The following is a 111,733-nucleotide window of genomic DNA, read 5'->3' on the forward strand; positions in this document are numbered from 1 at the left end:
GCGTGCGGTGGCGGTACGTCTTCGGTGGGCATATCTCGCTCCGGTGTGTTGCGTGGCGCAGGGCCTGCTGCTCCTGGCGACCGAGGGCCAGCAGGCCTTCCCCTGGATAACTGCTCTGGGCGGCGCGGCGTCGCTGTGCTTCGTGGCGGTCAGTGCGTTGTTGCTGGCGCGCCAGCCGGCCACGCATACGGTGCTGATGTTGATGGCTGCCCTGGCATGGCTTGGCGGGAACGTGGTGCAGGCATCGCAACGCGACGTCAACGTCGCGCTGCTTTGGTGGTTCGCCTTCGTGGTGCTGACCATCACGGCGGAACGTCTGGAGATGTCGCGCCTTTTGCCCAGGCACCCGGTATCGCGCCCGCTCTTGCTGTCGGCCCTGCTGTGCCTGCTGGCGGCGCTGGTCACGGCACTGGTCGATCTGCGTATCGGACTGCTGCTTTTCGGCATCGCGCTGCTGACGTTGGCAGGGTGGCTCTGCTGCTTCGATGTCGCCCGACGGACTGTGCGGTCGCGGGGCCTGAGTCGTTACATGGCCGTGTGTCTGTTGAGCGGCTATGGCTGGCTGATGGTGTCGGGTCTTGGGTGGATCGGCCTCGGGCTGGAGTGGGGTGTGCATCCCGACGCGGGCCTGCCGCTACGCGATGTCGCGTTGCATGCACTCGGACTGGGTTTCATCTGGAGCATGGTGATGGCGCATGCACCGGTCATCCTGCCGGCGGTTGCCCGCGTGAAGGTGTTGTATGGCCCGTGGTTCTATGGGCCGCTGATGGTCATGCATGCCTCCTTGCTGTTGCGTTGTGGCGGCGGATGGTGGCACGCCGATCTGCTTGCCTCGGGCGCTTCGCTCAACGCAATTGCCATTACCTCGTTTGCACTGACGATGCTGGCCTCAGCATGGGCCTGGCGCTACCGGCACCATGGGGTCGCTGCTGATACCGTTTGACCTGCCTCAATCCAATCTCGGTTGCGCGTTCTTAACATAAAGATTCATTCCTAATGAATGTTTATAGGCGCCGATCCTCGACGCCTCACCAAGGAGAACGTCGTGAGATTGAATATCAGGAAAGCGCTCATCCCCGCATTATTGGTAATGGGCCTCGCCGTCACGCTGCCGGCTACGACCGCGACCCCGGCGACCCCAGCGACCCCAGCGACCCCAGCGACTCCGGTTGCGGCCAAGCCGGTCCAGGTCGGCAAGTCTGGCAAGACCGGCGACTTCGGGCCGCCGCAGGGTGCACCCATCCGCGCTGTGCTCACCAGCCCACCGGAAGTGCCGCCACCCACCAACCGCAATTACCCGGCCAAGGTGATCGTCGATCTGGAAGTGGTGGAGAAGGAAATGCAGATTTCCGAAGGCGTCTCCTATACCTTCTGGACCTTCGGCGGCACCGTGCCCGGCAGCTTCATCCGCGTGCGCCAGGGCGATACGGTGGAGTTCCATCTCAAGAACCATCCCGACAGCAATATGCCGCACAACATCGACCTGCACGGCGTGACCGGACCCGGTGGGGGCGCCGCCTCCAGCTTCACCGCGCCGGGTCACGCGTCGCAGTTCAGTTTCAAGGCCCTCAACGAAGGCCTCTATGTCTATCACTGCGCCACCGCGCCGGTGGGCATGCACGTAGCCAATGGCATGTACGGTCTGATCCTGGTCGAGCCTCCGCAGGGCTTGAGCAAGGTCGACCGCGAGTATTACGTCATGCAGGGCGACTTTTACACTACCGGCAAGTATCGCGAGAAGGGCGTGCAGCCGTTCGACATGGAAAAGGCGATCGACGAACGTCCGACCTACGTGCTCTTCAACGGTGCCGAAGGTGCGCTCACCGGCGACAAGGCCATCACCGCCAAGGTCAATGAAACCGTGCGTCTGTTCGTCGGCAACGGTGGTCCCAACCTGGTATCCAGTTTCCATGTGATCGGTGCCATCTTCGACAAGGTGCAGTTCGAAGGCGGTTCGCTGGCGCAGAAGAATGTGCAGACCACGCTGATTCCGGCCGGCGGCGCCGCCATCGTCGAGTTCCGTACCAAGGTGCCGGGCAGCTACGTGCTGGTCGATCACTCCATCTTCCGGGCCTTCAACAAGGGCGCCTTGGCCATCCTCAAGGTCAATGGCGCGGAGAACAAGGCCATCTATTCCGGCAAGGAACTGGACTCGGTCTACCTGGGCGACCGTGCCCAGCCCAATCTGGCCGCCGTGACCACGGCCACCGTCAACGCCGCCAGCGGCAAGCTGACGCTGCAGGATCAGGTACAGGCCGGCAAAGCCCTGTTCGCAGGTACCTGCTCGGTGTGCCACCAGAGCAATGGTGCAGGCTTGCCGGGCGTGTTCCCACCGCTGGCCAAGTCCGACTATCTCACCGGCGGCTATGATCGCGCCATCAAGGCCGTGCTGCACGGGCTCAGCGGCAAGGTGGTGGTCAATGGCACTGCGTACGATTCGGTCATGCCGCCGATGAACCAGCTCAATGACGACGAGATTGCCAACATCCTGACCTACGTGGCCAATGAATGGGGTAATCCCGGTGGGCGCGTTTCCACCGAGGAGGTCAGGAAGCTGCGTGCCAGCAAGCCCGCCGCGGCTGCCAAGGCCGACCATTGAGCCATTCCGTGTTCAGCGCGAGGGGGCGCGAGATGATCCGCGTCATCGTAGCGGCCAGCCTGCTGGCTCAGTTCGGCATGCCGGAGCAGGCCCGCGCTCAGGGTGCCGATTATGTGCGGGTGCCGGCCGGCACCCTGGTCAGCGTACTGGCCGGTGACGCCGATCGCGGGCCGGTCCCGGTGGCCGCTTTCGACATGCGCATCCTGCCGGTAAGCCAGGACGCGTTTCGCACCTTCGTGATCGCGCACCCGCAGTGGCAGCGCGGACAGGCGGTCCGAGCGTTTGTCGACGGTGGCTACCTGAAGGACTGGGCCACGCCGGAGCACCCGATGGAGGGCGCTGCCAGCGCGCGGCCGGTCGTCAACGTCAGCTGGTTCGCGGCGCAGGCCTATTGCGAAGCCGAGGGCGCGCGCCTGCCGACCTGGCAGGAATGGGAATACGTGGCCGCCGCCGATGCCAGTCGCCACGATGCCCGCGCCGATCCGGCGTGGCGCGCCCGCATCCTCAACTGGTATGCCCGCCCGGTCGGCGGCGGGCCCGGCGACGTGGGTGGCGAGGCCAATTTCTATGGCGTACGCGACATGCATGGTCTGATCTGGGAATGGGTGGACGACTTCAACGCCTTGCTGGTCAGCCCTGATAGCCGCTCGGCTGATGACCCCGACAAGCTCCAGTTTTGCGGCGCCGGCGCCATCAACCTGCAGCAACGCGACAACTATGCCGTGCTGATGCGTATCGCACTGCTGTCGTCCCTGGGCGCCGCCGACAGCACCAGTAGCCTGGGCTTTCGCTGTGTACGCCCGATTGCATCCAAGGAGAAGTCATGAAAATCCCAGCATTGCCAGCACTACTGGCGACCATGGCATTCATTGTGGGCGCGCTCACCGGCGGCACAGTGATGGCCGCAGCCCCGGAGGATCATTCCGCGCCAGCCTCTTCACGTCCGCCGGGGACAGTCGCAGCGGCCTTGCCCGGTGATTCGGTGTATCAGCTCGATGCCCGCTTTACCGATCAGGATGGCAGCCCGTTCAGCCTGGCGCAAAGGCGCGGCCAGCCGAGGCTGGTCGGCATGTTCTACACCTCGTGTGAATTCGTTTGCCCATTGCTGGTGGAGGCGCTGCGCAATACGGAGGCAGGACTCACGGCGCCGGAGCGTGCCAGGCTCAGCGTGCTGCTGATCACCATCGATCCCGTGCGCGACACGGTGGCTGTCCTCAAGCGTACCGCCGGCCAGCGCGAGATTGATTCGCCCCGCTGGACCCTGGCCCGCAGCGACGTCGCCACCACGCGCAAACTGGCGGCAGTATTGGGATTGCAGTACCGGGCCCTCCCCAATGGGGATTTCAATCACAGCACTGACCTCATCCTGCTGGATGCAGAGGGTCGTGTGGCGGCCCGCACCAAACAGCTCAGCGGCATCGACCCGGAATTCTTGAGGAAGGTGAAGCTAAGCGCACAGTAGTGTCAGTGGTGGCAGATCGTGGCGCGGGCGGGAGGGAGTGGGGGAGATCGACCGGACGATCAACGCATGATGAGTCGATCCCGCAGCCACAGCGTATCCAGGCAGGGCCGCCCTTCATCACTATCGCCGCCGATGAGGACCAGGCCGTCGCCGACTTCGATGCTGATGCCGTTGGCACGGGGGCAGGGCAGGCTATCGAGAAAATTCCACTGCCGGTCCTGGAGGACGAAGATGTTGGCCAGCCATTTCCTGCGCAGTCCTTCATGGGCGAAATAGTCACCGCGGGCATAGCGTTCCCAGGCGCCGGCAAAGTGCGTTCCGCCGGCGACCACGGTCATGTTCCCGACGCGGCCGCCGAAGCAGCCACCGAAGCCGTCGTTGACCGGCACCGCGTGCGACGCTTGCCACTGCACGCCGGCAGGGCCCAGCCGGCCATGCTTGATCGTGCTGGCATTCAGGCCGGGTTTGACTTCACCGCCCAGCAGATAGAAATTGGCGCCATCGCGGACCACAGCTGCCTTGCAGTGACCGTGGTGGGGCTGGGTTCCCATGCTGTGCCAGGTCATGGTGAGCAGGTTCAGGGCCCAGGTCTCGGCGTTCCAGTTGAATCTGGCGATGGGCCGGCTCATGTAGCGCACGGTGATGTCCTCGCGATCCCTTTCTTCGGCCGTTTCCAGGTCGCGGTGGAAAGCATCGAACTGCTCCCGATGGTAGCCACCGAAGAACAGCAGGGTGCTTGCATTGACTGCGATGGCAGCGGCGCCACTCAAGCCCACCGGCAAGACCGTGTTCAATTGCTCCCAGCGATCGCTGGCATGCAGGTAACGGTAGGCCGTGTCGAATTGCGTAGTGACGGCAGCCGGTGATGCCTTGCCGAAGCCGCCGAACACGTAGACTGCATCGCCAGCGGCAATGACGACTGCGCAGCGCGGTGGCGGCCCGGGGAAATCGGCGCAGCGTTCCCAGTGATGGCCGGGAAGGGACAGGTCCAGGCAATACCAGCGATGACCCGCGCTGCCCAGGCCGGCATAGATGGTCTGGCCCACCCGCGCACCGCCGCCGTCCACGCACTCGCCCGGCAGGGCCGGCAGGTGCGTGGTGATGATCTGGTGGAGACGAGGAGGGGGCTGGGTGGGCATGGATTCTGTTTCTTGGACATGTCATCGGAATGCCGGATGCAAGGTAAAAGTGCTCACCTCCCCGGTCAATGAGAAAAGTCCTAAAAATCGAATCCGTGTGCGTGCTTGTGAAAATGGAAACGCCCCCGTCGTTGGTCGTCTGGGCGCGATGGCGTTGATCGTGAGTGATCCGTATGGAGCGCGAAAGCTCAGGCCGGGAGCGATCTCAGGCCTGGAGCGATACGCGAAAGGCAGGTAGGGGAAGAGGGAGGCAAGCGCGCCAGTGCCGCGCCAGAGTAGCTACCGGGCCGCGTCAGGCCGGCAGCGCCGCGGCAAGCTCGCAGGCCAGCACCTGCCGCACGGCGGCGACCACGTAATCGATCTCCGCTTCGGTGGTGCCGCGTCCCAGTGAGAAGCGCACCGCATTGCGTGCCACTTCCGGCGAACGGCCGATAGCCAGCAACACGAAAGAAGGTGCGGAGGCAGCCGAGTTGCAGGCCGAACCGGCCGATACCGCGATGCCCAGCAACTGGCTGGCCAGCGTGCCATAGCGGGTGGGCGGGAAGCTCACGTTCAGGTTGTGGGGTACGCGCTGCTCGGCGCTGCCATTGAGCTGTACGCCAGGCAAGTCTGCCAGCCCCGCCCACAGGCGATCGCGCAGGCTGCGGATGCGACGGCCTTCTTCCTGCAGCAACTGGCCGGCCAGGGCGAAGGCTTCGCCCATGCCGACGATCTGGTGCGTGGCCAGGGTGCCCGAACGCATGCCGTTTTCATGACCACCGCCATCGATCTGGGCTTCCAGCTTCAGGTCCGGATTGGTGCGCACGTAGAGCGCGCCTATGCCCTTGGGGCCATACACCTTGTGCGCGGAGAAGGACATCAGGTCCACCGGCAGCTGCGCCAGGTCGATGGCGATCTTGCCGGCGGCCTGCACCGCATCGACGTGGAATACCACGCCGCGTTCGGCGCAGATGCGACCCAGTTCGGCGATGGGCTGGATCACGCCGATCTCGTTGTTGACGTACATGACCGAGGCCAGCAGCGTGTCGTCGCGCAGGGCGGCGCGGAACTGCTCCGGGGTGATCAGGCCATCGGCGCCAGGCTGCAGATAGCTGACCTCGAAGCCGGCCTTCTCCAGGGTGTGCATGGTATCGAGCACGGCCTTGTGCTCGGTCGCCACCGTGATCAGGTGCTTGCCGCGTCCACGCGCGCGCAGGGCATGGGCGCACCCCTTCAGGGCCAGGTTGTTGGATTCGGTGGCACCGGAGGTCCAGATGATTTCATTGGCCTGCGCACCCACCAGAGCAGCCACTTGCGCCCGCGCATGATCCACGGCGCGTCGCGCCTCCCAGCCGAAGGGATGGGAGCTGCTGGCGGCATTGCCGAACTTGTCGGTGAGGAAATCGCACATCACCCGCGCCACCTGCGGATCGACCGGCGTGGTCGCGCCATAGTCAAGGTAGATGGGGAATTGCAGATCGGCCGGCGGGCGACAGGGGACAGGGGCGTTCATGTGGGCGTGGTCGGACTAATCGGAATAATCGGAAGCTCGGGGTTGATCCAGCCGTGCGGCCGGCACATCGTATCCATACGTCATGGGTCATACGTTAGCGCGCCTGGCCACGCCGGGAAAAGGACTTTGAAGGTATTTGTATATACGCTTTACGGTTTTTCCTGGCGGCAATGCCGTGGCAGCAAGCGCAATGGCGCCAGCGGCGGCCCTGATTCCCTCGAATTCCAGGTCAAGCAACGCCGGCATGCATTTGCTTATACAAAATTATTATACTGAAATAGAATACAGACAAACCTATAATTCGAAAATCATATGCAAGCACTTTGATCAAGGAAAGCGATTTCGATGGACCTGAACCAGCTGGAGGCATTTGCGGCGGTAATGACCCTGGGTAGTGTGACCGGCGCCGGTCGCAGCCTGGGGCGTTCGCAGCCGGCCGTCAGCAAGGCCGTCGGTGATCTGGAGGCCGAGCTGGGCTATGCCCTGTTCGACCGCAACGGCCCGCGGGTCACCCCCACCGCCAAGGCCTTCCTGCTCTATGAAGAAGTGGAGCGCTCGCTGGTGGGCCTGCGCAGCATCCGCGAACGTGCCCAGGAAATCGCCCGGGAAGAAGTCCATCCCCTGCACCTGGTAGCGACTCCCGCGCTGGCCTCGACCATTGCGCCGGCCGCCCTGCAGTTGCTGGCCAGCGACAAGGGGCGTGCCTTTCCCGAACACGTCCACCTACGCAGCGCGTCGGCCGAGCAGGTGGTGCATGCCGTCCTGCACCGTACCGTGAGCCTGGGGCTGACGTCCTTGCCGGTGGCGCATCGCGGGCTGGACCTGCACTGGATCGGCGAGGCGCCCTGCGTGGCGGTGGTGCGCGCCGACCATCCCCTGGCCGGGCGCGACAAGCTGACCCGCGCCGCCCTGCGCGGGCAGCGCGTCATCACCATGTCCAATCGCTACCGCCTGCGCCAACGCGTGGAGAGCGCCCTGGGCGAAGACAGCCAGCTGGACGTGGCTATCGATACCAATACCTCCTTCAACGCCATCATGGCCGCCCGCGCCGGGCTGGGGGTGGCGCTGGTGGAGCCGGCCACGGCCTATGGCATGCCCATCGAGGGGATGGTGGTCAAGCGGCTGGCGGTGGACATCCCTTTTTACTTTGGTGTGGTCACGCCCTATGGCAAGCCGGTCGAGGGCATGACCCAGAGCCTGATCGATGCGGTGGAGCAGGCCGCACGCCACACCCTGCAGGGCTTCGTCAAGCGTGACGCCAGCCTGCACGATGAATTGCTGTAAATGATTTTGTAGTGTGTAGCAGCGAAGTAAGTAACAAGTAACAAAGAGGCTGGGGCAGATATTGTGTGCCGCCACTCACCGTTCGACCTGAGTAGCGGCATGGCCCTGAAAGGGCCTACTCAGGTCGAACGGTAGGTGGCTGAAGTCGGCACAGCCTCCCAACAGCGGCGTCAACCGGGAAGGGTGCCGCATCACAAGAACCCGAAACGAGACGATCGACGGCAAACTACCGTGCCGGCGACGTCTTTTCATGCTTTTGACGAGGCGATATGGACAACACCCAAGCGACAACATCGAGCGCCCCCAGCCCGGCCGGACTGGCCGCCCTGGAGGCGCGTCTGCGCCAGGACCTGGAATGGCTGGCGCTGCCCGGCAAGTCGTGGACTCCGACCCTGGAACGCGATGGTCAGCCCGTGATCGACGTGGCCATCATCGGCGGCGGCCAGGCCGGCATGGCGGCCTCGGTGGCGCTGTCGCATCTGGGTATCGCCAATGTCATCTACGATCAGTCCCCCAAGGACTTCGAAGGCCCCTGGGCCACCACGGCGCGCATGGAAACCCTGCGCTCGCCCAAGACCCTGACCGGCCCGGCGCTGGGCTTTCCGGCGCTGACCTTCCGCGCCTGGTTCGAGGCCCAGTTCGGCCTGGCGGCGTGGGACGCACTGGACAAGATTCCGCGCCTGCAGTGGATGGATTACCTGCGCTGGTTCCGCCGCGCGATGCAACTGGATATCCGCAACGAGCACCGTGTGCTGGCCGTGCAGCCGCGTGCCGATGGCATCGTCGCATTGAAGCTGCAGTCGCCTGCGGGCGAGTCCACCGTGCTGGCGCGCCGCGTGGTGGTGGCCACCGGCCGCGATGGCCTGGGCGGTGCCTACCTGCCGCCGCTGGTGCAGCAATTGCCGCGTGACCGCTGGGCGCATTCGTCCGACCTGTTGGACTACGCCAGCCTGAAGGGCAGGCGCGTGGGGGTCATCGGTGGTGGTGCCTCGGCCATGGACAGCGCGGCCACCGCCCTGGAAGAGGGTGCGGCACGAGTCGATCTGCTGATCCGCCGCAAGGACCTGCCGCGCATCAACAAGGGCAAGGGGTCGGGCAGTCCCGGCCTGGTCAACGGCCACCTGCATCTGCCGGATGCCTGGAAGTGGCGCATCCGCCATTACGTCAACGTGCAGCAGGTGCCGCCGCCTTCGGGCAGCACGCGCCGCGTCTCGCGCTTTGCCAATGCGCGCTTCCTGCTGGGCACTGCCATCGAGAAAGTGGACGTCAACAACGACGGTTCGCTGCTGCTGCAGACCAACCGTGGTCCGCTGGAACTGGATTTCCTGTTCTTTTCGACCGGCTTCAAGATCGACTGGAGCATCCGACCCGAATTCAAGGACATCGCGCCGCATATCCTCAACTGGAGTGATCGTTACACTCCGCCCGCCGGCGAGGAAGACCAGGAACTGGCCGATTCACCCTACCTGGGTCCGGTCTTCGAGTTCCAGCAAAAGACCCCGGGCAGCCTGCCGGGGCTGGAGCGCATCCACTGCTTCTGCTACCCGGCCGCCGCCAGCCATGGCACGGTGTCGGGCGATATCCCGGCCATCAGCGACGGTGCCTATCGCCTGGCGCAGGGCATCGCCGCGCTGATGTACAGCGAAGACGTCGACTACCACTATCGCAATATCCAGGCCTATGAAGAGCCGGAACTGGAAGGCGACGAGTGGTCCGAATCCCCTTGGGAGCTGCCCGCATGAGCGCAGCGATTGCCAAGAGCGTGCTTCAGGCGCTGATGGTGGTGCTGTTGATGACGGTGATCGTCTTCTTCGGCCTGCACATGATCGGCAATCCGGTCGATATCCTGATCGGCCAGGACGTCGACCAGGTGGACCGCCTGCGCATCATCCAGGAGTTGGGGCTGGACCAGCCGGTCTGGCGCCAGTACCTGGCCTTCCTCAATGGCGCCCTGCACGGCAACCTGGGCAACAGTTTCGTGTACAACACGCCGGCCATCCTGCTGATCTTCCAGCGCCTGCCGGCCACGCTGGAACTGGCTTTCGCGGCGCTGTTCCTGGCGCTGCTGGTGGGGGTGCCGCTAGGTCTGTTCGCAGGCATGAAGCCCGACCATCCACTCTCGCGCCTGGTGATGACCACCAGTATTCTCGGTTTTTCGCTGCCCACCTTCTGGATCGGCCTGATGCTCATCATGGCCTTTTCGGTCACGCTGGGCTGGCTGCCTTCGGGCGGGCGCGGCCAGACCGCCGAACTCTTCGGGGTGCAATGGTCGTGGCTGACGGCGGATGGCTGGCGCCACATGATCCTGCCGGCCATCAACCTGTCGCTGTTCAAGATTTCGCTGGTAATCCGCCTGACCCGCGCCAACGTGCGCGAGGTGCTGCCGATGGACTTCGTCAAGTTCGCCCGTGCCAAGGGGCTGTCACCGGCGCGGGTGGTGCTGATGTATGTGCTGCGCAATACCCTGATCCCGCTGGTGACCGTGGTCGGCCTGGAGTTCGGCTCCACCATCGCCTTTGCGGTGGTGACCGAGAGCATCTTCGCCTGGCCGGGCGCCGGCAAGCTCATCCTCGATAGCATCAATGCCCTGGACCGGCCCGTGATCGTGGCCTACCTGATGGTGATCGTCTGCATGTTCGTCACCATCAACCTGGTGGTCGACGTGCTCTACAAGATACTGGACCCGCGCGTGCGGGTGGAGGCCAAGGCATGAGCGTGCCGCCAACCGAAATGACCCCAATGACCCAGGAGCAGGTGCGCGCCCGCGTGGCTGAGCTGTCGGCCTTCCAGGCGCCGCGCCGCGAGTCGCCCTGGCGCCGCGTGCTGCGCCACTTCGTGGCCTCGCGCTCGGCGGTGCTGGGCCTGGTGATCGTGCTGCTCTTGATCGTGGGCGCCATTGCCGCGCCCTGGATCACGCCGCAGAACCCCTATGACCTGATGCAGCTGGACGTGCTCGATGCCCGCCTGCATCCCGGCACCATCAACGGCCTGGGGACCTATACCTACTGGCTGGGAACCGACGGCCAGGGCCGTGACCTGGTCTCGGCCATCCTCTACGGTCTGCGCATCAGCGTGGGCATCGGTGTGGGCTCGGCGCTGATCGCCGGCGTGATCGGCACGCTCGTCGGCCTGCTGGCCGCCTACGCCGGGGGCAAGGTGGACACGGTACTGATGCGTTTTGCCGACCTGGTGCTGTCGTTCCCGTCGATTCTGGTGGCGATGCTGATCCTGGCTTACGTTGGCAAGGGCATCTTCAACGTCATGGCCACGCTGGTGGTGCTGGAGTGGGCCTACTATGCCCGCACCGCCCGGGGCCAGGCGCTGGTGGAACGGCGCAAGGAATACGTGGAGGCGGCACGCGGACTGAACCTGTCGTCCTGGCGCATCATGGTGCGCCACATCCTGCCCAACTGCCTGCCGCCGCTGATCGTCATCGGCACCCTGCAGGTGGCCCGTGCCATCACGCTGGAAGCCACGCTGTCCTTCCTCGGCCTGGGCGTACCCATTACCGAGCCCTCGCTGGGCCTGCTCATCTCCAACGGTTACCAATACATGCTCTCGGGCGAATACTGGATCAGCTTCTATCCCGGCATCACGCTGTTGGTCGTGATCGTCGCCATCAATCTGGTGGGCGACCGCCTGCGCGACATCCTCAATCCAAGGTGGCAGAAATGAGCGCCCTCACGCTGGAAGTGCGCAATCTGCGCACCCATTTCTTCACGCCCGATGGTGTGCTGCCGGCGGTCGATGATGTCTCGCTGTCGGTCGGCCGTGGCCGCATCCTCGGGCTGGTGGGTGAATCGGGCTCGGGCAAGAGCGTGACCGGTTTTTCCATCCTCGGCATGGTCGATGCCCCGGGACGCATCGTCGGTGGCGAAATCCTGTTCCAGGGACGCGACCTGGTGCGCATGGACAAGACCTCCCTGCGCGAGCTGCAGGGCAACCGCATCGCCATGATCTTCCAGGATCCGATGATGACCCTGAATCCGGTGCTCAAGGTCGAGGCGCAGATGGTCGATGCCGTGCTCGCGCACAGTAAGGTGAGCCGCCAGCAGGCCCGCGAACTGGCTCGCGACACTCTGGGCATGATGGGTATCGCCAGTCCCGAGGAGCGTCTGCAGGCCTATCCGCATCAGCTCTCGGGCGGCATGCGCCAGCGCGTGGCCATTGCCATCGCCATGCTGCACAAGCCCGACCTGATCATTGCCGACGAGCCGACCACCGCGCTGGATGTGACCATCCAGGCGCAGATCCTGTCGGAGGTGCAGAAACTGGCGCGCCAGCATGGCACGGCGCTGATCTGGATCACCCACGACCTGTCGGTGGTGGCGGGCCTGGCCGATGAAGTGGCGGTGATGTATGCCGGGCGCATCGTCGAGCAGGGTAGTGTGGAGGCGGTGCTCGATGCGCCGCTGCACCCCTATACCCAGGGCCTGATTGGCAGCCTGCCCAGCAACAACCGGCGCGGTGCGCGCTTGCGCCAGATTCCCGGTATGACGCCCAATCTGCTGCACCTGCCCCCCACCTGTGCCTTCGCGGCGCGCTGCGAGCGCGTCAGCCAGCACTGCCTGGAAGCCCCCGGGATCAGCGAACCGCTGCCGGGCCACCGCGTACGTTGCTATCACCCCACTACCAGCCCACAGGGCAATGCGCAACATGGATAAGGCCGTCATCCCCCTGATCGAAACCCGCGCCGTCAGCCGTCGCTTTGGCGAGCGCCGCCAGGGCTGGCTGGAGCGCCAGTTGCAGGCACGCGGCTGGAGCCGTCCACCGGCCGTCACGCACGCCCTCGATCAGGTCGATCTGAAAGTCTTGCCCGGCGAAGTGGTCGGGCTGGTCGGCGAATCCGGTTGCGGCAAGTCCACGCTGGGCCGCGTGGCCTGTGGCCTGCTCGATCCTTCGGACGGACAGGTGCTGATCAACGGCCGCGAGCGTTCCACGCTCACCAGCAAGGAAGAAGCCGAAGCCCGCCTGCAGGTGCAGATGATCTTCCAGAACCCCTACGCCAGCCTGAACCCGCGCCTGCGCATCGACCAGATCGTGGGCGAGGCCGCGCAAGTCAACGGCAAGGTCGAGGGTGACCTGGATGAGTACGTCTGCCGCCAGCTGCTGCGTGCCGGCCTCGATCCGGCCCTGCGCGACCGCTACCCGCACCAGTTCTCCGGCGGCCAGCGCCAGCGCATCGGCATCGCCCGCGCCCTGGCAGTGCAGCCGCAGATGCTGGTCTGTGACGAGGCCGTGGCGGCGCTGGACGTGTCGATCCAGGCACAGATCCTGAACCTGTTCATGGACCTGCGCGAAGAACTGGGCCTGACCTATCTCTTCATCAGCCATGACCTGGGCGTGGTGGAGCATGTCTCCGACCGCGTGGTCATCATGTACCTGGGCCGCGTGGTGGAGAGTGCGCCGGTGGGCGAGCTGTTCGGCCAGCCCAACCATCCCTACACGCAAGCCCTGCTGGCCGAGGTGCCGCGCATGGCGGCGCGCAAGAAGGAGTTCACCGCCATCAAGGGCGAGATTCCCAGCCCGCTCAATCCACCCACGGGCTGCCATTTCAATCCGCGCTGCCCGCATGCGATGGCGCGCTGCCGTGAAGAACAACCGCTCCTGCGCGAGATCGCGCCGGGGCATCTGAGTGCCTGCCATCTCAACGATGGCCGATGAGAGGGATTGTTGAAATGTTCCATCTCCCGTTCGGACTGAGTAGGCCCCCCGGGGCCGTATCGAAGACGCTGATGCAGTTGCAGCCAGGCCTTCAATATGCAGATGTTGCAGCTGCGCTGCTACTCAGTCCGAACGGGAGCAAGGGGGCCGTCCAGAAAGCCCCGAACTGATGTACCCGTAGTGCCTCCACCATGACCACACAGAGGAACCCGACCATGAAGAAGACCCTCCTGACCCGCCTGCTGGCCGTTGCCCTGACCGGCGTGGCCCTGGCCGCCGCTGCCGACGCAGCGCACGCGCAGAACCTCAACATCGCCTTTGCCGACCCGCTGTCGTCGCTGGACCCGCAACTGAACAATCATGCCGGCGACCGCTCGGTGGACCTGCATTTCTGGGACCTGCTGGTCCAGAACGACTACAACAAGCTGGTTCCCGGCCTGGCCGTGAGCTGGAAGAACATTGACCCCAAGACCTGGGAATTCAAGTTGCGCCCCAACGTCAAGTGGCAGGACGGCAAGCCCTTCACCGCTGACGACGTGATCTTCTCCTACCAGCGCGCCCGCGCCGTACCGGGCAGCGTGGCGACCTTCGCCGGCTACCTGCGCACGGTGGAATCGGTCACCGCCAAGGACCCGCTGACCCTGGTCATCAAGACCAACATCCCCAACCCCGACCTGCCGCTGAACCTGGCCTCGGTGCACATCGTCAGCAAGCACGTGGGCGAGAAGTCCACCACCGAGAACTACAACAGTGGCGCGGCCGTGGTGGGGACCGGTCCCTACAAGTTCGTCTCCTACACGCCGGGCGACCGCGTGGTCATGCAGCGCAATGACGACTACTGGAACGGCAAGGCCCTGTGGGAAAAGGTCAACTACCGCTACATCAACAACGGCGCGGCCCGCACCGCGGCGCTGCTGTCCGGTGACGTGGACGTGATCGACAAGGTCTCGGTGTCCGACCTGGCCAAGCTGAAGCAGTCGCCCAACGTCAAGGTCTATCCCTACAACGGCCTGCGCGTGCTGCTGATCCAGCCGAGCTTCCACGAAGGCCCCAGCCCCTTCATCACCGACAACAACGGCAAGCAGCTGGACAAGAACCCGCTGCTGGACGTGCGCGTGCGCCGCGCCATGTCGCTGGCGATCAACCGCAAGGCCGTGATCGACCGCATCCTGCAGGGCGCCGCCACCGAGGCCAACCAGTGGATGCCGGCCGACACCTTCGGCTACAACCCGGAGATCAAGAACATCCCCTTCGACGCCGCCGAGGCCAAGAAGCTGCTGGCCGAGGCCGGTTTCCCGGACGGTTTCAAGCTGACCATCCACGTCCCCAACGACCGTTATCCGCAAGCGCCGGAAACCATGCAGGCGGTGGCCCAGTTCTGGACCCGCATCGGCATCAAGACCAAGGTCGAGGTGTTGCCATGGGCGTCGTATTCCTCGCGTGCCAACAAGAACGAGTTCGCGGTCTCGGTCCTGGCCTGGGGTAACGGCACCGGCGAAGCCAGCTATGCCCTGGTCAACGTGCTGGGTTCGGTCGATCCCAAGAAGGGCATCGGTGCCTCCAACTGGAACCACTACAGCAGCCCGGCCGTGGACAAGGCCCTGGCCGATTCCACCGCGGAATTCGATCCTGTCAAGCGTGAAGCCATCCTGCGTGGCGCCGCCAAGACGGTGTCGGAAGAAGTGGGCGTGATCCCGCTGTACCACTACCAGAATATCTGGGCCGCCAAGAAGGGCCTGAAGGTCACCCCCATCAGCAGCGACCGCACCACCGCCATGATGGTGACCCAGGACAAGAAGTAAGCCCATGCCCAACTTCTCCATCGAGGTCAGCCCGGCCGACGACCTGATCGACGTGCCACGCCGCATCATCGTGCGTGGCGCGCATCCGGGCGAGCCGGTGCGGATTTCATCGGCGACCCTGCGCAACGGCGCCCAGTGGCAGAGCAGCGCCTGCTATATCGCCGATGCGTATGGCAATGTGGATGTGAGCATGAACCCGGCCATCGATGGCGACTACTACGGCATCGATCCGATGGGCCTGCTGTGGTCGCAGCAACCGGTGCAGGCCGGGCGCCGCGACAACTTCCATTCCGATGTGATGGCGCCGCTGGTGACGACGCTGACCGTGTCGTCGCTGGACCAGCCGGGCCTGGCCCGCTGCACTCCGGCCAGCACGGAGCTGGTGCAGCGCCTGGCAGCCGAGGGCGTGATCCGGCGCGAGATACGCGAAGAGGGGCTGGTCGGCAGCTTGTTTCTGCCGGCCACGCCCGGGCCGCACCCGGCGGTGATGATCGTCAACGGTTCCGGTGGCGGCATCAACGAACCGCGCGCGGCGCTGTATGCCTCGCGCGGCTATGCGGCCTTCGCGTTGGCTTACTTCAAGGCGCCGGGTCTGTCCAACTACATCTCCAACACACCGCTGGAATATTTCGAACGTGGCCTGGACTGGTTGCGTGCCGAGGTACAGCCGCTGCACGACTTCGTGGCCATCAGCGGCCAGTCGCGGGGTGGCGAACTAGTGCTGTTGCTGGGCGCGACCTTCCCGCAGAAGGTATCGGCCGTGCTGGCCTACGTGCCCAGCGCGCTGGTGCACAGCGGCCAGAATGCGGCCGACCCGGCCGTGGGCCGCGAAGGCCCGACCTGGCTGCTGCGTGGCGAGCCGTTGCCACACCAGTGGCAGGACAACCGCAGCGCCAGCTGGGCGCCCTTCGACGAAGGCCCGGCACCGCATCGCCATGAACTGGCGATGCTGACCGCCTTGCAGGACGAGGAGGCGGTGGCCCGCGCCCGTATCCCGGTGGAGAAGATCGCCGGGCCTGTGCTGCTGCTATCGGCCACCGACGATGGCTCCTGGCCCTCCAGCCTCTACTGCGGCATGGTGCGCGACAAGCTGGCCGAGGTGGCGCATCCCTGGCCGGTGGTCTGGCGCAATTACGCCAATGCCGGCCATTCCATCCTGTTCCCGTTCGTACCGACCACGCAGACCACCTATGCCCATCCGGTGTCCGGTCGCATCAGCACCGGTGGTGGCGAGCCGTCCGCGAATGCCCGCGCCGATATCGACTCCTGGCAGCAGGCGCAGCACTTCCTGCGCGACGCGCTGACCAGGCATTCATCCAACAAGGAGACTTCATGACTACCCCCGCCTACGACATCAGCAAGGATGTCATCGACCAACTGTCCGGCCTCGACGCCGGCAGCCCGCTGCACAGCCTGCGCCACCAGCGCGAGAAGGTGGCGGTGGCTTCGCAGGGCAGCTACGACACGCTGTTCGATCCCGCGCTGGCAGGCATCGGCCTGGACGAGCGCCTGCTGGTGGCGCTGTACGCCTGCCGCCTGGCTGGTGCCACCGACCTGGCTGCACACTATCGCAGCCGCGCCCAGGCGGTGCCGGCAGATACGGCGCAACTGGCCGTGGCCGACAGTGGCGAGCCTGAGCAGTTGCCCCTGGGGCGCCTGCGCGCCATGCTGGAATTCACTCGTGCGCTGACGCAGCGCCCGGTCGACGGCGACAAGGCCGCCATCGAGAAGCTGCCAGCGGCCGGCATCAGCACCCCTGCGGCGGTGGCGCTGTCGCAGCTGATCGCCTTCGTGTCCTATCAATTGCGCGTGGTCGCGGGCCTGAAGGCCATGCGTGCTGCGGCGGCTCAGTAAGGAGAATCGACATGAGCGACATCATCAAGGCCAACGGCTTTACCAATGAAACCCTGGAGTGGGATGCGTGGCTGGATGTGATCCAGCTGGACCAGGCCAGTGAAGACCAGGTGAAGGTGCTGGAGGAGAGCCATCCCAAGGCCAAGACGTCGGACTATTACCTGTTCCTGGCGCACCAGCCGGACATCCTGCGCCAGCGTTCGGCAGCCTTCAACGCGATCATGTACGCGCCGGGCGGCTTGTCGCGCGCGGAGCGTGAGCTGGGCTCGCTGGTGGTTTCGCGCATCAATGGTTGCGTCTATTGCGCGTCGGTGCATGCGCAGCGGTTCGAGCAGCTGGCCAAGCGCAATGACACGGTGAAGCAGGTGTTCGATTCGCCGTATGGCGCGGGCGTGGATGCGCGTGAGCAGGCGGTGGCGAAGTTTTCTGCGGAGTTGACGGAGACGCCGGGTGAGATCGGTGCGGCGCAGATCAAGGCGTTGTATGACGTGGGTCTGTCGGAGCTGGAGGTGTTGGATCTGATCCATTCGGTGGCGATCTTTGCCTGGGCCAATCGGCTGATGCTCAATCTGGGTGAGCCGGTGTTTGCGGATGGTTCCAAAGCCGAGGCTTGAGGTTCATCTTTATTTTTAGGAGGCTGTGATGCTGATTCCCGATCATCTTGTCTATGCCCAGACCCATGAGTGGGTGCGGGTGGAGGAGGACGGTTCGCTGACCATCGGTATTACCGATTTTGGGCAGGAGCAGTTGGGGCCGCTGGTCTATGTGGAGATGCCGGCTGTTGGGCGTTCTTTGGTGCGGGGGGAGGAGTCGGGGATTGTTGAGTCCAACAAGACGGCTTCGGATTTGCATGCGCCTGTTGATGGGGTTGTGCTGGCGGTCAATGAGGCGCTTGTCGAGACGCCTGATGCTGTCAATGATGCGCCCTATGAACAGTGGATCTTCAAGCTGCAGCCGGCTGTGGCGTTTTCTTCTGAGGGGTTTTTGGATGCTCAGGGGTATTTGAAGCTGGTTTCCTGATTTGATTTTTGTTTGTTGTTTGTTGGTTGGTTGTTGCTGGGGCTTGGGTAGTCTGCACGGAATTTCTTCCTTCGCCCTGGCTTCATTTCTATCTCTCTCCGGTCGGAGGGGAGCGCCGGGGGCGGCCCGGCAGCCGCTCACTTTCTTTGGCCCGCCAAAGAAAGTAAGCAAAGAAAACGGCCCCCAAGAGCCAGCCCTCCTGCGGAGGGTACCCGCCGGAGTGAAGCAGCAAGTGGGAAAAATAGAGTCGCTTCGCTCCCACTATTTTTCTGATCCACTTGCCGCTTCACTCCGGCGGCTGGCTCCCAAGGGGGAAAGCGTGACCGGCTCGCCTTCGGCCTCGCGGGAGGGCTCGCCTTCGGCTTCGTGGGGGGCTTGGCACATCTTGGTGGGGCGGCGGGAGCTTTTTCTCTCTTGATTTTCACGTCTGTTCGACTAGTAGGGCCGTATCGGGATACTCCGCCAGCATTAAGTTTTGATTAATGCAACTACCAAGATCATTAAATCCGTGGCATTCCGAAGCCGAAGGCGAGCCCCCCGCGAGGCCGAAGGCGAGCCGGATCGGCTGTCCGCTTCTGCCCCGCCGCGTTGGTCCCCATGAGAACGGATCAGGAAAATAGTGGGAGCGAAGCGACTCTATTTTTCCCGTTCTCATGGGGACCAACGTGGGGACCCTCCGAAGGAGGGCGGGGCAGTAGCGGTCGCCTTCTTTTGCTTACTTTTCTTGGCGAAGCAAGAAAAGTGAGCGGCTGCCGGGCCGCCCCCGGCGCTCCGCTATGATCGGAGAGTGATAGACATTAAGCCAGGGCGGAGGAAGAAATTCCGTGCAGACTACCCGCCGTTTAATCAAAAAATCGAAGCCCCAAAAGCTCAGCCATAAAAACCAGCCATCCCCCGATACTCCCCCAACCACTTGGCAAACAGCAAAGCCTCCGCCCCCGCCTGCGGAGAAATCCCCAGGTAATAGGGCGCCAGGGCCATCCGCAAATCAGGCAACGGACATACCAGCCGCCCCGAGCGCAGATCATTGTCCGCCAGCGATACCGGCGACAACGCCAACCCCAGCCCATCCACCACCGCCTGCAACACGAAATGCACGTGATCGAAATACAGCATCGCCTGCCCCCGCGAGCGCTTCAAGCCCGCCAGCCTGCGCCAGTCCTCCCAGTCATTACGCCGACTGCGCGACAGCAACAGCGTATGCCGCCCGATGCCCGCCACACCCTCCAGCGGCATTGACTTCAGCAACGCAGGCGAAGCCACCAGCACCAGCTCGTCCTCCATGAAACGCTGCACCTTCAAACTCTCCGGCCAATTGGTCTCCCCCCGCCGCACCGCGATATCGAAGGAAGACCCGGCCCGGCCAACCGCCGCCGTGCTGGTCACCACCTGCGGCGCAATGCCCGGATAACGCTCCACGAAATCGGAAAGATGCGGAATCAGCCAGCGCACCGCAAAGGACGGCCGTACATTGATCACCACCGTGCGGGTAGGGGCGTCGCGCATCACGCGGCGTGCCGCCGTGGCCAGGATGTCCAGCGCCGGGCTGGCTTCCTCGAAGAACTGGCGGCCACGCTCGGTCAGCAACACCTGACGCACGCGGCGCTCGAAGAGCGGCATGCCCAGGTAGTCTTCGAGATTCTTGATCTGGCGACTGATCGCGCCATGCGTGACATTGAGCTCGTGCGCGGCCAGCGTGAAACTCTGATGGCGGGCCGCCGCCAGGAAGGCCCGGATGGCGTTGAGCGGAAGGGAAAGGTCGGCCATGCGTCAGATTTTATCACGCATGCTCGGAATTAATATCGTTTGTCACCGCCGCCCACGCGGCGCAACATCAGGCCCATGACCACGCCAGACCTCCGCCAGGCCGACCTCGATTCGCGCCATGCCGCCATGTCGCTGTCGGCCGCCTTGCCCTGCGACATCGTTCTCTACCTCCTGCTGCCGATGTACTCCGACCAGTTCCACGTGAGCCTGGCCGAGGCCGGGGTGCTACTGGCGGCCAACCGGCTGGTGCGCATCGCCGGTTATCGCTGGGTGGCGGCCTTCTATGCCAGACGCGGTGATCGACCCACCTGCACCCTGGCGGTGTGCGCGGCGATCCTGTGTGCGCTGGGCTATACGGTGGCCAGCGGTTTCTGGGCGCTGCTGCCGCTGCGGTTGCTGTGGGGCATGGCGTTTGCCGGGCTCAACCTGTCGACGCAAGCGATGTCGACGTCCAATCCGCAAGGGGCGGCGCGGCGTTCCGGGCGCTCGCGCGGGGTGATCGCTATCGGCCCGATGCTGTGGTTGCCCACAGCGGCCTTGCTGGCCGCGCATGTGGGACCGCGCATGGTGTTCCTGCTGGTGGCCTGCACCGCGGTGCTGGGCCTGCTGGCGGCGCGCCGCTTGCCGGCCCATGGCTATGCCCCCCCGCAGCCACGCCGCTGGAAGCTGCCCAATGCGCTGGACTGGTGGTCTTTCCTGGAAGGTCTGACGCTGGACGGGCTGTTCATCGTCGGACTGGCCTACATGAGCAAGCAATCCTTTGGGGCCGATGGTGAACTGGTGGCCGGGGTGCTGATGGCGCTGCGCTATGCCGGCGAGATCGTATTGAGTCCCCTGGGCGGATGGCTGGCCGAGCGTTTCGGTGCGGTGAAGGTGCTGGTCACGCTGTCGCTGGCGACCTGCGTGGCGCTAGTGGGATTCGGAGGTGGCCTGCTGTGGCTGTTCGCCGGCTTGATCGTGATCCTGCGCGCCTTGCAGCTGCCGCTGCTGGCGCCCATCGTGGCGGCTCGTACGCCTCCGGGGCAGCGGGTGCATGCGCTGGCGGGGCGGGCCATCTGGCGTGATATCGGGGCTGGCATGGGGCCGATGATGGCGGGGCTGCTGTTGCCGGTGATGTCCTCGCTGTGGCTGTACGGGCTGGCGGCTTCGGCGCTGGCGCTGGCTGCACTGGCCTGCGGGCGCGAGCCGGCGCAGGCACCTGGCATCGCTCCCCATCCCTAGCCAGGCTGGACTTAGGGCTGGCGACAGTCGCTCAGCATTTCCGCCTGCGAGATATTGCTGGCCGGTGGCACGCTGTGGGTGAGCCAGACATTGCCGCCAATGACCGAGCCCTGTCCGATGGTGATGCGGCCCAGCAAGGTGGCGCCGGCATAGACCACCACGTCATCCTCGACGATGGGGTGGCGCGGGATACCCTTGACCAGTGAGCCATCCGGCTCCTGCGGGAAACGCTTGGCGCCCAGCGTCACCGCCTGGTACAGACGTACATTGCGGCCGATGATGGTGGTCTCGCCGATCACCACGCCAGTGCCGTGGTCGATGAAGAAGCTGGGGCCGATCTGCGCTGCCGGGTGGATGTCGATGCCGGTGGCAGAGTGCGCGATGTCGGCGATCAGGCGCGCCAGCAAGGGGGCGCCCAGCTGATGCAGGGCATGCGCCAGCCGGTGGTAGATGATGGCGGTGGTGCCGGGATAGCAGAGCAGGATTTCCGAAATGCTGGAGGCCGCCGGGTCGCCGTGGTAGGCCGCCTGGATATCGCTGACCAGCACGTCGCGTATGCCCGGCAACTGATGCGCGAACTCACGCGTGATCACGGCGGCGCGCTCGCGCAACAGGCTGTCTTCTTCGCTGTCGCTGCTGAAATAGAGGCTGCGGCGCACCTGTTCCTTCAGGATGCACAAGGCTGCATTCAACTGACTCCCCACGAAATAATCGATGGTCTCGTCCGACAGGTCGGTGTGGCCGTAATGCGTGGGGAACAATGCCGCTTGCAGATGCGCCAGCAGCGTCTTCATCGCCTCTCGCGAAGGCAGTTCGCGGATTTCGCCGCGATAGCGGATCTTGTTGGTCACTTCGCGTGAGGTACGCAGCCCGGCCACCACGGCAGACAGGCCCATCCCGGCCGATTCGGCCAGGGCGTTCAATTCGGGGGTATGTGAAGTATCCATCCCGGCATGCTATCAAAAATGCAGGCAGCGCGTCGGCGGGCTGTTCCAGCGCGGCCAGCACGGACGGGGAGGAAATTGTCGGATCTGCAAGGAACTGGCACCGCATGCCGTCGGGCAGGGACCAGTGGAAGGGAGGGAGTGGGTAACCGGAAGAGCGCGGAAGAGCGATTCGCGGCGCCCAGTTCTATCTGAAAAGTGGCGCCGCAATTGAATCTGCTCTGGGAACGTACTTTATCGGCTAATAGATTTTGATGCAAACACTCATTCAAGATATCTATATGCGCAATTTGATCTGGCGCAAAGGCAGTGTGGGCGGGCCTTTCGGGCAGGTGCCGGAGTTTTTGGGCTGCTTGCCTCCCTGTGACCTCCCTGCATCACTCAGGGAATTCCTGACGCCTTTTCCCGCCGCTCTCAGGAAGCACCCGATACTTGGCGCCACAACAAAAACGTAAAGTTCTCTCCATACCAGCTGCACAACGAAGTCCGAGCAAGGGGCGAGAACCAGGCAGCGATCAGGGAGAGATCACATGTTCAATGCCAAGAAAAACCGCTTCGTTGCCGCCACCGTTGCCGCCGTCGTGCTGGCTTCCAGTGCACCTGCTTCCTTCGCTGCCACCGCCAGCGGCACGCTGACCATCAGCGCCTCGGTGGTCGCCGCCTGCACCGTGGTCGGTTCGGCCATCGCCTTCGGCGCCTACACCCAGAGCGTGGTCAACCAGTCCGGCACCATCACCGTGCTCTGCACCAACGGCACCGCCTACAACGTCGGCCTGGACGCCGGTACCGGCACCGGCGCCACCGTCAGCAACCGCAAGATGAGCGCGGCCGGCGGCGGTACCCTGAACTATGCGCTGTACCGCGATGCAGCCCGTACCAACAACTGGGGCTCGACCATTGGCACCGATACCGCCACCGGCACCGGCTCGGGCCTGACCCAGACGCTGACCGTGTACGGCCAGATCGCCGCCGCCCAGACACCGCTGGCAGGTGCCTATTCGGATACCGTCACCGTCACCTTGACCTACTGATTTCGCTACGACGAGCGCCGCCTGCGTTCACCGCAGCGGCCCTCGTCGCACCACACCGGATTACCGGGAAGCCCTGAGGGGGGCTGACTTTTGGGCGTGCTTCCGCAAGGAGGTGCGCCCTTTTTTTGTTTGTGATGCAATAGCGGCCTGATTGATTGCGAGAAGGGTAGGCAAGCCATGCGTATGGTCCGCTCCATCTGTTGCGCCTTCGTGGCGTTTTCCTTGCTGAGCTTGCCCTGGGTGGCGGCGCAGGCACAGGCCGCCCCTGCTACAGCGGCGGTCGTCCCGGTGCCGGTGCCAGCCGTGGGCACGGCCGCGCCCACACCGGTGGCCAGTGACATCACGCGCAGTTGCGCCGCCGGGGCCGGTTGCGTGCTCACCTGCCTGAACATGGCCGGCGAAACCGTGCTCACCGAAACGGCGACGCGGGCGGTGCGGAGCATTTCGCTCTCCAACGGCAACAGCGAATTCCGCCTGGATAACGGCAATGCCGGCATCAACGTGGTGCTGGTCTCGCATGACAACCTGATGTGCAAGCTCAGCGGTGGGGTGCTGTAAGGCCGATACAGCCTAGTTGCCCAGCAGTTTTTCCCGCACCGATTCTTCCTCCGCATGGGCGGCGCTGGCGCGCGCCAGGTCGGACAGGGAAAGCATCCCCACCAGCTGCCGGCGTTCCGGGCCGGCCACTACCGGCAGGCGCGCCACGCCCAGCCGCGCCATCATGCCGGCGGCAGTGCGCGCGCTCAGGTGCGGCAGCAGATAGCCGCGATCCGGTTCCAGCAGCAGGCCGCAGACCTGGGCCGGGTCGGCCGCCTCCAGCGTGCGCAGGGCCAGCATGCCCAGCAGTTGACGTCCATGGGTCACCGGATAGTAGCGATGTACGTGGGTGCCAGCACGGCATTGCGGTAGCGCGGCGCCGGCCGGCAGGCACGCATCCAGCGTCTGCGGGGCGGACATCAGGTCTTCCACATGCACGCGCTCCAGCGGATCGACGCCGTATTCGCGGTGCACGTGCAGGCCGCGGCGGGCAATCTTCTCGGTCATGATGGAGCGTTTCATCCACAGTACGTTGACCCCATAGGCGACGGCGGTGGTGGCGATCAAGGGCAGCAGGGCATTGCTGGCATGGGTCAGGCCGAAGGCGAAGACGATGGCGGTAAGCGGTGCACCCAGTACGCTGCCCAGCACACCGGCCATGCACACCAGCGGCCACAGTCCGGGGGAGCCGCCCGGCAGCCACGGGGCCAGCACCAGCCCCAGGCCGGCGCCCATCATCAGCAGCGGCGCCAATACCCCGCCCGAGGTCCCCGAGCCCAGCGCCAGCAGCCAGATCACCGCCTTGACCATCAGCAGCGCTACTGCCGCCGAGACCAGCATGTGCTGGTTCAGCAGGTCGGCGATGACGTCATAGCCCACGCCCAGCGCACGCGGCTGCAGCAGCCCGCCCAGGCCGACGGCGATGCCGCCCAGCGCCGGCCACCACATCCAGTGCAGCGGCAGGCGATGGAAACCGTCCTCGATGCGATACAGCGCCAGCGTCAGCAGCGCCGCCAGGCTGCCACTGGCCAGGCCGGCGGCCAGGCAGGAGAGCAGGGCCATCGGGGCCGGCGCGGCCACCTGCAGCGGGAACAGCACATCCGCCTCCAGCACCCAGGGCCGCAGGAAGCCGGCCACCGCGCAGGCCAGCGCCACCGGTAACAGGCTGCGCGGGCGCAGTTCGAACAGCAGCAGCTCCACCGCAAGCAACACCGCCGCCAGCGGCGTGCCGAAGATTGCCGTCATGCCGGCGCAGGCGCCGCAGACCAGCAGGGTCTTGCGCTCGGCCGCCGTCAGGTGCAGCCATTGCCCCAGCAGCGAACCGACCGAACCGCCGGTCATGATGATCGGCCCTTCGGCACCGAACGGACCGCCGCTGCCGATGACGATGCCCGAGGACAAGGGCTTGAGCACGGCTACCCTGGGCGACATGCGGCTCTTGCCGAAGAGGATGGCCTCGATGGCTTCAGGGATGCCGTGGCCGCGGATCTTGTCACTGCCATAACGGGCCATCAGGCCGACGATCAGGCCGCCCGCCACCGGCAGCAGCGCGGCGATCCAGCCCAGCGTATGCGAGGCCGGGGAACTGGCCGCAAAGGACAGGCGCTGGAAGTAGAACAGGTTGGTGAAGAGCGCAATGAGCTTGAGCAGCAGCCAGGCAGCGCCGGTGGAAAGGGCGCCGATCAGCAGTGCGATGGCGCACAGGTAGGGGAGCCGCCGGTCGGCGGTGTAGTCGCGTTTGTGTTTCATGCCGGAGTCAGGATGGGGCGCAGCCTGCCGGACTCACTGCGAGTGCAGGCCAGCCAGCGCAAAGGGATAGGCCTGCAATATATCACAACATGATATAAATGGTCGAAACTCGGCATGGCGCTTGCCTCGGCTCTTTTTTATGTTCTGGCAGTCCCCTGAATCCTGCAAGAACCGCCAGAACGACAACGCCGCCGCAGGTGGACCCTGGGGCGGCGTTGACTTGCCGGCGATCAGCGAAAAAACAGTCGCGGCGGATCAGGCCTTGAACTGCAAGGCGTTGGTCAGGTCACCCATGGGCTGCTGGCCGCGGGCGATCATGGCTTCGTCGCGCTGCTTGAGACCGTCCAGCTTTTCCAGGCCGAAGGTGCGGGTGATCAGGCGCAGGATGGAGGCAGTGTCGTAGATGGTGTGGTCCACCGTCCCCTTGCGGGCGAAGGGCGAGACCACCAGTGCAGGTACGCGGGTGCCCGGACCCCAGCGGTCGCCCTTGGGCGGGGCCACGTGATCCCACCAGCCGCCGTTTTCGTCGAAGGTGATCACCACCACCATGTTCTTCCACTGCGGGCTGGCCTGCAGGCTCTTGATGATGTGCGCGATGTGACGGTCGCCGGAGGCGATGTCGGCATAGCCGGCGTGCAGGTTGAGGTTGCCCTGGGGCTTGTAGAAGCTCACCGGCGGCAGGCGGCCGGCTTCGACATCGGCCAGGAAGCGGTTGGTCCGCGATTCGTCGCCCAGGCCACCGTCACGCAGGCGTTTGTTGCGCTCGGCCGGATTGTCCGGGCCCAGGTTCTTGAAGTAGTTGAAGGGTTGGTGGTGGTACTGGAAATTGGGAATCTTGGGAATGCCCTTGGAGTCCTTGAACTCGTCCAGCGTGGCCTGCCAGGCGCCGGCATACCAGGCCCAGTCGATGCCCTTCTTGTTGAGCTTGTCGCCGATGTGTTCGTGCACCTGCGGCACCAGCACGCTGGGCTGGTTGGGTTCGGCATAGGCCGGGTTGTTGCGGTCGCGGCTCCAGGTCGGCCAATAGGGCGGGGCCATGGTGTTGACCGCGTAGCCGTCCGGGGTGAGCGCGCTGGGGCCGAACTTGGGCGGCCCTTGCAGGGCGCTGGCGGGGCTGTTTTCGGCCGGTACCAGTTCCGGTGAGAGCGGATCGTTGTTGCGGGTCTTGGCCACCTGGGTGCGCGAGACCGAATTCATCACATCCGGATAGTAGGGCGGGGCGGCGCAGATCAGGTATTGGTGGTTCAGGAAGGAGCCGCCGAAGGCGCCCTGGAAGAAGTTGTCGCACAGCACGAACTCGCGTGCCACGTCCCACAGGCGCAGGTTGTAGCGGGTGTCGGCGTAATGCCCCATGGTCAGGCCACCGGAGTCGGCCCAGGCCACGAAACCGTCATTCTTGCCGCCGTTGATCTGCATCTGGTTCTGGTAGAACACGTGCCACAGGTCACGCGTGACCAGGCCCAGCGGCAGGGCTTCGCCCTGCGGTCCCTTGAGCGCGAAGGGCGCATTGGGCAGGTCGCTCTGGTATTGCTTGCCGGCCGGGTAGGTCACGCCTTCGATGCTCTGCTCCTGGATCACCACGCCGCTCCAGACCGGTGGCAATTGCTTGAGCAGGCTGCCGTCGCGGTCGCGTTGCTGGTAATCGGAGGCCTTGACCGAGGACAGCGGCTTTTCCAGGCCGGGGAAATCGGCGAAGAGGTTGTTGAAGCTGCGGTTTTCGGCGTAGATGACCACGACGGTCTTGACGTTGTCGCGCAGGGCGCGGTCCAGTGCCGCGGCATCGGCCGGATTGCCGCTGGGGTAGGGCACCGGGCCCGGCCCCTGGCCCTCGGTGGCGCAGGCGGCCAGCGCGCTGCCGGCGCCCAGCGCGGCCATGCCGCCCAGGAAGCGGCGGCGGCCGGGATGGGGGGAAGGCGTTAAGGAATCTTCGGACGCGGGCTGACTGCCGGCGATGTCGTCGTCGTGCTGGCTCATGGATGAGTTTCCTGTCGGATATTGTGGTGGGTTGGCGCGTTGCGGGGCGAGCTTAGCGCGACCGTATGACAAGGATGTGTCCTTTTGCGTAATCGAGCAAGTTTCGGGCTAAAAATGTGAAGAAACCTGCACCAAGAGACAATGAAAAACTGCGTAAAAGAAGAGGTAGGATGCCGGGCGCGCGACCGGATGCCTCTACAATCCCATGACGTATCCGGCTGCGCTCTACGCGCAGCATGGCCCGGCAACCGGGCTGGACAGGGCGACGGACCAGGGGATGGGCCGTGGCGCCCGGGTCGCTGCGGATCAGTTCGTTGAGGGGATCATTTTGCTCAAAGCGTTTCAATACCTGTTCATGGCCACCGGTTTCATCGTCTCCATGTTGTTCCTGCTGCTGCTCGCCATTGCGGAGCCCATGGTGTAGAGGATAAGCGGCACTAGCGACGATGCAGGACCGGTTTGCCGGATCGGTTCACGGCGATGAACAAGCCCATCAGTGCGATGAAGCTGGCCAGCAGCAGGCTGGCATTGAGCAGCACGCGCGGATAGCCCAGGGCATTGACGTCGATGAAGGGGTAGGGATAGAAGCCCGACAAGGCCCCGCGCCATAGCGTGAGCAACAGGTAGCCCAGCGGGTACACCAGCCACAGCAGGGACTTGCGCAGCGAGGTCCGGAACACCGGCACGAAGAAGATCCAGTAGGCAATGGCCAGCAGCGGCACCACCGTATGCAGGCTCTCATTGACCAGCGCACGAAAACCCGTCGGCGTCCATAGATGACGCAACAAGAGGTTGTACGCAATCCCCACGAAGGCCAGATAGGCCACCACCGCCGAGATCACCGAAGGCTGCCGGAAGAAGCGGCTCAGGGGTGTCTTCAGCGAAAACGCCAGCGAGGTAAAGCACAGCGCGCTCATCAGGATGGTGAGGTTGGTCAGGTACATGGTCAGCCGGACCAGCCCATCGAGCACGCCGCCGCCGCGTGCCAGCAGGCGGCCGATGGTGATATCGGTCTGCGCCACGAAGGCGAACCAGCTGATGACGGCGATCAGTGTGGCCACCGCCCGTGCTGCGGCGGAATCGCGCCGGGCCGGGAAAAGTTGGGCGCCAAAGGAATCCAGCGATTCCGGCGAGGGGATCTGTTCGTGGCTCATGGTGTGATCAGGGCAGCGGGACAGCTACGGCAGGGCAGGCGGATGCCTGGGCGCGCAGCGTGCACATCGTCAAAGGACATCATCATAAATCGGCTGACCCGGATGTGCTGGCGCGATGACATTCATTTTCATCGCTTACATCGGCTCACATCCTGGCGCTTTTTTCTCCGCGTTGTATCGCCTGTCTCTGCATCTCTTCTTTGCTCTTCTTGCGGTTGCGGATGGTGGATTTCTCCATCCGTGCCAGCCCCGGGGAGCGGGAAAGGTAGAGAATGCAGAGCATCTGAAAGACTAAGTTTTAGGGATGCGTATCTGCATCTGAAAGGCCCTCTTGGAAAAATGTGGATGGCCTTGGGAGTCGCGTCCAGAGCGGATTGCAGAAGGATGGGTGTCGCCTGCAGGCGACGCGGTGTTGAAGGCAACTGTTACATTTTTTTTAGTTACAAGGCGCTTCAAAATATAAATAATTTGCCCTGTATTCATTGCGGAGAAAGGCTTCTTCGCTGTTACAAAATTATCGTGAACTTTGCAAAAGGCATCCTGCCGAACCGCACAGGTTTCCTCCCGGACAATGCCCTGCGGCATCGCTTCCAGGTGGCGCATCCCGGTCCTCGACCGTGACGATCGCTGCGGGAGGGTTCGACCTGTGGGCGTGGCGTCCTGTCGCTGATCACCTGCCCGGATATCCGCTGAAGCTCCGGATATCTGCAGCCGGTCACCCGGGGCAACGCTACGTTCGCGTGCGCACTGTTGCGCATGCTCTTCTTCGCGCGTCATGACGCGTGTCATTTTTTTTGCTTCAGGCACTACCATTTCAGGAGATCACATGCTTCGCTCGGAATCCCTCTTCGGCAAACGCGAAACCAGCTCGACCAACTCCCCGTTCAGCAGTGCGGGCAATAGCGTCTCTTCTTCTACAGGCGGCAATGTGACCAGCGTCAATAAACCCAATCAGTATCCCTCTTCCGTGTCCAGCACCACCGCCAGCGCACCTGCGGCGACCGAGGAGACCGGCAGCAAGCTCACCGTCGGCCCCAATATCAAGGTCAAGGGCGAGATCGAGGACTGCGACACCCTGGTGGTGGAAGGCAAGGTGCAGGCCACCATCAATTGCCGCGTGGTGCAGATCGCCGAACGTGGCGCCTTCAAGGGCTCGGCCGAGATCGACCTGGCCGAGATCCGTGGCGAGTTCGATGGCGACCTCACGGTGCGCCAGAAGCTGGTCATCTATGCCAGCGGCAAGGTCACCGGCAAGATCCGCTACGGCAAGCTGGTCATCGAAGAGGGCGGCCAGCTGGCGGGTGATCTGCAGGTCGGTGGCGGGCACGAGCAGAAGGATCTGCTGCAGAAGACTGCCTGAGAGCCACTGCGGGTGGTGGCGGGTGCGGCGCACCGGCCACCATCCGGGGATGGGCTGGCGTAGTGGCGTGGGCGATGAGGTGGCTAGGTTTCTTTCTGGAAACCTGCTTGTCTGTGTCGCCATCTGCGGGCTTTGACGGTCAATTGCGCCGATTTCGGTGTCATTGGCTTGCCGTGTCGTGTACGCGGCGTTTCTCCATGGCGCGGGATTTGTCCGCGTCGCCCGGCCGTGCGACAATAGCGCCTTTCGTCCTTTTAGCCGGCCTGCCAGGCCGGTGGTGACGCCAACCCGGCGTTACCTGTGGGGACGCTGGCGCTTTTCAGTACATTCTCATGGCTCACCCGGAATACATCCTTACCTTGTCCTGCCTGGACCAGCGCGGCATCGTGCATCGCGTCTCGGGCTTCCTGGCCGATCACGGCTGTAACATCATCGATTCGGCGCAGTTTGGCGATGCGCAATCCCGGCTTTTCTTCATGCGCGTGCATTTCTCTTCGGAGGATGCGGCGGTGTCGGATGCGGCGCTGCGGGCCGATTTCGGCGTGCTGGGGGATGCGCTGCAGATGAACTGGCAGTTGCATGATGCGGGCAAGAAGCCGCGTGTGATGCTGATGGTGTCCAAGATCGGGCATTGTCTGAACGATCTGCTGTTCCGCTACAAGAGTGGTCTGCTGCCGGTGGAGATTCCGGCGATCGTGTCGAACCATACGGATTTCTATCAGCTGGCGGCGAGCTATAACATTCCTTTCCATCATCTGCCGTTGGCTACCGGTGCGCCGGCTGAGGTGAAGCGGGCGCAGGAGCAGCGGATCATGGAGATCGTGGATGCGAACCAGATCGATCTGGTGGTGCTGGCGCGTTATATGCAGATTCTGTCGCCTGAGATGTGCGAGGCTTTGCGTGGGCGGGCGATCAATATCCACCATTCCTTCCTGCCGAGTTTCAAGGGGGCCAAGCCTTATTATCAGGCCCATGACCGGGGGGTGAAGCTGATCGGGGCGACTGCGCACTTTGTGACCGGTGATCTGGATGAGGGGCCGATCATCGAGCAGGGGGTGGAGCGGGTGGATCATTCGATGGGGCCGGATACGCTGACTGCCATCGGGCGCGATATCGAGTGTGTGGTGTTGGCGCGGGCGGTGAAGTGGTTTACCGAGCATCGGATTTTGCTCAATGGGCATAAGACCGTGATCTTCAACTGATCCTTGCTGTATGAACTTGGACGCCGTCTGGCTTGGGCTGGGCGGCGTTTTTGTTTTGTGCTTCAGGTTGTGTTCGATGCGGGTTCGGGGTCGGATGCGGGTTCTGGTTCTGGTTCTGGTTCTGGTTCGGGTAGTCTGCACGGTGTGCTGTTCTGCGCACTGACTTAATTCTTTCTCTCTCCGGTCGGAGGGGAGCGCCGGGGGCGGCCCGGCAGCCGCTCACTTTCTTTGGCCCGCCAAAGAAAGTGAGCAAAGAAAACGGCCCCCAAGAGCCAGCCCTCCTGCGGAGGGTTCCCGCCACAGTGAAACAAAAAGTGGGAAAAATAGAGTCGCTTCGCTCCCACTATTTTTCTGATCCACTTTTCGTTTCACTGCGGCGGCTGGCTCCCAAGGGGGAAAGCGTGACCGGCTCGCCTTCGGCATCGCGGTGTGTTGCTCGCCTTCGGCTTCGCGCTGAACTCTCGCCTTCGGCCTCGCGCTCTTGGTCATCTTTGTGAAATCACTGCTCCCGCTTTCTTCTCTTCATTTTCCCGTTGTCGGATACTGCTCGCGCATGACGCGCTTGTTCAGCTTGCCTACGCTGGTGCGGGCCAGTTCGGTGACGAACTGGACGCGGTCAGGTACGCCGTAGCGGGAGATGGTGCCGGCTTCGGCAGCGGCCATGACGTGGCGGCGGATGTCTTCTTCATTCACGCCTGTGCTGTCTTTTTTCAATACCACCAGGGCGATCGGGCGCTCGCCCCATTTGCCGTCCTGGATGCCGATGACCGCGGTTTCGGCGACGGCGGGGTGGCGGGCGATGATGTCTTCGATCTGGAGTGACGATACCCATTCGCCTCCGGTCTTGATGACGTCCTTGATGCGGTCGGTGACCTGCAGGTAGCCTTCGGCGTCGATGTGGCCAATGTCCTGGGTGTGCAGCCAGCCACCGTGCCAGAGGTCTTCCGAGGCTTCGGGCTGGTGCAGGTAGCCCTGGGTCAGCCAGGGGGCGCGGACGATGACTTCTCCCGTGCTCTTGCCGTCGTGCGGGCAGTCGTTCATCTCTCCATCGACCGTGCGTAAGGCCACCAGGGGCAGCGGGCGGCCGGTCTTCAGGCGTAGGGTGGTTTCGCGGTCGCTGCCAAGGTCGGCAGTGGCGACCTGGGCCAGGGTCAGGACCGGGCAGGTCTCGGACATGCCGTAGCCGGTGAAGACATCAATGCCGCGCTCCAGCGCGGCATTGACCAGGGCGCCGGTCATGGCGGAGCCGCCGATGATCATCTTCCAGCCGGTGAGGTCGGTATGGCGGGCCTGTTCCGATGACAGGATCATCTGCAGGATGGTCGGTACGCAATGCGAGAAGGTGACCTTTTCTTCGCGGATCAGGCGGCAGATGGTGTCGGGGACGTAGCGGCCAGGGTAGACCTGCTTGACGCCGGCCATGGTCGCGACATAGGGCAGGCCCCATGCGTGGACGTGGAACATCGGGGTCAGTGGCATGTAGACGTCGTCGCGGTGCAGGCGGCCTTGCTGCGGGGCCAGTGCCAGGCCTGCGGTGGTGCCCAGGGTGTGCAGGACCAGTTGCCGGTGGCTGAAGTAGACGCCCTTGGGCAGGCCGGTGGTGCCGGTGGTGTAGAAGGTGGTGGCGCGGGCGTTTTCGTTGAAGTCGGGGAAGCTGTAGCTGGCCTCGGCCTGGGCCAGCAGTTCTTCATATTCGCCGGCAAAGCCGGGGCCGCGCGGGCAGGGGGTGTCGTCGTCGGTGAGCAGTACGCAGCGGGTCAGGGTGGTGAGTTCGCCGCGGATCTGCTTGAGCACCGGCATGAAGTCGGAATTGACCAGCAGCACGTCAGCCTGCGCATGGTTGAGGGTGTAGGCGATCTGCTCCGGCGACAGGCGCACGTTGACCGTCTGCAGCACGCATCCCATCATCGGTACGGCGAAGAAGCATTCGAGATAGCGGTTGCTGTCCCAGTCCATCACGGCCACGGTGTTGCCGGCCTGGACGCCCATTTCCTTGAGCACATTGGCCAGCCGCTGTACCCGCTGGTAGAAGCCGGTATAGGTGAGGCGGCGCTGGCCGTAGATGATTTCCTGGTCGGGGGCGGTGGACAGGGCGCTGTGCAGCAATTGCTTGATCAGCAGTGGATAGCCATAGGCCGAGGGCGTTTGCTGGATCACTTGGGGCATGCCGGGTCTCCTCTGTTGTGTCGGCGCGATGGCCTGTTATGGAAAAAAACCGATGATAACGCCAACGCCGCAGGGGAATGGCCCTCGGGGCGACGAAATTTACATCCGGCATTGCGCATTCAGTTCGTCGCCCCGCACCCGTCGGTGCCGATCAGTTCCGGCTCTCCAGCGAGGTGACGGTGAGCGCGCCATCGATGCGGTCGGCGGTGAAGCTGATCTTCTCGCCTTCATGGGCGCGTCCGATGATTTCCGGCGCGGCCTTGAAGACCATGGTCATGCCGGACATCTGCAGGTTGGGGATGTCGCCGTGGCGGATGGTGAGCTTGCCGGCAGCGGCATCGACCTTGCGGATTTCGCCGTCGACCTTGGGTGCCGTGCCCTGGGCATGGACGCCCAGCACGGGCAGCGAGAGAGCCAGGGTGAGGAGGAGGGTGCGTAACATGATGCTTCCTTTCTTGATGGTGTAAAGCTGAAGTTGTTGGGTGGGCTGGTTCAGTAGCTTGCTCAGTGGCCGTGGTGCCCGCCCGGCTTGACCACGTCCAGCGGGGCCGGCGCTGCCGGTTTGGTATGGCTGCCGACCGCGCGCCTGGCCTCGGGCATGTCTCCCTGCCATTCGCGGGCTACCGTGCCGCCGGGGGCGCGGTACCAGCCGGGGTCGCGGTAATCGTCGCGGGCCAGGTGGCGGCGTACTTTGACGGTGCTGAACATGCCGCCCATTTCGATGGGGCCGTAGGGGCCGGTCCCGGTCATCATCGGCAAGGTATTGTCGGGCAGCGGCATCTCCATGCCGTCCATCGAGCCACCCTTGTCACCCATGGCCATGTAGTCGGGGATGAGCTTGCTGATCTTCTCGACCACCCGTGACTGGTCCACTCCGATCATGGTCGGGACGTCGTGACCCATGGCGTTCATGGTGTGGTGGGCCTTGTGACAGTGCAGCGCCCAGTCGCCTTCCTCGGTGGCGTCGAACTCGATGGCGCGCATCTGGCCCACGGCGATGTCGGTGGTGACCTCGGGCCAGCGTGCCGAGGGTGGCACCCAGCCGCCGTCGGTGCCGGTGACGCTGAATTCGTGACCGTGCAGATGCAGGGGATGGTTGGTCATGGTCAGGTTGCCCACGCGGATGCGCACGCGATCGTTCTGCCGCACCACCAGCGGGTCGATGCCGGGGAAGGCGCGGCTGTTCCAGGTCCAGAGATTGAAGTCCAGCATGGTGCTGACCTTGGGGACGGCCGCACCGGGTGCGATGTCGTAGGCATTCATCAGGAACACGAAGTCGCGGTCCACGCGCATCTGGCCGGGGTCCCTGGGATGGGTGACCCAGAAGCCCATCATGCCCATGGCCATCTGCACCATCTCGTCGGCATGCGGGTGGTACATGAAGGTACCGGCGCGCCGGGCGGTGAATTCATAGACATAGGTCTTGCCCGGCGGGATGGCCGGCTGGGTCAGCCCGGACACACCATCCATGCCGTTGGGCAGGCGCTGGCCATGCCAGTGCACCGAGGTCGCCTCGGGCAACTTGTTGGTCACGAAGATGCGTACCCGATCGCCTTCCACCACTTCGATGGTGGGGCCAGGGCTCTGGCCGTTGTAGCCCCACAGATTGGCTTTCATGCCGGGGGCGATTTCACGCACTACCGGTTCTGCCACCAGGTGGAATTCCTTGACGCCGTTCTTCATGCGCCAGGGCAAGGTCCAGCCGTTGAGCGTGACTACCGGTTGATAGGGGCGGCCAGTGGCCGGTTGCAGCGGTGGCTGGGTGGCGGCGCTGGTCTGCAGCGCGGCTTCGGGCAGGCTGGCCGCGCCGACGCGGCTGACGGCGCCGGCCGTCACCGCCAGGGCGGCGCCGCGCAGGAAGTGGCGGCGGTCCTTGTCGCTCGGGTTCATGGTTGCGTTCCTTGGGTGGGGCGGCCGTTGAGGGCCAGTTGCAGGGCGGCGTCGGCGATCCAGAAATCGCGCTGGGCGTCGATGGCGGCGTTGACGGTGCTGGCCTGTTCGCGGGCATCGGCCAGCAGCGCGAAGACGCTCAGCAGCATGCCGTTGTAGCGCAGCAGGTTTTCTTCGGCGATGCGCTGGCGCAGCGGCAGCAACTGGTCGCGATAGCGTCGTGCCAGGGCGTAGGCGTCCTGTCGTTGGCGCCAGGCCAGGCGCGCCTGGGCGCGGGCGTCCAGCACGGCACCGGCCAGCTTGTGGGCGCCTTGCAGGTAGATCGCCTCGGCCTTGGCGACGCGGGCCTCGCCCCAGTCGAAGAGCGGGATCTCGATGGAGATCTCGTAGCCGATCTCGGGCGGCTTGCCGCTTTCGGACGTGCGCAGCGCGCCCAGGTCCAGCACGTTGACCAGGCGCGTGGCGCGGGTCAGGCCCAGCGATCCTTGCAGGCCTTCCAGTTCGGTGCGGGCAGCCTGTACGTCGAGCCGCTGTTGCAATGCCTGCTGCTCGACGTCGCCCAGGGCATCCAGTTGCGCGGGCAGGGCCGGCAGTTGCGCCGGCAGGGCGAAGTCGGGCGCCAGGCCCAGCAGGCGGGCCAGGGTTTCCTTGTCCTGCGCGGCCAGGCGCTGGGCCTGTTGCAGGCTGGCTTGCGCCTGGCCGTAGAAGAACTGTTCGCGGGCGGCGTCCAGTTTGCTGATGTTGCCCAGGCGGGCCATCTGCGCGGCCAGTTCGTGCGCGGCGTCGGCGGCATCGGCGACCTGCTGCTGGTAGGTCAGGCCCTGTTGCGCGGCCACGGCCTGGTAATAGGCCTGCCGGGTTTGTGCGGCCAGCGCCAGCACGCGTGCGGCCAGCGACAGGCGGACCTGTTCGAAGCGGCGCTGTTCGATGCGGGCGGTGGCTGGCATGGTCAGCAGGCGCATCAGGCCCAGCGACAGGCTGCGCTCGATCTTGATGTCGTCGCCGGCATGGGTGCGGGCAAAGGAAAAGCCGGGGTTGGGCAGGCGCCCGGCCTGGACCAGATCAGCCTCGGCCACGCCCAGTTCGGCGAAGGCGGCTTGCAGTTCGGGGTTGTTGATCAGGGCGATTTGTACCGCGTCATCGGCACTGGCCAGTCGGTTGGCCGTGGGGCCAGCGCTGCCATCGGCGTGCAAAAGCCGGGTGACGCGGTCCTGGCTGGCCTGGCCTTGTTCGGGCGTGCGGTTCCAGGCAGGCGCCTGGCCCAGGCGCTCGGTGCTGGTCTGTGCCAGCCGGTCGAAGCCGGCGTCGGGCGAGAGCTGCGCGCAGCCGGCCAGCATGGCGCAGGCGGCCACGGCGACTGCCCGCAAGGGGCGTGAAACATGGGGGATCATGAAATCCTCGTCTGATGATGATCGTCATCCGTCGTGCGGCATGCAGGATGCGACACGTAACGGGGCAGAGCTCACACGCACGCGGACGTGCGCGGGACGGGATCAGGCGAGGGCAGGGGGACGGTCGGGGTTTTCCGGCAGGTAGCCAACGAAGCCGGAAGCCGGCTGCACGAGATAGTCGTGCGAGGGAAGATCGGGCGCGGGAACGGTAGCCAGTGCCAGCGGCAGGATGGCGCCCACCGTGCAGGCGGCGCAGAAGCTGCAGGAGGCGTTGGCGTGCTGCGTGCCATGCGGGGAAGCCGGTGTAGGATCGCTATCGGCCAGGGTTTGCGCCATCGGGTGATGGTGAGAGTGATGCTGTGCAGCCTGGTCGGCAGGATCGGCAGGGGTGGCTTCGGCGGTTATGGCAGTGGCGCTGGCCTGACCGGCGTGGTGTTGACCCTGATGTTGCGGCTGCATCGCCGGCGCGCAGGCCTGCAGCACGGCGGCGAAACCCTGGAGGGGAATCGCCAGCGCCAGCAGCCAGAGCAGGAGGATTTTTGCGCGCAGCATCATGGGCGCCAGTATAGTCGCTGTGCCGGTCGCCGATCAACCGGCCGGTTTGCGCTGGCGCAAGCCGCGCACCAGCCGCAGGCCGTTGAAGACCACGATCAGGCTGGCGCCCATGTCGGCGAACACGGCCATCCACAGCGAGCTCATCCCCAGTAGCGCCAGCACCAGGAATACCGCCTTGATGCCCAGGGCGATGCTGATGTTCTGCACCAGTACGGCATGGGCCTGGCGCGAGAGGCCGATGAAGTCGGCGATCTTGCGCAGGTCGTCGTCCATCAGGGCGACATCGGCCGTCTCCAGGGCGGTGTCGGTACCGGCGGCGCCCATGGCAAAGCCGATATCGGCGCGCGCCAGGGCCGGGGCGTCGTTGATGCCGTCACCGACCATGCCCACGCTGCGCTCGCCATGGCGCTGGCGCAGCTGCTCGATGGCCTGCAGCTTGTCTTCCGGCAACTGGTCGCCACGGACATCGGTGATGCCGGTCTGCCCGGCAATTGCCTGGGCGGTGTGGCTGTTGTCCCCGGTCAGCATGACCACCTGAACACCCATGGCCTGCAGTTCACTCACCGCCTGGCGGCTGCTGGGGCGCACCGTGTCGGCCACCGCCATCAGCAGTTCCGGGCGGCCGTCGCGGCACAGCAGGGTGGTGGTCTTGCCCTGCTTTTCGAAGCCTTGCAGGCGCGCCTCCAGTTCCGGGCTGCACTGGCCCAGTTCATGCACCAGGCGGTGATTGCCCAGGTGCAGCAATTGCCCGTCGATGCGGCCTTGCACGCCGCGTCCGGCCAGGGCGGCGAAGTCCTGCACCTCCAGTGCCTGCCTATCCTCCTGGCTCTCCTCCTGCACCGCGATGGCACGCGAGACCGGGTGGTCCGAGCGCGCCGCCAGCGACACCGCCAGTTGCAGCAGGGCCTGCTGGTCGGTATCCGCCTGCAGAGAGACCACGTCGGTCAGGCGCGGCTTGCCGAAGGTCAGGGTGCCGGTCTTGTCCACCGCCAGGGCGCGCAGGCGTCGGCCCTGTTCCAGGTAGACCCCGCCCTTGATCAGGATGCCGTGCCGGGCCGCCGAGGCCAGCCCGCTGACGATGGTCACCGGCGTGGAAATGACCAGCGCGCAAGGGCAGGCGATGACCAGCAGCACCAGCGCCTTGTACAGCCAGGGCTGGAAGGGCGCACCAGTCAGCAAGGGCGGCAGCAGGGCCACCAGCACCGCCATCACCACCACGGCCGGGATGTAGTAGCGCGCGAAGTTGTCCACGAAGCGCTGGGTCGGGGCGCGCTGGCCCTGGGCCTGCTGCACGCTCCTGACGATGCGCGAGAGGGTGGAGTCGGCCTGGGCGGCGCTGACCCGCATCTCGAAGGCGCCCTGTTCATTGATGGTGCCGGCGAAGACCGGATCGCCGGCCTGCTTGGCCACCGGGAGGCTCTCGCCGGTGATCGGCGCCTGGTTGATGCTGGTGCTGCCGCTGACCAGCAGGCCATCGAGCGGTACGCGCTCGCCCGGTGCCACGCGCACCATGGCGTCCACGGCCACGCTGGCGGCCGGCACGCTGTTCCAGCTGCCATCGGCGCTGCGCACGGTGGCCATGTCCGGGGTCATCGCCATCAGCCCGGCGATGGCGTTGCGGGCGCGGTCCAGTGACAGCGCCTCGATCATCTCGGCCAGGGTGAACAGCACGATCACCACCGCCGCTTCCGGCCACTGGCCGATCACGGCGGCGCCGATGACGGCCAGCGACATCAGGAAATTCATGTTCAGCGAGAAGTTGCGCAGGGCGATCCAGCCCTTCTTGAGCGTGCCCAGCCCGCCCAGCAGGATGGCCGCCAGCGCCAGCGCGATCACCGGCAGCGAGCGTTCGTCGCCGCTGGTCCAGGCCAGCACCTCGGCGCCCAGGGCCGCCACGCTGGCCAGGCCCAGCAGCGCCCAGCGCCGGGCCGGGATGCGGTAGGCGGCCGCCTGGTCGGGCAGGTCGCCCCCGGCGTCGGCATCCAGCGAATCGGACTTCACGGCCGGCAGCATGTCCAGCGCCTTGAGGGTCGCGACCAGCGGCGCGATGGAGGGCAACTGGTGTTGCACCGTCAGTTCGCGCTGGATCAGGTTGAATTCCAGCGTACCTACACCCTTCATGTTGGAGAGGCGTTCACGGATCAGTTTTTCTTCAGTCGGGCAGTCCATCTTCTGAATGAAGAAGACCGCCTGTTCGGTCACGCCGTCCAGCTTGCGCGGTGCCGCCAGCGTTGCAGCGCTGGCGCAGGCGTGGCTGCCGCAGCAGGCTTGCGGCTGGGCGTGCTGGTGCTGCCCATGATCATGATGGTGGTCATGGTCGTGGTCGTGGTCGTGATGATCGTGCTGGTGGTCATGCGCGTGCTTGTGATGGATTCCGGTCATGCCTTGCTCCTTGTGCAGCCAACGGGTTTCAGGGGTATATTAAAAACCCTGAAGTAACTACAAGGTCAAGCGAGGATCGCATGGATACGCTCAAGATAGGCGAACTGGCCGCCCAGGCCGATTGCCCGGTGGAAACCATCCGTTATTACGAGAAAGAGGCATTGCTGCCCGAGCCGACGCGTTCATCGTCGAACTACCGGCTCTACGGTGAGCGGCACGTCGAACGCCTGCAGTTCATCCGCCATTGCCGTTCGCTGGACATGACGCTGGACGAGGTGCGCGAACTGCTGCGCCTGCGCGATGCGCCCGAGCAGAACTGCGGCGAGGTCAATGCCCTGCTGGACAAGCACATCGGCCACGTGGCACAGCGCATCGTGCAACTGCAGGCCCTGCAGGAGCAACTGCACCAGTTGCGCGCCCAGTGCGAAGTGGAACAGCCGGCGCGGGATTGCGGCATCCTGCAGGGGCTGGCCAGCCTGCCGGACGAGATGAAGCCAGCCAATCTGGGCAGCCACGGCGGCGGCTGCCACTGAGGCCGTGGATCAGGCCGGGCGTGCCAGCCAGGCCATGATTTCCTCGGTGACCTCGTCCGGTCGTTCGCGCTGCGGGAAGTGGCCGGCACCCGGGATCAGCACGCGCCGATAGTCCTTGCCGAAGAACTTGTCCCGGCCCTCGGAGGTAGCAGGGGCGTTGGCGCCATCCTCGGCGCCATGCAGCACCAGCGTGGGCACCATGATGCGCGGCGTGTCCTGCAGCCGCGCTTCCAGGGCGGCATAGGTCGGGTCACCCTCGGCGAAGCCCCAGCGATGACGGTAGGAGTGCAGGCAGATATCGACCCAGTCCGGATTGTCGAAGGAGGCGGCGGTATTGTTGAACTCGCTCTCGGCAAACTTCCACGACGGTGACCAGCTATTCCACATGAAACGCGTGAAGGCCCGACGGTCCTCGCGCAGTTCGGCCGCGCCACGTTCGGTGGCGAAATACCAGTGGTACCAGTAGTTACGCGATTGCTGCAGCGTCAGTTTCTGGTCCGGCCGGTTGGTCCCCCAGCCCACCGACAGGGTGATGCAGTGGCTGATGCGTTCGGGTGTCTGCGAGGCGGCGATATAGGCGGCACGGGCGCCCCAGTCGTGGCCGATGAGCGCGTAACGCTGCAGGCCGAGGGCGTCGACGAAGGCCATGAGGTCACTGCCCAACGCGGCCAGCTGGCCGCTCCTCGGGGTGCTGTCGGCGTGGAAGCGGGTCGGTCCGTAGCCGCGCAGGTAGGGGCGGATCACCTGGTAGCCGGCCGCACGCAGTGGACGCAGCAGGGCATCCCAGGTCCGCACGTCGTCCGGCCAGCCATGCAGCAAGACCACTGGCGGGGCGTCGGACGGGCCGCTGACTTCGAAGCCGATGTGCAACTGGTCAGTGTCGACAAAACTCAGATGATTGGTCTGGGGCATGGCAAGCAATCTCCCTCTTCTGTGTTCTGGTGAGTGATAGCTGAGTGATAGCTGAGTGATGGGTGGCATCCGAGCGCGATCATCCCGCAGCCTGCGGCACCGTCGGTCCCCCCGCCGGCAACGCCGCAGACATTATGTCATTTTGGACGCAGGATGGTTTCCATCATCCAGGCCGTATGGGCGGCGCTGTCGCCGCAGGAAGGATGGCGCGTACCGCCGTCCAGGTGAAGCTGCATGTTGCTGACGTGATGCAGCTGGATCGGGTCGGGGTTGGCGATCTCCAGGTGCAGCGTGGTATCGGCCGTGTGAAGTTGCAGGGCCACTTCCTCGAATACGGAAAAAACGATCTTGCCGGCGCTGCCCGTGATCTCCACCCGGTCGGCGCGCTCGAAGCTGCCGAAATGCCAGCTGCCGCTGCCGGTCACGCCGCTGCGATAGCGCCAGCTTGCGGCCACCGCATCGCAGGCGCTGTACAGGCCCTGCTGGTTGCTGCCGCAGCCGGATACCTCGGCCACTTCGCCGAAGAAGTACGAAAACAGGTTCAGTCCGTGACTGCCGAGGTCGTCGAAATAGCCACCCGGGGCGATGCGGGCGTCGGTGCGCCAGCGGTAGCGTCGCTGCAGGTCGTCCGGCCCCGGTGGGCGCGCCAGTTGCCAGTGGATGTGGCGCGCAGTGCCGATGCGGCCTTCAGCCAGCCATTGGCGCACTTGTTCGAAGCGTGGCAGCGAGCGCCGGTAATAGGCCACGAACAAGGGCTGCTGCGCCCGTTCGAAGGCGGCCAGCATCTGCAGACATTGCGCGTGGCTGGGGGCCATGGGCTTTTCCACACAGCAGGGCTTGCCGGCGGCGGCGACCTTGAGCGCGTAATGGCAGTGGCTGTCGGGCGGGGTGGCGACGTAGACGGCGTCGATATCGGGGTCGTGGATCAGAGCGTGGGCATCGTCGAACCAGCGCGCGACACCGTGGCGGTGCGCATAGTCGGCCGCCAGCGCGCCATCCCGTCGCATCACGCCGGCCAGCGCGAAGCCGGGCGTGCGCTGGTAGGCCGGGCCGCTCTTGCGCTCGGTCACGGCGCCGCAGCCGATGATGCCCCAGCGCAGCACCTTCATGCCGACGTTCCCTGCCGGGCGCAGCAATCTCCCTGGCCGCCCAGGGCATCGAGGATGGGGCAGTCGGGACGGCTGTCGCCATGGCAATCCTGGGCCAGGCGTTCCAGCGTGGCCTTCATGGTCTGCAGTTCGCGGATGCGCTGGTCCAATTCGCCGATGTGGGTCTGTGCCAGTTGCTTGACCTTGCGGCTGGAGCGCGACTGGTCCAGCCAGAGCCCGATCAGGTCGCTCACCTGGGCCATGGAAAACCCGAGCTGGCGTGCCTGCCGGATGAAGCGCAGCAGGTGCACGTCGCGCTCGCCATAGACGCGGTAACCGGCATCGGTGCGCCCGGCACGCGGGATCAGCCCGGTCTCTTCATAGTGGCGGATCATCTTGGCCGATACGCCCGAGGCGCTGGCGGCTTCTCCGATATTCATGGCTGGGTTCCCTCGTTGCTCAGGTTTTGTGGCACATCCTGTGGATGCGGCCGCCAGCGACGCAGCAGCAATGCATTGCTGACCACGCTGACGCTGGAAAAGGCCATCGCCGCGCCTGCCAGCATGGGGTTGAGCAGGCCGAAGGCCGCCAGCGGAATGCCGATCAGGTTGTAGATGAAGGCCCAGAACAGGTTCTGGCGGATCTTGCCGTAGGTGCGGCGGGAGATGTCGATGGCGTCCGCTGCGAGTCCCGGGTCGCCATGCATCAGCGTCACGCCGGCCGCCTGCATGGCCACGTCGGTCCCGGTGGACATGGCGATGCCGACGTCGGCGGCCGCCAGCGCGGGCGCATCGTTGATGCCGTCGCCGACCATCGCCACCACGTGCGCGCCATGCTCGCGCAGGGCCGTGACCGCTGCGGCCTTGTCACCCGGCAGCACTTCGGCGCGCACATCCTGGATACCCAGCACATCGGCCACCTGTTGCGCGGCGCCCCGGTTGTCGCCGCTGAGCATGGCGGTACGGATGCCCAGCGCATGCAGGGTGGCGATGGCTTGCCGGGCGCCGGGCTTGATCTGATCGCCGAAGGCCAGCAGGCCCAGCACCGTCACGCCTTCCGCGTCGCGTTGCGCCAGCCAGGACAAGGTGCGTCCCTGCGCCTGCAAATGCGCCGCACGCGCCTGCAAGGCCGGGGCCGAGGCCTGCAGTTGTTGCATCCAGCGGCTGCTGCCCAGATACAGCGTGCGCCCCTCGACCTCGCCTTCGATACCCAGTCCGGCAACACTGCGCACATCGTTGGCCTGCAGCGTCGCCAGGCCAGGTTCCGCCGCTGCAGCGTCCAGCACCGCGCGGGCCAGCGGATGTTCGCTGCGCGCCTGCAGGGCAGCGGCCAGGGCCAGCAGCCGCGCTTTGCCGGACGGGCCGGCGCCTTCTCCTTCCTCCAGTTCGGTCAGGCGCGGCCGGCCCAGGGTCAGGGTGCCGGTCTTGTCGAAGGCGATCACATCCACCCGGTGCGCGATTTCCAGCGCCTGCGCATCCTTGATGAGGATGCCGTGGCGCGCCGCCACGCCGGTACCGGCCATGATGGCGGTCGGTGTGGCCAGGCCCAGGGCGCAGGGGCAGGCGATCACCATCACCGCCACCGCGTTGAGCAGGGCCTGTTCCCAGTCGCCCGCAGCCAGGCCCCAGCCGAGGAAGGTCAGCAGGGACAGCAGCAGCACGGCAGGCACGAAGACCGCGCTGACCTTGTCCACCAGGCGCTGGATCGGCGCCTTGGCGGCCTGGGCCTGCTCCACCATGCGCACGATGCGCGCCAGCACGGTCTCGGCACCGACGGCGGTGGTTTCGAACACCAGCACGCCTTCGGCATTGATGGCACCGGCCGACAGGGTGTCGCCGACTTCCTTGGCTTGCGGCCGGCTCTCGCCGGTGAGCATGGCTTCGTCCAGATGGCTGCGACCCTCGCGCACCACGCCGTCCACCGGCACCCGCTCACCGGCGCGCAGCACCACCAGGTCGCCCACCTTCACCTGGGCCAGCGGCACCTCGACATCCTGCCCGTGGCGGCGCACGCGGGCGCGGTCCGGGCGCAGCGCATTGAGGGCGGCGATGGCGTCGGCGGTCTGGCGCTTGGCGCGGCCTTCCAGCCATTTGCCCAGCAACACCAGGGTGATGACCACGGCCGAGCTTTCAAAGTAGAGATGCGGCATCGCCATGGCATGGCCATCCATGGCCGGCATGCGCAGCCATTGCCAGAGCGAGAGGCCATAGGCGGCGCTGGTCCCCAGCGCCACCAGCAAGTCCATATTGCCCGAGCGGGCGCGCAGCGCGCCCCAGCCGGCGTGGTAGAAGCGCCAGCCCAGCCAGAACTGCACGGGCGTGGCCAGTAGCCATTGCCACAGCGGCGGCAGGCTCCAGCTGCTGCCCAGGGGAGCCAGCAGCATGGGCAGCACCAGCGGCAGCGAGAGCGCGGCCGCCAGCGCCACCGGCCACCAGGAGGGCAGGGTACGGCCGCTGGGCGGGGTACTAGCTTGTTCGGGCAGATGTTCGCGGGCCTGGTAGCCGGCCTTTTCGATGGCGGCGATCAGGGTGGCAGGCGGGACCGCGTCGGCCGTGGCGATGCTGGCGCGTTCGGTGGCCAGGTTGACGCTGACCTCGGTCACGCCGGGGATTTTCTTCAGGGCCTTCTCGACGCGCATCACGCACGAGGCGCAGCTCATACCTTCGATATCGAGGCTGATCTCGGCCGTGGCAGTGGAGGAATCATTCATGGCGAACTCCGGGAGGATGAATCGGATACCTTCATCTTCATCCTTCCCATGATGGTAAGGTCAAGCCCGATTTTCGCACGGATGGTGAATTCTTGCGCTTGACCTTGCCACGGTAGGAAGGTTTAAGCTTCCCCCATTGCCATCACTTCATGAAAGGAAATGCCATGAGCACCCCCGTCACCTTTACCGTCAACGACATGACCTGCAACCACTGCGCCGGTGTCATCACCAAGGCCGTCAAGGACGTGGACGCCAATGCCCGGGTCGATATCACGGTGGCCGACAAGCGCGTAGTCATCGACAGCAGCCTGCCGGCGCAGTCCTTGGCCGAGGCGATCGAGGAAGCCGGTTATACCCCGGTGGCGGCCTGAACCTTCAATCCTTTCATTCCCTTCATTTGCTGAGCAGCCGCATCGCCCGCTCCAGCCCATCCATGGTGAGCGGGAACATGCGGTCGTTCATCAGCTGGCGGATCAGCGCGATCGACTGGCGGTATTGCCATAGGCCTTCCGGCTCGGGATTCAACCAGACGAAGTGCGGGAAGGCGGCCGTGAAACGCTGCAGCCAGTCGGCGCCGGCTTCGGCATTGTTGTATTCCACCGCGCCGCCCGGCTGCACGATCTCGTAGGGGCTCATGGTGGCATCGCCCACGAAGATGAGCTTGGTGTCCGGCGTGTACTTGCGCAGGACGTCCCAGGTCGGGAAACGTTCGGCATGGCGCCGCCGGTTGTTCTTCCACAGGTAGTCATAGACGCAGTTGTGGAAGTAGAAGAACTCCATGTTCTTGAATTCGGTACGGGCGGCCGAGAACAGCTCTTCGGTGCGGGCGATGTGGTCGTCCATGGAGCCGCCGACGTCGAACAGCATCAAGACCTTGATCTTGTTCTTGCGCTCGGGCTGCATGCGGATGTCGAGATAGCCGGCATTGCTGGCGGTGGCGCGGATGGTGTCGTCCAGCGCCAGTTCTTCCTCCAGTCCCTCGCGGGCAAAGCGGCGCAGGCGGCGCAGCGCCACCTTGATGTTGCGCGTACCCAGTTCGCGCTCGCCGTCGTAATCCTGGTATTGGCGTTCCTCCCATACCTTCACCGCGCTGCGCTGGCCCCCCTTGCCACCGATGCGGATGCCTTCCGGGTTGAAACCGCCATGGCCGAAGGGGGAGACGCCACCGGTGCCGATCCACTTGCTGCCGCCTTCGTGGCGTTCCTTCTGTTCTTCCAGCAATTGCTTCAGGCGATCCATCAGCTTGTCGTAGCCGAATTTCTCGATGGCGGCCTTCTGTTCCGGGGTCAGGTCGCGCTGCAATTGCTTGACCAGCCATTCCAGCGGGATGTCGGGCCGCTTTTCAAAGATCGTTTCCACGCCCTTGAAGTAAGCCCCGAAGGCGCGGTCGAACTTGTCGAAGTGGGCTTCGTCCTTGACCAGCGTGAGCCGCGCCAGATAGTAGAACTCGTCCAGGGAAGGATGGATCACCTGGCGGTCCATGGCTTCCAGCAGGGTCAGGAATTCCTTGATCGAGGCCGGCACCCCGGCCTGCTTCACGGTGTAGAAGAAATCGATGAGCATGGGCAGGCGGGCTCAGCGCCCCAGCTTGAACTGCAGATGGCGGCGCACCGTCGGCCATTCCGATTCGATGATGGAAAACACCACCGTATCGCGATAGGACCCGTCCGGCATGCGCTGGTGATTGCGCAGGATGCCATCCTGCTTGGCGCCCAGGCGGGCAATGGCCGCGCGCGATTGCTGGTTCATCCAGTGGGTGCGGAACTCGACGGCGATGCAGTGCATGTCTTCGAAGGCATGGGTCAGCATCATCAGCTTGCACTCGGTATTGATGCCGGTGCGCTGGGCACTCGCGGCATACCAGGTCGAGCCGATCTCCACACGCCGGTGGGCGACGTCGGCGTTCATGTAGGTGGTCATCCCGCACAGGGCGCCGGTGTCGTTGCGGCGGATCACGAAGGGCAGCATGCTGCCTTGCTGCTGCAGGTTCAGGCGTCTTTCGATTTCGGCGCGCATGGTCTCCGGCTTGGGGATGGCCGTGTACCAGAGCTTCCACAGCTTGCCGTCCGAGACCGCCGCGATGAGTGCATCGTGATGCTCGGGATGCAGTGGCTCGACGGTGGCGAACTGGCCCTTCAAGGTGATCGGCGAGAGAAATTGCATGACGGCTCCTGGGGCGGGTAGGGCGTGCTCAGCAGTGGTTCAGTGGTGGTTCAGCGCTTCAGCGATTGGTCCGGGACATGAACACCAGCCTTTCGAACAGGTGCACATCCTGCTCGTTCTTGAGCAGGGCGCCGTGCAGCGGCGGCACTACGGCCTTGTTGTCCGGGTTGTGCAGGGCCTCGGGCGGGATGTCCTCGGCCATGAGCAGCTTGAGCCAGTCGATCAGCTCCGAGGTCGACGGCTTCTTCTTGATGCCGGGCACGTCCCTCACCTGGTAGAAGGCTTCCAGCGCCTGCGCCAGCAGTTCACGTTTGATGTGCGGGAAGTGCACATCGACGATGCTCTGCATGGTCGCCTTGTCCGGGAACTTGATGTAGTGGAAGAAGCAGCGGCGCAGGAAGGCGTCCGGCAATTCCTTCTCGTTGTTGGAGGTGATCACCACCAGCGGCCGGTGCCGCGCCTTCACCAGTTCGCGCGTCTCGTAGACGTAGAACTCCATGCGGTCGATTTCGCGCAGCAGATCGTTGGGGAATTCGATGTCGGCCTTGTCGATCTCGTCGATCAGCAGCACCACCGGCTCTTCCGAGGTGAAGGCTTGCCACAGGACACCTTTGACGATGTAGTTGTGAATATCCTTGACGCGCTCGTCGCCCAGTTGCGAATCCCGCAGACGCGATACCGCGTCATATTCATACAGCCCCTGCTGGGCTTTCGTGGTCGATTTGATGTGCCACTGCAGCAGCGGCCGGCCGAGCGCGGCCGCCACCTCCTCGGCCAGCATGGTCTTGCCGGTGCCGGGCTCGCCCTTGATCAGCAGGGGCCGTTGCAGGGTGAGAGCGGCATTGACGGCCAGCTTGAGGTCGTCGGTGGCGACGTAGTTCTCGCTACCGTTGAAGCGCGCGGATTGAGGAGCGGAGGAAGATGCGGAATGATCTGGCATGGATGCGGTCCTTGTCAGGTTGCTGGAGGCAAAGCGTAGGGTGTCTGCGTGTCTGTGAGTCTGGCAAATGCGGCGGTGCAGCGGCAGTGCAAAGGCGGCGCCACCTGTTTCTTCGTGTTTCTCCGAGTATAAGGGAAAACCCATGCCATCCCGAGTGGGCTTGAATTTGGTGAAATCATTCATATATAGCTGGTCACGCATGCAACAAAATGGAAGCGCCCACGGCGCTCACTGCCCATGAAATTCCTGTTCTTCAAGATGCTGGTGGTGTGGAGACGAATGCGCCACGGCATGCAGGCGCGTTACATGGACCGGCAGGATGTCGGCCGCCAGCTGGAGGTGTTGATGCGACGCATCGATGCCGCGGCGAGCTGGCATGAACGCGCCAACTGGATGATCGACGTGGCCGAGTGGCTGCGCCATCGCCCGGCGGTATCGCTGCTGGACCGCCAGAGCTGGCACAAGGTGCGGCGTCAGCGGCTGGCGATCATGCTGGACTGGCTGGACCAGCACCGCGACGTGCGGCGCGAGGTCCAGAAGGCGCTGCAAAAGACCCTGCGCGAAGCCACCGGCCCCGAACTCTTTTCCACTACCGGCCTGCCGCACGAGCCCGGCTTCTTCGGCGAACTCTCGGAGCGCCTGGCGCGCCTGGTGCTGCCGCGCCATCTGTCACCCACCGACCTGTCCTCGCTGTTTACGGCCATGTTCCCCGATCCGGAGGATGCCGCCTGGCTGGTGGAGCTGGACAATGAACTGCTGGTCCGCCTGTGGAAACTGATGGCCGACGACGGCATCTCGCACATGTACTGGCAACAGATCGAGGAGGCCATCACCTACCTCACCATGACGGTGGTGGCTGATGGCATCAGCCCCGCCTTCCGCCAGCGCCTGGAGCCCAAGATGCCGATGCGCGCCACGCCCTTCCTGGCGCTGCGGCGCGAGATGGAGACCTGGCTGCGGGCGCAGCCGGGCGACCTGGGCGCGCTGCGCAGCGTGCGCATGCTGGTGGCGGTGTGCCACGCCCAGACCGACCGCATCTATGCCCACCTGGATGAATACGGCGTCTCGGTCAGCCTGGTGTACCGGGTCGAGCGCATGCGCGCCCACCTGCAACGCATCGGGCGCCTGATCGACGTGCGCTCCGGCGTACCCGGTCCGGCCATCAGTCCGGCTGTGCCGGGCCTGGCGGCCAAGGCCGGCGCCGGCCGCATGCAGTTGCTGCTGTGCGACCTGATTTCCGCGCACCACCATCGTGATTCGGTACGCGGCCTGATGCGGCGCAGTTTCGCGCTGCTGGCACGCAAGATGGTGGAGCGTAATGCCGATCACCGCGAGCAGGCCATCGCCCGCGACGGTGCCGGCTATCGCAAGGTGATGCGGGCCGGTCTGATCGGCGGTGCCGTGATCGCCGGGACCGCCCTGGTCAAGACGAGCCTGTCGTCGCTGGGCGTGGGGCACTTCGTCGATGGCGCACTGGCCTCGCTGAACTACGCAGCCAGCTTCCTGCTGATCGCCGCCCTGGGCGGCGTGCTGGCCACGCGCCAGCCGGCCGTGACCGCACCGGCCCTGGCCTCGCGCATGGGGGAGCTGGACGGGCAGGGCATGCGCGAGCTGATCGCGGAGTCGGGCCAGCTGTTGCGCTCGCAATCGGCCGGCATCTTCGGCAATCTGCTGGCGGTGGTGCCGGTCACGGCCGCGCTGTGCGCCCTGGGCTGGTTTGCACTGGGTGGCAAGTCCATGCCGGTGGAGACAGCGCGCCAGACCCTGGCCAGCCTGTCACTGGTCGGCCCCACGCCGCTGTATGCCGCCCTGACCGGGATACTGCTGTGGCTGGCCAGCCTGGCCGCCGGCTTTGCCGACAACTGGTTTGCCCTGCGCCGGGTGCGCGAGGTGGTGTCCAACCATCGTCGCCTGGTGCATGGCCTGGGGGCCATGCGCGCCCAGCGCTGTGCCGCCTGGCTGGAGCGCAACGTGGCCACCATCGCCGGCAGCCTGGCGCTGGCCGTGCTGCTGGGCATGGCGCCGGTGGTGGCGGCCTTCTTCAGCCTGCCGCTGGATATTCGCCATGTCAGCCTGGCGGCCGGGGCGCTGACGGCCGCCGCCTTCAGCCTGGGCTGGGAATCCCTGATGACGCCGGCCTTCTGGCTGGCCGCCGGGGGTGTGGCCATCACCGCCCTGCTGTCGGTGGCGGTGGCCTTCGCCTGCGCCCTGGCGCTGGCCCTGCGCTCGCGTGACCTGCCGCGCCGTGCGCGCAACGTGGCCATGCGGGCAGTGTTGCGCCGTTTCGTCGTCCGGCCGTGGTATTTCATTCTCCCCGAGCGTTCACATGCCGCGCTGCAAGATGAAGCCGAAGACGAGCAGGATGACGATGACGACGAGGGAGACGATGCCGGTGCAGCCGATGGGAAGTGGCACCAGGCTTCACTTGTTCAATCAGATGATCTGCATCATCAGGCCAGTCGTCATGTCGCCTGAAGCTGACATCAGCCACATTCCATATTCCTGATATTGCAGCGCATATAACACCCCATCCGCCCGCCAGGCCGCAGCTGGCGGGCTGTTGCGCCTGATCGGCCGGTGCTGCGGGCAGGGATGACGCTGCCGGTTTTATTGGTTAGAATCAAAAGCGTTTTTTGCGCAAGGCAGGGGGAGTGGAGAGACAAGCTTGAGCCAAAACACCGGTTGAGCCATAGCAGAACAGCCAAACCTGCAAGACCAGCACAATCTAACAAGTACGATAAAGTTTGCCGCTGGTAGCAAAAGATGCGTTTCGTCGGGTGTCCGTTGCGCAGCCGTTACGTGCGGGACGGATGGCAAGTCCAATCATCTTAGCCAGCTCACATGAAAAAACACCTCGTGTTTCTTGCCTTGACCGGCATGCTCGGCAGTGCGTCTGCGGCGGACATCGTCGGCAATGCCAAGGCCGCTGAAAACAAAGTCTCCATGTGCATCGGTTGCCATGGCATCCCCGGCTACAAAGCCAGTTTCCCCGAGGTCTATCAGGTACCGATGCTGGGTGGCCAGTCTGCCAAGTACATCGAGAACGCGCTGCGGGCCTACCAGAAGGGAGAGCGCAAGCATCCCTCCATGATGGGCATTTCGGCCAGCCTGTCGGACCAGGACATTGCCGACCTGGCCGCCTACTATTCGCAGCAGAAGTGAAGGGAGCCACGAGATGAACAACAAGCTGATCGCTCTGGCACTGCTGGCGGCTGCCACGCTGCTGTCGCAGGCCGCCACCGCGGCCGATATCGCCAACGGCCGCGCGCTGATGGAAAAGTACAATTGCGCCTCCTGCCACGGCAAGGACTACACCTCACCCACCGACCCCGCCTATCCCAAGCTGGCCGGCCAGCACGAGGACTACATCAAGCACGCCCTGACCGCCTACCGGCGCGGCGACAGCGCCATGAACGGCCGCAACAACGCCATCATGTCGCCGCTGGCCAAGCCGCTGTCGGACCGGGATATCGCCGATATCGCGGCCTTCCTGCACAGCCTGCCGGGGACGCTGGTGTTGCGCAAATAACCGGGGCATCTTGGCGCACAGGCAGGCCGGGCCAGGCTGGTGCCCGGTCGATGGACCTGCTGGTTTGATAAGGAATAGTTCATGATGCATAATCGATTCATGAACTTCGCCGCCGAACTCGTCGTCATCGGGGACTTCCCCCAGCTCCGTCTGATCGCCTGGAATCGTGATCCTCGCGATGCGATCACCGGTGCGGAAGCGTTCGACCTTTACGAACGCAACTGGAGGTTCGTCGACCAGGACGCCATGCCCCCTGCGGAGCGGGCCATGCTGGATCGCCTGATCCACCAGTACGGTCACGGCGTCCTGCATGTTTAAGCGAGCGCATCATCGCCGCATCGCCGGTTTGCTCGCAGCGCTGGATGGTGATTTCCTGCTCAGCTGTGGGTGTTTCTTCGGTGGTGGAACGGCCATTGTCCTGGCGCTGGACGAATATCGCGAATCCCTGGATGTCGACTTTCTCTGCAGTTCTCAGGAAGGCTACCGCGCCTTGCGCAATACCATTACCAACGCTTCCCTGGGACAGATGGCGCGTACGCCGCTTGAGCTGATGCGCGAGGTGCGCGCTGATCGCTATGGCATCCGTACCTTCCTCCGGATCGACGATGTGCCGGTGAAATTCGAAGTCGTCAGCGAGGGGCGCATCCATGTCGCGGGAGCAATGCATCCGCAATGGGGCATCCCCGTGCTGGCGCCGGAAGACATGTATGCCGAGAAGTTGCTCGCCAATGCCGACCGCTGGGGTGACAAGTCGGTCGCCAGCCGTGATGCCATCGATCTGGCCATGATGATCGCCCACTGGGGAACGGTGCCGCAGGCTGCCTGGGACAAAGCCCGGCTGGCCTACGGCCAGAGCGTTGACGTGGCTTATGACAAGGCAATCGGACTGGTCAGCGATCCGGCTTATCTGGCACTTTGCCTGCAGAAGATGCACATGGACCCGGAACTCAAGGAGCGTATTCCGGCCCTGCTGCGCAGTTCGTCGCCGGATTCACTTTCATGACCGTGGCTGCAGGGAATCACCCCTGGGCACGTCGCTTGATATTCTCGATATAGGCGGCCCCGTCCGGGGGCAGGCCATTGCGCTGGGCGTTCCAGATCATCTCGCCCAGGGCTTCCATGATCTCGTGATGGGCCTCGTGCTCCGAGCCACGGCGCTGCGCCAGCGACTGGAAGGCGGCGCGGATGCCGGGCGGCTGGTCGATGGAGATCTGTTCCGTGATCGACAGGTGCATCGACAGGTGCAGGAAGGGATTGCTCTGGCCCTGCTCGACCGAGTAATCGGCGGCGATGGCGGCCTCGACGTCGCGCAGGCCGTCGTGATATTCCGGATGCTGCATGATCCAGTCGCGGGCGATGGCTTCCAGCGGCGTGAGGATTTCATGGCCCTGGTGCTTGCGATAGGCTTCGCAGAAGAAGCGGCGGACATCGTGCTGGGACGGCGTGAACATGGCGGTGCGCAATTCGGTGACAAAGCGCTATTTTACGCTGGTCTGCCGGGGCTTTCAGGCGGCCCCGGCAGAGCGGCCCCGCAGCGGCCGCAGATGAAGTACTATTCTTTCCACACAACAAGCATCTGAATAATCCATCCAAAGACCAACCTGGCCGCATCGCCGCGTGGCGGTGACAGGGGGCGTGAGGCCGGGCAGAGAGAAGGGATAGTGCATGCGTTTTGTTGGAAGCCTGATGGGGCCTCCCCGCCACGGGATGTCCTGGCTGCGGCGCGGGTCGGCTGCCTTGCTGACATGGGCCGCCGTGGCCGCGATGGCTGTGACTGCGGTGAATGCATTGAGCACGCCGGCCTGGGCAGCGCCTGCCAAGCGGGACGTGCCAGCGGTGACTGATGAGGCCGATAGCGTGGACGATACCCTGGCCATCGGTTTTGCCGGTCCGCTGAGCGGGGCCTCCATGGCCGTGGGCCGCAGCATGCAGAACGGCGTGCAACTGGCGGTAGACGAAGCCAACCAGCGCGGCCTGCGCATTGGCGGCAAATCCTATCGGCTCAAGCTGGTTTCCCAGGATGACCGGGCCGATCCCGGTACGGCGGAATACGTGGCCCGCTATCTGGTGGGGCAGCGTGTCATCGGCGTGGTCGGGCATTGGACCAGCGGTACCAGCCTGGTGGCCGCGCCCGTCTATCATGCGGCCGGCGTGATCCAGGTCACCCCTTCGGCGATGAGCCGCAAGCTGACTTCCCTGTCTTATCCGCGCATCTTCCGCACCATTCCCAACAATGAAAGCGTGGGGCGGCTGGCGGCCGATTATGCGATCGCCAGGCTGGGTGTCAAAACCGTGGTGACCATCGACGACCGTACCCCCTTCGGTCAGGGCCTGGCCGAGCAGTTTGCCCGCCAGGCAGAGGCGCAGGGGGCGAGGGTGCTGGGCCGCTATTCTGTCAGTGACAAGACCTCGGACTTCAATGCTCCATTGATGGAAGCGCGCAAACAGGCGCCCGACCTGATCTTCTTCGGCGGTCTGGACTGGCAGGCCGGCATCCTGGCCAAATCCATCCGCCGGCTCAAGCTGGAGGCCCGATTGATGGCCTCTGCCGGTACCGTTGGCTTGCCCTTCCTGATGCGTGCCGGCGCCGATGCCAATGGCGCGCTGGTGCTGGAGCCGGGTCCGCCGCAGGACAAGATGCCGGGTTGGAAGGGCTTCCGCCAGCGCTATAGCCAGAGTTTCGATTCCAATATCGACCTCTATGCCGTGTTCGCCTATGAGGCGGCACAGGCCATCATCCAGGGTATCCGCCAGGCCGGCAGCAGTGACCCGGAGCTGGTGGCCCGGGCCATGCATCGCCTGCGCTTCGAGGGTGTCAGCGGCACGGTCGCGTTCAATGAGGAGGGGGATCTGCTCAACCCCACCTTTACCATGTATGAAGTGAAGGATCAGCGCTGGGTGCCGGTGGAGCGCTTCAGCGGACTGCCGCGCTGAAGCGGCCGCGTCGGATCGGCCAGTCGCCAGTCCGGAGCTTCAGAGCTTCACACGCCCTTGGCCGGAAGTGGCGTCTTCTGCTTGAATTCACACAGATCGGCGATGATGCAGTTCCAGCACTGGGGCTTGCGCGCAATGCAGGTATAGCGGCCATGCAGGATCAGCCAGTGGTGCGCATCCTGGCGGAATTCCGGGGCGACGAACTTGATGAGCTTGCGTTCGACCTCGTCCACATCCTTGCCCGGGGCGAGGCCGGTGCGGTTGGAGACGCGGAAGATATGCGTATCCACCGCGATGGTGGGATGACCGAAGGCCGTGTTCAGGACCACGTTGGCGGTCTTGCGGCCGACTCCCGGCAGGGCTTCCAGCGCCTCGCGCGATTCCGGCACCTCGCCGCCATGCTGTTCGATCAGGATGCGGCAGGTCTCGATGACGTTCTTGGCCTTGGTGCGATACAGGCCAATGGTCTGGATATAGGGCATGAGCTGGTCCACGCCCATCCTGAAGATCGCCTCGGGCGTATTGGCCACCGGATAGAGCTTGCGGGTGGCCTTGTTGACCGAGACGTCGGTGGCCTGGGCCGAGAGCAGCACGGCGATCAGCAGTTCGAACGGGGTGGTGTATTCCAGCTCGGTGGTCGGGGTGGGATTGGCCTGGCGCAGACGTTCGAAGATCTCGCGGCGTTTGGTCGGGTTCATGCTGGCTCGCTGTCGGTCGGGTTGGTCGGCGGGGCTGGCGTGTCTTGGCTGTCTTGTGCCGCCTGCAGCTTCTTTTGCCGCGCACGTTCCATGGCGGCCTGGATGATGGCCTTCTTGCGGGCCAGTTCGGCCTGCTCTTCGGGCGTGCCGGCGGCAGCGGCTTCCACTTCCTTCAATTTGGCGGCGGCCTTGGCGGCCAGGCGGGCATCGTTTTCCAGCTTGTCGCGACGCAGACGCACCGTGCGCCAGTCGTGACGGGCACGGGCCTCGTCGGCCTGCTGCTGGCTCCAGGCCTGCCAGCCGGTGCGGCCGGGCGTGACCTCCACCATGCTGATGCAGTCCACCGGGCAAGGCGCCACGCACAGGTCACAACCGGTGCACAGGGCATCGATCACGGTATGCATCTGCTTGGCCGCGCCGGCAATGGCATCCACCGGGCAGGCCTGGATGCACAGGGTGCAGCCGATACAGACCTGTTCATCGATCACGGCCAGGCGACGCGGTTGTTCGCTGCCATGGACGGGATTGAGCGGAATCACCGGCCGGCCCAGCAACTGCGCCAGTCGCGCCACCCCTTCGGCACCACCGGGCGGGCACTGGTTGTACTCGGCACGTCCTTCGGCGATGGCTTCGGCATAGGGGCGGCAGGCGGGATAGCCGCACTTGGTGCACTGGGTCTGCGGCAGCAGGTCTTCGATACGGTCGGCCAGCGAGGCTGACGAAGTTGCCAACGTAGACAAAGGGGACAAAGGGGACGAGAAGGAGGCGGATGGCGGCACGTCGGTCGGGCAGTTCTGCAGAATAAGGGCGCTATTATCCGGCCAAACCGCGCCGAAGTCATGCCGCCAGCGCAAAGCAGAACGGCGCCGCGTTTTCACGGGCGCCGTTCCGAGGGGAGTGGCGGATCAGTCGTGCCAGCGCCGATCAGGCATTGGCGCGGATGAATTCGCCGATCTTGGGACAGACGATCTCGCGCCAGCGGCGGCCCGAGAAGATGCCGTAGTGGCCGGCCTTGGGCACGGTGAAGTGCTGCTTGCGCGCCTTGGGGATGCTGCTGCACAGTTCCTGCGCGGCCTGGGTCTGGCCGGAGCCGGAGATGTCATCCAGTTCGCCTTCGATGGTGAAGAGGGCGACCGACTTGATGTCCTGCGGGCGCACCGGCTTGCCTTCGATTTCCCAGGTGCCACGGGCCAGGTTGAAGTCCTGGAACACCACCTTGATGGTTTCCAGGTAGAACTCGGCCGGCATGTCCAGCACGGCGTTGTACTCGTCGTAGAACTTGCGGTGTTCCTCGGCCGAGGCGTCGTCGCCATCGCGCAGGTGCATGTAGAAATCCCAGTGGCTCTGGGCATGGCGGCGCGGGTTCATGGCCACGAAGCCGGCGTGCTGCAGGAAGCCCGGGTAGACCTTGCGACCGAAGCCGGGATAGTTGGCCGGGACGCTGTAGATCACCGTGTTCTCGAACCAGGAGAAGGGCTTTTCGGTGGCCAGGTCGTTCACCGAGGTGGGCGACTTGCGGGCATCGATGGGGCCGCCCATCATGGTCATGCTCCTGGGCAGCTTGGGATCGTTGGCGCTGGCCATCAGCGCGATGGCGGCCAGCACCGGCACGGTCGGCTGGCAGACCGAGATCACGTGCACGTCCGGACCCAGGGTGCGGATGAAGTCCTGGACGTAGTAGACGTAGTCATGCAGGTGGAATTCGCCCTGTTCGACCGGCACCATGCGGGCATCGGTCCAGTCGGTGATGAAAACGTCATGTTCCTGCAGCAGGGCGCGCACGGTTTCGCGCAGCAGGGTGGAGTGGTGGCCGGACAGCGGCGCTACCACCAGCACGGTCGGCTGCTTGAGGGCGGCAATCTGGCGCGCGTTGAGATCCTTCTTGAAGTGGATCAGGCGGGCGAAGGGTTTTTCCTCCACCACTTCCTCGACGATGCCAGTGGGCTTGCCATCGACCGGCACTTCGCCGATGTTGAACTGCGGCTTTTCGTATTCCTTGGACAGGCGATAGAGCAGCTCATAGCCGGCGGCGATGCGCTGCGAGAAGGGGGTGTGGGCGAGCGGGGAAACCGGGTCCGAGAAGAGTTTGGCCGAGGTTTCGGCCCATTGCATCATCGGGTTCAGAAACGCGCGATTGAGTTCATGCAGTTGATAAAGCATAGCTGACCTTTATACAAGCACTGGCTGGCCTGCCTGCCAGGCGGATAGCCCGGACCAGGTGCGCAGCAAGCATGTGCCACAAACGTTTGGCGACGATCATCGGCTGACAAATTCATATTGTGATTAATTTGTCAACTTTTTCCTTGTTGCGACGCAGTAGCATAGCACGCTTTGCCTTACGCCCTGCTTGCTGGTCAGACCAGTGGCTTGCAGTCCACAAGTTCATGCAAAACTTTGCGGAAACAAAAAGCCCCCGTGCGGGACGGGGGCTTTGAGTGGCAGCGCGGCTGCCTTGGTGCGGGCAGTGCAGCCTCAGTCGAAGACCGGGCTTTCCACGCCCAGGATCTTGTGCAGCTTGGGCGAGGTGGTGGTGTACTGCATGTGGATCTTCTTTTCCGGGAAGATGTAGGGCGCAGCGCCGAAGGCGGCCAGCGCGGCTTCGTGGAAGCCCGACAGGATCAGCTTCTTCTTGCCCGGATAGGTGTTGATGTCACCCACGGCGAAGATGCCCGGGATGTTGGTCTCGAACTTCTCGGTATCGACCACCTTCAGTTGCTTGCGCTCGATATCCAGGCCCCACTCGGCGATCGGGCCCAGCTTGGGCGAGAGGCCGAAGAAGACCAGCAGCATGTCCAGCGGCAGGCGGCGGGTGACGCCGTCGGCACCGGTGACCTTGACCTCGGCCAGCTTGCCGTCCTTGATCTCGGTGCCGGTGACCTGGCCGATCACCAGCTGCATCTCGTACTGTTCGCACAGTTCCTTCATCTTGGCCACCGACGCCGGCGCGGCGCGGAATTCCTCGCGACGATGCAGCAGGATCACCGATTCGGCCTTGCCCACGAAGTTCAGCGCCCAGTCCAGGGCGGAGTCGCCGCCGCCGCAGATGACGATGTTCTTGCCTTCGAACAGGGCCGGTTCCTTGACGCGGTAGAACACCTGCGAGCCTTCGAACTGTTCGATGCCCTCGACCTTCAGGGTGCGCGGCTGGAACGAGCCCACACCTGCGGCGATGAAGATGGTCTTGGTAATGAAGCGGGTGCCGGTGGAGGTCTCGACGTCGAAACGACCATCTTCGCGCTTGTTGACCAGGGTCACTTCCTGGCCCAGGTGGAAGGTGGGCGAGAAGGGCTCGATCTGCTTCAACAGGTTGTCGGTCAGTTCCTGGCCGGTGCAGACCGGCACGGCCGGGATGTCATAGATGGGCTTGTCCGGGTAGAGCTCCACGCACTGGCCGCCGACGACGGGCAGCGAATCGATCACGTGCGCCTTGATTTCCAAGAGGCCGAGTTCGAACACCTGGAACAGGCCGACCGGGCCGGCGCCGATGATGACGGCATCGGCATCGATGACGCCGTTGACTGCCGCGCTCTGGACATTGTTTTCCATGATTTTCTTGATATTCCTGTTTCAGTAGATCAGTAGAGAGGCTTTTCGCACTTGCGCGTTGCGCGACTGGCTAACGGCGTGGGCCGCATGGCGGTGGATCGGCCAGGTAAAGACGGTGCATAAAGAGGGTGCTGCAGGCCTGCACCGCTTCGGCAACGCCAACCCATGAGGCTGGCAGGGGCTTTGCGGAGGGCCAAATACAAACGGCTGCGCATCTGGCTGGGACGATGGTGCTGCCAGGCTGGATGCGCAACCGCAATTCTGGGCGGGTTCGGGCCCGACCGGCTTGATCTGCCGCAGCGATCAGCGCTGCAGGTATTGCAGCTTGTCGGTCTTGTCCTTCCATTCCTCGGCGTCCGGCAGCGGGGCCTTGGTCTTGGTGATGGAGGGCCAGCTGCGGGACAGGTCGGCGTTCAGGGCGATGTATGGCTGCTGGTCGGCCGGCACGTCTTCTTCCGCGTAGATCGCATTGACCGGGCATTCGGCCACGCACACGGCGCAGTCGATGCATTCGTCCGGGTCAATCGCGAGGAAATTGGGGCCTTCGCGGAAACAATCCACCGGGCAAACATCCACGCAATCCGTGTAGCGGCAACGGACGCAGGAATCGGTGACAACGTGGGTCATAACTGTCCTATCTGTAAAATTTCTTCAAACCGATGGCTAACTGCGCCGCAATTGATGGCAATATGGCACGGTTAAAATCATGTTGCGGTTGGTCAACCTGTTGTCGAGGTCCATTTTGCGCGCATCCTGCTGCATCCTCCGCCTTGTGGGCGCCCTTGGGATGCCGCTGCGCAACCCGCCGCAAAGCCTTGTATTTTAAGGTAATTCGATTTTTCCCACAAATGAGGCTTATACAGTTTACGTATAAGTAAATAAACAAGCTCGCCACCAGACCCGCCGCCGCCAAGGTCTTCCGGATGCTGCCTCCGCGCACGGAACAAGGCCGCCAGGCGTGCCGGTCGATGCCGCGCATCAACTGATAAGGAAGTCCCGGCGTGAACGCTGAAGACACCAGACCCTCTCCCCTGCGTCGTTCCCTGCTGCCGGCCGTACTGGGCCTGCTGGCCGCGCTGGCCTTGCCGCTGGCGCCGGTGGTCCCGGCCAAGGCCGCCGAAGCCATCCGCATCGGTGAGATCAATAGCCAGGGGCGCCAGTCACTTTCCGGGCAAGCCTACCGCAATGGGCTGGCGCTGGCCCTGGAGCAGATCAATGAAGCCGGTGGTGTGCATGGCCGGCCATTGCAGCTGGTGGTGCGGGACGACGATGGCGACGCCGACCAGGCTGCCCGCAACGCCAGGGAACTGGTCAGCAAGGAACGCGTCGAGGTGCTGACCGGCACCATGCTCTCCGACGTGGCCCTGGCGGTGGCGCGCGAAGCCGCCCGCGGCAAGACCGTGCTGGTGGTGGGCGATGCCCTGTCGGACGCCATCACCCTGGACAAGGGCAACCGTTTCACCTTCCGCGTGCGTCCCTCGACCTACATGCAGGCCGCCATGCTGGCCGAACAGGCCGCGCGCCTGCCCGGACGGCGCTGGGCGGTGGTGGCCCCCAACTATGAATACGGCCAGAGCGCCGTGGCCAGCTTCAAGATGTTGTTGAAGCAGGCCCGCCCGGATGTGGAATTCGTCAGCGACCAGTGGCCGGCGCTGGGCAAGATCAAGGCCGACGACGTGGTGCGGGCGATCCGCCAGTCGCGGCCGGACGGCATCTTCAACGCCACCTTCGGCGACGACCTGCAGAAGTTCGTGCAGGCCGGCAACCGCCTGCAACTCTTCAATGGCGTGCAGGTGGTGTCGCTGGCCTCGGCCGGCGCCCAAAGCCTGGACCCTTCACAAAGCGAGGCGATCCGCGACTGGCTGGCCGTCGGCTACCCCTGGGACCAGATCAACACCCCCGAACATCAGCGCTTCCTGGAAGCCTATCTGAAGAAATTCAGCGAACGCCCGCAGCTGTCGTCCGTTTTGGGCTATTCCACGATGATGGCCATCGCCGCCGGCCTGAAGAAAAGTGAAGGAAATGACGGCGAGGCCCTGGTAGAGGCCCTGCGCGGCCTGCACTGGTCTTCGCCGCTGGGCGAGCTCAGCTTCCGCGCCCTGGACCAGCAAGCGTCCATGGGTGCCTTCATCGGGCTGGTGTCGCAAAAGGACGGTCGCAGCACCATGCGCGAGTGGCGCTACCTGGATGGCAGCGCCTATCTGCCGCCAGCTACCTACGTGCGCAGCCGCCGTCCGGGCTCGGCCACCCGATGATCGCCTGCCGGCACGCCCAATGCCCCCTTGGCGCAGGGGGCTTTGCCATCGCCGATCTCGGTTAAGATAGCGCACGCGGCGCCCGAGGGTGCCGCCAAGGCATGGCGCGGGACCGCTCCGGGGCGACCCGCCATGCACGTGGACCATCAACATGGCAGCATGCGGGGCATCCGCATCCGGACTTCATGATCATCACTTCCTTACTCGACACCGACCTGTACAAATTCACGATGATGCAGGTGGTGCTGCATCACTTCCCCGGCGCCCAAGTCGAATATCGCTTCAAATGCCGCAACGAGCACATCGATCTGACCCCCTACGTCGAGGAAATCCGCGCCGAGATCGCCGCCCTGTGCCGCTTGCGCTTCAAGGAAGACGAACTGAACTACCTGCGCGGCCTGCGCTTCATCAAGAGTGACTTCGTCGACTTCCTCGACCTGTTCCACCTGAACGAAAAGTACATCACCGTCCAGCCCGACCCGGCCGGCAACGGCGAGATCGAGATCAGCGTCAAGGGCCCCTGGCTGCACACCATCATGTTCGAAGTGCCGGTGCTGGCCATCGTCAATGAAGTCTATTTCCGCGCCACCCAGCGCACACCCGACCTGGAAGAGGGCAGGGCGCGCCTGCGCCGGAAGATGTCGGTCATCACCGACGACGCCGAACTGGCCGGCTGCAAGATCGCCGACTACGGCACCCGCCGCCGCTTCTCGCGCAGCTGGCATGCCGAAGTCATCGACGAGATGAAGCAGCACATGGGCGAGCACTTCGCCGGTACTTCCAATGTGATGTACGCCATGCAGCACGACTTGACGCCCCTGGGCACCATGGCCCACGAATACCTGCAGGCCTGCCAGGCCCTCGGTCCGCGCCTGCGCGATTCACAGACCTTCGCTTTCGAGATGTGGGCGCGTGAATATCGCGGCGACCTGGGTATTACGCTCTCCGACGTCTATGGCATGGATGCCTTCCTGCGCGACTATGACATGTACTTCTGCAAGCTCTTCGACGGTGCGCGCCACGACTCGGGTGACCCCTTCGAATGGGGCGAGCGCCTGATCCAGCATTACCGCGACAATCGCGTCGATCCCTCCAGCAAGGTGCTGGTGTTCTCCGACAGCCTGGACTTCGACAAGGTGCGCGCCCTGTACCTGCGCTTCAAGGACCGCGCCAAGGTCGCCTTCGGCGTAGGCACCAACCTGACCAACGACCTGGGCTATACGCCCCTGCAGGTGGTCATGAAGATGGTGCGCTGCAACGGCCAGCCGGTGGCGAAGCTCTCCGACACCCCGTCCAAGAACATGTGCGATGACCCGGCTTATGTGAACTATCTGCGCCAGGTGTTCCAGATCAAGGCCTGACCGGGTTTGCGCGGCACAGAGCGGATTTGATCAATAGCTGAAAGTTTTTTCACTGGCCGGTTTTCGCGCGCCGGCGGCAAGTCGGCTGCTATAGTGTGGCTCCCCGTCGTCGGCTGTCATGGTGGCGGGTTTTTCTTCACTGCCATCTTGAGGACGACACTTGCCGCTCAACGCCATCCTCCTTGCCCTGTCGGGTTTGACGCTCCCCCTGTCGGCTCAGGCCGCCGATCTTGACGGCGCCGGCCTGTCGCTGGTCTGGGCCCTCCCATTTGCCGGCGTATTGCTTTCCATCGCCGTGCTGCCACTGCTGGCCCCGTCGCTATGGCATCACCATTTCGGCAAGATCGCCGGCGCCTGGGCGCTGGCTTTGCTGCTGCCGCTGGCTGCCACGCAGGGCCTGCACGCAGCGCTGGCCATCAGCGTGCATGCGCTGGTGGCGGAATATCTTCCCTTCATCATCCTGCTGACCGCCCTCTTCACGGTGGCCGGTGGCATCTGCGTGCGCGGCAACCTGCATGGCACGCCGGCCTTGAATACCGGGCTGCTGGCGCTGGGCACCCTGCTGGCCAGCATCATGGGCACCACTGGCGCGGCCATGCTGCTGATCCGCCCCCTGATCCGCGCCAACGACGACCGCAAGCACTCCGTGCATGTGGTGGTGTTCTTCATCTTCCTGGTGGCCAATGCCGGTGGTTCGCTCACGCCGCTGGGTGATCCGCCGTTGTTCCTGGGCTTTTTGAAGGGGGTGGACTTCTTCTGGACCGCACGCCACCTGGTGGCGCCGATGGCCTTCCTGTGCGGCGCGCTGCTGCTGATCTTCTACCTGCTGGACCGGCACTTCTACCTCAACCGCGAAGAGCGCCGCCCGCTCGACCCCACGCCAGACTCGTCGCTGCAGCTGGAAGGCAGTGTCAACTTCCTGCTGCTGGCAGTGGTGGTCGGGCTGGTGCTCATGAGCGGCCTGTGGAAGCCCGGCGTGGCCACCGAGTTGATGGGGGCGCCGCTGGAATGGCAGAACCTGCTGCGCGATGGCGCCTTGCTGCTGGTGATCCTGCTGTCGCTGTGGCTGACCCCCGGCAGCGCCCGTGCCGGCAATGAGTTCGGCTGGGGGCCGATGCTGGAGGTGGGCAAGCTCTTCGCCGCCATCTTCCTCACCATCGCCCCGGTCATCGCCATGCTGCGCGCGGGCGAGCAGGGCGCATTTGCCACCGTGGTGCGCGCCGTGACCGGCCCCGACGGCCGGCCTGACGATGTGATGTATTTCTGGATGACCGGCCTGCTGTCTTCCTTCCTCGACAATGCACCGACCTATCTGGTCTTCTTCAACACCGCATCGGGTGATGCCCGGGAACTGATGGGGCCGCTGGCCTCGACCCTGGCGGCCATTTCTGCCGGTGCCGTCTTCATGGGGGCCAACAGCTATATCGGCAATGCACCCAACATGATGGTCAAGGCCATCGCCGAGGAGCGCGGTATCCGCATGCCCAGTTTCTTCGGCTACATGGCGTGGTCGGTGGGCATCCTGGTGCCGCTGTTCATCGTCATGAGTTTCCTGTTCTTCTAATCATCCGAATTCCTGAATTACTGTTCACCCAAGCGCATCCAACGAGACATTTCGAGACACTACGAGACCCCATGAAACCAAAGATCTTCGTCGCCCGCGCCGTCTTCCCTGAAGTATTGGCGCGTCTGGAGCAGCACTTCGAGGTCGAGTCCAACCAGGACGACCGCATCTACACTGCCGATGAACTGCAGGCCAAGGCCCAGGGCAAGGTCGGCCTCTTCACCACACCCAGCGAACCGGTCACGGCGGCGCTGTTCGCCGCCAATCCGCAACTCAAGGCGGTCTGCAACATGGCCGTGGGCTACAACAACATCGACGTGGCCGCCGCCACCCGCGCCGGCGTGATGGCCACCAATACGCCCGACGTGCTCAACGAGACCACCGCCGACTTCGGCTGGGCGCTGATGATGGCGGCGGCCCGTCGCATCACCGAATCGGAGCACTTCCTGCGCGCCGGCCAGTGGAAGAAGTGGAGTTACGACAGCTTCGTCGGCCCCGACATCCATGGCGCCACCCTGGGCATCATCGGCATGGGCCGCATCGGCCAGGCCATCGCCCGCCGCTCGCTGGGCTTCGACATGCAGGTGCTGTACCACAACCGCTCGCGCCTGGCGCCGGAGCAGGAGGCGCGTGCCAACCACGCGCGCTACGTCAGCAAGGAAGATCTGCTCCGGCAGGCCGACCACGTGGTGCTGGTGCTGCCCTATTCGAAAGACACCCACCACACCATCGGCGCCGCCGAGCTGGCGCTGATGAAGCCGACCGCCACCCTGACCAATATCGCCCGTGGCGGCATCGTCGATGATGCCGCCCTGATCGCCGCCCTGCGTGAAGGCCGCATCGCCGCGGCCGGCGTGGACGTGTTCGAGAACGAGCCGGCCTTCAAGCCGGAATTCCTTGACCTCAGCAATGTGGTGCTCACTCCCCACATCGCCAGCGCCTCCACCCCCACGCGCCTGGCCATGGCCAATTGCGCCGCCGGCAACCTGATTGCCGCCTTGTCCGGCCAGCGCCCGCCCAATCTGCTCAATCCGGACGTGGTCAAGGGCTGATCCAGCCACATTGCGGCAAAACAAAACGACAAAACAAAATGGGCGCACCCGATCAAGGGTGCGCCCATGTTTTTGCGCTTTCGCTTCCGGTATGCGGCAACAGCTAACGGCTGCCGCACCCGCATCAACCCTTCAGGTCATTGAAGATATCGATGTATTCCTGCTGCGCTTCGGCTTGCGGCTTGCCCTTGAGCGCGGCCCAGGCGTCGAACTTGGCGCGGGCCACGAAATCGGTCATGCCCGGGCGCTCGCCCTGCACGTCGCCGTTGCTGCCCTGCTTGTAGAGGCCATACATCTTCAGCAGGGTCATGTTGTCGGGACGCTCGGGCAGGCTCTTGGATTCGGCCACGGCCGCTTCGAACTGTTCTTGCAGGGTGCTCATGTCTCTCTCCTCCAGCGGGCTCAGACGCCCAGCAGTTCGACTTCGAAGATCAGGGTGGCATTGGGCGGAATCACGCCGCCAGCGCCGCGTGCGCCATAACCCAGGCCGGCCGGGATGATCAGCTTGCGGGTGCCACCGACCTTCATGCCTTGCACGCCTTCGTCCCAGCCCTTGATCACATGGCCTGCGCCCAGCGGGAAGGCGAACGGGTCATTGCGGTCCTTGCTGGAATCGAACTTGCTGCCGGCGCTGCCGTCTGCATTCTGCAGCCAGCCGGTGTAATGCACGGTGACATGGCTGCCGGCCTTGGCTTCGTCGCCCGAGCCTACGGTGATTTCTTCATATTGCAGCCCGGAAGCTGTGGTGATCGTGGACATCTTGTTCCTTTCGGTGAGGGGATGGGGTGTGCGCGGCCTGGCTGTTCATGTTGGATGGAGTGGAACTGATGGATAGTACCCGCAGGCAATTTTTCCGCCGTCCGTGTCCACCTGCGCGTCGCCGCATGGCGACAGGCTTGCAGGCCGCTCCGGCAGCGGCATGCGACCGGAACGGCAGGCAGTGTAAACCAAAAATTGAAATTTTTTCATATTGCGTCAGTGGGCTGTCAGCGGGATGCCTCTGGCATGCGTTAAGAACCCAGGACGTGCTCCGTGCACGATGAGATCAGGCATTTTTGTGTAAAGTTCGTCATGTTGCGTCGATTCAGCCAACTTTTATCCCTTTCCCTCCGCGCAGCATGTGTGTCGGCCGTTCTCGCGGTGTCCGCCCATGCCAATGTGGTGGTGGTACTCAACTCCGGCGACGCCTCGGTGTCGCTGCTGGACCAGAGCGGTGAGAAGGAGCTCTCCACCTTCTCGGTCGGCAAGGAACCACACCACCTGATGGCCACCCCGGACAACAAGTCCCTCATCGTAGCCAGCGCCACCGGCAACCAGCTGCTGTTCCTGGACCCCAAGACCGGTGCCGTGCAGCGCAAGATCCGCGACATCATCGACCCCTACCAGATCGGCTTCACCCCCGACCAGAAGTGGTTCGTGGCCACCGGCCTGCGCCTGGACCGGGTCGATGTCTACAGCTATGACGGCCAGGACCTGAAGCTGTCCAAGCGCATCCCGCTGGCCAAGACGCCCAGCCACATCGCCTTCGACAACGACAGCACCATCGCCTTCATCACCCAGCAGGGCAGCGACCAGATCAGCGCCATCGACCTGGCTACCCAGCAGGTCAAGTGGACCATGCCAGTGGGCAAGCTGCCGGCCGGCATCGTCATGACCCCGGACAACAAGTACCTGCTGGTGGGCATCATGGGTTCGGACTATGTCGAGGTGATCGACTGGCGCACCCAGAAGATGGTCAAGAAGATCAAGACCGGCGTCGGCGCCCACAACTTCCGTGGCCAGGGTGACAAGCGCTTCATCTATGTCTCCAACCGCGTGGCCAATACCATCAGCATCGTCGACATGACCACACTGGAAAACGTCGGTACCATCAAGGTCCCTGGCGGCCCGGACTGCATGGAAGTCACCGCCGACGGCAAGACCATGTGGGCCACGCTGCGCTGGAGCAAGAAGGTCGCGGTGATCGACCTGGCCAGCCGCACGGTGACCAAGGTGATCCCGGTGGGCCGTTCGCCGCACGGCATCTACCTGTACAACCGGGCGCCCGATATCTGATCCTGCCGATGACTGCTCCACGATGACGCTGTCCCTCTCGAACCAGACCCTGCGCGGCCTGTGCCTGTTCGCCATCCTGGCGGCCGGCCAGGCCGTTGCGCAATCCGCCGCACCCGAGGCCGCCGCCTGCAAGGGGCACATCTACCTCACCTTCGATACCGGCAGCCAGTCCCAGGCCGAACTGATCGAGCAGACCCTGCTGCGCCACCATATCAAGGCCACCTTCTTCCTTGCCAACGAGAAGACCATCCACGGAGACTACTCCCTGGATCCGGCCTGGGCACCGCTGTGGAAGCGGCTGGTGGCCGAGGGCCATGCCTTCGGCACCCATACCTTCGACCATGTCTACGTGGTTCGCGACCTGCCGGATGGCAAGGTCGAGGTGCGGCCGCAATTCGGGGCGCAGGCCGGCAAGAAGCTGCAATGGACCCCGGCCCAGTATTGCCTGGAGATGCAGCGCGTGGACCAGCGCTTCCAGCAGCTGACCGGGCACAAGCTCGACCCGCTGTGGCGCGCCCCCGGCGGGCGCCTCACGCACAACCTGCTCAAGGCCGGTCAGGCCTGCGGCTACGCCCATGTGGCCTGGGCGCCGGCCGGTTTTTCCGGTGACGAACTGCCCAGCGACAAATTCCCCAACGAGGTGTTGCTGAAAAAGGCGCTCGATGGCCTCAAGGATGGTGATATCTTCCTGGCCCATATGGGCATCTGGTCGCGCCAGGACCCCTGGGCGCCGGCCGTGCTGGAACCCTTGATCAGCGGGCTGGAGCAGAAGGGATACTGCTTTGCCACCCTGCGCGAACATCCGGCCTACCGCCACCTGTTTGGTGCCGGCAAGGAACACTGAACGCCGCTGCCAGTCGAACCGGCGCCGAGGCCAGGGGAGCCCGGCGCACCGTCGGCCCGCAGCTCCGCGGCCCTGCAGCCCGTTCACAGCGGCATACCGTCATACCGATTCAAGCTATCCATGATCATCCAGACCATTTCCGACCTCTTTGCCACCGTCCAGGGCTGGCTTTTCGAGACCCTGATACAGCCGCTGGTGTTCTTCACCGGCATGGGCGAATTCGTCGAGGAAGCCTTCACCGGCACCGAATTCGTCCTGGTAGGCCTGTGCGAACTGGTGATCCTGTTCCTCATCCTGCGCCCGCTGGAGGCCGCCATCCCGGTCCATCCCATCACCGACCCGCGCGCGCGCTGGAATGATTTCATCTACACCGTCCTGCAGCGGCTGGGCATCATCCCCATCATCGCCTTCCTGCTGCTCGATCCGTCCCTGTCCTACCTGTCCGAGGCCTTGCACCTGGAAGGCTGGGGGACCTTCAACCTGGATCAGATCTGGCCCGGCGTGACCGACCGTGCCCTGGTCAGTTTCCTGCTCTACATGGTGGTGCTGGACCTGTGCGAATACGTCTACCACTGGGCGCAGCACAATGTGCGCTGGATGTGGGCCCTGCACAGCCTGCACCATAGCCAGCAGAACATGAACCTGTGGAGCGACGACCGCAACCACATGCTAGACAACCTGGTGCACGACATGATCTTCGGTCTCATCGCCGTGCTGATCGGCGTGGAGCCCTCGCAATACATCCTGCTGGTCTCGCTCTCGCGCATGCTGCAAAGCCTGCAGCATGCCAATGTGCGCATCCATTTCGGCCGCATCGGCGAATACCTGCTGGTCTCGCCGCGTTTTCACCGCACCCATCACGCCATCGGCCTGGGCCATGAAAGCCGGGGCCGCAATTCGCTGGGCGGCCATAACTTCGCCGTGCTGTTCCCGATCTGGGATGTGATCTTCCGTACTGCCCACTTCAGCCAGGGCTTCGCCATGACCGGCGTGCGCGACCAGCTGCCGGCACCGGCCGGCCGTGGTCGCGACTATGGGCGCGGCTTCTGGATGCAGCAATGGCTGGGCATCAAGCGCCTGGTTGAATTCACCCGCAGGAAGCCACGCTGATGCGAATTTTCCTGGCCTCCTTCGGTCGCGCCCTGCTGGCGCAGCTGCATATCCGCATGCTGTGGCTGACCGTGCTGCCTTTCCTGGTGTCCCTGGCGCTGTGGGCGGTCTGCCTGTGGCTGGGCCTGCAACCCATCATCGACTGGCTGCAGGCCTATTTCGTGACCAACAGCATGTTCGGGGAAATCGGCAGCATGCTGGCCTGGTTCGGCATGGCGACCCTGAAGACGGTGCTGGTGCCGCTCCTGGCGATGTGGACGCTACTGCCGCTGATGATCCTCACGGCACTGGTCTTCGTCGGCCTGTTCACGATTCCGGCCATTTCCCGTCACATCGGTGCGCGCCACTATCCCATGCTCTCCAAGCGCCATGGCGGCAGCGTCGCCGGCAGCCTGTGGACCTCGCTGTGGTGCTTTGCCGTCTTCACCATCCTGTGGCTGGCCACGATCTGGGTATTCCTGATCCCGCCGCTGGCCTTCGTGATCCATTCGCTGCTCTGGGGATGGCTGACCTATCGCGTCATGGCCTACGACACCCTGGCCGACTACGCCAGCAGCGAGGAGCGGCACGCCGTGTTGCGCCTGCATCGCTGGCCGTTGCTGGCGGTGGGTACCATTGCCGGCGCACTGGGTGCGGCGCCCACCCTGCTGTGGCTGGGTGGGGTGCTGTCGGTGGTCTTCCTGCCCGTGCTGGCCGGGGTGGCGATCTGGCTGTATGTGCTGGTGTTCGTCTTTACCGCGCTGTGGTTCCAGTTCTATTGCCTGGAAGCGCTGCTGCGCTACCGCAGCGGGCAGCCACCGGATGGCCCGGTAGACGGTGCAGTCATCGATGTGGCACCGCGTTGAAGTCTCGTTGAGCCGCGTTGAAGCCTGATTGACGCCAGGTGCTGGTACAAGGTGGGTGGCGGGGCAGGGCGCGGCCTGCCACGGCGCTGCTGAATGGGGCATAATCGCCGCCATCTTTCTTCAACTTTCTGGCGGGTAGACGCATGGCATTCGGACTCATCATCATCGGCGACGAAATCCTCTCGGGACGCCGTATCGACAAGCATTTCCCCAAGGTCTTGGAACTGCTCGGCCAGCGCGGCCTGCAGTTGTCCTGGGCGGAATATCTGGGCGACGACCCCGACCGCATCACCGCCACCCTGAAGCGCACGCTGGCCACCCAGGACGTGGTGTTCTGCACCGGCGGCATCGGCGCCACCCCGGACGACCACACCCGCCAGTGCGCAGCGGCTGCGCTGGGCGTGCCGGTGGTGCTGCATCCCCAGGCCAAGGAAAAGATCCAGGAGCGCATCGCCGACATGGCCCGCGAATCCGGTGCCACACCCGACTTCGACGCACCCGAAAACCAGCACCGCCTGAAGATGGGCGAGTTCCCGCAGGGCGCCTCCATCATCCCCAATCCCTATAACAAGATTCCCGGCTTTTCCCTGCCCAATACCAGCGGCGAAGGCGCCCATTACTTCGCGCCAGGCTTCCCCGTGATGGCCTGGCCGATGTTCGAATGGGTGCTGGAAAACAAATACGCTGACCAGTTCCACCGCCATGCCTGGGCCGAACGTTCGATGCTGGTGTACGAGGCGATGGAATCGACCCTGACCCCGCTGATGGAAGCCATCGAGGCGCAATTCCCGCTGGTGAAGGTGTTCAGCCTGCCGCACGTGGGCGACCAGCAGACGCGCCGCCATATCGACCTGGGCGTCAAGGGTGACCCCACGCAGGTGGAACCGGCCTTCGAGAAGATGCAAGAAGGCCTGCGCGCCCTGCGTGCCGAGTTCCAGATCAGCGCCTGAAACGCGCAACGCCAGACGCAAAAAGGCCCCGGTCCAGCCGGGGCCTTTCAGCAATCGGCGCGAGCGCCGGATTGTTGATTACGTTTGATTACTTTTTGGCAGCGCGGGTCACCTTGGCGCCAGCCTGGGACATCTGGTCCACGGCGTTGCTGACATTGGCTTCCAGCACTTCAGCGGCCTGCTTGGCGTTCTTGGTGAACTGTTCGTAGCCGGCGCTCATGTTGCCGATGGCCGACTTGAACATCGAGATGGCCTGTTCCGAACCGGCCGGGGCGTTCTTGGCCGCTTCGTCGATCATGGCCACCACCTTGCGGTTGACTTCGGCGATCTGCGCTTCGGCAGCCTTGGTCAGTTCCGACTGGGTGCTGGAGAAGATGCCGCTCAGGTGACGGCCGTAGGCGACCGACTTTTCCAGCGTGGGCTGGGCATGTGCGCTGGAGAGGGTGAAGAATTCCTGCGGGTCCTTGGCAGCGAACAGCTTCTGGGCCGCAGCCTGGCTTTCTTCGAGCGAGGACTTGGCGGCCTTCAGGTTCAGGTCCACCAGCTTTTCCATGCCTTCAAAGGTCTTGCTCGCCAACTGGCTGAAGAGCGCGATCTGGGCTTCGGCATTGGCTTTGGCAGCAGCAGAAAATTGCTCGGTGTAGTTCGTCATGTTGAAACATCCTTCTCGGTGATAGGTTGATGAACAATGCTGCGACAGTGATTGCTTACGGACCAATCTGAAGGGAAAGGTGGATCTCCGCTGAAATTTCTTGTTTGAATATGATGCATTGCACAAGGCGGATTCTAGTTTAATCGTGCATAAAGTCAAACGTTTCATCGCGTGAGAACTGCGAAAAGTGTTTCAAAATTGATCCACGTCTAATCAAAGACTTACGTGATTTTTGAAAAGGAATTCGATTCTTTTTCTACTTGCTGTCGAGCTAATGAAATTACGTTATCAATGCGCTGCGCGCAATCGTTTGCGCCGCATCGCAAAACGCTTATTGCAATGCGGAAACCCGTATCAACAGGAAGGAATTTTTTCTTGAAGGCCTTTTACAGCGACCATTTCGTGCTGCCCCTGCCACCGGGCCACCGCTTCCCCATGATCAAGTACCGCATGATCCGCGAAGGGGCGGCCAGCCTGCAGCCGGCCATCGATTTCCAGGAAGCCCAGGCCGCCAGCGATGGCGAGCTGGCGCTGGCGCACCATCCCGACTACATCGGTCGCGCCAGCCGTGGCGAACTGAACGCAGCCGAGCAGCGCGAGATCGGTTTCCCGTGGTCACCGCAGATGGTGGAGCGCTCGCGCCGCTCTTCCGGGGCCACCATCGCCGCCTGTCGCGCCGCCTTCGTGGACGGGGTGGCGGTCAACCTGGCCGGTGGCACCCACCATGCCTATGCCGACCACGGTGCCGGCTTCTGCGTCTTCAATGATGCCGCCATCGCCGCGCGCCTGATGCAGGCCGAACGCCGCGCCGCCCGGGTCGCCATCGTCGACCTGGACGTGCACCAGGGTAACGGCACCGCCTCCATCCTGGCGCGGGATGATTCGGTGTTCACCTTGTCCCTGCACGGAGAGAATAATTACCCCTTCGAAAAGGAACAGAGCGATCTCGACGTCGCCCTGCCCGATGGCATCGGTGACGCCGACTATCTGGCTGCCCTGCAGGGCGCGCTGACGACGCTGCAGCAGCGCTTCGCGCCGCAGTTGCTGATCTACCTGGCCGGTGCCGATCCGCACGAGGGCGACCGCCTGGGCAAGATGAAACTGAGCATGGCTGGCCTCGCGGCCCGTGACGAGACTGTGTTCGCCTATGCACGCGAGCACAAAATTCCGGTTGCGGTTACGATGGCGGGCGGCTACGGCAGAGATATCGAACAAACCGTCGCCGTCCACCTGCAAACGATAAGACTCGCCGGCCTCCACGCTGCCCGCTGGAGCGCACGGTGAAATGACCCGGGCCTCTTCGCGCATGAGCATGTCGCATGCGGCCCGCCCACGGAAAAGAAATGATGCAATCCACCCCCGGCGCCAGCCGGTCGCGCCAGCTCCTGATGAGCCTGGTGCCCCTGTTGTTCGTATTGATCTGGAGCACCGGCTTCATCGTCGCCAAGTTCGGCCTGCCGTATGCGCCGCCGCTGACCTTCCTGCTGTTGCGCTTCACCGGCGTGTTGATCGTGCTGCTGCCGCTGGTGCTGCTGTCTCGTGCCCCCTGGCCGCACGGCCGCATCCGCCACGTGGCCGTGGCTGGCGTATTGCTGCAGGCCGGCTACCTGGCCGGCGTCTGGTGCGCCATCAAGATCGGCATGCCGGCTGGCCTGTCGGCCTTGATCGTCGGCCTGCAACCCATCCTGACCGCCTTCGCCGCGCCCTTGCTGGGTGAATCGGTGCGTGGCCGGCAATGGGTGGGACTGGCGCTGGGCCTGTGCGGGGTAGGGCTGGTGGTGGCCAACAAGATTTCGCTGATCGGCCTGTCCACTGCCAGCATCGGCCTGTGCCTGTTTGCCTTGTTGTGCATCACGATCGGTACCTTGTACCAGAAGCGCTACTGCGCCCACTTTGACCTGCGCACCGGCACCGTGATCCAGTTCGCCGCCTCCATCGTGGTGGTGCTGCCCTTTGCCGTGGCCGTGGAAGGTCTGGACTGGCATCTGGGCAACGTCCACTGGACGCCGCAATTCATCGCGGCGCTGCTGTGGTCGGTGCTGGCCCTGTCGATCGGCGCCATCTTCCTGCTGTTTGCGCTGATCCGCCGCAGCGCCGCCACCAGCGTCACCAGCCTGCTCTATCTCACGCCACCGACCACGGCCGTGATGGCCTGGCTGATGTTCGGCGAAGCCTTCAGCCTGATCGGTGCGCTGGGCATGCTGGTAGGTGTGATCGGCGTGGCCTTCGTGGTCCGCAAATGAGGATCAGACGGGCGCGGGCGCGTCCGGCATCAGCGTCACCAGTTTCAGGTCCGGCCGGTTGGCCACGCGGAAGTTGACCTGGCGATAGCGCAGTTCCCCCGATTGCGGATGCTGGAAGCGGCGCTCGCCGCCTTCGCGCTCCACCACATCCTGCAAGTGCCAGGCCCGCTTGAAGAGTGGACTGGCGGCTGACAACTCCTCCACCAGCGCCAGCAGATCCGGATCGTCCAGCAGGCTGGCGCTGTCGGCCCGGAACTCCGCCACCAGCCGGCGCGCGCGCTGCTCCCAGTCGATCGTCAAGGCCTGCGCCGTCGCGCGGGCGAACATGAAGCGCAGCAGATTGGGCGCCGCCTCCCCTTGATCCAGCCACCCCACGAAGAGCTTGCGCGCCGCCGGGTTCCAGGCCACGGCATTCCAGTAGCGGTCCAGCAGATAGGCCGGCGCGCGGAAGTTGCCGACCACGTCCAGGATTTCCGGCGCAATCACCGCCACCGCCTGTTGCTCCGGCAGCGCCGGATCCTTCTTGCCGGCCAGTTCGAACAAGTAGGCCCGCTTGGCGCGCGGCAGGTGCAGCGCGTCTGCGATGCGCGCCAGCGCCTGCGGCGAGACCGAGTCGGTGCGCCCCTGTTCGATCCAGGTGTACCAGGTCACGCTGATGCCGCACAACTGAGCCACTTCTTCTCGGCGCAAGCCCGGCGTGCGACGCCGGCCATGGGCCAGGTGTGGCAGGCCGGCTTGCGAGGGTGCAGTCTGTTCGCGCTGGGATTTGAGGAAGGCCCCCAGGGCGCGGCGGGCAAGATCGGGTTCCATGCAGAAAGAGCAGGGTGGTGGTCGAGGTAATAGTATAAATGCTGAACTTGTAACAGGATAAGGATTCGCTAGACTGGCTGCTCATCCACGGGCAAATGCAACCCGCCTTTGCCTGCTTTGTATTCTTGTTCAGCTTATTTCGCTCAGGAGCCCCGCCATGCGCAGCCATCAGCAAGTCGTCACCGAACAGTTCGGCAGTACCGCCGCCGCCTATCTCACCAGCGCGGTACACGCCCAGGGGGCTGATCTGCAGGAACTGGCCGCCATCGCCGCCACCATTCCCGGCGCCCGCGTGCTCGATCTGGGGTGCGGCGGCGGACACGCCAGCTTTGCCGTGGCGCCAGTGGTGGAAAAAGTGATTGCCTACGACATCGCTGCCGAAATGCTGGACGTGGTCGCCAGCGCCGCCCGCGAGCGTGGCCTGGACAACCTGGCCGTGCGCCAGGGCAGCGCCGACCGGCTGGAGTTTCCCGATGCCAGCTTCGACCTGGTCTGTACCCGCTTTTCGGTGCACCACTGGCGCAATCTGCCGCAGGCGCTCGCTGAGGTCTTCCGGGTACTCAAGCCGGGCGGACGCTTCATCGTCATCGATACCGCTGCACCGGCCGATGTGCTGGCCGATACCTACGTCCAGGCCATTGAGTTGCTGCGCGATACTTCACATGTCCGCAATATCAGCCTGAACTCCTGGCGCAAGCTGCTGCAGGCCGCCGGTTTTGCCATCGACAGTGACAAGACCTGGAAGCTGCGCCTGGAATTCGACAGCTGGGTGGCCCGCATGCGCACCCCGCAAGACAACGTCACGGCCATCCGTGCGCTGTGGAAGTCCGCACCGGAAGAGGTGAAACAGTATTTCGCGCTGGACCAGGCCTGTTCCTTCTCCATTGACGTCGCCATGCTGGACGCCCGCAAGCCCTGAGCTGCAGGTCTTTTGCCGTGCCGGCCGCAAGACGCATTGCGCCGTCAACGGCCTCCCCCGACTACCCGTTAGTGTTTCATTCCAGATGCCTCCAAAGTGAATTAAAAAGCGCGAAAACGAGCATCTGGGGCCGGTATTGCCTTCTGTTATCGTTTTCAGGAACTGAACGGAAAGCTTAGACTGGTATCATGTCGCTTCGTTGGCGTGGATCTTGCTCAAAAATAAATCGAATAAAATCGAGCAAGATTGTCAGGAAATGCCAGAAGAATTGGCCGAAACAGGGGATGCTTCGGCCGGCCGCAAGATAGAAAGCCGTTTAAATAAATGCGCTAACGTCTTAATTCTCTTGCGAAAATTCTGCTTTTTGCTACACTGCCAACGTTTCTCTTGTGTACTATCAGGGTAAATTCGGGGGGAGATCCACCTATGTTCAAATCAGCGCTGGCCATTTTCACATCGCTACTTTTCATCCACGCTGGTTTGGCACCTGCCGCAGCCCAGACGGTCAACAACGCCGCCAAGAAGGCCCCGGCCAAGAAGGTGGTCGCCAAGCGACCCGCCGCAGCCGTCAGCCGCACGGTCGCCAAGGGCTCGCTGAACAACCGCGAAAAGCTGGTGCGCAAGGTCAGCGTGGTCAAGGGCAAGCGCCACATCAGCTATCAGCGCGTCTCGGCCGCCCCCTCGGTGCCGGTGGTGCCACCGGTCATGACCGCCGGCGACCTGGCCGGCCTGAACCTCACGCCAGATCCTTTGGCCCTGCGCTCCAATGTGGCCCTGGTGATCGACCAGGCCAGCTCGCAGGTCCTGTTTGAAAAGAATTCCTCGGTGGCCCTGCCCATCGCCTCGGTCACCAAGCTGATGACCGCACTGGTGGTGGTGGAAGCGCGCCTGAACATGGAAGAGACCCTGACCGTCACCGATGACGACGTCGACCGCGAAAAGCACAGCAGCTCGCGCCTGCGCGTGGGTGCTACGCTGAGCCGCGACGACATGCTGCACATCGCCCTGATGAGTTCCGAGAACCGTGCCGCCTCGGCGCTGGGCCGCAATTACCCGGGCGGTCTGCCGGCCTTCGTGGCGGCCATGAATGCCAAGGCCCGCTCGCTGGGCATGACCGATACCCGCTATGTCGATTCGACCGGCCTGTCCAGCCAGAACGTGGCCAGCGCCCGCGACCTGGCCAAGCTGGTGGTGGCGGCCTACAACTACCCCATCATCCGCCAGTACTCCACCGACCCCAAGTACATGGTCGAACCCAGCGGCCATGCCATGCAGTACAACAGCTCCAACCGCCTGACCTCCAACAAGGAATGGGACATCGGCCTGCAAAAGACCGGCTTCATCAACGAAGCCGGCCATTGCCTGGTGATGTACACCCGCATCGAAGGTCGTCCCATTGTCATGGTGTTCCTGGATTCCAAGGGCCGCCTGTCGCACGTGGGCGATGCTGCCCGCATGCGCAAGTGGCTGGTGGAAGACCAGCCGAACAACCTGACCCGTGTGAAGATGGTCAGGGCCGACGAGGGTTGATCGCCGCAGTAAGCTTGCGGCAGCAACAAAAAAGCGAACCGGATGGTTCGCTTTTTTGTTGGTCGATCTGATTGAAGGTGAACAGGCCTAGCCCTCGCTTCAATCCCGGTCCCGGCGATATCCCAGCGCCGACGAAATCTGGTTGGCCGTGCTGACCAGGTCATCCACCCATTCTTCCTGCAGCCGGTCGGCCGGGGCCGAGATCGACAGGCCGGCCACCAGCTTGCCGCTGTCGTCGCAGATGCCGGCGGCCATGCAGCGCACGCCCAGTTCCAGCTCTTCGTTGTCGCGGGCATAGCCGAGGGCGCGCACCATGGACAGCTCGCGCTCCAGCTTGGTCAGATCGGTGATGGAGTTCTTGTTATGCCCCGCCAGCCCGGTCCGGGTGGCATAGGCGCGCACGTTCTTGGGGTCATCCACCGAGAGAAAGAGCTTGCCGGTGGAGGTCAGGTGCAGCGGCGCACGGCCGCCGATGGCGCGCACCACCTGCATGCCGGAGCGTTCGGAAAAGGAACGATCGATATAGACGATTTCATCGGCCTGTCGCACCGACAGGTTGATGGTCTGGTGGGTCTTGCGATGCAGGGCGCGCATGAAGTCCAGCGCCGCCTCGCGCACCGACAACCGGCTCTTGACGATATTGCCCAGCTCCAGCAGGCGCATGCCCAGGCGGTAGGTGCCCGGTTCCACGCGGTCCACGAAACGCTTGACCACCAGATCGTTGAGGATGCGGTGCGCGGTCGACGGGTGCAGGTCGGTCGCCGCCGACAATTCCTTCAGGCTCACCGGGTCCGGGTAATCGGCCAGCGCATCGAGCAGCGACACCATGCGCTCGATGACCTGGATGGAAATGTGTTCTGTCTCGCCTGCAGCTTCTTTTTTCATGGCGCAGCCTGGTGCGTTGCAATATGAGGGTTATACCACAATGTGAAAAGAACAAAAAGTTCGACCGTGCTTTTTTGACCTGCATCAATGGCGCATCAAGGCTGTCGGCTGCCTCCGGACACGCCGTGCGGCGGGGCAGGGCGCCCCTCCGGATTGCCGAACGTCCGTTTCCTCTTTCCTGGCTCTCCCTGACGTTTGGTTATAAAGACGGGCCGCCTTATTCCGGCGGCTTGCGCTTGCATATCTGTTTTCCGCATATCGAGAGAAGAAAGTATTCGTTCTTTTCAGGCAGCAGGCTCATTAACCTGTGTGCTCCAAAACAACTAACACATTCGGGAACCGGACATGCTGAAGAACGTCATCAAATCGGTCGTCGTCACCCTGGTGCTGGCGCAAGCCGCCCACGTCGCACAGGCGGCCGATCTCTCGCTGCTCAACGTCTCTTACGACCCGACGCGCGAACTCTACGCCGACTATAACAAGGCCTTTTCCAGGTACTGGAAGGAAAAGGCCGGTGACAACGTCACCATCAAGGCTTCCCACGGTGGCTCCGGCAAGCAGGGCCGTTCCGTCATCGACGGCATCGATGCCGACGTGGTGACCCTGGCCCTGGCCTACGACATCGACGAAATCTCGGAAAAGGCCAAGCTGCTGCCGGCCGACTGGCAAAAGCGCTTGCCGCACAACAGCTCGCCCTATACCTCCACCATCGTGTTCCTGGTGCGCAAGGGCAATCCCAAGGGCATCAAGGACTGGGGCGACCTGATCAAGCCGGGCGTGTCCGTCATCACTCCCAACCCCAAGACCTCGGGCGGTGCGCGCTGGAACTACCTGGCCGCCTGGGCCTATGCCAAGCAGAAGGGCGGTAGCGACGACGCAGCCCGCGACTACATCGCCAAGCTCTTCAAGAACGTGCCGGTGCTGGATTCCGGTGCCCGTGGCGCCACCATCACCTTCGTCGAGCGCGGCATCGGCGATGTCCTGCTGGCCTGGGAAAACGAAGCCCTGATCTCCCTGAAGGAATGGGGTCCGGACAAGTTCGACATCGTCGCGCCGTCGATCTCCATCCTGACCGAGCCGCCGGTGGCCGTGGTGGACAAGGTGGTGGACCGTCGCGGTACCCGCAAGGTGGCCGAGGAATACCTCAAGCACCTGTATTCGGAGGAAGGCCAGGAAATCATCGCCAAGAACTACTACCGTCCCATCGATCCCAAGATCGCTGCCAAGTACGCAGCGCAGTTCCCCAAGCTGAACCTGGTGACCATCGACAAGGACTTCGGCGGCTGGCAAAAGGCCCAGAAGACCCACTTCGCCGATGGCGGTACCTTCGACCAGCTCTACGCACCCAACAAGAAGTGATCTGAAACCTGGCAGGGCGCCGGCCGCGCCGGCTTCCTGCCGCTCCCTGCCGCTTCCTCCCGCTCAACGCTCAAGCATAAGACATGACCATCCTGCTCCTGGCCGGCAGCCCTTCGGCGCCTTCCCGCTCCACCCGCCTGCTGCACCACGTCGGCGACAAGCTGGCCCAGCTCGGCCACCGCCATGCCCGTCTGGAGGTGCGCGACCTGCCGGGCCAGGCCATCCTGCGCGCCGACTGGAACAATGCGGAGATCAAGGCTGCCCTGTCCACAGTGGAGGAAGCCTCGGCCTTGGTGGTCGCCACCCCGGTCTACAAGGCGGCCTACAGCGGCATCCTCAAGGCCTTCCTCGACCTGCTGCCGCAGTTCGGCCTGACCAACAAGCTGGTGCTGCCGCTGGCCACCGGTGGCAGTCAGTCGCACATGCTGGCACTGGACTACGCCTTGCGACCGGTGCTGTCCTCGCTCAATCCCAAGCACGTCCTGCCCAGCATCTACGCCACCGAGGCCCAGGTGACCTGGAGCGAAGAGCAGGGCCTGGTGCTGGATGCGCCCATCGCCACCCGCGTCGATGAAGGCGTGGCGCAGTTGTCGGCCAGCCTGTTGGCCCTGCACAAGGCAGCGCCGGAAGAGTTCCGCGAAATACCGTTCTCGCAATTGCAGTACAGCGTCTCCTGCTGATGCTTGCCGACGCAAACTGACATCCCGTATTGAAACCGGCCGGAGTGATCCGGCCTGTCTTGAACGTCTGAACCTTGAACGTCTGAAAAATCATCGGCCGGTGCAGCCGAAGGCCCTCTGCACGCCCAAATCTGGAGAAAAACGTGTCCGCCAACAAGAACAAGATTGTCCATTCCTCCCGTCGTCGCACGCTGGTCGGCCTGTCGGCCCTGGCGCTGGCGACCGCAACCCTTGCCCTGGGCGCCGCCGCGGTGCAGGCGCAGGAAGCCCGTGTCCTGCGCATCGGCTACCAGAAGGCGGCCAATACCCTGGTCTTGCTCAAGGCCCACGGTACGCTGGAAAAGCGCCTGCAGCCGCTGGGCGTGGAAGTGAAATGGGCCGAGTTCGCGGCCGGTCCGCAATTGCTGGAAGCGCTCAATGTCGGCTCGGTCGATTTCGGCTACGTCGGTGAAGCCCCGCCCGTGTTTGCCCAGGCCGCCGGCGCCGACTTCGTCTATACCGCCTACGAAATCCCGACGCCGGATGCCGAAGGCCTGCTGGTGCAAAAGAATTCACCGATCAAGAGCGTGGCTGAACTGAAGGGTAAGAAGATCGCCTTCAACAAGGGGGCCGACGTGCACTGGCTGGTGGTGGCCCTGCTCAAGAAGGCCGGCCTGCAATACAGCGACATCCAGCCGGTCTACCTGGCGCCGGCCGATGCCCGTGCCGCCTTCGAACGCGGTGCCGTCGATGCCTGGGCGATCTGGGACCCGTTCCAGGCGGCCGCCGAAAAGCAGGTCGGCGCGCGGCGCCTGGCCAGCGGTGTGGGCGCGGTCAGCCATCACCAGTTCTTCCTGAGCGCGCGTCCTTTCGCGGCGAAGAACCCGCAGGTGCAGAAGGTCCTGCTGGAAGAGATCACCCGCGAAGGTGAATGGGTGCGTACCCATACCGCCGACGCTGCCGCCCAGCTGGCGCCCATTCAGGGCCTGGATGCCGACATCATCGAAACCGGCTTGAAGCGCTACGCCCACGTCTACAAGCCGGTCGATGCCCAGGTGCTGGCCGAGCAGCAGAAGATCGCCGATGCCTTCTATGAACTGAAGCTGATCCCCAAACAACTCAAGGTCAGCGATGCCGTCCTCAAATGATGTCCACCCGGTTGCCGCAGCACAGGAGTCAAGCATGAACGTTTTCTGGTTTATCCCCACCCATGGCGACAGCCGCTACCTCGGTACCACCGAAGGCGCGCGCCCGGTCAGTCATGACTACATGAAGCAGGTCGCCGTGGCCGCCGACACGCTGGGCTACGACGGCGTGCTGCTGCCCACCGGCCGTTCCTGCGAAGACGCCTGGGTGGCCGCCGCCAGCCTGATCGACGCCACCCGCCGCCTGAAATTCCTGGTGGCGGTGCGCCCCGGCCTGACCGCGCCGACGCTGTCGGCACGCATGGCCGCCACCTTCGACCGCCTTTCCAATGGCCGCCTGCTGATCAACGTCGTCACTGGCGGCGACCCGGTCGAGCAGGAGAGCGATGGCATTTTCGGCAGCCATGCCGAGCGTTACGAGATTTCCGACGAGTTCCTCAAGATCTGGCGCGACGTGCTGGCCAAGACCCATACCAGCGAAGAGACCCATTTCGAGGGCAAGCACCTGCGCGTCAAGGGCGCCAAGGCGCTCTATCCGCCCCTGCAGAAACCCTATCCGCCGCTGTACTTCGGCGGTTCCTCGGACGAGGCCATCGACCTGGCCGCCGAGCAGGTGGACGTCTACCTGACCTGGGGCGAACCACCGGCTGCGGTGGCCGAGAAGATCGCCCGCGTGCGCGAACGCGCCGCCCGCGCCGGTCGCACCCTGCGTTTCGGCATCCGCCTGCACGTGATCGTGCGCGAGACCAACGAAGCCGCCTGGCGCGCCGCCGATGAACTGATCAGCCGCCTGGACGACGAGACCATCGCCAAGGCCCAGGCCAACTTCGCCCGCATGGATTCGGAAGGGCAGCGTCGCATGGCGGCCCTGCACGGCGGCCGACGCGACAAGCTGGAAGTGAGCCCCAACCTCTGGGCCGGGGTCGGCCTGGTGCGCGGCGGTGCCGGTACGGCGCTGGTGGGCGATGGCCCCACGGTCGCCGAACGGCTCAAGGAATATGCAGCGCTGGGCATCGATACCTTCATCCTCTCGGGCTACCCGCACCTGGAAGAATCGTATCGCTTCGCCGAGCTGGTCTTCCCGCTGTTGCCACGTCCGCAGCGCGAGACCCTGCCGGGATTCAACCTGACCGGCCCCTTCGGCGAGATCGTCGGCAACACCGAGCTTCCCAAGGCCGCGCCGGTGCGCGTGTCGGCCAGCTGAGGCAGGCATGACGAGCGCATCCAATCCGCTGAACAGCGCTACCACCGGCGCCGCCAGCACCAGCACACCCGCCGGCAAGGCCGCCCGTGCGGCTGGCCGCTCGCCGCGCAAGGCGCGTGGCGCCTGGGTGGGCTGGCTGTTGCCGGTGCTGCTGCTGGCGTGGTGGCAACTGGCCTCGCAGGCCGGCTGGCTGTCCAGCCGCATCCTGCCGGAACCGTTTGCGGTCCTGACGGCGGCCTGGAAACTGTCGGCCTCCGGTGAGCTGTGGCGCCACCTGGCCGTCTCCAGTGGTCGCGCGGCCTCGGGCTTTGCGGTCGGTGCCGGGCTGGGCCTGGTGCTGGGTCTGCTTTCCGGCAGCCTGCGCTCGGCCGAACTGCTGCTCGATACCACCCTGCAGATGGTGCGCAATATCCCGGCCCTGGCCTTGATCCCGCTGGTGATCCTGTGGTTCGGCATCGACGAGACGGCCAAGCTGTTCCTGGTCTCGGTGGGCGTGTTCTTCCCGGTCTATCTCAATACCTTCCACGGCATCCGCTCGGTGGACCAGGGCCTGATCGAGATGGCCAGGAGCTATGGCCTGTCGGGCTGGCCGCTGTATCGCGACGTGATCCTGCCGGGCGCCTTGCCATCCATCCTGGTCGGGCTGCGCTTCGCGCTGGGCCTGGTGTGGGTGTTGCTGATCGTGGCCGAGACCATCTCCGCCCAGGCCGGCATCGGCTACATGACCATGAATGCCCGCGAATTCCTGCAGACCGATGTGGTGCTGGTCGGCATCCTGCTCTATGCCTTGCTGGGCAAGCTGGCCGATACCGCTGCCCGTGCGCTGGAGCGCTTCTGGCTGCGCTGGCATCCGGGTTACCAATGAATTCGCATCAGGAGAACCGTATGCGTCACGACCAACAGGAAAACCAGGCACTGGGTCGCGCTGCCGGTCGCGGCGTGGGCTTGAAGCTGCGCGCCGTGTCCAAGGCCTTCAGCGGTCGCACCGTGTTGCACGACATCGATCTGGACATCGCCCCCGGCGAATTCGTCGCCATCGTCGGTCGCAGTGGTTGCGGTAAGAGCACACTGCTGCGCCTGGTGGCGCAACTGGATGCAGCCAGCGCCGGTGAGGTGGTCTATGAACACGATGCCGGCGGCGAACCCGAAGTGCGCATCATGTTCCAGGATGCGCGCCTGCTGCCCTGGAAGCGGGTGCAGGCCAATGTGGCGCTGGGGCTGCCCAGGCAGCACGCGCCGCTTGCCCTGCACGCCCTGCAGCAGGTCGGCCTGGATCAGCGCGCCGGTGAATGGCCGGCGGTGCTCTCGGGTGGCCAGCGGCAACGCGTGGCCCTGGCCCGGGCGCTGGTGCACGACCCGCAATTGCTGTTGCTGGACGAGCCGTTGGGTGCGCTTGACGCCCTGACCCGCATCGAGATGCAGGCACTGATCGAATCGCTATGGCGCGAGCGCGGCTTCACCGCCTTGCTGGTGACCCACGACGTACAGGAAGCGGTCGCCCTGGCCGACCGCGTGCTGCTCATCGAAGACGGCCGGGTGACGCTGGATCAGCGCATCACGCTGGCCCGCCCGCGCTCACGCGGACAGGCTCAGTTTGCCGCGCTGGAAGAAGCCATCCTGGCGCGCGTGCTGCGTCATCCTGGCAGCGACGCCGCCACCGCGCCGCCGGAGCCCGCCTTCGTCACCCGCGGCGTACAGCAGGTGCAGTGGGCCGTGTGATGCCGCACATGATTTGACCGTTTCAGAGAGTCCGACCATTTCAACCCATGCGGCGCGGCAGGTGCCGACGCCGTTTCATCAAGGAGCAGAGCATGACCATTCAAGCGATCAACGTACGTAACCAGTTCAAGGGCAAGGTCAAGGCCATCATCGAAGGTTCGGTGGTGTCCGAGGTGGATGTCGAGACCCCGGCCGGTATCGTCACTTCCGTCATCACCACCCGTTCGGTCAAGGACCTGGGCCTGACCATCGGCAGCGAAGTCGTGGCGCTGGTCAAGGCCACCGAAGTGTCGATCGCCAAGCTGTGATCTTTTCCGGCCGCCCATCGGTCAATCTCGCCCGGGCGGCATATTTTTCCAGGAGCAGGCCCGATGGCATATCAGGCTTTGGATGCTTACCTGGCGCGTCTGCAAGCCAGCCAGTCGACCTCGTCCAAGGTCTGGCTGGATGAGCAGGGACGTGCCGCAGGGCGTTTCTTCAATACATCGCTGAGCTCGGCCTTCCAGCCGGTGCGCAGCTTCGAACAGGGCAGCATCGTCGCATGTGAAGCCTTTGCCCGCAGTCATTCGGCGGTCGATGACGGACTCCATCTCTGGAAGCTGCTCGACCAGGCCGCCAGCGACGACGAATCGGTCGAGCTGGACCGCCTGTGCCGCATGCTGCACGCCATCAACTATTATCGTCAGGTCGGGCAGGGCGGCCTGGGCGATACCGACGTCCCCGAGCTGCATCTCTCGGTGCATGCGCGCCTGCTGGCCGCCGTCAACAACAACCATGGCGAGGCCTACCGCCGCATCCTGGCGGCACTGGAGTTGCCGCACGAGCGCATCGTGCTGCAACTGCCGGTGGTCACGCCCAACCAGCGCTGGCTGCTCAACTATGTGCTGGACAATTACCGCCGCAATGGCTTCCGCCTCGGGGTCTCGGCCAATAGCCCGCTGGAGGCGCTGGGCCTGCTGGACAAGATCAAGCCGGACCTGATCAAGGTCGATGCCCGCGAACTGCCCGATCCCGACAGCGTGGCCTTGCTCTTGCTGCGGGCGGCGGAGCAGGGCGTACGCATCTTCTTCAAGCGCGTCGAGAACCGCGAGGTCTTCGACAAGCTGAGCCAGTTCGGCCAGGCTCTGGCCCAGCCCATCCACGCCCAGGGTTATCTGTGGGACACCCCCGGTGCGAGACTGCCGGACCAGATATCGGGTATCCGGGATGCGGCTTGAGGCATACTCGGTCTTCCCTATCCTCAACAGCGAGGCCTGCATGAGTCTGTCGTCCCACGTTTCCCCGGCCCCGGCGCGGCTGTCCGATTTCCGCGTACTGGTGGCGCCGGGCTTGTCCGATAGCGGCCCCGAGCACTGGCAGTCGCGCTGGCAACGCCTCTATCCGGCCTTCGAACGGGTGCAGCAAGACGACTGGGAAACCCCCGACCTGCCGGCCTGGTCGCAGCGCCTGGGCGAAGTGCTGGCGCGCGATGGTCGGCCCACGGTGATCGTGGCGCACAGCTTCGGTTGCCTGACCACCGTGCAGCGCACCGCTGCCCTGCTGGCCGAAGGGGGCTCGGCCCATCCCATCGTGGCGGCCCTGCTGGTGGCACCGGCCGATCCGGCCAAATTCAGCGTGAGCTCGGCGGTACGCCACCGGCTGCCGTATCCGGCCCTGGTGGTCGGCAGCGACAACGACCCCTGGATGAGCGCCGACCGCGCCCGCCACTGGGCCGAGGCCTGGGGCGCACAGTTTCGTTCCATCGGCCCCCGCGGGCATATCAATTCCGAGTCCGGCCTGGGCGACTGGACGCAGGGCCAGCAATGGTTGCTGGAGTTGCTGGAGCAGATTCCGTGAGGCTTTTCCCGGCGCCGGGGCAGGGCGCCAAATGACGGTTTTTGGCTGTAATACCGTTTAGTTCAGAAAAAATCGCCGCGCCAGATGACTTTGGCGCCGCGATTTTGCCTGGTTCTCTTCAAGCCATTTGAAACCGTTCGGACTGAGTAGGCCCTTTAGGGCCGTATCGAAGCCTGTCCTGAGCCTGTCGAAGGGGCGCTGCTCGGCTTGTGGCGCGCCTTCGATACGCGGCTACGCCGCTACTCAGGACGAACGGTCAGCGGTGGCGCAAGCAAAGTCTGAGCAAGCTTTCGGGCTGGCAGCAAGCTTAACTGAACGGCATTGCGGTTTTTGGCCGCTCTTTATGCGCTTTCCTTCTAAAGGCATGCAAAAAACTTCGTTCTCTTTATAACCTGCGAATGCGATTATCGGTCACCTATAGTCGCATTTGTAATAAAAAGAGAACGACATGTCCGCAACCCCTGTTTCCCTGGCCGCCCCCCGGGCCGCGCCAGTGGCCGCTTCCGGCGGGACCGGCCGGCGCGTATTGCCCGGTTTCCGATTGTCGCTGGGCTTCACCATCTTCTATCTGGCGCTGATTGTCCTGATCCCGCTGTCGGCCTTGTTCCTGAAGACCTTCACGCTGACCTGGGGCGGTTTCATCGATGCCGTGACCTCGCCACGGGTGATGGCGTCCTATCGCCTCAGCTTCGGGGCCTCCCTGATCGGTGCTTTCCTGAACGTGATCTTCGGCGGCATCGTCGCCTGGGTGCTGGTGCGCTACCGCTTCCCGGGCAAGCGCATCATCGATGCCCTGGTCGACCTGCCATTTGCCCTGCCCACGGCCGTGGCCGGCATCGCCCTGACCACCCTGTATTCGCAGAATGGCTGGCTGGGCAAGCTGCTCGCCCCGCTGGGCATCAAGGTCGCCTTCACGCCGCTGGGTGTGCTGGTGGCGCTGACCTTCATCGGCTTGCCGTTCGTGGTGCGCACCGTGCAACCGGTGCTGGAAGAGGCCGAGCGCGAGCTCGAAGAAGCCGCTGCCAGCCTGGGCGCCAACCGCTGGCAGACCTTCACCCGCGTGGTCTTCCCGACCATCCTGCCGGCGCTGCTGACCGGGTTTGCCCTGGCCTTTGCGCGCGCCTCCGGCGAATACGGCTCGGTGGTCTTCATCGCCGGCAACATGCCGATGGTGTCCGAGATCACCCCATTGTTCATCGTCACCAAGCTGGAGCAGTACGACTACGCCGGCGCCACCGCCATCGCCATGGTGATGCTGCTGGTGTCCTTCGTCTTGCTGTTGACCATCAACCTGTTGCAAGCCTGGACCCGCAAGCGCGGCCAGGCGGAGAGGACCTGAGATGAGTGGCGCGCCTGTTTCCCTCGCTGGCCAGAACATTGCCCGCGGCGAGCCGCCGATCACCCCCGGAGCCACGCTGGAACCGTTCTGGGTGCGTGCCCTGTTGATCGGCATTGCCCTGGTGTTCCTGACGCTGTTCCTGTTCGTGCCGCTGGTGGCGGTGTTCTATGAAGCCTTGCGCAAGGGCTGGGATGTCTATGTGGCTTCCATCACCGAGGCCGACGCCTGGTCGGCCATCAAGCTGACGGTGATCACGGCGGCCATCGCCGTGCCGCTGAACCTGGTGTTCGGCGTGGCGGCGGCGTGGGCCATCGCCAAGTTCGAGTTCCGTGGCAAGAACGTGCTGCTGACCCTGATCGACCTGCCGTTCTCGGTCTCGCCCGTGATCTCCGGCCTGATCTACGTGCTGCTGTTCGGCCTGCAAGGCTACCTCGGCCCCTGGCTGCGTGAACATGACATCAAGATCCTCTTCGCCGTGCCGGGCATCGTGCTGGCCACCATCTTCGTGACCTTCCCGTTCGTGGCGCGCGAGCTGATCCCGCTGATGCAGTCGCAGGGTAGCGAAGAAGAGGAAGCCGCGCTGGTGCTGGGCGCCTCCGGCTGGCGCACCTTCTGGCACGTGACCCTGCCCAACATCAAATGGGGCCTGCTGTATGGCGTGATCCTCTGCAACGCCCGTGCCATGGGCGAGTTCGGCGCGGTATCGGTGGTCTCCGGCCACATCCGGGGCGAGACCAACACCATCCCGCTGCAGGTCGAAATCCTCTACAACGAATTCAACATCACCGGCGCCTTTGCCGTGGCCTCGCTGCTGGCTTTCCTGGCCCTGGTCACACTGGCCATCAAGAGTGTCATCGAGTGGCGGCTGCACCAGCAGCACAGCGCCAGCGAGCAAGTCTAAGGAGTTCTCATGAGCATCGAAGTCCATCACATCCAAAAGCGTTTCGGCAGCTTCACCGCACTCAACGACGTCTCGCTCAACTTCCCGGCCGGCGAACTGACCGCGCTGCTGGGGCCCTCGGGCTGCGGCAAGACCACGCTGTTGCGCATCATCGCCGGTCTGGAATCGCCTGACTCCGGCCAGGTGCTGCTGGATGGCGAAGACGCCTCGGCACGCCATGTGCGCGAGCGCCAGGTCGGGTTCGTGTTCCAGCACTACGCCCTGTTCAAGCACATGACCGTGTTCGAGAACATCGCCTTCGGCCTGCGCGTGAAACCGCGCGCCCAGCGCCCCTCGGAAGCGGCCATCCGCGAGAAGGTCAAGAGCCTGCTGGAACTGGTGCAACTGGACTGGCTGGCCGACCGCTATCCACCGCAACTCTCGGGCGGGCAGCGCCAGCGCATCGCCCTGGCGCGTGCACTGGCCGTGGAGCCCCGCGTGCTGCTGCTGGACGAACCCTTCGGCGCACTCGATGCCAAGGTGCGCAAGGAACTGCGCCGCTGGCTGCGACGCCTGCATGATGAATTGCACGTCACCAGCATCTTTGTCACCCACGATCAGGAAGAAGCGCTCGAAGTGGCCGACCAGGTGGTGCTGATGAACAAGGGACAGGTGGAACAGATCGGCACACCCGAAGCGGTCTACAACCATCCGGCCTCGCCCTTCGTCTACGGCTTCCTGGGCAATGTGAACCTGTTCCACGGTCGCCTGCACGAGGGCGTGCTGGACGCCGCCGGCGCCCGTTTCGAGGCGCCCGGCCATGACGATACCCGCGATGCGTCCGGCGTCGGTTACGTGCGGCCGCACGATCTGGATGTGGAACGCTACGCGCCCGGTGCCCAGGGCATCGTGGTGCAACTGCGCCGCGCCCATGCCATCGGCCCGCTGGCCCAGCTGGAACTGGAACGCGACGACAACGCCGAGCTCATCGAAGCCGTCATCCCCAACGAACGCTTTGCGCAGCTGGGACTGAAGAATGGCGACACCCTGGTGGTGCGCCCGCGCCGCCTGCAGGTGTTCGCCCAGCAGGAAGGAGGGACGGCACGATGAACTTCCAGCAACTGCGATCCATCCGCGAAGCCGCCCGTTGCGGCTTCAACCTGACCGAAGTGGCCAATGTGCTGTTCACCTCGCAACCCGGCGTGAGTCGCCAGATTCGCGAGCTGGAAGAAGAACTGGGCGTGGAAATCTTCGAACGCAACGGCAAGCGCCTGACCGGCCTGACCGAGCCCGGCAAGGGCATCCTGGGCATCGTCGAACGGCTGCTGCTGGAGGCCGAGAACCTGCGCCGCGCCAGCAAGGAATACGCCGGCGAGCAGAGCGGCACGCTCTCCATCGCCACCACCCACACCCAGGCCCGCTACGTGCTGCCGCGCATCGTGCAGGCCTTCCGCGACGCCTTTCCACAGGTGCGCATCGCGCTCCAGCAGAGCGCGCCGGAACACATCGCCGAATGGGTCATCTCCGGCAAGGCCGACATCGGCATCGCCACCGAAGGCCTGTCGCAGTTCAAGGAACTGGTGTCCTTCCCCTGTTATACCTGGAGCCACGTGATCGTGGTGCCGAAGGGCCACCCGCTGCTGGGGCTGGAACAGGTGACCCTGGAAGACCTGGGGACCTGGCCGCTGATCACCTATGACGTCGGCTTTACCGGCCGGGGCCATATCGACGAAGCCTTCCGCCAGGCCGGCATCGAGCCCGACATCGTGCTCACCGCCATGGATTCGGACGTGATCCAGCAATACGTGTCGCTGGGCATGGGCGTGGGCCTGGTGGCCTCGATGGCGGTCGACCAGGGCAAGCACCAGGACATGGTCGCCATCAATGCGGCGCACCTGTTCAAGGCCAACATCGCCCGACTGGCGGTGCGCCGAGGCGCCTACCTGCGTGGCTATGCGCTGGACTTCATCCAGCAGTTCGCCCCCGAGCTCAAGCGCGCCGACATCGTCGCAGCACTCAATGAGGCCAGTATCTGAGGTCAATACCCAGGGTTGAACGCAGACGCGCCTACAGGTTCTTGCGATAGACGATGAAGCCGGAGTCGATGGCCAGCGTGTCATAGAGCCGGCGCGCCGTCGCATTGCCGTGGTGGGTATGCCAGTAGACGCGTTCGGCGCCATCGGCAGCCGCACGGCGGTAGAGCTCTTCGATCAGTGCGCGCCCCACGCCGCGTCCGCGGGCGGCTTCGGTGGTGAACAGATCCTGCAGATAGCAGGTCGGTCCGATCAGGATGGTATTGCGGTGGTAGAGGTAGTGTGCCAGGCCCAGCAGCCGGCCGTCGGCTTCGGCCACCAGCGCATGGACCGGCTCGCCAGCATCGTGGATGCGCGCCCAGGTGGCCTGGGTGATCGTCAGGGGCAGGGCGGTGGCGCCGCTGCGACCGTAGAAGGCATTGTAGTCATCCCACAGGATCTTCCATTGCGGGTAGTCGTCATGGCGTGCGCCGCGAATCTGCAGCGCGCTCTCAGGGGCTTGCTCGGGCATCGGGTCTCCAGGGCGCCGGTCGGGCGCGTGAAGCCGCAGTATAGCCTTGCGCGGGCAAGTCAAAAGGCCGGAGGACGTAGGTACAGCCCTACGCCCTCCGGCCTTTTTCATGGGCGGTTCGCCCGGGGTGATGCGTGAATCTCGATCGTGTCAGACCGTGCGGGTCGGCGTCGTGGTGAAGGTGTCGGTGCTGCTGGGCTGGGTGCTGGCAGCCTGCGCCACCTGGGCGGACTGACCGGCCGCATTGAGGACGTCGTTGAAATTGACGGCCGGCTTCTTCGTCGTTTGCTGCGTGTTGGCTGGCGTATTGCTGTGGTAGATGGAAGAAATGGAATTGATCGACATGCGTGCACTCCTGATTAAGGCTGTCCCCCCGGGCGAGCGCCCAGACCGATGTTGCCAGGGAAGTATAGGTGCGTGATGGCGTGCTGCTACGCCGGTTTACCCAAACTTGCGCATCTTTACCTGTGCCGGCTGGCGGCGTCGGATCGCTTCATTTGCGCAGGCGTGCCGCGCACTGGTCGCGCAGGGTGGTGTCTTCCGCCGCGTCGTCGTCATCGTCGCCATCGCTGGTGGCGGCGGCCTGTGCACCCGGTGCACCCAGTGCGCCCGGATGTGCGCACCGGCGGTAGGCCGCCACATAACGCTCGAACTCGGCCCGCGCCTGCGCCCTTTGCAGGCTGGCCAGGCGGACGATGAAGCCACGGCTGCCGATCTCGAAGTGCTGGTAGTCGATGGGTTGCTTCCACTGGCCACCCCAGACCAGGAAGCCGTGATCGTAGAACACGCTCACCACCTCCTCGGCCATGCCGGCTTGCGCGGGCGTGCGCTGCAGGTAGCTGCTGCCCTTGGGCGGAAGCACTTCCTGTGCGCTGCTGCCGGCCTGGCTGACATAGGGGTTCTGCAGGGGATTGATGTCGATGGCGGCGCCGTAGGCATGCTTGGACCAGCCACCGCCGCCGGTCATGGGCCGACCGTTGAAGGCGGAACTGTTATTGGCGGCCATGGAGCGCTGGTCATCGCCATCGAATTCTTCCAGTGCGCGCGCGCCGGCCAGCGGGAAGGAGCGCAACAGCAGTTCGCCGAACAGCGACTCCACCTGCGGCGCCACCGCATCCAGCACCACCACCGCGCCCTGACGGGTGGCACCGTCGAAATCGGTGTAGTCGAAGCTGACCCGGGACAGGCGCGCACAGGGGACCGGATTGGCCGCCGTGATCACCTTGCGCGCTTTCATGTCGGCACACTGCGCCGGCGAGACAGGTGCGATGTCGGCATGGGCCGCAGACATCATGGACAAGCCTGCGAGCAGGGCGGCGATCAGGGTAATCCCGCGGCCAGGGGAGGGCGGCAGGAGGAGGGCGGGCAAGGTCGTCATAGGCGCCGATGATACGGGTTTTCAGGCAAAAAAGTGTTGCCTTTTGATTCACATTGCCTGCGATGACTGACATCAAGATGCGCCATTTTCTGACAGCCTGCGGCCGCCGGAGCGGGAATAATCCATATCCAGAAGCAGTCGAACTTCGGCAAGGAAGCATCTGGCCGAATGTCGGCACAACCCATCAACAACCTTTGGAGGCAAAACATGCAGATTCGCCACACCCTCTTGGCTGCCGCCGTCTTTACTGCCGTGCTCGCCGGCTGCAACAAGCGCGACGAAACGCCCGCCACCCCGGCCGCCACTCCGCCGGCCGCATCGGAACCGGCTGACTCCGGCTCGACCGCCACTCCGGCGACCCCGACTCCGACTACGCCGTCGGATTCCTCGGCCACCAGCCCGAGCACGCCGCCCGCGACCACAGGCGACACCGCCGGTGGCGAGAAGAAGTAAGCACAGCATTCAAGCGCCAGCCTTCGCATAACAAGAGCCAGACAAGAACGGCAACAGCCGCACCATCATCCCGCAGTGGGAACAGCACTGCATGCGCCGCGTCAGGCAACTGACGCGGCGCTTTCTTTTGAGGTACGGCAGTGAGAGGGTAGTGAGAGGGTAGTGAAAGGGACAGGGCGCGACGGACAGGGAGAGATGGGCCCATGGGGCAGGCCGTTCTGCCTCCTTGGGAAGGAGGCAAAATCTTTCCGAACTTTTTTTTGCGGCCCGCAGTCGTACAGGTGGTTGAACTGTTCCTTCAACCTCCCTCTTGATAGGGAACTTGCCCGCAGTTTATTGGCTGCGGGCTTTTTTTCGCCTGTCGCAGACCTATCCTAAAGCCGTTCAGGCAGCGTGGTGGCTGGCGTCAGCTTGGGCTCGTCCAGCAGTTTTTTCTGGTAGCTCATCAATTCAGACGCATCGATATCGAAGCGCTTGAGCCATTGGTCTGCGCTCCAGCCGATCAGGCGGGGTTCACCTTCGACGGATGCAAAGTGCAGCATCATCTTTGGCGCCCGCACTTCCTTGAACAGCATGTTGGCCAATACGAGCGTGGCGGGAAGCGCTCTGTCGGTCGCGCCAGCATCTGGGGACGGACCGGACTGCACAATCAAGCCCTTGCCGTAGTCGTAGAGAGCAAACCAATCCATTGGAAACGTTGATCTGACTTTGGTCAATCCACCAATTTGCTGCACCATGTCGTAATTCACAGCGGTCAGCCACGAGACCGTCTTGATGCCCTCATGGGCGCGCGTTGAGCCGCCGACCGGACCACCCACATCGAATCCCTTGAAACTGTCTGACAGATATGCCTCAAAGGATTGGTTGTCTTCTGCCCGGGCTGCGGATAAAACCAGTCCATATCCCGCATAGCCATGTATTGCATGCAGCCGTCGGGCAAATTCGGCAAATAATCTCTGAAACGCCGTTGGATTCTCTTCAATGTAGAGCAGTGGAACACTCACCCTTAGTGCGGAACTACCTATTTCCTTCATATTGGCCTCCCACGCGCGCAGACCAAATACCTGAAACTCCCACTCGCCAGCATCGAAAGACTGCTTGCCACTGGTATAGATGAAGCTCACGAGATCATTTTCGTTCATGCGTCTGATCATGTCGCGCATTGCCGGAGCCTCGTGATAGGGAAACTTCTGAGGGCCCTCGGGAGGTTCCGCTCGCCAAAGCCAGGTCAGCTGGTCTTTTGCGAGGGCGGCATAGTCGTCAAAACAGGCGCAAATCGCCTCACGGACCTTTGGCAGGTGCGCGTCATGGAAGAACAGCGTACCGGTGATGGCGGGAACAGCGCCGACATAGTCTTGTTGGCCTTGTCTGGTGAGCAAACCGCCTGGAATACGCATCTCTTCCGGGTGATTACGCATGAAGTGAGCAGGGTCAAATGGAAATTCGGTCATAACTATCCTAATAGGTGGGCGCTGCACTACCACCCGGTGCCGGGCGTCTTGTCACCAACATGTAAATCACCTTCAGTGCGGTAGTTGCCATGCCTAGTTCTCTAATGGGGATCTTGGAATGCTCGGGTTCGGGCTTGTCGCAGTCGCAATGTTGAGGCCCCAGTGTCACTAGCTTGCTTTCATCGCCAGCGATCCGAATGTATGCAATCTTTTGTGGATCGCTCATGGTATCCGGTGGAAATTTTATCTCCACCACCTGCTTGATATTGTCTTGCACCGGAGGCTTGGTCGGATCAATGACGATGATCGCATCAGGCCGGCGCACCATCCCCATTCCCTTGAGATACGGTAAACCGTGATCTTGCTCCCAGTATTTGCTGATCCATCCCGGCAGCCAGTCATGCGCTTTTGTGGGGATGCTGGAATCCATCACGGGCTCAGGTGGTCGCCTGGTCATATCGTAGTTGACCTCTGCCTTGTACGGACTGCGATGCGCCAAGGCCTTGTCAAGCTCTCTGAGTTGGTTGGAGACGCAAGATTGCTTCAGTGAACGTCCATCCTGGCCGACCCCAGGCGCATCCTTGCATTGGCAGATCGCGGAGCACAACACTTTCTTGTCCGTGGCGTCGACGGCCGGTTGATGGAGCCGGACCGTTTGCGTGGCACCACCGCGCGACATGCCTCCCGTGGCAAGCGGCGCCGATGGTGGTGCGGGCTCGCTCATGCCGCCCCCTGCTCAGTGAGGTGAAATGCCAGGGTTTCGTGCATGTCGTGTTCGACCCAGGGTGTCATCCCCTCTGCATCCGTCGCGCCTGTGATGATTTGTCCGCCGGTGCTGGCGACCCTGAATGTCACGTTTGGAAAGGCCTTCCCGGTCGCCGCATCAAGCACCTGGAAGCGGCCGCGGAAGCGTTCTGTCGCATCCTTCAGCGCTTCATGGGTGTAGCGTGCCATCAGCTCTGATCCAATCGTTCCGGTATTTCCGGACACCAGTGCAGGCCCTCCGGCGGCGTCACCGCAGGAGGGCTCGGTCATCGTCAATGATTGGCTCGATATCAGTTCCGCTCCGCAAGCCACCTTGCAGCCGTGGAAGGCGACTGCCTTCCCTTCATCCGTCAGCCCCTCATCGCCTTCGATGATGGGGAAGACGCCCCGGCAGCGTGGGCAAGACACCATGTCGCCGACCCGCGCCCAGCCCTTGCCGTGCGACGACGTACTGCCGGATGCAGAGATGACAGCCCCGCCATGGCTGGTGTTATCCCCAAGAACGATAATGTTTATCAGCACTCCATTCCTCCTTCGGATTCAATGACGATGAACCTTGGAATGGATTAGCTGCGGCGGTTCCAGCACTGTGAAGAGGAGTGGAGGTAATTCGAATGAATTCGAGCACCTCATCGCATTGACGCGTTGCGGGGAGCTATTTGCTCCCATGCGGCTTGACCACCGCGATCATGGCGCCGAAAGCCGGTCCCATATTGGCTTCCAGCGTGGGATACATGCGCGAGATGCTGCCGTCCAGATAAAGGGCGTCGCTACACTTCAGTTCGTCGCGCAAAAAACTGGCGAAGTCATGGAAGCTGATCGGATTGCGCGCAATGGCCAGCGTGACCACCCCGGCTGCGTCCAGGCAGGCGGCATTGCGCACCACCGTATTGGCCGAATCGGGATCGAAGCGCGGGTTGATCTTGCCATCCACGATCAGCAGCGGCCCCGACTGCGTGGCATAGCGTGCCACCGAATTCCACAGCCCCAGCTCGGCCTCGTAGTCCGAGGTCTCCACGATATAGGCCTGGTGCTCGCTGAGGACAAACACCCCATTGGGCTGCAGGTAGAAGTTGCCATAGGCGTTCTTGCGCGTATTGAGGCGGCGCAGCTGCGTGCCGGCCTCGACGTACAGGCCCAGCGGCTGCAGCTGCTTGTCGTAGATGCCGGCATTGGTGGCGCACACCATGTCCAGCCCCTGGCTGCGCAGATGGGCGTCCAGCCGCAGGAAATTGCCCAGCGGCGCGCCATTGGCATCCTTCCAGTACATGCGGATGGTGTCGCTGCGCGGATCGGCACGACAGGTGCTGATGAAGACCTGGTGATACTGGTACTGCCTGATCTCGGCAGCGCCGACCAGCGCCGGACAAAGCAGGGGAGCCGCCAGGATGACCAGCGCCAGGCGGCGCAACAGGGGGGAGCGGAGGAGGAAATGAAGCATCGAAACCGGGTCTTGTTCTGCGGGAATACGCGGGGCGAGGCCGTATTGTAATTGTGGGCAGCCCGGCCTGCCACCGGTTTCCCGGAATCGGCTGCAAATCGGCCACCAGCATGGCTTTGCGTGCATCGCACCGAAATGGCTCATGCTGCAGTGCGAGTCTGCACCAAATTTAGGAAAATGAAGAAAAGCAGCATGAAATGTGCGAGAAATCGAATTTGACAGGGTAAAAATGACGGACTATGGCCAATTCTCAAAAAAAAGTTGCCCTTCATGACGAGGGTGTTACACTCTGCCCCCATGCTTCGGCCGGCCCCCGGAATTATCAGGGCCAGAGAACCGGAGCCCTACGCGCGCCGGCCTGCTGGCCAGGTAACGGCGCCTCTTGAATCCGTTCCATCCTGGAGGAAACGTCAATGAAATCTGCAAGCCGTCTGACCAAGATCGCCCTGGCCGCCGCCACCTTCGCCGCCTTTGCCGGCGTGGCGCATGCCGAGACCGTCAAGATCGCCATCGCCGGTCCCTTGACCGGTGCCGTGGCCCAGTACGGCGACATGGTCAAGGCCGGTGCCCTGACCGCGATCGAACAGATCAACGCCGCCGGTGGCGCCAATGGCAACAAGTTCGAAGCCGTGATGATGGACGACGCCTGCGAACCCAAGCAAGCCGTGGCCGTGGCCAACAAGATCGTCAGCCAGGGCATCAAGTACGTGATCGGTCACGTCTGCTCCGGCTCCACCATCCCGGCCTCCGACATCTATGAAAACGAAGGCGTGGTGATGATCACCCCGTCGGCCACTGCTCCCCAGCTGACCGAAGCCAAGCCGCACAAGTTCATCTTCCGCACCATCGGTCGCGATGACCAGCAGGGTCCTGCTGCCGCCCGCTACGTGATCGAAAAGCTCAAGCCCAAGAAGGTCGCCGTGCTGCACGACAAGCAGTCCTACGGCCAGGGTGTGGCTTCCTCGGTCAAGGGCGCACTCGACGCCGCCAAGGTGCCGGTCGTGCTGTTCGAAGGCATCAATGCCGGTGACAGCGACTACTCCGCCATCGTCACCAAGCTCAAGTCGCAGGGCGTGGACTTCGTCTACTTCGGCGGCTACCACCCGGAAATGGGCCTGATCATGCGCCAGGCGCGTGAGCAGGGCGTCAAGGCCGTGTTCATGGGCCCCGAAGGCGTAGGCAACAAGGACATCACCGCGATTGCCGGCCCGGCTTCCGAAGGCATGCTGGTGACCCTGCCGGCCGACTTCGCCGCCGACCCGGCCAATGCCGCCCTGGTCAAGGCCTTTGCCGCCGCCAAGCGCGACGCCAACGGTCCGTTCCAGATGCCGGCCTATTCCGGCGTGAAGATCATTGCCGACGCCATCACCGGCGCCAAGTCCACCGATCCGGAAAAGGTCGCGGCCTACATCCACGCCAACAGCTTCAAGACCCCCATCGGCAACGTCGAATACGACAAGAAGGGCGACCTGAAGTCCTTCAAGTTCGTGGTCTTCACCTGGCACAAGGACGCCACCAAGACCGAAGCCAAGTGATTCCCCGCGAATCGTTGGCATGACCGTCTGACCTGACGTCAAACAGCGAAATGCCCCACCGCGAAATTCTCGGATGGGGCATTTCCACTTCTGGACCCTCCACATGAATGAATTGCTCCCACAACTGACCCAGCAGCTCGTCAACGGGCTTTCGCTGGGCGCGATCTATGCCTTGATCGCCATCGGCTACACCATGGTCTACGGCATCATCGGCATGATCAACTTCGCCCACGGCGAGATTTACATGATCGCCTCCTACGTCGGCCTGGTGACGCTCACCGCCATCGGCGTGCAGTCCGGCTACCCCTTGCCGCTGCTGCTGGGTGGTGCGCTGATCGTATCGGTACTGGTCACGGGCCTGTATGGCTGGACCGTCGAGCGCGTGGCCTATCGCCCGCTGCGCGGCGGCCCGCGCCTGGTACCGCTGATCTCGGCCATCGGCATGTCCATCTTCCTGCAGAACTACGTACAGATCGGCCAGGGCGCGCGCGACATGTCGGTGCCGGTGCTGATCTCGGGCGCGCTGGAATTCCAGATGGGCAGCGACTTCACCGTCACCGTGCCGTATTCGCGCATGGTCATCGTCGGTGTCACGCTGCTGCTGATGGTGGCGCTCACGCTGTTCATCGCGCGTTCGCGCATGGGCCGCGCCTGCCGCGCCTGCGCCGAGGACATGGGCATGGCCAACCTGCTGGGTATCGACACCAACAAGGTCATTTCCTTCACCTTTGTATTGGGTGCGATGCTAGCAGCGGTCGGTGGTGTACTCATCGCGCTGACCATCGGCAAGCTCAATCCCTACATCGGCTTCATCGCCGGCATCAAGGCCTTCACGGCGGCGGTGCTGGGTGGTATCGGCAGCATTCCCGGCGCCATGCTGGGCGGCGTCCTGCTGGGCCTGGCCGAGACCTTTGCCGCCGGCTACCTGCCTTCGGAATACAAGGACGTGGTGTCCTTCGGCCTGCTGGTGCTGATCCTGCTGTTCCGTCCCACGGGCCTGTTGGGCAAGCCCGATATCGAAAAGGTCTGAGCGCAGCGCGCCTGACGGACAACGAATTATTCAAGGAGGCGTGATGCCTGAGACTTTCAAGAATGCCGTGGCGGCGGCGCTGGTGACCGCCGTACTGACCATCCCGCTGCTGGGCATGCAATTGCAGCTGGAAGGTTACCGGGTGGTGCTCAATACCCACTGGACCCCGGTGCTGGTGGCGGTGATTGCCGTGTTCCTGTTCCAGCTGGTCAAGCCGGCGCTGTCGCGCTCGGCCGCTGGCGTGAAGCTGCCGGCCCTGCCGCGCATGCAGCCGCGCCAGCAGCGCGCCGCCGTGATCATCCTGCTGATGGCGGCGCTGGTATGGCCGTTCTTCGGTTCGCGTGGCTACGTGGACGTGATGACCCTGGCGCTGATCTACGTGGTGCTGGGCCTGGGCCTGAACATCGTGGTCGGCTTCGCCGGCCTGCTGGACCTGGGCTATGTCGGCTTCTACGCCGTGGGGGCCTATACCTATGCACTGCTGAACCAGTATGTCGGCCTCTCGTTCTGGGAGTGCCTGCCGCTGTCGGCGGCGGCTGCGGCGCTGTTCGGTTTCCTGCTGGGCTTCCCGGTGCTGCGCCTGCGCGGCGACTACCTGGCCATCGTCACGCTGGGCTTCGGCGAGATCATCCGCCTGCTGCTCAACAACATGACCAGCCTGACCGGCGGCCCGGATGGCGTGTCCGGCATCCCCAAGCCCACCGTGTTCGGCCTGGCGATGGCGCGCAACCCCCTGACCGAGGGTGGTACCACCTTCCACCAGGTGTTCGGTCTGTCGTACCAGGGTGGGCACATGGTGATCTTCCTGTACTTCCTGGCCTTGCTGATGGTGTTGTTCACCTACCTGGTCACCAGCCGCCTGCTGCGCATGCCCATGGGCCGCGCCTGGGAAGCCCTGCGCGAAGACGAGATCGCCTGCCGCTCGCTGGGCATCAACCCGACCAAGGTCAAGCTCTCGGCCTTCACGCTGGGCGCCGCCTTCGCCGGCCTGGCCGGTTCCTTCTTCGCCGCCCGCCAGGGTCTGGTGACACCGGAATCCTTCACCTTCATCGAGTCCGCCCTGATCCTGGCCATCGTCGTACTGGGTGGCATGGGCTCGCAGCTGGGCGTGATCCTGGCCGCCATCCTGCTGACCGTGCTGCCGGAAGTGGCGCGCAGCTTTGCCGAATACCGCATGCTCATCTTCGGTCTGGTGATGGTGCTGATGATGATGTGGCGTCCGCAAGGACTGCTGCCTGCCACCCGTCCGCATGTGGAGCTGCCGCAATGAATCAATCCATGAAAACCATGCTGGAAGTGGCCAATCTGTCGATGCGCTTCGGCGGCCTGCTGGCGGTCGATGGCGTCTCGCTGTCGGTCAAGGAAGGTGAAGTCTTCGCCATCATCGGCCCCAACGGCGCCGGCAAGACCACCGTCTTCAACTGCATCAGCGGCTTCTACCAGCCGACCTCGGGTGAGATCGCGCTCGATGGCGTCTCCATCGCCCGCCGTCCCAGCCACCAGGTGGCACAGCAGGGACTGGTGCGCACCTTCCAGAACATCCGTCTCTTCAAGTCCATGACGGTGGTGGAAAACCTGCTGGTGGCGCAACACCAGCAGGTCAATACCAACCTGCTGGCAGGCCTCTTGAAGACCCCCGGCTACCGTCGTTCCGAGCAGGAGGCGCTGCAACGCGCCGCCTACTGGCTGGACCAGCTGGGCCTGACGGCACTGGCCAACCGCGAAGCCGGCACGCTCTCCTACGGCTTGCAGCGCCGGGTGGAGATCGCCCGCTGCATGATCACCCGGCCGCGCCTGCTGTTGCTGGACGAACCCGCCGCCGGCCTGAACCCGCAGGAAAAGCAGGAGCTCTCGCAACTGATCGACCGCCTGCGTCGCGAACACGGCGTGGCCGTGCTGCTGATCGAACACGACATGAGCCTCATCATGGGCATCTCCGACCGCATCCTCGTCATGGAGCACGGCAAGCCCATCGTCACCGGCACCCCGGACGAGGTGCGCAGCGACGAGCGCGTGATCAAGGCCTACCTGGGAGAAGAATGATGCTGCAGTTTGACAAGGTGCATACCCACTACGGCGCCATCGAGGCGCTGCACGGCGTGTCGCTGAATGTGGAAAAGGGCGAGATCGTCACCCTGATCGGCGCCAACGGGGCCGGCAAGACCACGCTGCTGATGACGCTGTGCGGACGTCCGCGTGCCTCCAGCGGCCGCGTGATCTTCGAGGGGCAGGACATCACCGCATTGCCGACCCACGAGATCATGCGTCGCGGCCTGGCGATCTCGCCGGAAGGGCGGCGCGTCTTCCCCAGCCTGACCGTGCTGGAAAACCTCAAGATGGGCGCCTTCTTCGCCAGTAATGAAGCCATCGAACAAGGCATCGAGTATGTCTTCGGCCTGTTCCCGCGCCTGAAGGAACGCGCGGCCCAGCGCGCCGGCACCATGTCCGGCGGCGAGCAGCAGATGCTGGCCATCGGCCGTGCGCTGATGAGCAAGCCGCGCCTGCTGTTGCTGGACGAGCCCACGCTGGGACTGGCACCCCTGGTGATCGCGCAGATCTTCGAGATCATCCGCACCATCCGCGAAAGCGGCGTGACGGTGTTCCTGGTCGAGCAGAACGCCAACAAGGCGTTGGGTGTGGCCGATCGCGGCTATGTGCTGGAGAACGGTCACGTGGTCATGTCCGACACCGGTGCCAACCTGCTGGCCAACAGCGACGTGCGCAAGGCGTATCTGGGACACGGCTGATTCCCTGGCAGCGCTTGCAGATGAAGGCCCGGTCGCTCTCAGACCGGGCCGTTTTTTTTCGCACTACGAGAGCGGCCAGCCGGGCTGACATGTCATACCAGACGACCAGCTGTCCCTGGCAGTGTGCAGATACAGATGGTTTTTTGGACAGGTGTGCATGCCGCCGTCTGCTGTAAGTGACATTTGGGATTGTTTCAGGCTATTCTCGATATTCAATGAGGAAAAGCATGAAAATGATTTCGCAGCATATGAAGAAACTGGGCATGGGCAGCTTGCTGTTGGCCAGTGCCTGGCTTTTTCCGGCTGCGGCGCATGCCGACCGGCTGGCCGACATCCAGGCACGCGGCATCCTGGTCTGTGCCACGCTGGCCAATAACGAACCCCTAGGCTATCCCGACCCGCAGACCCGGCAGGTGGTCGGCTTCGATGTCGACATGTGTGCCGCGGTGGCGCGCAAGCTGGGCGTGCAGATGCAACAGAAGAGCGTGACCGTGGAAGCCCGCCTGCCGGCGCTGATCCATGGCGAAGCCGACCTGGTCTCGGCGGCGCTGGGTTACACCCGCGAACGGGCACACCAGATCGATTTCACCGCCTCCCATTACCAGAACCCGATCAAGCTGATCGTGCAATCCGACTCCGGCCTGAACCTTGTATCGGACCTGGCCGACAAGCGCATCAGCGCCAATCGCAGCTCCACCCCGGAACAGGCCGCGCGCCGCGTACTGCCCAAGGCCACGGTCCTGGGCTTTGTCGATACTCCGCAGGCCTTCCTGGCGCTGGCGCAGGGCAAGGTGGACGCACTGGCCATCTCCATGCCTTCGGGCGTGCGCTTCGTCAACGAATCCACGGGACGTTTTCGCTTCGTGGAAGGGGCCCTGGCCTGGGAGCCCACCGCGCTGGGTGTCAAGAAGGGCGAGCATCGATTGCTGGCCGCCGTCAATCAGGGTCTGATGGAGATGGAGAAGGAGGGCGAGATCGATGCCCTGTGGAGTCGCTGGTTCGGGCCCAAGACCAAGTTCAACATCCCCCGCGACAAGAAGCTCACGCCCATTGCCAGCCTGCGTTAGGGACGATGAAAAAAAACGATGCCGCGGCATCGTTTTTTTTCATCCGTCGCCGACCGTGGCCTGTGTGGATTGGACTGCCTGTGCCGCCAGTGCTGCCTGTGCCGCAGCTTCATCGAAGATGTCCGCACTCGGCGCCTGATAGACCTGGGGCGACGCGCCCAGTCGTGTCGACAATTCCTGCGCCATCTGCAGCAGGGTAGCGCGCATGGCGCCGCTGGCGGCCGGATCGAAGCGCAAGGTCAGGCCGAAGATGGTCAGTGACCCCACCAGCGCGTTGCCAGGCCCGAACACCGGGGCCGACATCGATGACGACAGCGGATTGTTGATCCCCACCGAAATGCAGACATAGCGCCCACCCGAGCGCGCCGCATTGCCCGGCACCGAGAAGAAACGCAGTACCTGCGCACTGGAGGTTTGGTCGATCGGGAACAGGCTACCCGCCTTGACGGTGGCCTTCACCGAGGCCGGGGTCTCGGCCGCATACAGGCACAGCCGCTGCTCCTGCTGGCGGATGTAGAAGGCGGTGCTTTCGCCGGTCTCGCGCACCAGCTTCTCCAGCGTGGGCATGATGAAGTCGGCATAGTCGAACCGGGCCTCGAAGGCCTTGCCCAGCTGGTAGGCGCGCGGCCCCAGCTGGTAGGAATTGTCAGCACGTTGCACGACATAACCCGCCTTGATGAAGGACATCATGTAGCGGTGGATCACGCTCTTGAACAGTCCCGTCCGGGCTTCCAGCTCGGTCAGGCCGAACGGCTCGGGGGCATCGATGAAGGCGCTCAGGATGGCCAGGCTGCGTTCGGCACCGAGCACGGTGCGGTCGGGTGCCGCATCCTTTTTGTCGGGCTCACTCTCTTTTTTCATAAATCGACGTCGAATTTCGGAATGGGGCGAGGTTATCACCTTTTTCGATTGGCGCGGCGCACCAAAAAATCGCCACCAGCGGTCTTCTCTGCACCGCCGGCGGGAATCTGCATGCCCATTTCAGGGATTTTTGCACCGCCGCGATGCATGTCCTAAGTATCTGAAATATAAGGACAAATTGTGCTTGTTTAAAAATCATAATGCAATTATGATTTATTTCATCGATGTTCGTTGTTCAACCTGGGAAAGGATAGAAAATGACTTTGGGGCGCTTCAACAAGACCTGTATGGCAATCGCGGCTGCGGCCGTTTCGCTGGTGTTTTCCACGGCCGCGCACGCTGACCGCCTGGCCGATATCAAGGCACGCGGCACCCTGGTGTGCGCCACCCTGACCAGCAGCGAACCCCTGGGCTTTCCCGATCCGGCCACGCGCCAGATCGTCGGCTTCGACGTCGACATGTGCAATGCGGTCGCCAAGCAGTTGGGAGTGAAGCTGGAACACAAGGGGGTCTCGGTGGAGGCGCGCATCCCGGAACTGACGCTGGGCCGGGTCGACCTGGTGGTGGCCGCGCTGGGCTATACCAAGGAGCGCGCCCAGCAGATCGATTTCACCGCTGCGCACTACCAGACACCGATCAAGCTGATCGCCCACAGCAACGGCGGCTTCAACAAGGTCGAGGACCTGGCCGAAAAGCGCATCAGCGCCAACAAGGGTTCCACCCCTGAGCTGTATGCCCGCCGCGTCCTGCCCAAGGCCACCATCCTGACCTTCCAGGACACTCCGGCCGCCTTCCTGGCGCTGGCCCAGAACAAGGTACAGGGACTGGCGCTGTCGCAGCCTTCGGGCATCCGCTTCGTCAACGAATCCGAGGGCAAGTACAAGTTCCTCAATGGCGAACTGGCCTGGGAACCGACCGCCATGGGCGTGAAGAAGGATGAGCCGGCCCTGCTGGCCGCCGTCAACGACGCCCTCGAAAAACTGGAAAAGAGTGGCGAGACCGACGCCCTCTGGAACAAGTGGTTCGGCCCCAATACCAAGTTCAACATCCCGCGCGAGAAGAAGCTCACGCCGATCTCCGCCTTCCAGTAAGCCCTTCACTCAAGCCTTCGTTCCCGCTGCAACAAGGATCACGCGCACCGGCCCGGCCGGTGCGTGCGGGACCGGCTTACCCTTCGCCTGGCGATTTTCCTGCACCAGGCTGTTCTAGCAAGGAAGCGCTCACATGCTCAATCTTGATTTCGGCGCGGTGTTGCATGGCCAGTACCTGCACTGGCTCATCGGCGGCGCCTTCACCACGCTGTGGCTGTTCGCGGCGGCCTGGGTCTGCGCCTTTATGCTGGCGGTGCTGCTGGTGGGCCTGCGCACCCTGGCGCTGCCGCCGCTGGAGTGGCTCATCGCCGGCTACGTCAACTACCACCGCAACGTGCCGGGACTGGTACAGATATTCGTCTGGTATTTCGGCATTCCCGAACTTCTGCCCGCCTGGATCACCGACTTCATCAACAACCACAACGGCGAATTCATCTTTGCCCTGATCGCGCTGTCCCTCAACAGTGCCGCCTATATGTCGGAAGACCTGCGCAGCGGCATGCGCTCGGTGGCGGCCACCCAGATGGAAGCGGCGCGCGCGCTGGGCCTGTCCTACCTGCAATCGATGCGCGACGTGCTGCTGCCGCAGGCCATCCGCATCTCGGTGCCGCCACTGGTGAACCAGTCGCTGTCGCTGTTCAAGTCCACCAGCCTGGCCATGGCCATCGGCGTGGCCGAGATGACCTACTCCAGTCGCCAGATCGAAAACGAAACCTATCGCACCTTCGAAACCTTCGCCCTGGCCTCGGCCTTCTACCTGCTGATGTCGTGGTCGATCATGGCCATCGGTGGCTGGTACAACGGCCGCCATCTGAAAGTGAAGGGGCGCTGACATGCACGCTATCCTCGATATCTTCGACATCCTCCGCACCTACGGCCTGCAGCTGCTGATCGGCGAATTCCCGCATGGTCCGCTGGGCGGCCTGGCCCTGACACTGATCCTGGCGGTGACCGGCCTGGTCTGCGCCTTCCCGCTGGCGGTGCTGTTCGGCATCGCCCGTACCAGCACTGTGCGCTGGGTGGCCTGGCCGGCCGGTGCCATCGTGCATACCCTGCGCGGGCTGCCGGTGCTGATGCTGATCTTCTGGGCCTACTTCATCGTGCCGCTGTTGACCGGCAAGTCCATCTCCGGCACCACCACGGTGATCTGTGCGCTGGTGGCCTATGAGACCGCCTTCCTGGGCGAGGTCATCAAGGCCGGCATCCAGGCCATTCCGCAAGGGCAGGTCGAGGCCTCGCGCTCGCTGGGCATGAGCTACTTCACCACGCTGCGCGAGGTGGTGCTGCCGCAGGCGCTGTTCAACATGATCCCCAGCATCCTCAACCAGCTGATCTCGCTGATCAAGAACACCTCGCTGGCCTACATCATCAGCGTCAACGAACTCACCTATGCGGCCTACCAGGTCAATGCGCAACTGCTGACCAAGCCCTTCCAGGTGTACTTCCTGCTGGCCATGACCTATTTCGTGCTGTGCTACCTGCTCAGTTCGCTGGTGGGGCTGGCCGAGCGCCGCATCAAGCTAAAACGTCAATTCAGGAGTCTCTGATGATCCGATTCAACAATGTGAACAAGTGGTACGGCGACTACCACGCACTGCGCGGCGTCAACGAAGAAATCAAGCGCGGTGAAGTGGTGATCGTCTGTGGCCCCTCGGGCTCGGGCAAGTCGACCCTGATTCGCACCATCAACCGGCTCGAACCCATCAACGACGGTCACATCTACGTGGACGGTCAGGACGTGCACGGCAACGGGGTCGATATCAACCGCCTGCGCAGCCGCATCGGCTTCGTGTTCCAGTCCTTCAACCTGTTCCCGCACATGAGTGTGGAGCGCAACGTCATGCTGGCCACCATGCGGGTCTTGAAACTGTCCGAGAAAGCCGCCCGCGACAGCGCCATGGCCCTGCTGGAAAAGGTGGGCCTGGCCGGCAAGGCGCAGTCCTATCCCGGCCAGCTCTCGGGCGGCCAGCAGCAGCGTGTGGCGATTGCCCGCGCCCTGGCCATGAAGCCGCCAGTGATGCTGTTCGACGAACCGACCTCGGCGCTGGACCCGGAGATGGTGGGCGAGGTGCTGCAGGTGATGAAGCAGCTGGCCGCCGAGGGCATGACCATGGTGTGCGTGACCCACGAGATGGGCTTTGCCCGCGAAGTGGCCGACCGCCTCATCTTCATGGCCGATGGCCAGGTGCTGGAGCGCGCCACCCCGCAGGACTTCTTTGAGCGACCGCAGCATGAGCGCGCCCGCAAGTTCGTGGCCGACATCCGCCACGCCTGATTGCACCATCCCCAAGATTTCCCGGAGATCCGGGATCAACAAGACGAGACCACCATGGCATTCATTTCCGATTCACTCTCCCGCATCAAGACTTCGGCCACCATCGCCGTCACCCAGAAGGCGCGCGAACTGGCCGCCCAGGGCCGCAACGTGATCGCCCTCAGTTCGGGCCAGCCCGACTTCGACACCCCCGAGAACATCAAAGAGGCCGCCTACGCCGCCATCGCCCGTGGCGAGACCCGCTATACGGCGGTGGCCGGCATCACCGAGCTGCGCGAAGCCGTGGTCGCCAAGTTCAAGCGCGAGAACCAGCTCGACTACAGCGTGGCCCAGACCATCATCTCCAACGGCGGCAAGCAGGTCATCGCCAATGCCCTGATGGCCACGGTCAATGCCGGTGATGAAGTGATCGTGCCAGCCCCTTACTGGGTCTCCTATCCGGAACTGGTGGCCCTGTGCGGCGGCCACGTGGTGTACGCCAAGACCACCCGCGAAGCTGGCTACAAGCTGCGCCCCGAAGCGCTGGAGGCTGCCATCACCCCGCGCACCAAGTGGCTGATGTTCAACTCGCCCTGCAACCCCAGCGGCGCAGCCTACACCCGTGCCGAGATCTGCGCGCTGGCCGAGGTGCTCAAGCGCCATCCGCAGGTCTGGATCCTCTCCGACGACATCTACGAACACCTGACCTACGGCGACTTCGAATTCACCACCCCGGCCCAGATCGCGCCCGAACTCTACGAGCGCACCCTGACCATGAACGGCGTCTCCAAGGCCTATGCCATGACCGGCTGGCGCATCGGTTACGCGGCCGGTCCGCTGGCACTGATCAAGGCCATGGAAAAGATCCAGGGTCAGCTGACCTCGGGCGCCAGCTCGGTCTCGCAATGGGCCGCGCTGGAGGCTCTGAACGGCCCCCAGGATTACATCCACGAAAGCCGCAAGGTATTCCAGGGCCGGCGCGACCTGGTGGTGTCGCTGCTGAACCAGGCCGAGGGTCTGGATTGCCCGGTGCCGGAAGGCGCTTTCTATGTCTTCCCCTCCTGCGAGCGTGTGATCGGCAAGCGCACCGAAGACGGCCAGGTCATCGGCAATGATGAGGACTTCGTCTCGGCCCTGTTGCAGGCCGAGGGTGTGGCGCTGGTGCATGGCAGCGCCTTCGGCCAGGGGCCGAACTTCCGCCTGTCCTATGCCGATTCCACCGAGCGCCTGCGCGAGGCTTGCGTGCGTGTCCAGCGTTTCTGCGCCAGCTTGCGCTGAACCTTTCACTTTTCATTCTTGCAGGGAGAACACCATGTCAGCAGGATTCCGCATTCTTGAGCGCGTGCGCAAGGTCAGCGCGCAAGACGTCAAGAACTTCGCCGCCATCCCGGTGGCCAACATCAGCGATTCGATGGCACGCATGACCGCTGCGGGTGCGCGCCTGCGGCCGCTGCATCGCGGTGGCAAGCTGGCCGGCGCCGCCATCACGGTGAAGTCGCGCCCGGGTGACAACCTGATGGTGCACAAGGCCCTGGACCTGGCCGAGCCGGGCGACATCGTGGTGGTCGATGCCGGGGGCGACCTGTCCAACGCCATCATCGGCGAGCTGATGGTGGCACACGCCATCCAGCGTGGCCTGGGCGGCATCGTCATCTACGGCGCGGTGCGCGACCTGGACGCCATCCAGGGCGGCAGCTTCCCGGTGTTCGCTGCCGGTGTCACGCATCGCGGCCCCTACAAGGATGGCCCCGGCGAGATCAATGTTCCCATCGCCATCGACGGCATGGTGATTGCCCCGGGCGACCTGGTGGTGGGCGACTACGACGGCCTGCTGTGCGTGGGCTATGACGACATCGCCGCCGTCTACGCTGCCGCCAAGGCCAAGAATGATGCCGAGGTGGCGCAGATGGCGGCCATCCAGGCCGGCACCAGCGACCGTGGCTGGATCGATGCGAGCCTGAAGCGGCTGGGCTGCCAACAGATCGGCCAGCCGGTGTCGCGCCATGGCTGATGCCGCCGCCTCGCCGCACCTGCAGGTACGCCCCGACTGGCTGGCCCTGACGCAGGAAGCGGTGCTGGAGCCGAAGCTGCCCATCATCGACGCCCACCACCATCTGTGGGACCGCGCCGGCAACCGTTACCTGTTCGAGCAGTGGATGGCCGACCTGTCCAGCGGCCATCGCATCACCGAGACGGTGTTCGTGCAATGCCGTTCGATGTACCGGCAGGAGGGGCCGCAGGCCATGCAACCGGTGGGCGAGGTGGAGTTCGTCAATGGCGTGGCGGCGCAATCGGCCAGCGGCCTTTACGGCCCGGTGCGCGCCTGCGCAGCCATCGTCGGCTTTGCCGACCTGATGCTGGGCGCCGACGTACAGGCTGTGGTCGAAGCCCTGCAGCAGGCCGGCAACGGCCGCCTGCGCGGCATCCGCAATACCACGGCCTGGCATGCCGATCCCGTCATTCGCAGCAACCCGCAGCCGCCACCACCCGGCCTGCTGGCGCAGGACAGGTTCCGCACCGGTGCACGCCTGCTGGCGCGCTACGACCTGTCGCTGGACGTCTGGGCCTATCACACCCAGCTGGATGAAGTGCGGGCGCTGGCCCAGGCCTGCCCGGACACCCGCTTGGTCCTGGATCACTGCGGCGGCCCGCTCGGCGCCGGCCCCTACGCCGGCCAGCGTGAGGCAGCACGACGCGAGTGGGAGCGCGGCATGCGCGCCATCGCGGCCCTGCCCAATGTCTGGCTCAAGCTGGGTGGTCTGGGCATGCCCGTGGGCGGCTGGGATTTCCATCATCAGGCCGTACCGCCGGATTCAATCCAGCTGGCCCAGGCCTGGCGACCGTATATCGACACCTGCATCGACCTCTTCGGTCCGCAGCGCTGCATGTTCGAGAGCAATTTCCCGGTGGACAAGGGCATGTTCGGCTATGTCAGCCTGTGGAATGCCTTCAAGCGGCTGACGGTGGACCTGTCCGCGCCCGAGCGCACAGCGCTCTTCAGTGGTACCGCCCGGGAGGTCTACCGCATGCAGGAGGCAGGGCGGTGATAGCATAACGCCCTCGTTCGGACGCCCCGGCGTCCCCGGATCATCTCAAGCCTTGAAAGCAGACAGTGCACGTACAGACCCGCAGCGGCGCCCCGCATGACGCCGACGGCCTGCCGCCCCGGCAGCGCTTCCTCGCCATCGCCACCGTGGTGCTGGGCATCACCATCGCGGTCCTGGACGGTTCCATCGCCAACCTGGCGCTGCCGTCGATGGCGGCTGATCTCAAGGCCAGCGATGCCGATGCCATCTGGGTCATCAACAGCTACCAGATCGCCATGGCGGTGTGCCTGCTGCCGCTGGCTTCGCTGGGCGAGGTGGTGGGCTACCGGCGCGTCTATCTGGGCGGGCTGTTCCTCTTCACGCTGGCTTCGCTGGCCTGCGCCGCCAGCAATGACATGCTGCAGCTGAGCCTGGCGCGGGTGCTGCAGGGGCTGGGCGCGGCCGGCATCCTGTCGGTCAATACGGCGCTGATCCGCTTCATCTACCCGGCGCGCCTGCTGGGCCGTGCCATCGGCTACAACGCCCTGGTGGCCGGCACCGGCAATGCCCTGGGGCCGACCGTGGCCGGCTTCATCCTGCACCTGGCATCCTGGCACTGGCTGTTCCTGATCAATATCCCGCTCGGGCTGGCCGCGCTCGTGGTGGGCAACAAGGCGCTGCCCACCAATCCGCTGGCCCCGCGCCGCTTCGACCGGCAGAGCGCGCTCCTGTGCATGTGCTTCATCGGCTTGCTGCTCTATACCATCGATGCGGTCGGCCATCTGCAGGGCGTCTGGGTGGTGGCCGGCTGCGCCGTGCTGACCGGGCTGAGCTTGTTCCTGTTGCTCAAGCTGCAGTCGTCCAGCGCGCCCATGCTGCCGCTGGACCTGCTGCGCATTCCCATGTTTGCGTTGTCCATCGGCACCTCCTTCTGTTCCTTCGCGGCGCAGATGGCGGTGTTCGTGATGCTGCCGTTCATGTTGCAGAACTACCTGGGCATCAGCGCCGCCCGTGCCGGGCTGTTGTTGACGGCCTGGCCGATTGCCGTGGCCCTGACCGGGGTGGTGGCGGGCAAGCTGTCGGACCGTATCGCGGCGGGTTTGCTGGGCGGGATAGGGCTCGGGGTGATGTGCCTGGGCCTGCTGTCGCTGCTGACGATCGACCATGGCACGCCGGACGGCCTGATGGCGCTGCAGTTTGCGATATGCGGGTTTGGCTTCGGGCTGTTCCAGTCGCCCAACAACCGCACCATGATCAGCGCCGCCCCGCGTGAGCGTACCGGTGGCGCCAGCGGCATGCTGGGCACGGCGCGCCTGACCGGGCAGACCGTGGGCGCCTCGGTGGTGGCCATGCTGCTGGCGTGGTCGGATGCACCGTATGCGCTGGTGCTGTGCTGCGCCGCCGGGCTGGCGGCGCTGGCGTGTGCGGTCAGCCTGACACGGCTGCGCTATTGAAGGGTACGCAAGGAGCGGAAGAGAACGGCGAGGGCAGGGCTCAGGCGACTGCGGCCAGGGCCTCGCTCTGGGCGTGGTGGTGGGCCGCATGGGCGGCCACCGACAGGGCCATGCTGAGGTAATTCTCACCGCGCCTGCGCTGACGGGACTGTTGCTGCTCCAGCGCAAACAATTGCTGGTAGAGGGTGCGGATCTGCTGCTGCAGCAACTGGCGCTGCTGCTTGCCGTCGCGATTGGCCGGGAAGCGTGCCAGCGACTGCGCCTGCTGTTGCAGGATCAGGATGTGGTGACTGAGCTGCTCGATCAGTTCGGCGGGGTCATGGTCCAGCGTGTCTGCATGGGCGGTGTGGCTGGCCTCGGCAGTTTTTTCTTGTTCATACGCGATGTTCATGCGAACTCCAGCCCCGGTCGAGGCGCCAGTCTTGCAGGTTCAGGCAAGATTGCCTTTGGGTAGAGTTACGGCAGCTTCCTGCAAAGCTTGAGTCGCGAAACGTAAAAAAGCGAAAAGGCGCAGGCCCGTAGCGGGCGCTGCGCCTTGCCGCCAGAGCCTGCCTCAGATGACGCCGCGGCGCATCTGGTCCAGTTCGATGGATTCGAACAAGGCCTTGAAATTGCCCTCGCCGAAGCCGTCGTTGCCCTTGCGCTGGATGATTTCATAGAACACCGGGCCGATCAGGTTCTGGGTGAAGATCTGCAACAGCAGCCCCTGGCCGGCGGTGGGGGCGCCA

Annotated in this window: 113 protein-coding genes (2 of these 113 only partly in view); 70 read left to right on the forward strand and 43 right to left on the reverse strand. The window is 64.1% G+C overall.

Annotated features, from left to right (window positions below; genetic code table 11):
* The 4 genes from BTM36_RS02120 to BTM36_RS02135 all read left to right on the forward strand — a co-directional run.
* Positions 1-943, forward strand: partial view of a hypothetical protein gene (locus tag BTM36_RS02120; RefSeq protein WP_077235024.1) — the 3' portion only. The gene continues 200 nt to the left of window position 1, outside the view; 943 of the gene's 1,143 nt are visible here — the last part of the coding sequence; its start codon lies off the left edge, out of view; it ends in the stop codon at positions 941-943.
* A 147-nt stretch (positions 944-1,090) separates the two neighbouring features.
* The gene (gene nirK / locus BTM36_RS02125) at positions 1,091-2,599 is read left to right on the forward strand and encodes a copper-containing nitrite reductase (RefSeq protein ID WP_254426896.1); all 1,509 of its coding nucleotides are present in this window, start codon (positions 1,091-1,093) and stop codon (positions 2,597-2,599) included.
* Between the two features lie 32 nt (positions 2,600-2,631).
* Positions 2,632-3,426 (forward strand): formylglycine-generating enzyme family protein, encoded by a 795-nt coding sequence (locus BTM36_RS02130; RefSeq protein ID WP_217349526.1) that lies wholly within the window; start codon positions 2,632-2,634, stop codon positions 3,424-3,426.
* A complete protein-coding gene (locus tag BTM36_RS02135) occupies positions 3,423-4,061 on the forward strand; it encodes an SCO family protein (RefSeq protein ID WP_077235027.1) in 639 nt (212 codons plus the stop codon). Before BTM36_RS02130 ends, BTM36_RS02135 begins: the two co-directional genes overlap by 4 nt.
* A gap of 59 nt (positions 4,062-4,120) precedes the next feature.
* Here the strand turns inward: BTM36_RS02135 and BTM36_RS02140 are convergent, their stop codons facing one another.
* Together BTM36_RS02140 and BTM36_RS02145 are read right to left on the reverse strand one after the other, a co-directional pair.
* A complete protein-coding gene (locus BTM36_RS02140) occupies positions 4,121-5,200 on the reverse strand; it encodes a YjhT family mutarotase (protein ID WP_077235028.1) in 1,080 nt (359 codons plus the stop codon).
* Positions 5,201-5,492: 292 nt separating this feature from the next.
* A complete protein-coding gene (locus BTM36_RS02145; RefSeq protein WP_077235029.1) occupies positions 5,493-6,692 on the reverse strand; it encodes an aminotransferase class V-fold PLP-dependent enzyme in 1,200 nt (399 codons plus the stop codon).
* A 345-nt stretch (positions 6,693-7,037) separates the two neighbouring features.
* Between BTM36_RS02145 and BTM36_RS02150 the strand changes: the two genes are divergently transcribed.
* The 11 genes from BTM36_RS02150 (at position 7,038) to gcvH (ending at position 18,316) form a co-directional block, all read left to right on the forward strand.
* The gene (locus BTM36_RS02150; protein WP_077235030.1) at positions 7,038-7,976 is read left to right on the forward strand and encodes a LysR family transcriptional regulator; all 939 of its coding nucleotides are present in this window, start codon (positions 7,038-7,040) and stop codon (positions 7,974-7,976) included.
* Positions 7,977-8,245: 269 nt separating this feature from the next.
* Complete coding sequence (locus BTM36_RS02155; protein WP_077235031.1) at positions 8,246-9,718, forward strand: SidA/IucD/PvdA family monooxygenase; 1,473 nt, start codon at positions 8,246-8,248, stop codon at positions 9,716-9,718.
* Positions 9,715-10,689, forward strand: a complete 975-nt coding sequence (locus BTM36_RS02160; RefSeq protein ID WP_077235032.1) for an ABC transporter permease — start codon at positions 9,715-9,717, stop codon at positions 10,687-10,689. The genes BTM36_RS02155 and BTM36_RS02160 overlap by 4 nt, the downstream gene beginning before the upstream one ends.
* A complete protein-coding gene (locus tag BTM36_RS02165; protein ID WP_077235033.1) occupies positions 10,686-11,651 on the forward strand; it encodes an ABC transporter permease in 966 nt (321 codons plus the stop codon). Before BTM36_RS02160 ends, BTM36_RS02165 begins: the two co-directional genes overlap by 4 nt.
* Positions 11,648-12,640 carry an ABC transporter ATP-binding protein gene (locus BTM36_RS02170; protein WP_077235034.1) on the forward strand — a complete coding sequence of 331 codons (993 nt, stop codon included), beginning with the start codon at positions 11,648-11,650 and terminating at the stop codon, positions 12,638-12,640. The genes BTM36_RS02165 and BTM36_RS02170 overlap by 4 nt, the downstream gene beginning before the upstream one ends.
* The gene (locus BTM36_RS02175) at positions 12,633-13,640 is read left to right on the forward strand and encodes an ABC transporter ATP-binding protein (protein ID WP_077235131.1); all 1,008 of its coding nucleotides are present in this window, start codon (positions 12,633-12,635) and stop codon (positions 13,638-13,640) included. Before BTM36_RS02170 ends, BTM36_RS02175 begins: the two co-directional genes overlap by 8 nt.
* A 215-nt stretch (positions 13,641-13,855) precedes the next feature.
* Positions 13,856-15,442: an ABC transporter substrate-binding protein gene (locus tag BTM36_RS02180; protein ID WP_077235035.1), complete on the forward strand. Its 1,587-nt coding sequence runs from the start codon at positions 13,856-13,858 to the stop codon at positions 15,440-15,442.
* 4 nt (positions 15,443-15,446) lie between these two features.
* Positions 15,447-16,778: an acyl-CoA thioester hydrolase/BAAT C-terminal domain-containing protein gene (locus BTM36_RS02185; protein WP_077235036.1), complete on the forward strand. Its 1,332-nt coding sequence runs from the start codon at positions 15,447-15,449 to the stop codon at positions 16,776-16,778.
* Complete coding sequence (locus BTM36_RS02190) at positions 16,775-17,296, forward strand: CMD domain protein (protein ID WP_077235037.1); 522 nt, start codon at positions 16,775-16,777, stop codon at positions 17,294-17,296. The genes BTM36_RS02185 and BTM36_RS02190 overlap by 4 nt, the downstream gene beginning before the upstream one ends.
* Positions 17,297-17,307: 11 nt before the next feature.
* Complete coding sequence (locus tag BTM36_RS02195) at positions 17,308-17,910, forward strand: peroxidase-related enzyme (protein WP_077235038.1); 603 nt, start codon at positions 17,308-17,310, stop codon at positions 17,908-17,910.
* 28 nt (positions 17,911-17,938) lie between these two features.
* Positions 17,939-18,316 carry a glycine cleavage system protein GcvH gene (gcvH, locus tag BTM36_RS02200; protein WP_077235039.1) on the forward strand — a complete coding sequence of 126 codons (378 nt, stop codon included), beginning with the start codon at positions 17,939-17,941 and terminating at the stop codon, positions 18,314-18,316.
* 870 nt (positions 18,317-19,186) lie between these two features.
* Here the strand turns inward: gcvH and BTM36_RS02205 are convergent.
* The gene (locus BTM36_RS02205) at positions 19,187-20,083 is read right to left on the reverse strand and encodes a LysR substrate-binding domain-containing protein (RefSeq protein WP_006462500.1); all 897 of its coding nucleotides are present in this window, start codon (positions 20,081-20,083) and stop codon (positions 19,187-19,189) included.
* A 75-nt stretch (positions 20,084-20,158) separates the two neighbouring features.
* Here BTM36_RS02205 and BTM36_RS02210 point away from each other — a divergent pair, with 75 nt between their 5' ends.
* Positions 20,159-21,304 carry an MFS transporter gene (locus tag BTM36_RS02210; RefSeq protein ID WP_077235040.1) on the forward strand — a complete coding sequence of 382 codons (1,146 nt, stop codon included), beginning with the start codon at positions 20,159-20,161 and terminating at the stop codon, positions 21,302-21,304.
* 11 nt (positions 21,305-21,315) lie between these two features.
* Here the strand turns inward: BTM36_RS02210 and epsC are convergent, their stop codons facing one another.
* Positions 21,316-22,251 carry a serine O-acetyltransferase EpsC gene (gene epsC, locus BTM36_RS02215; protein WP_077235041.1) on the reverse strand — a complete coding sequence of 312 codons (936 nt, stop codon included), beginning with the start codon at positions 22,249-22,251 and terminating at the stop codon, positions 21,316-21,318.
* 527 nt (positions 22,252-22,778) lie between these two features.
* On the opposite strand from epsC, the gene BTM36_RS02220 reads away from it, so the two are divergent.
* Both BTM36_RS02220 and BTM36_RS02225 read left to right on the forward strand, forming a co-directional pair.
* Positions 22,779-23,279, forward strand: a complete 501-nt coding sequence (locus BTM36_RS02220) for a spore coat U domain-containing protein (protein ID WP_006462503.1) — start codon at positions 22,779-22,781, stop codon at positions 23,277-23,279.
* 177 nt (positions 23,280-23,456) lie between these two features.
* Positions 23,457-23,837 carry a hypothetical protein gene (locus tag BTM36_RS02225; RefSeq protein WP_139347024.1) on the forward strand — a complete coding sequence of 127 codons (381 nt, stop codon included), beginning with the start codon at positions 23,457-23,459 and terminating at the stop codon, positions 23,835-23,837.
* Positions 23,838-23,849: 12 nt separating this feature from the next.
* On the opposite strand, the gene BTM36_RS02230 is transcribed toward BTM36_RS02225, so the two are convergent.
* Together BTM36_RS02230 and BTM36_RS02235 are read right to left on the reverse strand one after the other, a co-directional pair.
* Entirely contained in the window at positions 23,850-25,565 is a 1,716-nt protein-coding gene (locus BTM36_RS02230) for a chloride channel protein (RefSeq protein WP_077235042.1), read from the reverse strand.
* 255 nt (positions 25,566-25,820) lie between these two features.
* Entirely contained in the window at positions 25,821-27,539 is a 1,719-nt protein-coding gene (locus BTM36_RS02235) for an acid phosphatase (RefSeq protein WP_077235043.1), read from the reverse strand.
* A 205-nt stretch (positions 27,540-27,744) separates the two neighbouring features.
* Between BTM36_RS02235 and BTM36_RS02240 the strand changes: the two genes are divergently transcribed.
* Entirely contained in the window at positions 27,745-27,963 is a 219-nt protein-coding gene (locus BTM36_RS02240) for a hypothetical protein (RefSeq protein ID WP_077235044.1), read from the forward strand.
* 13 nt (positions 27,964-27,976) lie between these two features.
* On the opposite strand, the gene BTM36_RS02245 is transcribed toward BTM36_RS02240, so the two are convergent.
* Both BTM36_RS02245 and BTM36_RS27550 read right to left on the reverse strand, forming a co-directional pair.
* Entirely contained in the window at positions 27,977-28,693 is a 717-nt protein-coding gene (locus tag BTM36_RS02245) for a Pr6Pr family membrane protein (RefSeq protein ID WP_077235045.1), read from the reverse strand.
* Between the two features lie 291 nt (positions 28,694-28,984).
* The gene (locus tag BTM36_RS27550) at positions 28,985-29,296 is read right to left on the reverse strand and encodes a hypothetical protein (RefSeq protein ID WP_139347025.1); all 312 of its coding nucleotides are present in this window, start codon (positions 29,294-29,296) and stop codon (positions 28,985-28,987) included.
* 223 nt (positions 29,297-29,519) lie between these two features.
* Here BTM36_RS27550 and BTM36_RS02250 point away from each other — a divergent pair, with 223 nt between their 5' ends.
* Both BTM36_RS02250 and purU read left to right on the forward strand, forming a co-directional pair.
* Positions 29,520-30,053 (forward strand): polymer-forming cytoskeletal protein, encoded by a 534-nt coding sequence (locus BTM36_RS02250; RefSeq protein ID WP_077235046.1) that lies wholly within the window; start codon positions 29,520-29,522, stop codon positions 30,051-30,053.
* A 332-nt stretch (positions 30,054-30,385) separates the two neighbouring features.
* Complete coding sequence (purU, locus tag BTM36_RS02255; protein WP_077235047.1) at positions 30,386-31,255, forward strand: formyltetrahydrofolate deformylase; 870 nt, start codon at positions 30,386-30,388, stop codon at positions 31,253-31,255.
* Positions 31,256-31,777: 522 nt separating this feature from the next.
* Here purU and BTM36_RS02260 read toward each other — a convergent pair.
* The 6 genes from BTM36_RS02260 to BTM36_RS02285 form a co-directional block, all read right to left on the reverse strand.
* A complete protein-coding gene (locus BTM36_RS02260) occupies positions 31,778-33,421 on the reverse strand; it encodes a fatty acid--CoA ligase (protein WP_077235048.1) in 1,644 nt (547 codons plus the stop codon).
* Between the two features lie 151 nt (positions 33,422-33,572).
* Positions 33,573-33,863, reverse strand: coding sequence for a copper-binding protein (locus BTM36_RS02265; protein WP_077235049.1), 291 nt, complete (start codon positions 33,861-33,863; stop codon positions 33,573-33,575).
* A gap of 62 nt (positions 33,864-33,925) precedes the next feature.
* The gene (locus BTM36_RS02270) at positions 33,926-35,311 is read right to left on the reverse strand and encodes a multicopper oxidase family protein (protein WP_077235050.1); all 1,386 of its coding nucleotides are present in this window, start codon (positions 35,309-35,311) and stop codon (positions 33,926-33,928) included.
* On the reverse strand, positions 35,308-36,702 hold the full coding sequence (locus tag BTM36_RS02275; RefSeq protein WP_077235051.1) for a TolC family protein: 1,395 nt from the start codon (positions 36,700-36,702) through the stop codon (positions 35,308-35,310). The genes BTM36_RS02270 and BTM36_RS02275 overlap by 4 nt, the downstream gene beginning before the upstream one ends.
* A gap of 102 nt (positions 36,703-36,804) precedes the next feature.
* Entirely contained in the window at positions 36,805-37,257 is a 453-nt protein-coding gene (locus BTM36_RS02280; RefSeq protein WP_077235052.1) for a hypothetical protein, read from the reverse strand.
* Positions 37,258-37,290: 33 nt separating this feature from the next.
* Positions 37,291-39,639, reverse strand: coding sequence for a heavy metal translocating P-type ATPase (locus tag BTM36_RS02285; RefSeq protein WP_077235053.1), 2,349 nt, complete (start codon positions 39,637-39,639; stop codon positions 37,291-37,293).
* An 80-nt stretch (positions 39,640-39,719) separates the two neighbouring features.
* Here BTM36_RS02285 and cadR point away from each other — a divergent pair, with 80 nt between their 5' ends.
* Positions 39,720-40,172, forward strand: a complete 453-nt coding sequence (gene cadR / locus BTM36_RS02290; RefSeq protein ID WP_077235054.1) for a Cd(II)/Pb(II)-responsive transcriptional regulator — start codon at positions 39,720-39,722, stop codon at positions 40,170-40,172.
* A 9-nt stretch (positions 40,173-40,181) separates the two neighbouring features.
* On the opposite strand, the gene BTM36_RS02295 is transcribed toward cadR, so the two are convergent.
* The 4 genes from BTM36_RS02295 to BTM36_RS02310 all read right to left on the reverse strand — a co-directional run bounded on the left by BTM36_RS02295 (position 40,182) and on the right by BTM36_RS02310 (position 44,882).
* Positions 40,182-41,084, reverse strand: coding sequence for an alpha/beta fold hydrolase (locus BTM36_RS02295; protein ID WP_077235055.1), 903 nt, complete (start codon positions 41,082-41,084; stop codon positions 40,182-40,184).
* A 137-nt stretch (positions 41,085-41,221) separates the two neighbouring features.
* Positions 41,222-42,193 (reverse strand): Gfo/Idh/MocA family protein, encoded by a 972-nt coding sequence (locus BTM36_RS02300; RefSeq protein WP_077235056.1) that lies wholly within the window; start codon positions 42,191-42,193, stop codon positions 41,222-41,224.
* Positions 42,190-42,612, reverse strand: coding sequence for a Cu(I)-responsive transcriptional regulator (cueR, locus tag BTM36_RS02305; protein ID WP_077235057.1), 423 nt, complete (start codon positions 42,610-42,612; stop codon positions 42,190-42,192). Before cueR ends, BTM36_RS02300 begins: the two co-directional genes overlap by 4 nt.
* Positions 42,609-44,882, reverse strand: coding sequence for a cation-translocating P-type ATPase (locus BTM36_RS02310; protein ID WP_077235058.1), 2,274 nt, complete (start codon positions 44,880-44,882; stop codon positions 42,609-42,611). Before BTM36_RS02310 ends, cueR begins: the two co-directional genes overlap by 4 nt.
* A 164-nt stretch (positions 44,883-45,046) precedes the next feature.
* Between BTM36_RS02310 and BTM36_RS02315 the strand changes: the two genes are divergently transcribed.
* Entirely contained in the window at positions 45,047-45,253 is a 207-nt protein-coding gene (locus BTM36_RS02315) for a heavy-metal-associated domain-containing protein (protein WP_077235059.1), read from the forward strand.
* A 22-nt stretch (positions 45,254-45,275) separates the two neighbouring features.
* On the opposite strand, the gene BTM36_RS02320 is transcribed toward BTM36_RS02315, so the two are convergent.
* Genes BTM36_RS02320 through BTM36_RS02330 form a run of 3 tightly spaced genes read right to left on the reverse strand, consistent with a single transcriptional unit; the run spans position 45,276 to position 47,985 of the window.
* Positions 45,276-46,445 (reverse strand): VWA domain-containing protein, encoded by a 1,170-nt coding sequence (locus BTM36_RS02320; protein WP_077235060.1) that lies wholly within the window; start codon positions 46,443-46,445, stop codon positions 45,276-45,278.
* A 12-nt stretch (positions 46,446-46,457) separates the two neighbouring features.
* Positions 46,458-47,045 (reverse strand): GNAT family N-acetyltransferase, encoded by a 588-nt coding sequence (locus BTM36_RS02325; protein WP_077235061.1) that lies wholly within the window; start codon positions 47,043-47,045, stop codon positions 46,458-46,460.
* Positions 47,046-47,103: 58 nt separating this feature from the next.
* On the reverse strand, positions 47,104-47,985 hold the full coding sequence (locus BTM36_RS02330; protein ID WP_077235062.1) for a MoxR family ATPase: 882 nt from the start codon (positions 47,983-47,985) through the stop codon (positions 47,104-47,106).
* 237 nt (positions 47,986-48,222) lie between these two features.
* Between BTM36_RS02330 and BTM36_RS02335 the strand changes: the two genes are divergently transcribed.
* The 5 genes from BTM36_RS02335 (at position 48,223) to BTM36_RS02355 (ending at position 52,517) form a co-directional block, all read left to right on the forward strand.
* A complete protein-coding gene (locus BTM36_RS02335) occupies positions 48,223-50,460 on the forward strand; it encodes a preprotein translocase subunit TatB (protein WP_077235063.1) in 2,238 nt (745 codons plus the stop codon).
* 366 nt (positions 50,461-50,826) lie between these two features.
* Positions 50,827-51,147 carry a cytochrome c gene (locus BTM36_RS02340; RefSeq protein ID WP_039877055.1) on the forward strand — a complete coding sequence of 107 codons (321 nt, stop codon included), beginning with the start codon at positions 50,827-50,829 and terminating at the stop codon, positions 51,145-51,147.
* Between the two features lie 13 nt (positions 51,148-51,160).
* Positions 51,161-51,514 carry a cytochrome c gene (locus BTM36_RS02345; RefSeq protein ID WP_006465377.1) on the forward strand — a complete coding sequence of 118 codons (354 nt, stop codon included), beginning with the start codon at positions 51,161-51,163 and terminating at the stop codon, positions 51,512-51,514.
* 81 nt (positions 51,515-51,595) lie between these two features.
* On the forward strand, positions 51,596-51,832 hold the full coding sequence (locus BTM36_RS02350; protein ID WP_006465378.1) for a hypothetical protein: 237 nt from the start codon (positions 51,596-51,598) through the stop codon (positions 51,830-51,832).
* Complete coding sequence (locus BTM36_RS02355; RefSeq protein ID WP_077235064.1) at positions 51,825-52,517, forward strand: nucleotidyl transferase AbiEii/AbiGii toxin family protein; 693 nt, start codon at positions 51,825-51,827, stop codon at positions 52,515-52,517. The genes BTM36_RS02350 and BTM36_RS02355 overlap by 8 nt, the downstream gene beginning before the upstream one ends.
* Positions 52,518-52,533: 16 nt before the next feature.
* Here BTM36_RS02355 and BTM36_RS02360 read toward each other — a convergent pair whose 3' ends face one another.
* Positions 52,534-52,965, reverse strand: coding sequence for a DUF1841 family protein (locus BTM36_RS02360; protein WP_077235065.1), 432 nt, complete (start codon positions 52,963-52,965; stop codon positions 52,534-52,536).
* Positions 52,966-53,200: 235 nt separating this feature from the next.
* Here BTM36_RS02360 and BTM36_RS02365 point away from each other — a divergent pair, with 235 nt between their 5' ends.
* Positions 53,201-54,448: a branched-chain amino acid ABC transporter substrate-binding protein gene (locus BTM36_RS02365; protein WP_254426890.1), complete on the forward strand. Its 1,248-nt coding sequence runs from the start codon at positions 53,201-53,203 to the stop codon at positions 54,446-54,448.
* A 47-nt stretch (positions 54,449-54,495) separates the two neighbouring features.
* On the opposite strand, the gene nth is transcribed toward BTM36_RS02365, so the two are convergent.
* The 6 genes from nth to BTM36_RS27555 all read right to left on the reverse strand — a co-directional run bounded on the left by nth (position 54,496) and on the right by BTM36_RS27555 (position 59,710).
* On the reverse strand, positions 54,496-55,146 hold the full coding sequence (gene nth / locus BTM36_RS02370) for an endonuclease III (RefSeq protein ID WP_006465382.1): 651 nt from the start codon (positions 55,144-55,146) through the stop codon (positions 54,496-54,498).
* On the reverse strand, positions 55,143-55,877 hold the full coding sequence (rsxB, locus tag BTM36_RS02375) for an electron transport complex subunit RsxB (protein ID WP_254426891.1): 735 nt from the start codon (positions 55,875-55,877) through the stop codon (positions 55,143-55,145). Before rsxB ends, nth begins: the two co-directional genes overlap by 4 nt.
* A 193-nt stretch (positions 55,878-56,070) precedes the next feature.
* Positions 56,071-57,306: a polyhydroxyalkanoate depolymerase gene (locus BTM36_RS02380; protein WP_006465384.1), complete on the reverse strand. Its 1,236-nt coding sequence runs from the start codon at positions 57,304-57,306 to the stop codon at positions 56,071-56,073.
* 312 nt (positions 57,307-57,618) lie between these two features.
* Positions 57,619-58,692, reverse strand: coding sequence for an NAD(P)/FAD-dependent oxidoreductase (locus tag BTM36_RS02385; RefSeq protein ID WP_006465385.1), 1,074 nt, complete (start codon positions 58,690-58,692; stop codon positions 57,619-57,621).
* A gap of 303 nt (positions 58,693-58,995) precedes the next feature.
* Entirely contained in the window at positions 58,996-59,319 is a 324-nt protein-coding gene (gene fdxA, locus BTM36_RS02390; protein ID WP_006465386.1) for a ferredoxin FdxA, read from the reverse strand.
* 7 nt (positions 59,320-59,326) lie between these two features.
* A complete protein-coding gene (locus BTM36_RS27555) occupies positions 59,327-59,710 on the reverse strand; it encodes a hypothetical protein (RefSeq protein ID WP_139347026.1) in 384 nt (127 codons plus the stop codon).
* Between BTM36_RS27555 and BTM36_RS02395 the strand changes: the two genes are divergently transcribed.
* From BTM36_RS02395 to BTM36_RS02410, 4 genes are all read left to right on the forward strand, one after another.
* Positions 59,694-60,947, forward strand: a complete 1,254-nt coding sequence (locus tag BTM36_RS02395) for an ABC transporter substrate-binding protein (RefSeq protein ID WP_077235073.1) — start codon at positions 59,694-59,696, stop codon at positions 60,945-60,947. The genes BTM36_RS27555 and BTM36_RS02395 overlap by 17 nt on opposite strands.
* A gap of 185 nt (positions 60,948-61,132) precedes the next feature.
* Positions 61,133-62,308 (forward strand): nicotinate phosphoribosyltransferase, encoded by a 1,176-nt coding sequence (gene pncB / locus BTM36_RS02400; RefSeq protein ID WP_006465388.1) that lies wholly within the window; start codon positions 61,133-61,135, stop codon positions 62,306-62,308.
* 160 nt (positions 62,309-62,468) lie between these two features.
* Entirely contained in the window at positions 62,469-63,872 is a 1,404-nt protein-coding gene (locus BTM36_RS02405) for a sodium:proton antiporter (protein WP_077235074.1), read from the forward strand.
* A gap of 71 nt (positions 63,873-63,943) precedes the next feature.
* Entirely contained in the window at positions 63,944-64,924 is a 981-nt protein-coding gene (locus BTM36_RS02410) for a D-glycerate dehydrogenase (RefSeq protein ID WP_006465390.1), read from the forward strand.
* A 124-nt stretch (positions 64,925-65,048) separates the two neighbouring features.
* On the opposite strand, the gene BTM36_RS02415 is transcribed toward BTM36_RS02410, so the two are convergent.
* Positions 65,049-65,306: an acyl-CoA-binding protein gene (locus BTM36_RS02415; RefSeq protein ID WP_077235077.1), complete on the reverse strand. Its 258-nt coding sequence runs from the start codon at positions 65,304-65,306 to the stop codon at positions 65,049-65,051.
* A gap of 20 nt (positions 65,307-65,326) precedes the next feature.
* Positions 65,327-65,683 (reverse strand): FKBP-type peptidyl-prolyl cis-trans isomerase, encoded by a 357-nt coding sequence (locus tag BTM36_RS02420; RefSeq protein WP_006465622.1) that lies wholly within the window; start codon positions 65,681-65,683, stop codon positions 65,327-65,329.
* Positions 65,684-65,995: 312 nt separating this feature from the next.
* On the opposite strand from BTM36_RS02420, the gene BTM36_RS02425 reads away from it, so the two are divergent.
* From BTM36_RS02425 to BTM36_RS02445, 5 genes are all read left to right on the forward strand, one after another.
* Positions 65,996-66,979, forward strand: coding sequence for a beta-propeller fold lactonase family protein (locus tag BTM36_RS02425; RefSeq protein ID WP_077235080.1), 984 nt, complete (start codon positions 65,996-65,998; stop codon positions 66,977-66,979).
* A 22-nt stretch (positions 66,980-67,001) separates the two neighbouring features.
* Positions 67,002-67,823, forward strand: a complete 822-nt coding sequence (locus BTM36_RS02430) for a polysaccharide deacetylase family protein (RefSeq protein WP_077235081.1) — start codon at positions 67,002-67,004, stop codon at positions 67,821-67,823.
* Positions 67,824-67,946: 123 nt separating this feature from the next.
* A complete protein-coding gene (locus BTM36_RS02435) occupies positions 67,947-68,933 on the forward strand; it encodes a sterol desaturase family protein (protein WP_039877229.1) in 987 nt (328 codons plus the stop codon).
* Positions 68,933-69,778, forward strand: a complete 846-nt coding sequence (locus BTM36_RS02440; RefSeq protein ID WP_077235082.1) for an EI24 domain-containing protein — start codon at positions 68,933-68,935, stop codon at positions 69,776-69,778. The genes BTM36_RS02435 and BTM36_RS02440 overlap by 1 nt, the downstream gene beginning before the upstream one ends.
* Before the next feature lie 143 nt (positions 69,779-69,921).
* A complete protein-coding gene (locus BTM36_RS02445) occupies positions 69,922-70,728 on the forward strand; it encodes a molybdopterin-binding protein (protein ID WP_077235088.1) in 807 nt (268 codons plus the stop codon).
* Positions 70,729-70,816: 88 nt separating this feature from the next.
* Here the strand turns inward: BTM36_RS02445 and BTM36_RS02450 are convergent, their stop codons facing one another.
* Positions 70,817-71,380, reverse strand: a complete 564-nt coding sequence (locus BTM36_RS02450; protein ID WP_077235090.1) for a phasin family protein — start codon at positions 71,378-71,380, stop codon at positions 70,817-70,819.
* A 375-nt stretch (positions 71,381-71,755) separates the two neighbouring features.
* Here BTM36_RS02450 and BTM36_RS02455 point away from each other — a divergent pair, with 375 nt between their 5' ends.
* Positions 71,756-72,664 carry a histone deacetylase gene (locus BTM36_RS02455; protein ID WP_077235091.1) on the forward strand — a complete coding sequence of 303 codons (909 nt, stop codon included), beginning with the start codon at positions 71,756-71,758 and terminating at the stop codon, positions 72,662-72,664.
* Positions 72,665-72,723: 59 nt separating this feature from the next.
* On the forward strand, positions 72,724-73,623 hold the full coding sequence (locus BTM36_RS02460; RefSeq protein WP_077235092.1) for a DMT family transporter: 900 nt from the start codon (positions 72,724-72,726) through the stop codon (positions 73,621-73,623).
* Between the two features lie 3 nt (positions 73,624-73,626).
* Here the strand turns inward: BTM36_RS02460 and BTM36_RS02465 are convergent, their stop codons facing one another.
* On the reverse strand, positions 73,627-74,433 hold the full coding sequence (locus BTM36_RS02465; protein ID WP_077235093.1) for a helix-turn-helix transcriptional regulator: 807 nt from the start codon (positions 74,431-74,433) through the stop codon (positions 73,627-73,629).
* A 157-nt stretch (positions 74,434-74,590) separates the two neighbouring features.
* Here BTM36_RS02465 and BTM36_RS02470 point away from each other — a divergent pair, with 157 nt between their 5' ends.
* Complete coding sequence (locus BTM36_RS02470) at positions 74,591-75,352, forward strand: class I SAM-dependent methyltransferase (RefSeq protein WP_077235094.1); 762 nt, start codon at positions 74,591-74,593, stop codon at positions 75,350-75,352.
* Positions 75,353-75,778: 426 nt separating this feature from the next.
* Positions 75,779-76,882, forward strand: a complete 1,104-nt coding sequence (gene pbpG, locus BTM36_RS02475) for a D-alanyl-D-alanine endopeptidase (protein ID WP_006465635.1) — start codon at positions 75,779-75,781, stop codon at positions 76,880-76,882.
* 99 nt (positions 76,883-76,981) lie between these two features.
* On the opposite strand, the gene BTM36_RS02480 is transcribed toward pbpG, so the two are convergent.
* On the reverse strand, positions 76,982-77,767 hold the full coding sequence (locus BTM36_RS02480) for an IclR family transcriptional regulator (RefSeq protein ID WP_006464484.1): 786 nt from the start codon (positions 77,765-77,767) through the stop codon (positions 76,982-76,984).
* 345 nt (positions 77,768-78,112) lie between these two features.
* Here BTM36_RS02480 and BTM36_RS02485 point away from each other — a divergent pair, with 345 nt between their 5' ends.
* The 13 genes from BTM36_RS02485 (at position 78,113) to BTM36_RS02545 (ending at position 89,944) form a co-directional block, all read left to right on the forward strand.
* The gene (locus BTM36_RS02485) at positions 78,113-79,126 is read left to right on the forward strand and encodes a sulfate ABC transporter substrate-binding protein (protein WP_077235095.1); all 1,014 of its coding nucleotides are present in this window, start codon (positions 78,113-78,115) and stop codon (positions 79,124-79,126) included.
* 83 nt (positions 79,127-79,209) lie between these two features.
* Complete coding sequence (gene ssuE / locus BTM36_RS02490) at positions 79,210-79,806, forward strand: NADPH-dependent FMN reductase (RefSeq protein WP_077235096.1); 597 nt, start codon at positions 79,210-79,212, stop codon at positions 79,804-79,806.
* 143 nt (positions 79,807-79,949) lie between these two features.
* Positions 79,950-80,933: a sulfonate ABC transporter substrate-binding protein gene (locus BTM36_RS02495; RefSeq protein ID WP_077235097.1), complete on the forward strand. Its 984-nt coding sequence runs from the start codon at positions 79,950-79,952 to the stop codon at positions 80,931-80,933.
* A gap of 34 nt (positions 80,934-80,967) precedes the next feature.
* A complete protein-coding gene (gene ssuD, locus BTM36_RS02500) occupies positions 80,968-82,134 on the forward strand; it encodes an FMNH2-dependent alkanesulfonate monooxygenase (protein WP_077235098.1) in 1,167 nt (388 codons plus the stop codon).
* 7 nt (positions 82,135-82,141) lie between these two features.
* Complete coding sequence (gene ssuC, locus BTM36_RS02505) at positions 82,142-82,999, forward strand: aliphatic sulfonate ABC transporter permease SsuC (protein ID WP_077235099.1); 858 nt, start codon at positions 82,142-82,144, stop codon at positions 82,997-82,999.
* Between the two features lie 20 nt (positions 83,000-83,019).
* Complete coding sequence (locus BTM36_RS02510; RefSeq protein ID WP_077235100.1) at positions 83,020-83,853, forward strand: ATP-binding cassette domain-containing protein; 834 nt, start codon at positions 83,020-83,022, stop codon at positions 83,851-83,853.
* Positions 83,854-83,945: 92 nt separating this feature from the next.
* Positions 83,946-84,161 carry a molybdopterin-binding protein gene (locus tag BTM36_RS02515; protein WP_006464491.1) on the forward strand — a complete coding sequence of 72 codons (216 nt, stop codon included), beginning with the start codon at positions 83,946-83,948 and terminating at the stop codon, positions 84,159-84,161.
* A gap of 63 nt (positions 84,162-84,224) precedes the next feature.
* Positions 84,225-85,070 carry an EAL domain-containing protein gene (locus BTM36_RS02520; RefSeq protein WP_077235101.1) on the forward strand — a complete coding sequence of 282 codons (846 nt, stop codon included), beginning with the start codon at positions 84,225-84,227 and terminating at the stop codon, positions 85,068-85,070.
* 40 nt (positions 85,071-85,110) lie between these two features.
* A complete protein-coding gene (locus tag BTM36_RS02525) occupies positions 85,111-85,689 on the forward strand; it encodes an alpha/beta hydrolase (RefSeq protein WP_006464493.1) in 579 nt (192 codons plus the stop codon).
* A gap of 448 nt (positions 85,690-86,137) precedes the next feature.
* On the forward strand, positions 86,138-87,028 hold the full coding sequence (gene cysT / locus BTM36_RS02530; RefSeq protein ID WP_077235102.1) for a sulfate ABC transporter permease subunit CysT: 891 nt from the start codon (positions 86,138-86,140) through the stop codon (positions 87,026-87,028).
* 1 nt (position 87,029) lies between these two features.
* The gene (cysW, locus tag BTM36_RS02535) at positions 87,030-87,929 is read left to right on the forward strand and encodes a sulfate ABC transporter permease subunit CysW (RefSeq protein ID WP_077235103.1); all 900 of its coding nucleotides are present in this window, start codon (positions 87,030-87,032) and stop codon (positions 87,927-87,929) included.
* Between the two features lie 9 nt (positions 87,930-87,938).
* Positions 87,939-89,018, forward strand: a complete 1,080-nt coding sequence (locus tag BTM36_RS02540) for a sulfate/molybdate ABC transporter ATP-binding protein (RefSeq protein ID WP_006464496.1) — start codon at positions 87,939-87,941, stop codon at positions 89,016-89,018.
* Positions 89,015-89,944, forward strand: a complete 930-nt coding sequence (locus BTM36_RS02545) for a CysB family HTH-type transcriptional regulator (protein ID WP_077235104.1) — start codon at positions 89,015-89,017, stop codon at positions 89,942-89,944. The genes BTM36_RS02540 and BTM36_RS02545 overlap by 4 nt, the downstream gene beginning before the upstream one ends.
* A 31-nt stretch (positions 89,945-89,975) precedes the next feature.
* Here BTM36_RS02545 and BTM36_RS02550 read toward each other — a convergent pair whose 3' ends face one another.
* The 3 genes from BTM36_RS02550 to BTM36_RS02560 form a co-directional block, all read right to left on the reverse strand.
* Positions 89,976-90,452, reverse strand: a complete 477-nt coding sequence (locus BTM36_RS02550; protein ID WP_006464499.1) for a GNAT family N-acetyltransferase — start codon at positions 90,450-90,452, stop codon at positions 89,976-89,978.
* Between the two features lie 150 nt (positions 90,453-90,602).
* On the reverse strand, positions 90,603-90,797 hold the full coding sequence (locus BTM36_RS02555) for a hypothetical protein (protein ID WP_077235105.1): 195 nt from the start codon (positions 90,795-90,797) through the stop codon (positions 90,603-90,605).
* Positions 90,798-90,945: 148 nt separating this feature from the next.
* Positions 90,946-91,830 (reverse strand): M15 family metallopeptidase, encoded by an 885-nt coding sequence (locus BTM36_RS02560; RefSeq protein WP_077235106.1) that lies wholly within the window; start codon positions 91,828-91,830, stop codon positions 90,946-90,948.
* 168 nt (positions 91,831-91,998) lie between these two features.
* Between BTM36_RS02560 and BTM36_RS02565 the strand changes: the two genes are divergently transcribed.
* Positions 91,999-92,283 carry a hypothetical protein gene (locus tag BTM36_RS02565; RefSeq protein WP_254426892.1) on the forward strand — a complete coding sequence of 95 codons (285 nt, stop codon included), beginning with the start codon at positions 91,999-92,001 and terminating at the stop codon, positions 92,281-92,283.
* A 374-nt stretch (positions 92,284-92,657) separates the two neighbouring features.
* Here the strand turns inward: BTM36_RS02565 and BTM36_RS02570 are convergent, their stop codons facing one another.
* The 4 genes from BTM36_RS02570 to BTM36_RS02585 form a co-directional block, all read right to left on the reverse strand.
* Positions 92,658-93,734 (reverse strand): type VI immunity family protein, encoded by a 1,077-nt coding sequence (locus BTM36_RS02570; RefSeq protein WP_077235108.1) that lies wholly within the window; start codon positions 93,732-93,734, stop codon positions 92,658-92,660.
* 7 nt (positions 93,735-93,741) lie between these two features.
* The gene (locus tag BTM36_RS02575; protein ID WP_077235109.1) at positions 93,742-94,458 is read right to left on the reverse strand and encodes a VRR-NUC domain-containing protein; all 717 of its coding nucleotides are present in this window, start codon (positions 94,456-94,458) and stop codon (positions 93,742-93,744) included.
* The gene (locus BTM36_RS02580; RefSeq protein ID WP_254426893.1) at positions 94,455-95,021 is read right to left on the reverse strand and encodes a PAAR domain-containing protein; all 567 of its coding nucleotides are present in this window, start codon (positions 95,019-95,021) and stop codon (positions 94,455-94,457) included. Before BTM36_RS02580 ends, BTM36_RS02575 begins: the two co-directional genes overlap by 4 nt.
* Positions 95,022-95,154: 133 nt before the next feature.
* Positions 95,155-95,940: a phosphodiester glycosidase family protein gene (locus tag BTM36_RS02585; protein ID WP_077235110.1), complete on the reverse strand. Its 786-nt coding sequence runs from the start codon at positions 95,938-95,940 to the stop codon at positions 95,155-95,157.
* A gap of 413 nt (positions 95,941-96,353) precedes the next feature.
* On the opposite strand from BTM36_RS02585, the gene BTM36_RS02590 reads away from it, so the two are divergent.
* The 6 genes from BTM36_RS02590 to BTM36_RS02615 all read left to right on the forward strand — a co-directional run bounded on the left by BTM36_RS02590 (position 96,354) and on the right by BTM36_RS02615 (position 102,319).
* Positions 96,354-97,475 (forward strand): branched-chain amino acid ABC transporter substrate-binding protein, encoded by a 1,122-nt coding sequence (locus BTM36_RS02590; RefSeq protein ID WP_077235111.1) that lies wholly within the window; start codon positions 96,354-96,356, stop codon positions 97,473-97,475.
* Positions 97,476-97,578: 103 nt separating this feature from the next.
* On the forward strand, positions 97,579-98,505 hold the full coding sequence (gene livH / locus BTM36_RS02595) for a high-affinity branched-chain amino acid ABC transporter permease LivH (RefSeq protein WP_006464506.1): 927 nt from the start codon (positions 97,579-97,581) through the stop codon (positions 98,503-98,505).
* 43 nt (positions 98,506-98,548) lie between these two features.
* The gene (locus BTM36_RS02600) at positions 98,549-99,775 is read left to right on the forward strand and encodes a high-affinity branched-chain amino acid ABC transporter permease LivM (RefSeq protein WP_006464507.1); all 1,227 of its coding nucleotides are present in this window, start codon (positions 98,549-98,551) and stop codon (positions 99,773-99,775) included.
* Positions 99,772-100,548, forward strand: a complete 777-nt coding sequence (gene livG, locus BTM36_RS02605; protein ID WP_077235112.1) for a high-affinity branched-chain amino acid ABC transporter ATP-binding protein LivG — start codon at positions 99,772-99,774, stop codon at positions 100,546-100,548. The genes BTM36_RS02600 and livG overlap by 4 nt, the downstream gene beginning before the upstream one ends.
* A complete protein-coding gene (locus BTM36_RS02610) occupies positions 100,548-101,252 on the forward strand; it encodes an ABC transporter ATP-binding protein (protein ID WP_006464509.1) in 705 nt (234 codons plus the stop codon). The genes livG and BTM36_RS02610 overlap by 1 nt, the downstream gene beginning before the upstream one ends.
* A gap of 227 nt (positions 101,253-101,479) precedes the next feature.
* Positions 101,480-102,319, forward strand: a complete 840-nt coding sequence (locus BTM36_RS02615) for an ABC transporter substrate-binding protein (protein ID WP_077235113.1) — start codon at positions 101,480-101,482, stop codon at positions 102,317-102,319.
* A 39-nt stretch (positions 102,320-102,358) separates the two neighbouring features.
* Here BTM36_RS02615 and BTM36_RS02620 read toward each other — a convergent pair whose 3' ends face one another.
* The gene (locus BTM36_RS02620; RefSeq protein WP_077235114.1) at positions 102,359-103,180 is read right to left on the reverse strand and encodes an IclR family transcriptional regulator; all 822 of its coding nucleotides are present in this window, start codon (positions 103,178-103,180) and stop codon (positions 102,359-102,361) included.
* Between the two features lie 287 nt (positions 103,181-103,467).
* Between BTM36_RS02620 and BTM36_RS02625 the strand changes: the two genes are divergently transcribed.
* The 8 genes from BTM36_RS02625 to BTM36_RS02660 all read left to right on the forward strand — a co-directional run bounded on the left by BTM36_RS02625 (position 103,468) and on the right by BTM36_RS02660 (position 111,005).
* Positions 103,468-104,271, forward strand: a complete 804-nt coding sequence (locus BTM36_RS02625) for an ABC transporter substrate-binding protein (RefSeq protein WP_051110930.1) — start codon at positions 103,468-103,470, stop codon at positions 104,269-104,271.
* A 133-nt stretch (positions 104,272-104,404) separates the two neighbouring features.
* Positions 104,405-105,103 (forward strand): amino acid ABC transporter permease, encoded by a 699-nt coding sequence (locus BTM36_RS02630; RefSeq protein ID WP_077235115.1) that lies wholly within the window; start codon positions 104,405-104,407, stop codon positions 105,101-105,103.
* A 1-nt stretch (position 105,104) separates the two neighbouring features.
* Positions 105,105-105,818 carry an amino acid ABC transporter permease gene (locus tag BTM36_RS02635; RefSeq protein WP_077235116.1) on the forward strand — a complete coding sequence of 238 codons (714 nt, stop codon included), beginning with the start codon at positions 105,105-105,107 and terminating at the stop codon, positions 105,816-105,818.
* Complete coding sequence (locus BTM36_RS02640) at positions 105,818-106,546, forward strand: amino acid ABC transporter ATP-binding protein (RefSeq protein ID WP_006464515.1); 729 nt, start codon at positions 105,818-105,820, stop codon at positions 106,544-106,546. Before BTM36_RS02635 ends, BTM36_RS02640 begins: the two co-directional genes overlap by 1 nt.
* A gap of 54 nt (positions 106,547-106,600) precedes the next feature.
* The gene (locus tag BTM36_RS02645) at positions 106,601-107,803 is read left to right on the forward strand and encodes a pyridoxal phosphate-dependent aminotransferase (protein ID WP_077235117.1); all 1,203 of its coding nucleotides are present in this window, start codon (positions 106,601-106,603) and stop codon (positions 107,801-107,803) included.
* Between the two features lie 34 nt (positions 107,804-107,837).
* Positions 107,838-108,536: an RraA family protein gene (locus BTM36_RS02650; RefSeq protein ID WP_077235118.1), complete on the forward strand. Its 699-nt coding sequence runs from the start codon at positions 107,838-107,840 to the stop codon at positions 108,534-108,536.
* Positions 108,529-109,572, forward strand: coding sequence for an amidohydrolase (locus BTM36_RS02655; RefSeq protein WP_077235119.1), 1,044 nt, complete (start codon positions 108,529-108,531; stop codon positions 109,570-109,572). The genes BTM36_RS02650 and BTM36_RS02655 overlap by 8 nt, the downstream gene beginning before the upstream one ends.
* A gap of 65 nt (positions 109,573-109,637) precedes the next feature.
* Positions 109,638-111,005 carry an MFS transporter gene (locus BTM36_RS02660; protein ID WP_077235120.1) on the forward strand — a complete coding sequence of 456 codons (1,368 nt, stop codon included), beginning with the start codon at positions 109,638-109,640 and terminating at the stop codon, positions 111,003-111,005.
* A gap of 40 nt (positions 111,006-111,045) precedes the next feature.
* Here BTM36_RS02660 and BTM36_RS02665 read toward each other — a convergent pair whose 3' ends face one another.
* Positions 111,046-111,396, reverse strand: coding sequence for a FlxA-like family protein (locus BTM36_RS02665; RefSeq protein ID WP_077235121.1), 351 nt, complete (start codon positions 111,394-111,396; stop codon positions 111,046-111,048).
* Positions 111,397-111,558: 162 nt separating this feature from the next.
* Positions 111,559-111,733 carry the end of a 4-hydroxyphenylpyruvate dioxygenase gene (gene hppD / locus BTM36_RS02670; protein ID WP_077235122.1) on the reverse strand. Its footprint extends 926 nt past the window's final position, so the window shows 175 of its 1,101 coding nt (coding positions 927-1,101); its start codon lies off the right edge, out of view; the stop codon is at positions 111,559-111,561.

The organism is Herbaspirillum sp. VT-16-41 (assembly GCF_001994935.1).
Lineage (GTDB): Bacteria > Pseudomonadota > Gammaproteobacteria > Burkholderiales > Burkholderiaceae_D > Herbaspirillum > Herbaspirillum frisingense.

Coding starts and splice junctions, on each gene's coding strand:
- BTM36_RS02420 (WP_006465622.1), bottom strand. CDS start 65,683: ATGTCCACGATCACCACAGCTTCCGGGCTGCAATATGAAGAAATCACC.
- BTM36_RS02615 (WP_077235113.1), top strand. CDS start 101,480: ATGAAAATGATTTCGCAGCATATGAAGAAACTGGGCATGGGCAGCTTG.
- BTM36_RS02350 (WP_006465378.1), top strand. CDS start 51,596: ATGATGCATAATCGATTCATGAACTTCGCCGCCGAACTCGTCGTCATC.
- BTM36_RS02470 (WP_077235094.1), top strand. CDS start 74,591: ATGCGCAGCCATCAGCAAGTCGTCACCGAACAGTTCGGCAGTACCGCC.
- BTM36_RS02205 (WP_006462500.1), bottom strand. CDS start 20,083: ATGGCCGACCTTTCCCTTCCGCTCAACGCCATCCGGGCCTTCCTGGCG.
- BTM36_RS02190 (WP_077235037.1), top strand. CDS start 16,775: ATGACTACCCCCGCCTACGACATCAGCAAGGATGTCATCGACCAACTG.
- BTM36_RS02480 (WP_006464484.1), bottom strand. CDS start 77,767: ATGAAAAAAGAAGCTGCAGGCGAGACAGAACACATTTCCATCCAGGTC.
- BTM36_RS02585 (WP_077235110.1), bottom strand. CDS start 95,940: ATGCTTCATTTCCTCCTCCGCTCCCCCCTGTTGCGCCGCCTGGCGCTG.
- BTM36_RS02280 (WP_077235052.1), bottom strand. CDS start 37,257: ATGATGCTGCGCGCAAAAATCCTCCTGCTCTGGCTGCTGGCGCTGGCG.
- BTM36_RS02240 (WP_077235044.1), top strand. CDS start 27,745: ATGACGTATCCGGCTGCGCTCTACGCGCAGCATGGCCCGGCAACCGGG.
- ssuC (WP_077235099.1), top strand. CDS start 82,142: ATGACGAGCGCATCCAATCCGCTGAACAGCGCTACCACCGGCGCCGCC.
- BTM36_RS02380 (WP_006465384.1), bottom strand. CDS start 57,306: ATGCTTTATCAACTGCATGAACTCAATCGCGCGTTTCTGAACCCGATG.
- BTM36_RS02410 (WP_006465390.1), top strand. CDS start 63,944: ATGAAACCAAAGATCTTCGTCGCCCGCGCCGTCTTCCCTGAAGTATTG.
- BTM36_RS02665 (WP_077235121.1), bottom strand. CDS start 111,396: ATGAACATCGCGTATGAACAAGAAAAAACTGCCGAGGCCAGCCACACC.
- BTM36_RS02145 (WP_077235029.1), bottom strand. CDS start 6,692: ATGAACGCCCCTGTCCCCTGTCGCCCGCCGGCCGATCTGCAATTCCCC.
- BTM36_RS02340 (WP_039877055.1), top strand. CDS start 50,827: ATGAAAAAACACCTCGTGTTTCTTGCCTTGACCGGCATGCTCGGCAGT.
- BTM36_RS02440 (WP_077235082.1), top strand. CDS start 68,933: ATGCGAATTTTCCTGGCCTCCTTCGGTCGCGCCCTGCTGGCGCAGCTG.
- epsC (WP_077235041.1), bottom strand. CDS start 22,251: ATGGATACTTCACATACCCCCGAATTGAACGCCCTGGCCGAATCGGCC.
- BTM36_RS02570 (WP_077235108.1), bottom strand. CDS start 93,734: ATGACCGAATTTCCATTTGACCCTGCTCACTTCATGCGTAATCACCCG.
- BTM36_RS02335 (WP_077235063.1), top strand. CDS start 48,223: ATGAAATTCCTGTTCTTCAAGATGCTGGTGGTGTGGAGACGAATGCGC.
- BTM36_RS02630 (WP_077235115.1), top strand. CDS start 104,405: ATGCTCAATCTTGATTTCGGCGCGGTGTTGCATGGCCAGTACCTGCAC.
- nirK (WP_254426896.1), top strand. CDS start 1,091: ATGGGCCTCGCCGTCACGCTGCCGGCTACGACCGCGACCCCGGCGACC.
- BTM36_RS02565 (WP_254426892.1), top strand. CDS start 91,999: ATGTCGGCACAACCCATCAACAACCTTTGGAGGCAAAACATGCAGATT.
- BTM36_RS02220 (WP_006462503.1), top strand. CDS start 22,779: ATGTTCAATGCCAAGAAAAACCGCTTCGTTGCCGCCACCGTTGCCGCC.
- BTM36_RS02425 (WP_077235080.1), top strand. CDS start 65,996: ATGTTGCGTCGATTCAGCCAACTTTTATCCCTTTCCCTCCGCGCAGCA.
- BTM36_RS02295 (WP_077235055.1), bottom strand. CDS start 41,084: ATGCCCCAGACCAATCATCTGAGTTTTGTCGACACTGACCAGTTGCAC.
- BTM36_RS02225 (WP_139347024.1), top strand. CDS start 23,457: ATGCGTATGGTCCGCTCCATCTGTTGCGCCTTCGTGGCGTTTTCCTTG.
- BTM36_RS02270 (WP_077235050.1), bottom strand. CDS start 35,311: ATGAACCCGAGCGACAAGGACCGCCGCCACTTCCTGCGCGGCGCCGCC.
- BTM36_RS02360 (WP_077235065.1), bottom strand. CDS start 52,965: ATGTTCACGCCGTCCCAGCACGATGTCCGCCGCTTCTTCTGCGAAGCC.
- BTM36_RS02315 (WP_077235059.1), top strand. CDS start 45,047: ATGAGCACCCCCGTCACCTTTACCGTCAACGACATGACCTGCAACCAC.
- BTM36_RS02195 (WP_077235038.1), top strand. CDS start 17,308: ATGAGCGACATCATCAAGGCCAACGGCTTTACCAATGAAACCCTGGAG.
- BTM36_RS02450 (WP_077235090.1), bottom strand. CDS start 71,380: ATGACGAACTACACCGAGCAATTTTCTGCTGCTGCCAAAGCCAATGCC.
- BTM36_RS02555 (WP_077235105.1), bottom strand. CDS start 90,797: ATGTCGATCAATTCCATTTCTTCCATCTACCACAGCAATACGCCAGCC.
- BTM36_RS02265 (WP_077235049.1), bottom strand. CDS start 33,863: ATGTTACGCACCCTCCTCCTCACCCTGGCTCTCTCGCTGCCCGTGCTG.
- BTM36_RS02460 (WP_077235092.1), top strand. CDS start 72,724: ATGATGCAATCCACCCCCGGCGCCAGCCGGTCGCGCCAGCTCCTGATG.
- BTM36_RS02575 (WP_077235109.1), bottom strand. CDS start 94,458: ATGAGCGAGCCCGCACCACCATCGGCGCCGCTTGCCACGGGAGGCATG.
- BTM36_RS02320 (WP_077235060.1), bottom strand. CDS start 46,445: ATGCTCATCGATTTCTTCTACACCGTGAAGCAGGCCGGGGTGCCGGCC.
- BTM36_RS02180 (WP_077235035.1), top strand. CDS start 13,856: ATGAAGAAGACCCTCCTGACCCGCCTGCTGGCCGTTGCCCTGACCGGC.
- BTM36_RS02525 (WP_006464493.1), top strand. CDS start 85,111: ATGAGTCTGTCGTCCCACGTTTCCCCGGCCCCGGCGCGGCTGTCCGAT.
- BTM36_RS02415 (WP_077235077.1), bottom strand. CDS start 65,306: ATGAGCACCCTGCAAGAACAGTTCGAAGCGGCCGTGGCCGAATCCAAG.
- cueR (WP_077235057.1), bottom strand. CDS start 42,612: ATGAATATCGGAGAAGCCGCCAGCGCCTCGGGCGTATCGGCCAAGATG.
- BTM36_RS02150 (WP_077235030.1), top strand. CDS start 7,038: ATGGACCTGAACCAGCTGGAGGCATTTGCGGCGGTAATGACCCTGGGT.
- ssuD (WP_077235098.1), top strand. CDS start 80,968: ATGAACGTTTTCTGGTTTATCCCCACCCATGGCGACAGCCGCTACCTC.
- BTM36_RS02430 (WP_077235081.1), top strand. CDS start 67,002: ATGACGCTGTCCCTCTCGAACCAGACCCTGCGCGGCCTGTGCCTGTTC.
- BTM36_RS02510 (WP_077235100.1), top strand. CDS start 83,020: ATGCGTCACGACCAACAGGAAAACCAGGCACTGGGTCGCGCTGCCGGT.
- cysW (WP_077235103.1), top strand. CDS start 87,030: ATGAGTGGCGCGCCTGTTTCCCTCGCTGGCCAGAACATTGCCCGCGGC.
- BTM36_RS02445 (WP_077235088.1), top strand. CDS start 69,922: ATGGCATTCGGACTCATCATCATCGGCGACGAAATCCTCTCGGGACGC.
- BTM36_RS02260 (WP_077235048.1), bottom strand. CDS start 33,421: ATGCCCCAAGTGATCCAGCAAACGCCCTCGGCCTATGGCTATCCACTG.
- BTM36_RS02210 (WP_077235040.1), top strand. CDS start 20,159: ATGACCACGCCAGACCTCCGCCAGGCCGACCTCGATTCGCGCCATGCC.
- gcvH (WP_077235039.1), top strand. CDS start 17,939: ATGCTGATTCCCGATCATCTTGTCTATGCCCAGACCCATGAGTGGGTG.
- pncB (WP_006465388.1), top strand. CDS start 61,133: ATGATCATCACTTCCTTACTCGACACCGACCTGTACAAATTCACGATG.
- BTM36_RS02485 (WP_077235095.1), top strand. CDS start 78,113: ATGCTGAAGAACGTCATCAAATCGGTCGTCGTCACCCTGGTGCTGGCG.
- BTM36_RS02185 (WP_077235036.1), top strand. CDS start 15,447: ATGCCCAACTTCTCCATCGAGGTCAGCCCGGCCGACGACCTGATCGAC.
- BTM36_RS02590 (WP_077235111.1), top strand. CDS start 96,354: ATGAAATCTGCAAGCCGTCTGACCAAGATCGCCCTGGCCGCCGCCACC.
- BTM36_RS02155 (WP_077235031.1), top strand. CDS start 8,246: ATGGACAACACCCAAGCGACAACATCGAGCGCCCCCAGCCCGGCCGGA.
- BTM36_RS02160 (WP_077235032.1), top strand. CDS start 9,715: ATGAGCGCAGCGATTGCCAAGAGCGTGCTTCAGGCGCTGATGGTGGTG.
- BTM36_RS02550 (WP_006464499.1), bottom strand. CDS start 90,452: ATGCCCGAGCAAGCCCCTGAGAGCGCGCTGCAGATTCGCGGCGCACGC.
- purU (WP_077235047.1), top strand. CDS start 30,386: ATGGCTCACCCGGAATACATCCTTACCTTGTCCTGCCTGGACCAGCGC.
- cadR (WP_077235054.1), top strand. CDS start 39,720: ATGGATACGCTCAAGATAGGCGAACTGGCCGCCCAGGCCGATTGCCCG.
- BTM36_RS02245 (WP_077235045.1), bottom strand. CDS start 28,693: ATGAGCCACGAACAGATCCCCTCGCCGGAATCGCTGGATTCCTTTGGC.
- BTM36_RS02635 (WP_077235116.1), top strand. CDS start 105,105: ATGCACGCTATCCTCGATATCTTCGACATCCTCCGCACCTACGGCCTG.
- BTM36_RS02610 (WP_006464509.1), top strand. CDS start 100,548: ATGCTGCAGTTTGACAAGGTGCATACCCACTACGGCGCCATCGAGGCG.
- pbpG (WP_006465635.1), top strand. CDS start 75,779: ATGTTCAAATCAGCGCTGGCCATTTTCACATCGCTACTTTTCATCCAC.
- BTM36_RS02165 (WP_077235033.1), top strand. CDS start 10,686: ATGAGCGTGCCGCCAACCGAAATGACCCCAATGACCCAGGAGCAGGTG.
- BTM36_RS02130 (WP_217349526.1), top strand. CDS start 2,632: ATGATCCGCGTCATCGTAGCGGCCAGCCTGCTGGCTCAGTTCGGCATG.
- BTM36_RS02330 (WP_077235062.1), bottom strand. CDS start 47,985: ATGCCAGATCATTCCGCATCTTCCTCCGCTCCTCAATCCGCGCGCTTC.
- BTM36_RS02285 (WP_077235053.1), bottom strand. CDS start 39,639: ATGACCGGAATCCATCACAAGCACGCGCATGACCACCAGCACGATCAT.
- BTM36_RS02310 (WP_077235058.1), bottom strand. CDS start 44,882: ATGAATGATTCCTCCACTGCCACGGCCGAGATCAGCCTCGATATCGAA.
- ssuE (WP_077235096.1), top strand. CDS start 79,210: ATGACCATCCTGCTCCTGGCCGGCAGCCCTTCGGCGCCTTCCCGCTCC.
- BTM36_RS02655 (WP_077235119.1), top strand. CDS start 108,529: ATGGCTGATGCCGCCGCCTCGCCGCACCTGCAGGTACGCCCCGACTGG.
- cysT (WP_077235102.1), top strand. CDS start 86,138: ATGTCCGCAACCCCTGTTTCCCTGGCCGCCCCCCGGGCCGCGCCAGTG.
- BTM36_RS02600 (WP_006464507.1), top strand. CDS start 98,549: ATGCCTGAGACTTTCAAGAATGCCGTGGCGGCGGCGCTGGTGACCGCC.
- BTM36_RS02230 (WP_077235042.1), bottom strand. CDS start 25,565: ATGAAACACAAACGCGACTACACCGCCGACCGGCGGCTCCCCTACCTG.
- BTM36_RS02325 (WP_077235061.1), bottom strand. CDS start 47,045: ATGCAATTTCTCTCGCCGATCACCTTGAAGGGCCAGTTCGCCACCGTC.
- livG (WP_077235112.1), top strand. CDS start 99,772: ATGAATCAATCCATGAAAACCATGCTGGAAGTGGCCAATCTGTCGATG.
- BTM36_RS02385 (WP_006465385.1), bottom strand. CDS start 58,692: ATGGAAAACAATGTCCAGAGCGCGGCAGTCAACGGCGTCATCGATGCC.
- BTM36_RS02345 (WP_006465377.1), top strand. CDS start 51,161: ATGAACAACAAGCTGATCGCTCTGGCACTGCTGGCGGCTGCCACGCTG.
- fdxA (WP_006465386.1), bottom strand. CDS start 59,319: ATGACCCACGTTGTCACCGATTCCTGCGTCCGTTGCCGCTACACGGAT.
- BTM36_RS02520 (WP_077235101.1), top strand. CDS start 84,225: ATGGCATATCAGGCTTTGGATGCTTACCTGGCGCGTCTGCAAGCCAGC.
- BTM36_RS02250 (WP_077235046.1), top strand. CDS start 29,520: ATGCTTCGCTCGGAATCCCTCTTCGGCAAACGCGAAACCAGCTCGACC.
- BTM36_RS02365 (WP_254426890.1), top strand. CDS start 53,201: ATGGGGCCTCCCCGCCACGGGATGTCCTGGCTGCGGCGCGGGTCGGCT.
- livH (WP_006464506.1), top strand. CDS start 97,579: ATGAATGAATTGCTCCCACAACTGACCCAGCAGCTCGTCAACGGGCTT.
- BTM36_RS02640 (WP_006464515.1), top strand. CDS start 105,818: ATGATCCGATTCAACAATGTGAACAAGTGGTACGGCGACTACCACGCA.
- BTM36_RS02135 (WP_077235027.1), top strand. CDS start 3,423: ATGAAAATCCCAGCATTGCCAGCACTACTGGCGACCATGGCATTCATT.
- BTM36_RS02300 (WP_077235056.1), bottom strand. CDS start 42,193: ATGAAGGTGCTGCGCTGGGGCATCATCGGCTGCGGCGCCGTGACCGAG.
- BTM36_RS02235 (WP_077235043.1), bottom strand. CDS start 27,539: ATGAGCCAGCACGACGACGACATCGCCGGCAGTCAGCCCGCGTCCGAA.
- BTM36_RS02645 (WP_077235117.1), top strand. CDS start 106,601: ATGGCATTCATTTCCGATTCACTCTCCCGCATCAAGACTTCGGCCACC.
- BTM36_RS02465 (WP_077235093.1), bottom strand. CDS start 74,433: ATGGAACCCGATCTTGCCCGCCGCGCCCTGGGGGCCTTCCTCAAATCC.
- BTM36_RS02540 (WP_006464496.1), top strand. CDS start 87,939: ATGAGCATCGAAGTCCATCACATCCAAAAGCGTTTCGGCAGCTTCACC.
- BTM36_RS02545 (WP_077235104.1), top strand. CDS start 89,015: ATGAACTTCCAGCAACTGCGATCCATCCGCGAAGCCGCCCGTTGCGGC.
- BTM36_RS02170 (WP_077235034.1), top strand. CDS start 11,648: ATGAGCGCCCTCACGCTGGAAGTGCGCAATCTGCGCACCCATTTCTTC.
- BTM36_RS02650 (WP_077235118.1), top strand. CDS start 107,838: ATGTCAGCAGGATTCCGCATTCTTGAGCGCGTGCGCAAGGTCAGCGCG.
- BTM36_RS02355 (WP_077235064.1), top strand. CDS start 51,825: ATGTTTAAGCGAGCGCATCATCGCCGCATCGCCGGTTTGCTCGCAGCG.
- BTM36_RS27550 (WP_139347025.1), bottom strand. CDS start 29,296: ATGCGCCACCTGGAAGCGATGCCGCAGGGCATTGTCCGGGAGGAAACC.
- nth (WP_006465382.1), bottom strand. CDS start 55,146: ATGAACCCGACCAAACGCCGCGAGATCTTCGAACGTCTGCGCCAGGCC.
- BTM36_RS02140 (WP_077235028.1), bottom strand. CDS start 5,200: ATGCCCACCCAGCCCCCTCCTCGTCTCCACCAGATCATCACCACGCAC.
- BTM36_RS02560 (WP_077235106.1), bottom strand. CDS start 91,830: ATGACGACCTTGCCCGCCCTCCTCCTGCCGCCCTCCCCTGGCCGCGGG.
- BTM36_RS02515 (WP_006464491.1), top strand. CDS start 83,946: ATGACCATTCAAGCGATCAACGTACGTAACCAGTTCAAGGGCAAGGTC.
- BTM36_RS02275 (WP_077235051.1), bottom strand. CDS start 36,702: ATGATCCCCCATGTTTCACGCCCCTTGCGGGCAGTCGCCGTGGCCGCC.
- BTM36_RS02620 (WP_077235114.1), bottom strand. CDS start 103,180: ATGAAAAAAGAGAGTGAGCCCGACAAAAAGGATGCGGCACCCGACCGC.
- BTM36_RS02625 (WP_051110930.1), top strand. CDS start 103,468: ATGGCAATCGCGGCTGCGGCCGTTTCGCTGGTGTTTTCCACGGCCGCG.
- BTM36_RS02175 (WP_077235131.1), top strand. CDS start 12,633: ATGGATAAGGCCGTCATCCCCCTGATCGAAACCCGCGCCGTCAGCCGT.